This window comes from Tropicibacter oceani, assembly GCF_029958925.1.
Taxonomy (GTDB): Bacteria; Pseudomonadota; Alphaproteobacteria; order Rhodobacterales; family Rhodobacteraceae; genus Pacificoceanicola; species Pacificoceanicola oceani.
The window spans coordinates 1-115,343 of record NZ_CP124617.1 but is presented as its reverse complement, the minus strand read 5'-3'; the positions used below and the strand labels follow the sequence as shown (position 1 = coordinate 115,343).

At 63.1% G+C, this 115,343-nt stretch carries 97 protein-coding genes, 1 tRNA gene and 3 pseudogenes (1 of these 101 running past the window's edge); 51 read left to right on the top strand and 50 right to left on the bottom strand.

The genetic code is table 11. The features are described from left to right. The 3 genes from QF118_RS19385 to QF118_RS19375 all read right to left on the bottom strand — a co-directional run. Nucleotides 1-126 carry the beginning of a class I SAM-dependent methyltransferase gene (locus QF118_RS19385; protein WP_282302562.1) on the bottom strand. 1,089 nt of this gene lie to the left of the window's left edge, so the window shows 126 of its 1,215 coding nt (coding positions 1-126); its start codon is at nucleotides 124-126; its stop codon lies beyond the left edge, outside the window. A gap of 98 nt (nucleotides 127-224) precedes the next feature. After that, nucleotides 225-1,058: a GNAT family N-acetyltransferase gene (locus QF118_RS19380; protein WP_282302561.1), complete on the bottom strand. Its 834-nt coding sequence runs from the start codon at nucleotides 1,056-1,058 to the stop codon at nucleotides 225-227. Further along, complete coding sequence (locus QF118_RS19375; RefSeq protein ID WP_282302560.1) at nucleotides 1,055-1,738, bottom strand: GntR family transcriptional regulator; 684 nt, start codon at nucleotides 1,736-1,738, stop codon at nucleotides 1,055-1,057. The genes QF118_RS19380 and QF118_RS19375 overlap by 4 nt, the downstream gene beginning before the upstream one ends. 245 nt (nucleotides 1,739-1,983) lie before the next feature. On the opposite strand from QF118_RS19375, the gene QF118_RS19370 reads away from it, so the two are divergent. The 5 genes from QF118_RS19370 to QF118_RS19350 all read left to right on the top strand — a co-directional run bounded on the left by QF118_RS19370 (nucleotide 1,984) and on the right by QF118_RS19350 (nucleotide 6,758). Then, the gene (locus QF118_RS19370) at nucleotides 1,984-2,958 is read left to right on the top strand and encodes an ABC transporter ATP-binding protein (protein WP_282302559.1); all 975 of its coding nucleotides are present in this window, start codon (nucleotides 1,984-1,986) and stop codon (nucleotides 2,956-2,958) included. Nucleotides 2,959-3,013: 55 nt separating this feature from the next. Beyond that, nucleotides 3,014-4,285 (top strand): ABC transporter substrate-binding protein, encoded by a 1,272-nt coding sequence (locus QF118_RS19365; protein WP_282302558.1) that lies wholly within the window; start codon nucleotides 3,014-3,016, stop codon nucleotides 4,283-4,285. A gap of 103 nt (nucleotides 4,286-4,388) precedes the next feature. Then, nucleotides 4,389-5,255, top strand: coding sequence for an ABC transporter permease (locus QF118_RS19360; protein ID WP_282302557.1), 867 nt, complete (start codon nucleotides 4,389-4,391; stop codon nucleotides 5,253-5,255). A gap of 1 nt (nucleotide 5,256) precedes the next feature. Then, nucleotides 5,257-6,093, top strand: coding sequence for an ABC transporter permease (locus QF118_RS19355; protein ID WP_282302556.1), 837 nt, complete (start codon nucleotides 5,257-5,259; stop codon nucleotides 6,091-6,093). After that, on the top strand, nucleotides 6,090-6,758 hold the full coding sequence (locus QF118_RS19350) for an aspartate/glutamate racemase family protein (protein ID WP_282302555.1): 669 nt from the start codon (nucleotides 6,090-6,092) through the stop codon (nucleotides 6,756-6,758). Before QF118_RS19355 ends, QF118_RS19350 begins: the two co-directional genes overlap by 4 nt. Before the next feature lie 56 nt (nucleotides 6,759-6,814). Here the strand turns inward: QF118_RS19350 and QF118_RS19345 are convergent, their stop codons facing one another. The 4 genes from QF118_RS19345 to QF118_RS19330 form a co-directional block, all read right to left on the bottom strand. Beyond that, nucleotides 6,815-9,868: an efflux RND transporter permease subunit gene (locus QF118_RS19345; RefSeq protein ID WP_282302554.1), complete on the bottom strand. Its 3,054-nt coding sequence runs from the start codon at nucleotides 9,866-9,868 to the stop codon at nucleotides 6,815-6,817. Nucleotides 9,869-9,872: 4 nt separating this feature from the next. Further along, complete coding sequence (locus tag QF118_RS19340; RefSeq protein ID WP_282302553.1) at nucleotides 9,873-10,952, bottom strand: efflux RND transporter periplasmic adaptor subunit; 1,080 nt, start codon at nucleotides 10,950-10,952, stop codon at nucleotides 9,873-9,875. Next, nucleotides 10,942-11,547 (bottom strand): TetR/AcrR family transcriptional regulator, encoded by a 606-nt coding sequence (locus tag QF118_RS19335; protein ID WP_282302552.1) that lies wholly within the window; start codon nucleotides 11,545-11,547, stop codon nucleotides 10,942-10,944. The genes QF118_RS19340 and QF118_RS19335 overlap by 11 nt, the downstream gene beginning before the upstream one ends. 128 nt (nucleotides 11,548-11,675) lie before the next feature. Beyond that, nucleotides 11,676-11,837: a hypothetical protein gene (locus QF118_RS19330; RefSeq protein WP_282302551.1), complete on the bottom strand. Its 162-nt coding sequence runs from the start codon at nucleotides 11,835-11,837 to the stop codon at nucleotides 11,676-11,678. On the opposite strand from QF118_RS19330, the gene QF118_RS19325 reads away from it, so the two are divergent. From QF118_RS19325 to QF118_RS19295, 7 genes are all read left to right on the top strand, one after another. Further along, nucleotides 11,836-12,753 (top strand): MYG1 family protein, encoded by a 918-nt coding sequence (locus tag QF118_RS19325; protein WP_282302550.1) that lies wholly within the window; start codon nucleotides 11,836-11,838, stop codon nucleotides 12,751-12,753. The genes QF118_RS19330 and QF118_RS19325 overlap by 2 nt on opposite strands. 271 nt (nucleotides 12,754-13,024) lie before the next feature. Beyond that, nucleotides 13,025-15,247 carry a 1,4-alpha-glucan branching protein GlgB gene (gene glgB, locus QF118_RS19320; protein WP_282302549.1) on the top strand — a complete coding sequence of 741 codons (2,223 nt, stop codon included), beginning with the start codon at nucleotides 13,025-13,027 and terminating at the stop codon, nucleotides 15,245-15,247. A gap of 21 nt (nucleotides 15,248-15,268) precedes the next feature. Beyond that, nucleotides 15,269-16,525, top strand: a complete 1,257-nt coding sequence (gene glgC, locus QF118_RS19315) for a glucose-1-phosphate adenylyltransferase (protein ID WP_282302548.1) — start codon at nucleotides 15,269-15,271, stop codon at nucleotides 16,523-16,525. Continuing rightward, entirely contained in the window at nucleotides 16,522-17,946 is a 1,425-nt protein-coding gene (gene glgA, locus QF118_RS19310; protein WP_282302547.1) for a glycogen synthase GlgA, read from the top strand. The genes glgC and glgA overlap by 4 nt, the downstream gene beginning before the upstream one ends. Nucleotide 17,947: 1 nt before the next feature. After that, nucleotides 17,948-20,029, top strand: coding sequence for a glycogen debranching protein GlgX (gene glgX, locus QF118_RS19305; RefSeq protein WP_282302546.1), 2,082 nt, complete (start codon nucleotides 17,948-17,950; stop codon nucleotides 20,027-20,029). Nucleotides 20,030-20,046: 17 nt separating this feature from the next. Continuing rightward, nucleotides 20,047-21,927 (top strand): alpha-amylase family glycosyl hydrolase, encoded by a 1,881-nt coding sequence (locus QF118_RS19300; RefSeq protein ID WP_282302545.1) that lies wholly within the window; start codon nucleotides 20,047-20,049, stop codon nucleotides 21,925-21,927. Between the two features lie 18 nt (nucleotides 21,928-21,945). Then, nucleotides 21,946-24,342 (top strand): glycogen/starch/alpha-glucan phosphorylase, encoded by a 2,397-nt coding sequence (locus tag QF118_RS19295; protein ID WP_282302544.1) that lies wholly within the window; start codon nucleotides 21,946-21,948, stop codon nucleotides 24,340-24,342. A gap of 74 nt (nucleotides 24,343-24,416) precedes the next feature. On the opposite strand, the gene QF118_RS19290 is transcribed toward QF118_RS19295, so the two are convergent. Then, nucleotides 24,417-26,042, bottom strand: a complete 1,626-nt coding sequence (locus QF118_RS19290) for an alpha-glucosidase (RefSeq protein WP_282302543.1) — start codon at nucleotides 26,040-26,042, stop codon at nucleotides 24,417-24,419. 230 nt (nucleotides 26,043-26,272) lie between these two features. Between QF118_RS19290 and QF118_RS19285 the strand changes: the two genes are divergently transcribed. From QF118_RS19285 to QF118_RS19275, 3 genes are all read left to right on the top strand, one after another. After that, nucleotides 26,273-26,671, top strand: a complete 399-nt coding sequence (locus QF118_RS19285) for a hypothetical protein (RefSeq protein WP_282302542.1) — start codon at nucleotides 26,273-26,275, stop codon at nucleotides 26,669-26,671. A gap of 114 nt (nucleotides 26,672-26,785) precedes the next feature. Then, nucleotides 26,786-29,851, top strand: a complete 3,066-nt coding sequence (locus QF118_RS19280) for an FG-GAP-like repeat-containing protein (RefSeq protein ID WP_282302541.1) — start codon at nucleotides 26,786-26,788, stop codon at nucleotides 29,849-29,851. Nucleotides 29,852-30,053: 202 nt separating this feature from the next. Further along, nucleotides 30,054-38,540: a DUF7933 domain-containing protein gene (locus QF118_RS19275; protein ID WP_282302540.1), complete on the top strand. Its 8,487-nt coding sequence runs from the start codon at nucleotides 30,054-30,056 to the stop codon at nucleotides 38,538-38,540. A 78-nt stretch (nucleotides 38,541-38,618) separates the two neighbouring features. Here QF118_RS19275 and gspM read toward each other — a convergent pair whose 3' ends face one another. From gspM to gspG, 7 genes are all read right to left on the bottom strand, one after another. After that, complete coding sequence (gene gspM / locus QF118_RS19270) at nucleotides 38,619-39,110, bottom strand: type II secretion system protein M (RefSeq protein WP_282302539.1); 492 nt, start codon at nucleotides 39,108-39,110, stop codon at nucleotides 38,619-38,621. Next, a complete protein-coding gene (gene gspL, locus QF118_RS19265) occupies nucleotides 39,107-40,297 on the bottom strand; it encodes a type II secretion system protein GspL (RefSeq protein WP_282302538.1) in 1,191 nt (396 codons plus the stop codon). Before gspL ends, gspM begins: the two co-directional genes overlap by 4 nt. Before the next feature lie 74 nt (nucleotides 40,298-40,371). Then, complete coding sequence (gene gspK, locus QF118_RS19260) at nucleotides 40,372-41,352, bottom strand: type II secretion system minor pseudopilin GspK (RefSeq protein ID WP_282302537.1); 981 nt, start codon at nucleotides 41,350-41,352, stop codon at nucleotides 40,372-40,374. Beyond that, entirely contained in the window at nucleotides 41,349-41,993 is a 645-nt protein-coding gene (locus QF118_RS19255; protein WP_282302536.1) for a type II secretion system protein GspJ, read from the bottom strand. The genes gspK and QF118_RS19255 overlap by 4 nt, the downstream gene beginning before the upstream one ends. Further along, nucleotides 41,990-42,367: a type IV pilus modification PilV family protein gene (locus tag QF118_RS19250; RefSeq protein WP_282302535.1), complete on the bottom strand. Its 378-nt coding sequence runs from the start codon at nucleotides 42,365-42,367 to the stop codon at nucleotides 41,990-41,992. Before QF118_RS19250 ends, QF118_RS19255 begins: the two co-directional genes overlap by 4 nt. After that, nucleotides 42,352-42,816, bottom strand: a complete 465-nt coding sequence (locus QF118_RS19245) for a prepilin-type N-terminal cleavage/methylation domain-containing protein (protein WP_282302534.1) — start codon at nucleotides 42,814-42,816, stop codon at nucleotides 42,352-42,354. The genes QF118_RS19250 and QF118_RS19245 overlap by 16 nt, the downstream gene beginning before the upstream one ends. Continuing rightward, nucleotides 42,801-43,265, bottom strand: coding sequence for a type II secretion system major pseudopilin GspG (gene gspG, locus QF118_RS19240; protein WP_282302533.1), 465 nt, complete (start codon nucleotides 43,263-43,265; stop codon nucleotides 42,801-42,803). The genes QF118_RS19245 and gspG overlap by 16 nt, the downstream gene beginning before the upstream one ends. Before the next feature lie 110 nt (nucleotides 43,266-43,375). Between gspG and QF118_RS19235 the strand changes: the two genes are divergently transcribed. The 3 genes from QF118_RS19235 (at nucleotide 43,376) to QF118_RS19225 (ending at nucleotide 47,005) form a co-directional block, all read left to right on the top strand. Next, a complete protein-coding gene (locus QF118_RS19235) occupies nucleotides 43,376-44,143 on the top strand; it encodes a prepilin peptidase (protein WP_282302532.1) in 768 nt (255 codons plus the stop codon). Between the two features lie 196 nt (nucleotides 44,144-44,339). Continuing rightward, on the top strand, nucleotides 44,340-45,788 hold the full coding sequence (locus tag QF118_RS19230) for an SEL1-like repeat protein (protein WP_282302531.1): 1,449 nt from the start codon (nucleotides 44,340-44,342) through the stop codon (nucleotides 45,786-45,788). Then, entirely contained in the window at nucleotides 45,785-47,005 is a 1,221-nt protein-coding gene (locus tag QF118_RS19225) for an SEL1-like repeat protein (RefSeq protein WP_282302530.1), read from the top strand. Before QF118_RS19230 ends, QF118_RS19225 begins: the two co-directional genes overlap by 4 nt. Nucleotides 47,006-47,007: 2 nt before the next feature. Here the strand turns inward: QF118_RS19225 and QF118_RS19220 are convergent, their stop codons facing one another. Beyond that, the gene (locus QF118_RS19220; protein WP_282302529.1) at nucleotides 47,008-47,448 is read right to left on the bottom strand and encodes an outer membrane protein assembly factor BamD; all 441 of its coding nucleotides are present in this window, start codon (nucleotides 47,446-47,448) and stop codon (nucleotides 47,008-47,010) included. A 97-nt stretch (nucleotides 47,449-47,545) separates the two neighbouring features. Between QF118_RS19220 and QF118_RS19215 the strand changes: the two genes are divergently transcribed. Then, nucleotides 47,546-48,109, top strand: a complete 564-nt coding sequence (locus QF118_RS19215; protein WP_282302528.1) for a type II secretion system protein N — start codon at nucleotides 47,546-47,548, stop codon at nucleotides 48,107-48,109. Here QF118_RS19215 and QF118_RS19210 read toward each other — a convergent pair whose 3' ends face one another. From QF118_RS19210 to gspD, 3 genes are read right to left on the bottom strand one after another with little or no spacing between them, the layout of a single operon-like run. Continuing rightward, nucleotides 48,110-49,324 carry a type II secretion system F family protein gene (locus QF118_RS19210; RefSeq protein WP_282302527.1) on the bottom strand — a complete coding sequence of 405 codons (1,215 nt, stop codon included), beginning with the start codon at nucleotides 49,322-49,324 and terminating at the stop codon, nucleotides 48,110-48,112. Further along, the gene (locus QF118_RS19205; protein ID WP_282302526.1) at nucleotides 49,321-50,847 is read right to left on the bottom strand and encodes a GspE/PulE family protein; all 1,527 of its coding nucleotides are present in this window, start codon (nucleotides 50,845-50,847) and stop codon (nucleotides 49,321-49,323) included. Before QF118_RS19205 ends, QF118_RS19210 begins: the two co-directional genes overlap by 4 nt. Beyond that, on the bottom strand, nucleotides 50,783-52,780 hold the full coding sequence (gspD, locus tag QF118_RS19200) for a type II secretion system secretin GspD (protein WP_282302525.1): 1,998 nt from the start codon (nucleotides 52,778-52,780) through the stop codon (nucleotides 50,783-50,785). The genes QF118_RS19205 and gspD overlap by 65 nt, the downstream gene beginning before the upstream one ends. Nucleotides 52,781-53,021: 241 nt before the next feature. On the opposite strand from gspD, the gene QF118_RS19195 reads away from it, so the two are divergent. Together QF118_RS19195 and QF118_RS19190 are read left to right on the top strand one after the other, a co-directional pair. Continuing rightward, entirely contained in the window at nucleotides 53,022-53,486 is a 465-nt protein-coding gene (locus tag QF118_RS19195) for a GNAT family N-acetyltransferase (protein ID WP_282302524.1), read from the top strand. 175 nt (nucleotides 53,487-53,661) lie between these two features. After that, nucleotides 53,662-53,738, top strand: a tRNA-Arg gene (locus tag QF118_RS19190). 6 nt (nucleotides 53,739-53,744) lie between these two features. Here the strand turns inward: QF118_RS19190 and QF118_RS19835 are convergent. The 5 genes and pseudogenes from QF118_RS19835 to QF118_RS19165 all read right to left on the bottom strand — a co-directional run bounded on the left by QF118_RS19835 (nucleotide 53,745) and on the right by QF118_RS19165 (nucleotide 56,786). Beyond that, nucleotides 53,745-54,124, bottom strand: a pseudogene (locus QF118_RS19835) (DUF5368 family protein). A gap of 34 nt (nucleotides 54,125-54,158) precedes the next feature. Beyond that, nucleotides 54,159-54,698, bottom strand: coding sequence for a hypothetical protein (locus QF118_RS19830; protein ID WP_394357102.1), 540 nt, complete (start codon nucleotides 54,696-54,698; stop codon nucleotides 54,159-54,161). Between the two features lie 16 nt (nucleotides 54,699-54,714). Beyond that, entirely contained in the window at nucleotides 54,715-55,587 is an 873-nt protein-coding gene (locus QF118_RS19175) for an MBL fold metallo-hydrolase (RefSeq protein ID WP_282302523.1), read from the bottom strand. Between the two features lie 27 nt (nucleotides 55,588-55,614). Beyond that, nucleotides 55,615-56,052, bottom strand: a complete 438-nt coding sequence (locus QF118_RS19170; protein ID WP_282302522.1) for a Dps family protein — start codon at nucleotides 56,050-56,052, stop codon at nucleotides 55,615-55,617. Nucleotides 56,053-56,120: 68 nt separating this feature from the next. Continuing rightward, the gene (locus QF118_RS19165; protein ID WP_282302521.1) at nucleotides 56,121-56,786 is read right to left on the bottom strand and encodes a peroxiredoxin; all 666 of its coding nucleotides are present in this window, start codon (nucleotides 56,784-56,786) and stop codon (nucleotides 56,121-56,123) included. A gap of 80 nt (nucleotides 56,787-56,866) precedes the next feature. Between QF118_RS19165 and QF118_RS19160 the strand changes: the two genes are divergently transcribed. From QF118_RS19160 to QF118_RS19135, 6 genes are all read left to right on the top strand, one after another. After that, entirely contained in the window at nucleotides 56,867-57,787 is a 921-nt protein-coding gene (locus QF118_RS19160; RefSeq protein WP_282302613.1) for a hydrogen peroxide-inducible genes activator, read from the top strand. Nucleotides 57,788-58,146: 359 nt separating this feature from the next. Beyond that, a complete protein-coding gene (locus tag QF118_RS19155) occupies nucleotides 58,147-59,688 on the top strand; it encodes a flavocytochrome c (protein ID WP_282302612.1) in 1,542 nt (513 codons plus the stop codon). 75 nt (nucleotides 59,689-59,763) lie between these two features. Then, entirely contained in the window at nucleotides 59,764-60,399 is a 636-nt protein-coding gene (locus tag QF118_RS19150) for a cytochrome c3 family protein (RefSeq protein ID WP_282302611.1), read from the top strand. Between the two features lie 374 nt (nucleotides 60,400-60,773). Further along, the gene (locus tag QF118_RS19145; RefSeq protein WP_282302610.1) at nucleotides 60,774-61,721 is read left to right on the top strand and encodes an SDR family oxidoreductase; all 948 of its coding nucleotides are present in this window, start codon (nucleotides 60,774-60,776) and stop codon (nucleotides 61,719-61,721) included. Nucleotides 61,722-61,783: 62 nt separating this feature from the next. Next, complete coding sequence (locus QF118_RS19140; protein ID WP_282302609.1) at nucleotides 61,784-62,284, top strand: hypothetical protein; 501 nt, start codon at nucleotides 61,784-61,786, stop codon at nucleotides 62,282-62,284. Nucleotides 62,285-62,315: 31 nt separating this feature from the next. Next, nucleotides 62,316-62,885: an alcohol dehydrogenase catalytic domain-containing protein gene (locus QF118_RS19135; protein WP_282302608.1), complete on the top strand. Its 570-nt coding sequence runs from the start codon at nucleotides 62,316-62,318 to the stop codon at nucleotides 62,883-62,885. Nucleotides 62,886-62,962: 77 nt separating this feature from the next. Here QF118_RS19135 and QF118_RS19130 read toward each other — a convergent pair whose 3' ends face one another. From QF118_RS19130 to QF118_RS19115, 4 genes are all read right to left on the bottom strand, one after another. Then, nucleotides 62,963-63,949, bottom strand: coding sequence for a zinc-dependent alcohol dehydrogenase family protein (locus QF118_RS19130; protein ID WP_282302607.1), 987 nt, complete (start codon nucleotides 63,947-63,949; stop codon nucleotides 62,963-62,965). Nucleotides 63,950-64,053: 104 nt separating this feature from the next. Next, nucleotides 64,054-64,869 (bottom strand): SDR family NAD(P)-dependent oxidoreductase, encoded by an 816-nt coding sequence (locus QF118_RS19125; protein WP_282302606.1) that lies wholly within the window; start codon nucleotides 64,867-64,869, stop codon nucleotides 64,054-64,056. Between the two features lie 10 nt (nucleotides 64,870-64,879). Then, nucleotides 64,880-65,848, bottom strand: coding sequence for an LLM class oxidoreductase (locus tag QF118_RS19120; protein ID WP_282302605.1), 969 nt, complete (start codon nucleotides 65,846-65,848; stop codon nucleotides 64,880-64,882). Between the two features lie 38 nt (nucleotides 65,849-65,886). Continuing rightward, a complete protein-coding gene (locus QF118_RS19115) occupies nucleotides 65,887-66,882 on the bottom strand; it encodes a zinc-binding alcohol dehydrogenase family protein (protein ID WP_282302616.1) in 996 nt (331 codons plus the stop codon). A 108-nt stretch (nucleotides 66,883-66,990) separates the two neighbouring features. On the opposite strand from QF118_RS19115, the gene QF118_RS19110 reads away from it, so the two are divergent. Continuing rightward, nucleotides 66,991-67,896: a LysR family transcriptional regulator gene (locus QF118_RS19110; protein WP_282302604.1), complete on the top strand. Its 906-nt coding sequence runs from the start codon at nucleotides 66,991-66,993 to the stop codon at nucleotides 67,894-67,896. An 11-nt stretch (nucleotides 67,897-67,907) separates the two neighbouring features. Here the strand turns inward: QF118_RS19110 and QF118_RS19105 are convergent, their stop codons facing one another. From QF118_RS19105 to QF118_RS19095, 3 genes are all read right to left on the bottom strand, one after another. Next, complete coding sequence (locus QF118_RS19105; protein WP_282302603.1) at nucleotides 67,908-69,431, bottom strand: tripartite tricarboxylate transporter permease; 1,524 nt, start codon at nucleotides 69,429-69,431, stop codon at nucleotides 67,908-67,910. After that, the gene (locus QF118_RS19100) at nucleotides 69,431-70,006 is read right to left on the bottom strand and encodes a tripartite tricarboxylate transporter TctB family protein (protein ID WP_282302602.1); all 576 of its coding nucleotides are present in this window, start codon (nucleotides 70,004-70,006) and stop codon (nucleotides 69,431-69,433) included. Before QF118_RS19100 ends, QF118_RS19105 begins: the two co-directional genes overlap by 1 nt. A gap of 141 nt (nucleotides 70,007-70,147) precedes the next feature. Continuing rightward, a complete protein-coding gene (locus QF118_RS19095) occupies nucleotides 70,148-71,146 on the bottom strand; it encodes a Bug family tripartite tricarboxylate transporter substrate binding protein (RefSeq protein ID WP_282302601.1) in 999 nt (332 codons plus the stop codon). Between the two features lie 164 nt (nucleotides 71,147-71,310). Here QF118_RS19095 and QF118_RS19090 point away from each other — a divergent pair, with 164 nt between their 5' ends. From QF118_RS19090 to bhcC, 3 genes are all read left to right on the top strand, one after another. Next, nucleotides 71,311-71,994 (top strand): TetR/AcrR family transcriptional regulator, encoded by a 684-nt coding sequence (locus tag QF118_RS19090; protein ID WP_282302600.1) that lies wholly within the window; start codon nucleotides 71,311-71,313, stop codon nucleotides 71,992-71,994. 205 nt (nucleotides 71,995-72,199) lie between these two features. Beyond that, nucleotides 72,200-73,039, top strand: a complete 840-nt coding sequence (locus tag QF118_RS19085) for a bifunctional allantoicase/(S)-ureidoglycine aminohydrolase (protein WP_282302599.1) — start codon at nucleotides 72,200-72,202, stop codon at nucleotides 73,037-73,039. Nucleotides 73,040-73,123: 84 nt separating this feature from the next. Further along, the gene (bhcC, locus tag QF118_RS19080) at nucleotides 73,124-74,287 is read left to right on the top strand and encodes a 3-hydroxy-D-aspartate aldolase BhcC (protein WP_282302598.1); all 1,164 of its coding nucleotides are present in this window, start codon (nucleotides 73,124-73,126) and stop codon (nucleotides 74,285-74,287) included. A 16-nt stretch (nucleotides 74,288-74,303) separates the two neighbouring features. Here the strand turns inward: bhcC and QF118_RS19075 are convergent, their stop codons facing one another. Both QF118_RS19075 and puuE read right to left on the bottom strand, forming a co-directional pair. Then, complete coding sequence (locus QF118_RS19075) at nucleotides 74,304-74,789, bottom strand: ureidoglycolate lyase (RefSeq protein WP_282302597.1); 486 nt, start codon at nucleotides 74,787-74,789, stop codon at nucleotides 74,304-74,306. Beyond that, on the bottom strand, nucleotides 74,786-76,198 hold the full coding sequence (puuE, locus tag QF118_RS19070) for an allantoinase PuuE (protein WP_282302596.1): 1,413 nt from the start codon (nucleotides 76,196-76,198) through the stop codon (nucleotides 74,786-74,788). Before puuE ends, QF118_RS19075 begins: the two co-directional genes overlap by 4 nt. Nucleotides 76,199-76,346: 148 nt before the next feature. Here puuE and uraH point away from each other — a divergent pair, with 148 nt between their 5' ends. After that, on the top strand, nucleotides 76,347-76,703 hold the full coding sequence (gene uraH / locus QF118_RS19065) for a hydroxyisourate hydrolase (protein ID WP_282302595.1): 357 nt from the start codon (nucleotides 76,347-76,349) through the stop codon (nucleotides 76,701-76,703). A gap of 11 nt (nucleotides 76,704-76,714) precedes the next feature. Here the strand turns inward: uraH and QF118_RS19060 are convergent, their stop codons facing one another. Then, nucleotides 76,715-77,623 carry a LysR family transcriptional regulator gene (locus QF118_RS19060; RefSeq protein ID WP_282302594.1) on the bottom strand — a complete coding sequence of 303 codons (909 nt, stop codon included), beginning with the start codon at nucleotides 77,621-77,623 and terminating at the stop codon, nucleotides 76,715-76,717. Nucleotides 77,624-77,723: 100 nt separating this feature from the next. Between QF118_RS19060 and QF118_RS19055 the strand changes: the two genes are divergently transcribed. The 4 genes from QF118_RS19055 (at nucleotide 77,724) to repC (ending at nucleotide 82,718) form a co-directional block, all read left to right on the top strand. Further along, nucleotides 77,724-78,965 carry a urate hydroxylase PuuD gene (locus QF118_RS19055; RefSeq protein ID WP_282302593.1) on the top strand — a complete coding sequence of 414 codons (1,242 nt, stop codon included), beginning with the start codon at nucleotides 77,724-77,726 and terminating at the stop codon, nucleotides 78,963-78,965. A gap of 251 nt (nucleotides 78,966-79,216) precedes the next feature. Beyond that, nucleotides 79,217-80,416 carry a plasmid partitioning protein RepA gene (gene repA / locus QF118_RS19050; RefSeq protein WP_282302592.1) on the top strand — a complete coding sequence of 400 codons (1,200 nt, stop codon included), beginning with the start codon at nucleotides 79,217-79,219 and terminating at the stop codon, nucleotides 80,414-80,416. Continuing rightward, nucleotides 80,401-81,402, top strand: a complete 1,002-nt coding sequence (repB, locus tag QF118_RS19045) for a plasmid partitioning protein RepB (RefSeq protein WP_282302591.1) — start codon at nucleotides 80,401-80,403, stop codon at nucleotides 81,400-81,402. The genes repA and repB overlap by 16 nt, the downstream gene beginning before the upstream one ends. A 299-nt stretch (nucleotides 81,403-81,701) precedes the next feature. Then, nucleotides 81,702-82,718 carry a plasmid replication protein RepC gene (gene repC, locus QF118_RS19040; RefSeq protein ID WP_282302590.1) on the top strand — a complete coding sequence of 339 codons (1,017 nt, stop codon included), beginning with the start codon at nucleotides 81,702-81,704 and terminating at the stop codon, nucleotides 82,716-82,718. Between the two features lie 49 nt (nucleotides 82,719-82,767). Here repC and QF118_RS19035 read toward each other — a convergent pair whose 3' ends face one another. Continuing rightward, the gene (locus QF118_RS19035; RefSeq protein ID WP_282302589.1) at nucleotides 82,768-84,132 is read right to left on the bottom strand and encodes an MATE family efflux transporter; all 1,365 of its coding nucleotides are present in this window, start codon (nucleotides 84,130-84,132) and stop codon (nucleotides 82,768-82,770) included. A gap of 126 nt (nucleotides 84,133-84,258) precedes the next feature. Then, complete coding sequence (locus QF118_RS19030) at nucleotides 84,259-84,948, bottom strand: GntR family transcriptional regulator (RefSeq protein ID WP_282302588.1); 690 nt, start codon at nucleotides 84,946-84,948, stop codon at nucleotides 84,259-84,261. 423 nt (nucleotides 84,949-85,371) lie between these two features. On the opposite strand from QF118_RS19030, the gene QF118_RS19025 reads away from it, so the two are divergent. From QF118_RS19025 to QF118_RS18965, 13 genes and pseudogenes are all read left to right on the top strand, one after another. Beyond that, a complete protein-coding gene (locus tag QF118_RS19025; RefSeq protein WP_282302587.1) occupies nucleotides 85,372-86,475 on the top strand; it encodes an ABC transporter ATP-binding protein in 1,104 nt (367 codons plus the stop codon). Then, nucleotides 86,472-87,467, top strand: a complete 996-nt coding sequence (locus QF118_RS19020) for an ABC transporter permease (protein WP_394357105.1) — start codon at nucleotides 86,472-86,474, stop codon at nucleotides 87,465-87,467. Before QF118_RS19025 ends, QF118_RS19020 begins: the two co-directional genes overlap by 4 nt. 12 nt (nucleotides 87,468-87,479) lie before the next feature. Then, on the top strand, nucleotides 87,480-88,361 hold the full coding sequence (locus tag QF118_RS19015) for a carbohydrate ABC transporter permease (protein ID WP_282302586.1): 882 nt from the start codon (nucleotides 87,480-87,482) through the stop codon (nucleotides 88,359-88,361). Between the two features lie 29 nt (nucleotides 88,362-88,390). Beyond that, the gene (locus QF118_RS19010) at nucleotides 88,391-89,959 is read left to right on the top strand and encodes an extracellular solute-binding protein (protein WP_282302585.1); all 1,569 of its coding nucleotides are present in this window, start codon (nucleotides 88,391-88,393) and stop codon (nucleotides 89,957-89,959) included. An 88-nt stretch (nucleotides 89,960-90,047) separates the two neighbouring features. Further along, on the top strand, nucleotides 90,048-92,369 hold the full coding sequence (locus tag QF118_RS19005; RefSeq protein ID WP_282302584.1) for a heparinase II/III domain-containing protein: 2,322 nt from the start codon (nucleotides 90,048-90,050) through the stop codon (nucleotides 92,367-92,369). Between the two features lie 67 nt (nucleotides 92,370-92,436). Further along, nucleotides 92,437-92,769, top strand: a complete 333-nt coding sequence (locus QF118_RS19000) for a cupin domain-containing protein (RefSeq protein WP_282302583.1) — start codon at nucleotides 92,437-92,439, stop codon at nucleotides 92,767-92,769. 30 nt (nucleotides 92,770-92,799) lie between these two features. Beyond that, nucleotides 92,800-93,690 (top strand): annotated as a pseudogene (locus QF118_RS18995) (NAD(P)-dependent oxidoreductase); the annotation flags it as partial. A gap of 59 nt (nucleotides 93,691-93,749) precedes the next feature. Next, a complete protein-coding gene (locus QF118_RS18990) occupies nucleotides 93,750-94,493 on the top strand; it encodes an SDR family NAD(P)-dependent oxidoreductase (RefSeq protein WP_282302582.1) in 744 nt (247 codons plus the stop codon). A gap of 158 nt (nucleotides 94,494-94,651) precedes the next feature. After that, the gene (locus QF118_RS18985; RefSeq protein ID WP_282302581.1) at nucleotides 94,652-95,563 is read left to right on the top strand and encodes a sugar kinase; all 912 of its coding nucleotides are present in this window, start codon (nucleotides 94,652-94,654) and stop codon (nucleotides 95,561-95,563) included. 23 nt (nucleotides 95,564-95,586) lie between these two features. Then, nucleotides 95,587-96,333, top strand: a complete 747-nt coding sequence (locus QF118_RS18980; RefSeq protein ID WP_282302580.1) for a ribonuclease activity regulator RraA — start codon at nucleotides 95,587-95,589, stop codon at nucleotides 96,331-96,333. Nucleotides 96,334-96,361: 28 nt separating this feature from the next. Continuing rightward, nucleotides 96,362-97,423: a DUF475 domain-containing protein gene (locus QF118_RS18975; RefSeq protein ID WP_394357104.1), complete on the top strand. Its 1,062-nt coding sequence runs from the start codon at nucleotides 96,362-96,364 to the stop codon at nucleotides 97,421-97,423. Between the two features lie 34 nt (nucleotides 97,424-97,457). Next, nucleotides 97,458-98,339: an SMP-30/gluconolactonase/LRE family protein gene (locus QF118_RS18970; protein WP_282302578.1), complete on the top strand. Its 882-nt coding sequence runs from the start codon at nucleotides 97,458-97,460 to the stop codon at nucleotides 98,337-98,339. A gap of 10 nt (nucleotides 98,340-98,349) precedes the next feature. Next, entirely contained in the window at nucleotides 98,350-99,561 is a 1,212-nt protein-coding gene (locus QF118_RS18965) for an alpha-hydroxy acid oxidase (RefSeq protein ID WP_282302577.1), read from the top strand. Nucleotides 99,562-99,588: 27 nt separating this feature from the next. Here the strand turns inward: QF118_RS18965 and QF118_RS18960 are convergent. The 8 genes and pseudogenes from QF118_RS18960 to uvrB all read right to left on the bottom strand — a co-directional run. Then, nucleotides 99,589-99,711: pseudogene (locus QF118_RS18960) on the bottom strand (2-deoxy-D-gluconate 3-dehydrogenase); the annotation flags it as partial. Nucleotides 99,712-99,820: 109 nt separating this feature from the next. After that, complete coding sequence (locus QF118_RS18955) at nucleotides 99,821-101,104, bottom strand: TRAP transporter large permease (RefSeq protein ID WP_282302576.1); 1,284 nt, start codon at nucleotides 101,102-101,104, stop codon at nucleotides 99,821-99,823. Nucleotides 101,105-101,113: 9 nt separating this feature from the next. Beyond that, nucleotides 101,114-101,641 (bottom strand): TRAP transporter small permease, encoded by a 528-nt coding sequence (locus QF118_RS18950; RefSeq protein WP_282302575.1) that lies wholly within the window; start codon nucleotides 101,639-101,641, stop codon nucleotides 101,114-101,116. A 69-nt stretch (nucleotides 101,642-101,710) separates the two neighbouring features. Beyond that, on the bottom strand, nucleotides 101,711-102,694 hold the full coding sequence (locus QF118_RS18945; protein ID WP_282302574.1) for a TRAP transporter substrate-binding protein: 984 nt from the start codon (nucleotides 102,692-102,694) through the stop codon (nucleotides 101,711-101,713). A gap of 279 nt (nucleotides 102,695-102,973) precedes the next feature. Then, nucleotides 102,974-104,200, bottom strand: a complete 1,227-nt coding sequence (manD, locus tag QF118_RS18940; protein WP_282302573.1) for a D-mannonate dehydratase ManD — start codon at nucleotides 104,198-104,200, stop codon at nucleotides 102,974-102,976. A gap of 36 nt (nucleotides 104,201-104,236) precedes the next feature. Further along, nucleotides 104,237-105,376: a Gfo/Idh/MocA family protein gene (locus QF118_RS18935; protein ID WP_282302572.1), complete on the bottom strand. Its 1,140-nt coding sequence runs from the start codon at nucleotides 105,374-105,376 to the stop codon at nucleotides 104,237-104,239. Between the two features lie 104 nt (nucleotides 105,377-105,480). Next, complete coding sequence (locus QF118_RS18930; protein WP_317133913.1) at nucleotides 105,481-105,690, bottom strand: aspartate aminotransferase; 210 nt, start codon at nucleotides 105,688-105,690, stop codon at nucleotides 105,481-105,483. 126 nt (nucleotides 105,691-105,816) lie between these two features. After that, the gene (gene uvrB / locus QF118_RS18925) at nucleotides 105,817-108,009 is read right to left on the bottom strand and encodes an excinuclease ABC subunit UvrB (protein WP_394357103.1); all 2,193 of its coding nucleotides are present in this window, start codon (nucleotides 108,007-108,009) and stop codon (nucleotides 105,817-105,819) included. A 208-nt stretch (nucleotides 108,010-108,217) separates the two neighbouring features. Between uvrB and QF118_RS18920 the strand changes: the two genes are divergently transcribed. Further along, nucleotides 108,218-108,655, top strand: a complete 438-nt coding sequence (locus QF118_RS18920; RefSeq protein WP_282302570.1) for a hypothetical protein — start codon at nucleotides 108,218-108,220, stop codon at nucleotides 108,653-108,655. Nucleotides 108,656-108,782: 127 nt separating this feature from the next. Further along, a complete protein-coding gene (locus tag QF118_RS18915) occupies nucleotides 108,783-109,094 on the top strand; it encodes an ETC complex I subunit (protein ID WP_282302569.1) in 312 nt (103 codons plus the stop codon). Nucleotides 109,095-109,181: 87 nt separating this feature from the next. Here QF118_RS18915 and argE read toward each other — a convergent pair whose 3' ends face one another. The 6 genes from argE to QF118_RS18885 all read right to left on the bottom strand — a co-directional run bounded on the left by argE (nucleotide 109,182) and on the right by QF118_RS18885 (nucleotide 115,148). After that, entirely contained in the window at nucleotides 109,182-110,324 is a 1,143-nt protein-coding gene (gene argE, locus QF118_RS18910) for an acetylornithine deacetylase (protein ID WP_282302568.1), read from the bottom strand. A gap of 185 nt (nucleotides 110,325-110,509) precedes the next feature. Further along, nucleotides 110,510-111,460 carry a LysR family transcriptional regulator gene (locus QF118_RS18905; protein WP_282302567.1) on the bottom strand — a complete coding sequence of 317 codons (951 nt, stop codon included), beginning with the start codon at nucleotides 111,458-111,460 and terminating at the stop codon, nucleotides 110,510-110,512. A 114-nt stretch (nucleotides 111,461-111,574) separates the two neighbouring features. After that, on the bottom strand, nucleotides 111,575-112,249 hold the full coding sequence (locus tag QF118_RS18900) for a DUF1028 domain-containing protein (RefSeq protein ID WP_282302566.1): 675 nt from the start codon (nucleotides 112,247-112,249) through the stop codon (nucleotides 111,575-111,577). A 4-nt stretch (nucleotides 112,250-112,253) separates the two neighbouring features. After that, nucleotides 112,254-112,670, bottom strand: a complete 417-nt coding sequence (locus QF118_RS18895; RefSeq protein ID WP_282302565.1) for a RidA family protein — start codon at nucleotides 112,668-112,670, stop codon at nucleotides 112,254-112,256. Between the two features lie 43 nt (nucleotides 112,671-112,713). Then, entirely contained in the window at nucleotides 112,714-113,856 is a 1,143-nt protein-coding gene (locus tag QF118_RS18890; protein WP_282302564.1) for an aromatic ring-hydroxylating oxygenase subunit alpha, read from the bottom strand. A 14-nt stretch (nucleotides 113,857-113,870) separates the two neighbouring features. Then, entirely contained in the window at nucleotides 113,871-115,148 is a 1,278-nt protein-coding gene (locus QF118_RS18885) for a flavin-containing monooxygenase (protein WP_282302563.1), read from the bottom strand. Nucleotides 115,149-115,343 lie beyond the last annotated feature (195 nt).

Sequence of the window (115,343 nt, the reverse complement as noted above, 5' to 3'; positions counted from 1 at the left end):
GCCGTCGGTCAGCGGTTCAAGCTTTGCAAGCTGGACTAGGCGGTCGGCGTCCTGCGCGCCCGGGTCATTGAATTCATCAAACGGGGAATGGTTGTCATAGCAGCTGGGTGCATGGTCTTTTGCCATGGGTCTTTCATCCTCTTTCTAAGGAAGTGCTTTGACCCTGCCTACGCGCCGCACGTCTAAGATATGGTAAACGGGCCTTCGCGGCCGTGGCGTCCGCGTCACCCCAGTTCCAGCGTGGCGACAGCCTGCAGGCGCGCCCCTGTCGTCGGAGGATTGCCGCGATACATCCGGGCGGTGCCAAAGCTTTCGATGAAACCGTTCCGGCGCAGCCTCTGTTCGAACGCTGCGCAGGTGTCCGGGACGTCGATGATGCCGGTCGTCGCACCCAGGGCCGCGGCGGCCTGATGGGCAAGCCCAAGCGCGGTAGCAGCGTCGGGGGCAACGATTGGCCCGATTTTGCAGTCTTCGCGACACTGCCGCGCGGTGGCAAAGCCGACCAATTCGCCAGCTTGGTGGACAACCACGGTCTTGCGATTCGCAGTCTGACGCAGCCATTCGCGCAAAAACCGTTTCCGCGTGACGCCGTTCGCCGCGTGGTCGAGAACGGCAATCGCTTCGGCATCCTGGGTCCTGGCCAATGGCAATGTCAGCGGCTCGCTTGGGATAGGACCGACAAGTCGCCGGGTCCGGCCTGCCAGGACAAAGCCGGACCTGGCATAGTTTTCCTCTTGTGCGGGCACACCGTCCAGACCGATCGTCCGGTGCCCGGCATGGGCCATGGCATGGGCCCATAACCCATATCCGATGCCTTTGCCCCGATACGCCGGGCGGCACAGGTAAAGCCCCAGAAAGGCAAAGCTGTCGGAATGGTTCACGACGGAAATCCCGGCTACCGGCTGGCCATCTGTCTGGGCGACGAAAAACCCGGCCGGGTCGGCGGCATGAAAGGCCACCGCGTCGTCAATGCCGGGATTCCAGCCTTCCTGCGCAGCCCAGTCAAGCAACTGCCCGACCTCTGCCAATGTCGCGGTACGATAGGTGACCGGAGTCATCGGTTGAGCGCCTCTTTGAGAGAGGTGGCCGGTTGAACGACATTGCGAAGGTCAAGCGACGCCAAAAGATCCAGAAGGTGGCTTTTCATCAACTGCTCGGCCGCGTCCGCGTCCCGCCTTTCCAAAGCGTCAAGAAGCGCGTGATGGGCCTGCGTTTCGCACAGGGCGGCACGGCGGCGCCAATACAGTGCGATGATCAGGGACGAGCGCGAAACAAGTTCGGAAATGAAGGTCTGGATCGTCGTCTGGTCGGCGATCCGCGCGATTTCAAGATGAAATTGCCCGGACAGGAACAGCGCGCGACCGGTTTCACCGGCATCCAGCGCCGCGTGTTCCTGGTCGATGTTTTCGTGCAGCAGGGCAAGATCCGTGTCGGTCATGCGTTTGGCGGCGGAATGCGCGGTGCGCGGTTCCAGCAGGGCGCGCGCCTCAAAGACTTCGCGCGCCTCGCGCACCGAGGGCTGGGCCACAAAGGCGCCGCGGTTGCGCTTTAGCTCGATCAGGCGGCGATGTGACAGCGCCAGCAATGCGGCCCGCACGATGGTGCGGCTGATGCCATAGGCTTCGGCCAGCTCGTCCTCGCCCAGTTTTGTGCCAGGGGGAAGCCGGTGTTCGTGAATCGCGTGTTCCAGATCGGCCGCGACCGTTTCGCTGGTCCAGGGCTTGTTCAGACTGTTCATGCGCACCGTCACCGTTTTTCTTGCCTGTCATCTTTGCGATTCGGCGCTGGCGGGGCAAGCCGGGTGACACAAAGAACTCTGCATCAGTTATTGTATACAATATTGTGCGCATATTTGTGCACGGCCATGCTGCAAGTGCAAATAATTTGGACGATTTCGGTTTTCGGCGCGGCGCCAGTCGGAAATCTCTGCACTGCCGCGCCGCGTTGATCGCAAGCTGACCCTGCAAACTTGATGAGGGCGGTATGCGAACAGGATACGATCTGGAACTGGTTCACGTGACCAAGCGCTATGGCAACACCGTCGCCGTGCGCGATCTGAGCCACGTGTTCGCGCCGGGCAGCTATGTTTGCCTGCTGGGGCCGTCGGGCTGCGGCAAATCCTCGACCCTGCGCATGATCGCCGGCCACGAAGAGGTTTCCGACGGCTCGATCCTGCTGGACGGGCAGGACGTGTCTTACCTGCCTCCGGCGCAGCGTGGCACGGCGATGATGTTCCAGAGTTACGCCCTGTTTCCGCACCTGTCCGTGCGTGACAACGTCGCCTTTTCCCTGCGGATGAAGGGCGTCGAAAAGGCGACACGCCATGCCCGTGCGAACGAATTGCTGGAGCTGGTGGATATGACGCATCTGGCAGACCGGCTTCCGGCGCAACTGTCGGGCGGGCAGCAGCAGCGCGTGGCGCTGGCCCGCGCATTGGTCACCCAGCCCAAGGTGCTTTTGCTGGATGAACCCTTGTCCGCGCTTGATTCTTTCCTGCGCATCCGGATGCGCGCCGAATTGAAAAAGCTGCAGCGCGAGCTGGGCATCACCTTCATCCACGTCACTCATGGTCAGGACGAGGCGCTGGCGCTGGCCGACGAGATTGTCGTGATGAACGATGCCGTGATCGAACAGGCCGGCCCCGCGCGCGAGGTGTGGGCGACGCCAACGACCGAATTTGTCGCCCGCTTTATCGGCGGACACAACGTGATCGCGCTGGATCAGGGCAAGGTCACCGTGCGCGCCGACGCCGTGACGCTGGCCGACCACGGCATGGCCGCCACTGTCACGGCGGTCGAATACCAGGGCGCCTCTGTCGTCGTCACGACGATGACCGAGACCGGGGACGAGGTGCTCGCACTGTTGCCCGAAGCCCAGTTTTTCAATGCACCGAAAAACCCCGGCGATGCGGTCAAGCTCGCCTGGGACGAGGGGCGGCTGCACCGCCTCCGGGCCTGACAGGCCAAACTGCAAACGACCCTTTCAAACACCATCAACACAGAGGACTGACCCAATGGTAAAACCCAAGGTAGGCTATTCCCGCCGTTCGTTCCTGAAAACCAGCGGTGCCGCGATGGCCGCATCGACGCTGCCCGCCCCGATGTTGTGGGCGCAGGACACCAAGGACATCGTTCTGCGCCAGTTCGGCACCGGGGTGTCGAACCTGAACGACGTGGCCAACAAGGTAAAGGAAGATCTGGGCTTTACGCTGGAAATGACCGCGCTGGACAGCGACAGCGTCACCCAGCGTGCCGCCACCCAGCCGGACAGCTTTGACATCGCCGATATCGAATACTGGATCTGCAAGAAGGTCTGGCCAACCGGCAACCTGCAGGCGATGGATACATCGAAGATCGCCAACTACGACAAGATTGTCGGCATCTTCCGCGATGGCAAACTGACGCCCGAGTCGACCATCGCCCAGGGCACCGCGCCGCATTCGGTCGGTTTTGTTGACGGGCCCGGCGGTACCTCCTTTGCCGACAATGAAACCGGCTGGATGACCCTGATCCCGACGATCTACAACGCCGATACGCTGGGCATCCGCCCCGACCTGATCGGCCGCCCGATCAGCAGCTGGACCGAGCTTTTGAACCCCGAGTTCAAGGGCAAGGCCTCGATCCTCGACATTTCCTCGATCGGCATCATGGACATGGCCATGGTCTGCGAGGCGATGGGCGAAATCCAGTATGGCGACAAGGGCAACATGACCCGCGAAGAGATCGACAAGACCATGGCGATCTTTACCGAAGCCAAGCAGAACGGCCAGTTCCGCGCCTTCTGGAAAAGCTTCGACGAAAGCGTGAACCTGATGGCAAGCGGCGAGGTCGTGATCCAGTCGATGTGGTCGCCCGCCATCACCGCAGTCAAGTCGCGCGGCATCCCCTGCGTCTACCAGCCGTTGAAAGAGGGCTATCGCAGCTGGGGTGGCGGCATCGGCCTGTCGTCCTCGTTGTCGGGGATGGAGCTGGATGCGGCCTATGACTACATCAACTGGTATCTGTCCGGCTGGGTCGGCGGCTACCTGATGCGTCAGGGGTACTACTCGGCCGTTCCCGAAACCTCCAAGGAATTCATGTCGGAAAACGAGTGGGGTTACTGGTTCGAGGGCAAGCCGGCCACCGATGTCATCACCTCGCCCACTGGCGACAAGCTGGCCGAGGCAGGTGAGATGCGCGATGGCGGGTCCTTCTACGACCGCATGGGCTCGGTCGCGTGCTGGAACGCCGTCATGGACGAGAACCAGTACATGGTTCGCAAGTGGAACGAGTTCATCGCAGCGTGATGGGCTTCGCCTCGCGCAAGCGGGGCGACCCGCCGGGGGGCAAACGCCCCCCGGCCCGTAAGGGATTTTCAAGGCATACGGCTGGAACGCGCGCGGAGGACCGATGGCGGCAAAAATACTGAAAAACCGGCATGTTCTGGGATGGTTGCAAGCGGCCCCCCTGACCGCAGTCCTACTTGGCTTTCTTGTCGCGCCAATCGTGATGATCGTGGTCGTCAGCTTTTGGGGCGCGACCGAATTTTCGATCTACCCGGCGTTTTTGTGGGACAACTACGCTTTCCTGTTTTCGTCGCCCGTCACGTACAAGGTGTTCTGGGCCACCTTCAAATACGCCTTCATCACCTGGGCCTTGACCCTGTCGATCGGCTTTGCGGTGGCTTATTTCCTGGCCTTCCACGTGCGCAGCCTGACGGTTCAGATCGCGCTGTTCCTTGTCTGCACGATCCCGTTCTGGACGTCGAACATCATCCGCATGATTTCATGGATTCCCTTCCTGGGGCGCAATGGCATCGCCAACCAGATGTTGATCAGCTGGGGCGTGATCGATGAGCCGCTGGAATGGCTTTTGTATTCCGATTTCTCGGTCATCCTGGCCTTTGTGCACCTTTACACGCTGTTCATGGTGGTGCCGATCTTCAACACCATGATGCGGATCGACAAATCCCTGCTCGAGGCGGCGCGCGACAACGGCGCGAACGGGTTTCAGACGCTGGTCCACGTGATCCTGCCGCTGACCAAGCCGGGCATCATGATCGGAACGATTTTCGTCGTGACGCTGGTCATGGGCGACTTCATAACCGTGCGCTTCATGAGCGGGTCACAGCGGGCCAACGTAGGGCGGCTGATTTCCAACGACATTGCCTTGCTGCAATACCCAAGCGCTGCCGCGACGGCCGTGGTGCTGCTGTGTACCGTGCTGATCGTGATCGCCATCCTTCTGCGCTTCGTCAACATTCGCAAGGAGCTTTAGGATGGAGCGTCGACCCCGGTCTTTTTACCTGCTTGCCGCCTTTTTCGGCCTGTTCGTGCTGTTCCTGTATGGTCCGATCCTGACCATCGGCATCCTCAGCTTTCAGGGCCCGCAAGGGGGGCTGACCTTTCCGATGAACGGCGTTTCCCTCCATTGGTTCCGCGACCTGTTCCAGCAGCAGGCGGTCGGCGACATCTGGGGCGCGTTCCGGCGCAGTTTCGGCCTTGGCCTGATGGTCATGGTGACGACGGTAGTGGTTTCGGTCATGGCGGGGCTGGCATTCCGCAAGCGGTTCGCAGGATCGGCAATCCTGTTCTACGCGGCCATCACATCGCTTGTGATCCCGTCGATCCTTGTGTCACTGGGCGTGGGCCTGATTTTCAACCAGCTTGGTCTCAGGGTGCATTGGGCGACCAGCGGCTTTGGTTCCCAGCTGACCTGGACGCTGCCCTTTGGCCTGCTGATCATGTTCGCCGTCTTCAACCGTTTCGACAAAAGCTATGAAGAGGCGGCGCGCGATCAGGGCGCCACGGCTTGGCAGACGATCCGCCATGTGGTGCTGCCGATCATCGCCCCGTCGCTGATCGGGGTCGCGCTGTTCGGCTTTACGCTGAGCTACGACGAATTCGCGCGGACGCTGCTAACCGCTGGCAGCTACAACACCCTGCCGCTCGAGATCTATGGCATGACGACCAACGTCACGACCCCGGTCATCTATGCGCTGGGAACTCTGACGACGCTGTTTTCCTTTGGCATCATCGCGGTCTTCATCCTTGGCGCGGTCGTGATGAACAGGCGCCGCGCGCGCCGTGGATCGGATGCGGGGCAGGGCGTATGAAGATCGCCTACATCAACCCCAATGCCAGCGCCGGCATGACAAAGGCCGTCGTCACCGCAGCCCGACATGCGCTGCCCGAGGCCGAGATCCTGGGCCTGACCAACACGCAAGGACCGGCCGCCATCCAGGGGAAGGAAGACGGGCGCGCCGCGGTTCCGGGGCTTTTGGCGTTGCTGCCCGTGGCACGGGCCCAAGGGGCCGATGCCATCGTGATCGCCTGTTTCGACGATACCGGCCTGGCCGAGGCGCAGGCACAGGCGGGCTGTCCGGTGCTTGGCATCGGTCAGTCCAGTTTCGTGATGGCGAAGCTGCTTGGGCTGAGGTTCTCGGTCGTCACCTCGCTGCCGGTCTCCGTCCCGGTGATCCGGGAAAACATCCGGGATCAGGGCTTTTCCGCCCAATGCGCCTCGGTGCGCGCCAGCGATCTGCCGGTCCTGACCATCGACAGGGGCGGGCCCGCGGTTATTGCGCGGATCGCGCAGGAAATCGAGTGCGCCCGCCGCGAAGACAACGCCGCCTGCGTCATTCTGGGTTGCGCCGGCATGGCCCCCCTGAAAGACACCCTTGCCGCCCGTTTCGGTTTTGCGATCATTGATGGGGTTGAGGCATCGGCGCAGCTTGCCAGGGCTGTTGCGACAGTGCAGGGCCGGCAGCAACCGGCCTGACAGGGGTCGGTGGGCGGAAAGCGGATGATCCGTTCCCGCCCACCATGGTTTTGTCTTCAGGCGGCGGCAGGCGCTGCGGCCGGGGCCGGTTGCGCGCTGCCCTTGAAAAAGACGTAGTACAGCACCGGCGCGGCAATCAGTGTCAGCACCGATGCAAAGGCCAGTCCGCCCATGATCGTGGCCGCCATGGACTGAAAGAAGGCATCCGACAACAGCGGCAACATCCCCAGGATGGTCGTGGCGGCAGCCAGAAAGACCGGTCGCAATCGCGAGGTAGAGGCCGTCACGATGGCCGTCTCCAGCGGCAGGGACGGGTCGGCCTCGCGGGTCAGATCGATTTCCTCGACAAGCACGATACCGTTCTTGATCAGCATCCCGGACAGCGACAACAGCCCCAGAAGCGCCGTGAAGGTGAACGGCAGACCGGCGCCCAGCAGGGCCAGGCTGACCCCGTTCACAGCCATCGGCACAAGCAGCCAGATGATGATCGGCTGGCGCAGCGCGTTGAACAGCAGGACCGATATCAGCACCATGATGATCAGGCTGAAGGGCAGCTGCGCCCCTAGGGCCGCCTGCGCTTCCGAGGCGCTTTCCAGCTCGCCGCCCCATTCCAGCGCATAGCCGTCGGGGATCTCCATCGCGTCGATCGTGGCCTGGATTTCGGCCTGGACCTGTGCGGCGGTCATGCCGCGCGGGATGTCTGCGCCGACGGTGATCACCTCGGCGCGGTCGCGCCGTTGCAGCAAGGTATCCTGCGGTTCAAAGGTGAACCCGTCGATCACCTGCGCCAAGGGCACAAGCGTGTTGCCGCTGTCGGAATAGATCATGTGATCGGTCAGGGCCAGATCGCTGTCGCGCGGCGCGCGCACGATGATCGGGATCTGCCGATCCCTTTCGCGGAAGGTCCCGCCGCTGCTGCCCTCGGTCGCGAATTGCAGAACCTGGGTGATGGCGGTGCGCGAAATGCCCGCATCCTGCGCCCGTTCCGTGGCATAAAGCGGCCGCAGAACCAGTTCGCGTTCGCGCCAATCCTGACGCGGGGCGATGATGTTGTCCGATACCGCCTGCATCCGTGCGATGGCCTGATCGGCCAGATCGCGCAGCACATCGGGATCGCGGCCGGAAAACCGCACCTCGATCGGGGCGCCGCCGCCCGGCCCGAAGGCCAGCCGCTTGACCCGGAATTCACCCTGGGGAACGGCAGACAGAGCATAGGTTTCCAGCGCGTTCATCTCGTCCTCGATCACATCGAGAGAGGAGACACGCACGATCAGGTGGCCATAGCTGGGGTTGGGGTCCTCGGCCTGGTAGGTCAGCATGAAACGCGATGCGCCCTGACCGACATAGCCGGTCACCGCCTGCACTTCCTCGCGCTGGACCAGCCAGTCTTCCAGCACCGCAATATCGTCCGAGGTCTGGTGGATCGACGCGCCCTGCGGCAGCTTGTAGTGCACGAAATACAGCGGCGTGTTGCTGTCGGGAAAGAACTGCTGCTTGATCTGGCCAAACATCGCATAGCAGGCGGCAGTGCCTGCAACCAACGCCACGATGACCGGCCACCGCAGCCTGAGCGACAGGCGCAACACGGCGGCATAGCCACGGAACAGCGCGCCGTCATAGCCGTCTGACGTGCCTTCCTCGCCGCGCTTGAAGAAGTAGTGGCCCAGCAGCGGGGTCGCGGTCACCGCAAGCACCCAGGACAACAACAGGGAAATCGCGATGACGGCAAAAAGCGAGAACAGGAATTCGCCCGTTGCATCGGGGCTGAGCCCGATCCCGGCAAAGGCCATGATCCCGATCACGGTTGCACCCAAAAGCGGTATCTGCGTCTTGCTTGCCGCTTCGGTCGCCGCATCGCGCGAGCTTTTGCCGTGGCGCATGGCGATCTGCATGCCTTCGGCCACCACGATGGCGTTGTCGACCAGCATGCCCATCGCGATGATAAGGGCGCCAAGCGAAATGCGCTCCATCTCGATCGCGCCAAGCGCCATGAAGAACAGCGTGCCCACAACGGTCAAAAGCAGCGTGGAGCCGACGACGATCGCCGCGCGCCAGCCCATGAACACCGCCAGGACGATGACGACGATGGCAACCGACATCGCCAGGTTGACAAGAAAGGCGTTCGAGGCCTCTTCGACCACCGTGTGCTGGCGATAGATCGACTGGATCGAAATGCCCAATGGCAGCGAGGCGCGCAACTGGTCCAGCCGTTCGTCGACGCGTGTGCCGACCTCGACGATGTTTTCGGTGGCGATGCCGGCGACACCCAGCGTGAAGGCCTCGGCCCCGTTGTGGCGGATGATTAGGTCGGGGTCGGCTTCGCGCTCGCGGCTGATGTCGGCAAAGTCGGACAGATTGATGACCTTGCCGCCAACGCCAATCGACAGCGCGGCGATTTCGGACACGCTGTCGGACCCTTCGGGCCGTTGCACCAGTGTTCGGCCTTCGTCGCTTTGCAGCGCGCCGCCGTCGACCACTTCGTTCGCACTGGCCACGGCGCCGATGATGGCGGCAGGCGGGATGCCCAGCGTCGCGGTCAGCGCCAGGTTGGGTTCGACATAGATGACTTCGTTCGGAACGCCGGACAGCGCCACATCCGACACGCCGGACACAAGCAGCAGTTCGCGCCGCAGAAAGGTGGACAGTTCATTGATTTCCGCATCTGAAAACCCCGGTGCCGACACCGCGTAGTACAGCCCGTAAACATCCCCGAAGCCGTCGTTGACGAAAGGCGGGGTCGCGCCGCTGGGCAGCGCTGCCTCGGCGACGCGGTTGCGCAGTTTGGTCCAGATCTGCGGCAGTTGGGTGCCGTCATAGGTGTCCTGCATGTTCACCGTGATCCAGGACAGACCGGGCTGGTTCATGGACTGGATGTCCTTGACCTCCCCCATCTTCTGGATCTGCGATTCCAGGGGTTCGGTCACTTCCAACGCCACCTCTTCGGCCGAGGCGCCGGGGTATTGCGTGACGACAACGGCGGTCTTGATGGTAAAGGCGGGGTCCTCCAGCCGGCCAAGGGTGGCAAAGCCCCAGAGCCCGCCGAGCAGGCAGATCAACATGACGATCCAGGTATAGATCGGACGGTTGATGGAAAAACGTGCGATATCCATCAGGTCATTCCCCGAAAACGGTAAAGCGGCGCACGGTTGCGCCGTCGTCCAGCTGGTTGGCACCGCTGACCACGATTTCCTGACCGTCCTGCAAACCGGCGATCACCTCGACCGTGCCATTGTCACCCGGGGTGATCTGTACCGGTGTCCGCGTCACGCTGCCCTCGTCCGCACCGGCGGGTTCGAACACCATGACATAGGTGCGGTTGTCATTGCCGATGACGATGGCCGAGCCGGGCACCTCGATCTTCTGGTCGCCGGTGCGCAGGTTCGCGCTGACCGTGGCCGAAGATCCGGGCAGGATGATTTCGTCCTGGGGCACGGGCATCCCCAGCGTGATGCTGTAGGTCTGGCCGATATCCGCGGTTTCCGCGTTGTATTCGCGGATTTGCAGCGGATAGGACGCGTCGCTGGCCGGAAAGGTGGCGCGCAGGGAAACGTCTGCATCGCGCCCGGCGCGCTGGAACAGGGTTTCGGGCACGTCGATCTCGATCCGCAGTTCGGACATGTCGTGCAGGCGGACAACCGGGGTGCCCGCGCCCACGGTCGAGAAATTCGGCACCAGACGCGTTGCGACCACGGCATCAAAGGGGGCATGCAAGGTGGCGTGTTCCAGGTTGCGTTCGGCCGTGCGCACCGCGATGTCGTTCAGGGTCAGCGTCGTCCTTGCGTCCTGCAGGTTCGTTTCGGCCACCGAAGACCCGGCCAGCTGTTCATAGCGCGCAACGGTGCGCTGCGCCTGGTCGTCGTTGGCCTGCGCCTGTTCCAGCGCCAGCTGGAAAGGTTCCAGATCCATTTTCGCCACGACGGCGCCCTTGGGGATGGTTGTGCCTTCTTCGACGGGCAGTTCGACGATCTGGCCGCCGACCTGAAAGGCCAGGTCCACGGTTTCACGCGCGACGACCTTGCCAAAGAACACGCGGCGGATCTCGGCCTGACCGGTGGTCACCTTTTGCAGCTTGACGATCGGCGCATCGGCCAGCGCGACAGCAGGGCAGAGCAGTCCGAGCACCAGCGCCAAGGCCGGGGCAAGCGGCAGGCGGGCATTTCGCCGCTGTCCGCGGTATTCAAATTCAGTTGGCATTTTCGTCATGTCCTGTGTGTGTGGCGTCCGGCGCGCGCTGCCCGGCAACGGATAGGCAAAGTTGTCTGAGGGTGCGCAGTTGCGAAACCAGGTCTGCCCGGTCGCGCGCATGCGACGTGGCGGCCTTGGCCGAGCGTTGCGCAAAATTCGATAGGTCGGCAACGCCAAGCCCGGCGCGGGCCAGGGCGGCCTGATGCGGTTCAAGAACCTCTGCGAGGACCTCCTGGAACCTGCAGGCCGACTGTTCCAGCGCTTCCTGGCTTACGGCATTCACCCCTTCGATGAATTCCTCGGCGTTCGGCATGGCCTGAACGATGTCATAGGCGTTCAGGGCCATGCGGTCGAAAAAGATGTCCAGCCTGTCGCCAAGCGATTCGGCCTGTTCCAGCCCTTGCCGGATTTCGTCGATTGCGGCGTCGGTATAGCGCCCGATCAGATCGCGCAGGATGTCGTCCTTGTTGCGAAACCGGTTGTACAGGGTCTGCCGGGAAACGCCGGCCTCCTGGCACAGATCGCCCATGCTGGTCCGTTTCACGCCGTAGCGCGAAAAGACCTGCAGGGCAGCGTCCAGAATCTCTTGCTTCAACTCATCCATCGGGGGTGCCGTCCGCTGTGATCCGCGCTCTATTTACAAACGCACCAGATTTGTCAATCTGTAGTTCTTCGGTTTTTTATCCGACTGGATGCGTGAATGCCGCAATGACAGGCTTTTGGGATCTTGGGTCAAAGTTCCGACTTGGCGGAAAACAATGTTGTTGTCATGCCCGGAACCCAGCTATCTACCGGTAACTTTGCCCCGATTTTCACCGCCGCCACCGAAAGGCGCGCATCCAGATCTTGCCGGGCGGCCTTTAAGGTCGCCCTTTCGTTTTCAAGGCTTCCCATGACCATCACCCATCTTGTCACCCACTCTGGCGGTTTCCATGCCGATGAACTGTTGTCCACGGTTGTCCTGGCCCGGCTGTTCCCCGATGCAACCCTGGTACGGTCGCGCGATGTGGATTGGACGACGCCCGCAGAAGGCAAGATCATCTACGATGTTGGCCGCGCCCATGACCCAAAGGCAGGCATTTTCGATCATCACCAGCGGCCAAACCCGCTGCGCGCCGATGGCCAGCCCTACAGCTCGTTTGGGTTGATCTGGGCCCGCTATGGGCATGACTACCTGCGCGCGCTTTCGGTTCCCGAACAGGATCTGGACGACATTCACCGCAGTTTTGACCAGGGTTTTGTCCTGCCCATCGACCTGATGGACAACGGCGCGTTGGAACCTTCGGCGGCGGGCCCCCTGGCGGGCATGACGCTGCCGGTCCTGTTGGAAACGCTGAAGCCGGCCTTTGACGATCGCGGCGATGATGCCGATGATCGGGCCTTTGACGCGGCGCTGCCCGTCGCCCGCGCCTTTGTCGAGGCGGCGATCCGGGGCAGGGCCGCCAAGCGCCGCGCCGAAGCGGTCGTGTTGCAGGCCATCACGGCGGCCGGATCATCCCGGGTTCTGGAATTGCCCATGGGCATGCCGTTCCGCGCGGGTGTCGAAAAGGCGGGGGCCGATCATCTGTTGTTCGTCGTGCATCCGCGCGGCACCGACTGGGCCCTGACGACGATCCGCCGGGGGTCCGACACTTTTGAAAACCGCGCCGACCTGCCCGAGGCCTGGGCCGGGCTGACCGATGCCGCGCTGGAAGAGGCCTCTGGCGTCAAGGGCGCCAAATTCTGCCACAACGGCCGGTTCATCGCCGTGGCCGACAGCCGCGAGGCCATTTTGAAGATGGCCGACCTGGCAGTGACCGCCGCGATCTGACCTCAAGGGCCTGCCGTGCCTGGGCCGGGCACGGGCGGGCAACCCTGTCCCAGGACGCGGATTTTCCGCCCGGCGCCATAATGCGCAGGCTTTTTCCATGCTGGACAGCATATCGGATATGCTGTCACGATGACACCTGAGCGAAGTTAACCTGTGACTTTCCTGTGCGGGCCTGCTAAGCGGACATGGATCTGATAGCGCTAACACGCATCTGGTCAGGCCCGCGTTCCGTTTTGGGATGGATAGGGATCTTAAAAGGAGAGAACGCAAGATGGCAAAACGTCAGTCCGGCCCAAAGGTTACGGCTGCTCCGGGTTTGCCCGGCTTTCTGTCCGCCTCTGATCTGCAAGCGCTGAACGAAGGGCGCCATAGCGCCCCCTTCGATGTCCTTGGCCCGCACAAAAGCGGCAACAAACGCTGGATCGCCAGCTTTCAGCCAGGCGCAATTGAGGTGATCGTCAATGTCGCGGGCAAGAAGACCGCGCTTCCGCGTCTTCAGGGTGATGTCTTTGCCGGGCCGGTTGCCGGGGCCGACTATACCCTGACCATGCGCTATGACGGCGGGGCCGAACACGAAACCCGCGATCCCTATGCCTTTGGCCCGGTGCTGTCGGATTTCGACCAATACCTGATGGGCGAAGGCACACACCGCGAATTGTGGCGCGCGCTGGGGGCGCATGTCTGCGAACACGAGGGCGCGAAAGGCACGCATTTTGCCGTCTGGGCCCCGAATGCGCAGCGCGTATCGGTCGTGGGGGATTTCAACATGTGGGATGGTCGCCGCCATCCCATGCGCCGCGTCGGCGCCACCGGGTCATGGGAGATTTTCCTGCCCGACGTGGCCGAGGGCGCCCTGTACAAATACGAGATCGTCGGCGCCGATGGCAACCTGCGGCTAAAGGCCGACCCGGTGGGATTCGGATCGCAGCACCCGCCGGAAAAGGCATCGGTGGTGCGCGACATCAAGGGCTATGGCTGGAAAGACGCGGGCTGGATGGCCGAGCGTGCCGAGCGCGGCGCGCGCACGGCCCCGATTTCCATCTACGAGGTGCATCTGGGATCGTGGCGGCGGCGCTGGGACCAAGAGGGTCGGCCCCTGTCGTACAAGGAGCTGGCGCAGGATCTGGTGGGCTATGTCAAGCATATGGGCTTTACCCATATCGAGCTGCTGCCGGTGTCGGAATTTCCGTTTGACGGGTCGTGGGGCTATCAGCCGGTGGGTCTGTTCGCGCCGACGATCCGCTTTGGCCCCCCGCATGAATTCCGCGATTTCGTCGAGGCCGCGCATGACGCAGGGATCGGCGTTTTGCTGGACTGGGTGCCGGGGCATTTCCCGACCGACGACCATGGACTGGCGCAATTCGACGGCACGGCCCTGTATGAACATGCGGACCCGCGCGAGGGGTTTCACCAGGATTGGAACACGCTGATCTATAACTACGGGCGCACCGAGGTGAAAAACTACCTTGTGTCCAACGCTCTGTACTGGATGGAGGAATACCATCTGGACGGGCTGCGGGTCGATGCGGTCGCGTCGATGCTGTACCGCGATTATTCACGCCAGGAAGGCCAGTGGATTCCGAACAAGGACGGCGGGCGCGAGAATTACGAGGCGATCGATTTCCTCAAGGAAATGAACGTCGCGGTCTACGGGGCCTACCCGGACGTGATGACCGTGGCCGAGGAAAGCACGTCGTTTCCCGGGGTGTCGCAGCCGGTCTTTGGCGGCGGGCTTGGCTTTGGCTACAAGTGGAACATGGGCTGGATGAATGACACGCTGTCCTACATGCAGCGCGATCCGATCCACCGCAAATACCACCAGCACAACATGACCTTCGGCATTCACTATGCCTTTTCCGAGAATTTCATCCTGCCGATCAGCCACGACGAAGTGGTGCACGGCAAGGGGTCGATGCTGGAAAAGATGCCGGGCAACGAGGCCGAGAAATTCGCCAACCTGCGGGCCTATTACGGGTTCATGTGGACGCATCCGGGCAAGAAACTGCTGTTCATGGGCTGCGAATTCGCCCAGCCCGAGGAATGGAGCCACGCCGGCGAGCTGAACTGGCACGCGGCAGAGCAGCCCGCACATGCCGGGGTGCAGCAGTTGGTGCGGGATCTGAACGCGCTGTATCAATCGACACCGGCGCTGCACGTCAAGGACTGTCAGCCCGAAGGCTTTGCATGGCTGAACGGTGACGCCGATCAATCGACGCTGGGGTTTGTCCGCTACGGCGACAAGGGTGACGCACCGGTCGTGGTGATGTGCAACTTTACCCCGGTCGAGCGGTCCAGCTTTCGGGTTGGCGTGCCAGAGGCGGGCCATTGGGACGAAGTGCTGAACACCGACTCGCAGCTGTACGGCGGTGGCAACCGGGGCAATCTGGGTGGGCTCACGTCCACTCCGGTGGCCTGCGACGGGCAGGAGGCATCGGTTGAAATCACCCTGCCGCCGCTGTCGACGGTTGTGCTGCGGCTGCGCAAGGAATCATAAGTCAAGGGAGGAGGGGATTTCATGGAAACCAAGAGACTGACACAAAGGTCGATGGTCTTTGTTCTGGCTGGAGGGCGCGGTAGCCGCCTGAAGGAACTGACCGACAAGCGGGTGAAGCCGGCGGTCTATTTCGGCGGCAAGACGCGGATCATCGATTTCGCACTGTCCAACGCGATGAATTCGGGCATCCGGCGCATGGCGGTGGCGACGCAATACAAGGCGCACAGCCTGATCCGTCACATGCAGCGCGGCTGGAACTTTTTCCGGGCCGAGCGCAACGAATTTCTGGACATCCTGCCCGCCTCGCAACGGTCCGGGACGGAAAGCTGGTACAAGGGAACCGCTGACGCGGTGACGCAGAACATCGACATCGTCGACAGTTACGGCGTTGATTACGTCATCATTCTGGCAGGCGATCACATCTACAAGATGGATTACGAGATCATGCTGCGCCAGCATGTCGAAACCAGCGCCGATGTCACAATCGGCTGTCTGACCGTGCCGCGCGAAGAGGCCACGGCCTTTGGCGTGATGGCGACAGACGACACCGGGCGCATCACATCCTTCCTGGAAAAACCCGCCGATCCGCCGGCCACGCCCGAAGACCCCAGCAAGGCGCTGGCCTCGATGGGGATTTACGTCTTCAAGTGGGATTTCCTGCGCGATCTGCTGGAAAAGGACGCCGAGGACACCAATTCAAGCCATGATTTCGGCAACGATCTGATCCCCGAGATCGTCAAGCACGGCAAGGCCGTGGCGCATCGTTTCGACGAAAGCTGTGTGCGTGCCGATGGCGCGCCGGCCTATTGGAAAGATGTCGGCACCGTCGACGCCTTTTGGGAAAGCAACATCGACCTGACCGATTTCACGCCCGAGCTGGACCTGTGGGACAAAAGCTGGCCGATCTGGACCTATTCCGAAAGCGTGCCGCCCGCCAAGTTCATCCATGATGAACACGACCGCAGGGGGATGGCGATTTCCTCGATGATTTCGGGCGGCTGCATCATTTCAGGGACCGAGGTGCGCAATTCGGTGATCTTTACCAATGTGCACTCCAATTCCTATTCGGTACTGGATCAGGCGGTCGTACTGCCGCGTGTCGTCGTCAACCGCTCGGCCCGGCTGCGGCAGGTGGTGATCGACAGTGGCGTGATCATCCCCGAGGGCCTTGTCGTCGGTGAGGACCCCGTCGAAGACGCCAAGTGGTTCCGTGTGACCGAGCGCGGCACCACGCTTATCACGCAACCCATGCTGGACAAGAGAGCCGCTAGCCTATGACCCGTATCCTTTCCGTTGCCTCCGAATGTGCGCCCCTGATCAAGACCGGGGGCCTGGCGGATGTGGTGGGCGCCTTGCCCGCCGCCCTGACTGCCCTTGGGGACGAGGTGAAAACCCTTGTCCCGGGCTATCCGGCGGTGATGGAAAAGCTGGGCAAGACCAAAGAGGTTGCCGTTTTCGACGACCTCTTTGGCGGCTCGGCGGGCCTGTTGTCGACAAAAAGCGCCGGGTTGGACCTGCTGGTGCTGGACGCGCCGCATCTGTTCGACCGTGTGGGCGGGCCCTATCTGGGCCCCGATGGCAAGGATTGGCCCGATAACCCCGAACGCTTTGCCGCGTTGTCCTGGGTGGCTGCGCATGTCGCGGTGCAGGGGGCAGGGGGCTGGGTGCCGCAGGTGGTGCATGGCCACGACTGGCAGGCCGGATTCACGCCGGAATACCTGCATGGCATGGGCTGCGATGTGCCCTTTGTCTTTACGATTCACAACGTCGCCTTTCATGGCAATGCCCCGGCGGATCGGCTGGGCAGTCTGCGGCTGGACCCTTGGCGGTTCACGCCGGGGCATTTTGAATTCTGGGGGCAGATTTCGGCCCTGAAGGCCGGGCTGATGGGCGCGCAGCGCATCACCACAGTGTCTCAGACCTATGCCGAGGAATTGCTGACCGCCGAATTCGGTATCGGCATGGACGGGATCCTGCGCGACCGGCAGGCGGTGCTGAACGGTATCGTGAACGGCATCGACACCGATGTCTGGAACCCCGAAACCGACCCCGAGATCACACCCTACAAGGCCCCCAAGGGCAAACAGGCGAACAAGGACGCCCTGCGCGCCGAGTTCGGATTGCCCGAGGCCGATGGCCCCTTGTGCGTGCTGGTATCGCGGTTGACGCAGCAAAAGGGCATTGATCTGCTGATCGACGCCATCGACGCGCTACTGGAGCGCGGCGGCCAACTGGCGCTGCTGGGCTCGGGCGATCCCGCGCTTGAGGCGGCGGTGCAGCATCTGGCGACGCGTCACCCCAACGTTGCGGTCAGGATCGGCTATGACGAGGGGCTGTCGCACCGGATGATGGCGGGGGCGGACGCGATCCTGGTGCCGTCGCGGTTCGAACCCTGCGGCCTGACGCAGCTGTATGGGCTGCGCTATGGCACCGTGCCGCTGGTCGCGCTGACCGGCGGGCTGGCCGACACGGTCATCAACGCCTCGCCGGCGGCGCTGGCGCGCGGGGTTGCCACGGGCATCCAGTTTTTCCCGATCACCGGGCGGGCGCTGGCCAACGCCTTCGGGCGGCTGTGCGATCTATATGACACGCCCAAGGTCTGGACCGCGATGCAGCGCAACGCGATGAAGCAGCCGGTGGGCTGGGAAACCTCGGCCGCGGCCTATCACGCCCTTTATGACGCAGTGACAGAAGGCTGACATGACAACGCGGTTTCCGATCCGGGCGGGGCACGCCTATCCTTTGGGTGCGACGTTTGACGGCGACGGCGTGAACTTTGCCGTCTTTTCGCAGCATGCGACGCGGGTGACGCTGTGTCTGTTCAATGAAAAGGGCGTGGAAACCCAGGTGATCCCGCTGCCCGAACGCGAGGGGCATGTCTGGCACGGTTATATATCGGGAATGCGACCGGGGCAGCAGTACGGGTTTCGGATGCACGGGCCGTACAAACCCGAGGAAGGCCATCGGTTCAACCACAACAAGCTGCTGATCGACCCCTATGCCAAGCGGCTGACCGGGCACCCGATCTGGAACGATGCCCTGTTCGGCTATACCGTCGGCGATCCGGCGGGGGACCTGAGCTTTGACGCGCGCGACAGCGCGCCGTTCATGCCGCGATCTGTCGTGGTCGATCCTTCGTTTTCCTGGGGGCAGAAATCCCGGCCGAACCATGCGATGTCCGACACGATCCTGTACGAAGCGCACGTCAAGGGCCTGACCGCCGGGCGCCGGGATATCGACGGGCGGGGCAGCTATCTGGCGATGGCCTCGGACCCGATCCTGGAGCATCTCAACCGGTTGGGGGTCACGGCGATCGAATTGCTGCCGGTGCAGGCCTTTGTTGACGATCAGTTCCTGATCGACAAGGGGCTGCGCAACTATTGGGGCTACATGACCTACGGGTTCTTCGCCCCCGAGCCGCGCTATATGCAAAGTACGGATATCGCCGAGTTCCAGCAGATGGTCGCGCGTTTTCACAGCGCCGGGATCGAGGTCATTCTCGATGTGGTTTACAACCACACCGCCGAGGGTGGCGAGACCGGGCCGACGCTGGCCTTTCGCGGATTGGACAACGCCAGCTATTACCGGCTGACGGAAAACCCGCGCTATTACGTCAACGACACCGGCTGCGGCAACACGCTGGATTTCGACAACCCGTTCACCTTGCGCCTTGTCATGGACAGCCTGCGCTATTGGGTCGAGGTCATGCATGTGGATGGCTTCCGCTTTGACCTTTGCTCGACCCTGGGCCGGACGGGCGGCGAGTTTGACCGCGACGGGCCGTTTTTCCGGGCGATCCGGCAGGACCCGGTGTTGAACCGCGTCAAGCTGATTGCGGAGCCTTGGGATGTGGGGCACGGCGGCTATCAACTGGGGGCTTATCCGGCGCCCTTTGTCGAATGGAACGACCGGTTCCGCGATGATGTGCGGCGGTTCTGGCGCGGCAATCAGGGGATGGTCGCGGGCATGGCGGCGCGGCTGACCGGCTCGGCGCAGTATTTCGACCATGACGGGCGCCCGGCGACCAGTTCGGTGAATTTCATCACCGCGCATGATGGCTTTACCCTGATGGACACGGTCAGCTATTCGCACAAACACAACGAGGCCAACGGCGAGGACAACCGCGACGGCCATTCGCACGACTTTTCCGACAACTTCGGCGTCGAAGGGCCGTCGGACGACCCACAGATCATCGCCGCGCGCGCCCGCCGCCGCCGCAACATGATTGCGACCTTGATGCTGAGCCAGGGCACGCCTATGCTGTTGGCGGGCGATGAGCTGGGCAATTCGCAGGACGGCAACAACAACGCCTATTGCCAGGACAACCCGATCGGCTGGATCGACTGGGACGGGGCAGATGACGCGTTCATCGGTTTTTGCCGCAAGGCCATCGCCTTTCGCAAGGCGCACCCGATCCTGCACCAGCGGCTGTTCCTGCACTCGCGGTCGCGGCTGGTGGACGGGGCGCCGGATGTGTTCTGGCGTCGCGCGGACGGCGAGGCGATGGCGCAAGAAGACTGGGACAACCCCGATCACAAGATCATCGTGGTCGAATTGCGCATGGCCTCGGGCAGTCCCGAATACGTCAAGCGCGAGGGCGCGCTGCTGGTGGTGTTGAACGCGGGCGAAAAGACAAGGATCACGCTGCCCGAGGTGCCGCAAGGCAGTGCCTGGGTGCGCCGGTTTGACACCGCTGAAACGGGTGCAGGCGGCGCGGTGATCGAGGCGGATGCCGTCACCGTCTTTGTGCAAGAAGCGGACCCGGCCAAGGCCGCCGGGTGATTTGAGGACAGACCACAATGGCCGCACGCGTCCCTGAACCTGATATCTTTGACCTGCGTCTGGCGCGCAGCGCAGGCGACCTGTGGCCGATGCTGGAACAGCTTTATGGCGCACACCCCGCCTATGCGCAGATGCAAGACGACCTGCGAGACGCGATGCGCAGCGCCTGGAAGGCGCGGCCAGCCGACCTGAGGACCCTGGATTTGCAGCGCGATCTGGAACCGGACTGGTTCCAGCGCCCGGACATGGTTGGCTATGTGTTTTACATCGACCGCTTTGCCGGCGACCTGAAGGGCGTGCACGACCGGCTGGACTATCTGCAAAGCCTTGGGGTGACGTATGTGCACCTCATGCCCTGCCTGAAACCCCGCCCCGGTGACAGTGACGGCGGCTATTCGGTGATGGATTACCGGCAGGTGAACCCGGCCTATGGCACGATGGCGGATTTGCAGGCGCTGGCGCAGGCCCTGCGCGCACGCGGCATGTCGCTGTGCATCGACATGGTGCTGAACCACACCGCCAAGGAACACGACTGGGCCGTGCAGGCGGCCAGGGGCGATGCCGCGCATCAGGACATGTACCTGATGTTCGACGATGACCGCCTGCCCAAGGCCTATGAGAAAACCCTGATCGAGATTTTCCCCGACAATGCGCCGGGCAGTTTCACTTATTACGAGGGTCTGGACAAATGGGTCTGGACCACCTTCAACGAACACCAGTGGGATCTGAACTGGGCCAACCCCCGGGTTTTCCTGGAAATCGCGAAAATCATGCTGTTCCTCGCCAATCAGGGCGTCGATGTGCTGCGGCTGGATGCGGTGGCCTTCATGTGGAAACGCATGGGCACGCGCTGCCAGTCAGAGCCCGAGGTCCACATGATCCTGCGCGCGCTGCGGGCGGTGACGCGGATCGTGGCAGCCTCGGTCCTGCATCTCGAAGAGGCGATCGTTGGCCCGGCAGAAATGCTGACCTATTTCGGGCGCGGCGAACATGACGGGCGCGAAGGCAACCTGGCCTATCACAACAACCTTATGGTGCAGTTCTGGAGCGCCCTTGCAACGCGGGACACCGGGTTGATGACCCATGTGCTGCGCAGCCATTTCCCCGAGACCCTGACCAACGCGACCTATGCCACCTATATCCGCTGCCACGACGACATCGGCTGGGCGATCACCGATGAGGACGCGGGCGCGCTGGGGCTGACGGGCCATGGTCACCGGGGCTTTCTGGCGGATTTCTACGAAGGGGTTTTCCCCGGCTCTTTTGCGCGCGGCGCGCTGTTTCAGGTGAACGAGGAAACCGGCGACAAACGGGTGTCTGGCAGCTTTGCCTCGCTTGCCGGGTTGGAGCGGGCGCTGGACCGGGCCGACGCGCAGGGCATGGAACTGGCGGTGCACCGCATTTTGCTGGGCAATGCCTTGATCGCATCGTTCGGTGGTGTGCCCCTGATCTACATGGGCGACGAAATCGCCCTGACCAATGATTACGGGTATTTGCAGGTGCCCGAACACGCCCACGACAGCCGCTGGATAAACCGCCCCCACATGGATTGGGACCGGGCCGCCTCCGCCGAAACCGGCACCGGCCCCGAGGCGCAGGTGTTGCAGGGCACGCGGCATATCTATGCGCGCCGCAAGGCCACGCCGCAAATCCACGGCGGTTATCCCACGCGCATTCTGGACAGCGGGCAGAAATCGGTTTTTGCCTTTGGCCGGATTGCGCCCACCGGCACCCTGCTGTGCCTTTTCAATTTCTCGGAAACGTGGCAACACCTTCCGCTTGATTGGCTGCGGGCGCAGGGGGTGGTGCATTTTCACGATGCCCTCTCTGACGCCGCTGTCAGCCTTGACCCCGATACCTATGCCTTGCCGCCCCTTGGGCGCGTCTGGCTGACCTGAGAACGCACTGGAACAGTTATGAATGCCATGAACACCCTGTCCGCGGATCTGCTGCGGGCCCGCATTGCCCAGCATCTGACGTACACCATGGGCAAGGACAAGGCCCACGCCAGCACCTATGACTGGCGCATGGCGGTCAGCTATACGGTGCGTGACCTGATCGTGGACAGCTGGTTCGAAGCGACGCGCAAGACCTACGAAGAGCAAGGCAAGCGGGTCTATTACCTGTCGATGGAATTCCTGATCGGCCGTATCCTTGAGGATGCGGTGATCAACCTTGGCTTGCACGAACAGATCGAGGAAGTGCTGGCCGAGGACGGCATGTCACTGATGGACGTGGTCGAGAACGAGCCCGACGCGGCGCTGGGGAATGGCGGGCTGGGGCGTCTGGCGGCCTGTTTCCTTGAAAGCATGTCGACGCTGGGCTGCCCGGCCTTTGGCTATGGCATCCGCTATGAACACGGGCTGTTCCGCCAGCGTTTCCAGGGCGGACGTCAGGTCGAAACCCCCGAGGATTGGCTGAACCAGCCGCACCCGTGGGAATTCGAGCGCCCCGAGGCCTGCTATACCGTGCCGTTCAAGGGCCACGTCGACACCAGGGATGGCAAGGCGACGTGGCATCCGGCGGAAACCGTGCTGGCGCGCGCATACGATACGCCCGTGGTCGGCTGGCAGGGCAAGTGGTCGAACACGCTGCGCCTGTGGGGGGCGCACCCGACGGAACTGTTCGATCTGGAGCGCTTCAATTCCGGCGATCACACCGCCGCCGCCGCGCCCGAGGCGCTGGCGCGCACCCTGTCGCGGGTCCTGTACCCCGAGGATACCACCGACAGCGGCAAGGAATTGCGCCTCAAGCAGGAATATTTCCTGACCTCGGCGGCGTTGCAGGACATCCTGCGGCGGTTCCTGTCGGAATATGACGACCTGTCCCTGCTGCCACAAAAGGTCGCGATCCAGATGAACGACACCCACCCGGCGTTGGCCGGGCCGGAACTGATCCGGCTGTTGGTGGACGTGCACGGGCTGGAATGGGACCGCGCCAAGACGATTGCGCAGGGCTGTTTGAACTACACCAACCACACCCTGCTGCCCGAAGCGCTGGAAAAGTGGTCGACATGGCTGATGGGGCGGGTCCTGCCGCGCCACATGCAGATCATCGAACGCATCGACGCCGAACATCACGCGGCGACGGACTGCCCGCCCGATCTGCGCATCGTGCACCACGATCAGGTGCATATGGGCACGCTGGCCTTTGTCATGGCCAGCCATGTCAACGGCGTGTCGGCGCTGCACAGCGACCTGATGAAGCAGACCGTCTTTGCCGATCTTGACCGCGCCTATCCGGGCCGCATCCTGAACCAGACCAACGGCGTGACGCCGCGCCGCTGGCTGAAACTGTCCAACCCCGCCTTGTCGCAGGTGATCACCGAGACAATCGGCACCGGCTGGGAGGACGATCTGGACCGCCTGAAAGAGCTGACAGAGCACGACAGCCCGGACCTGCGCGCCGCGCTGCGCCGCGCCAAGCGCGCCAACAAGGTCGCTTTTGGCAACTGGGTGCAGGCCAACATGGGGCTGACACTGGACCCGGACGCGATGTTCGACGTGCAGATCAAGCGGGTGCATGAATACAAGCGCCAGCTTTTGAACGTCTTTGAAACCATCGCGCGCTGGAACGCCATCCGCAAGAATCCCGGCGCGGACTGGACCCCGCGCGTCAAGATCTTTGGCGGCAAGGCGGCACCGGGCTATTTCACCGCCAAGGAAATCATTCGCCTGATCAACGACGTGGCCAAGGTGGTCAACAACGACCCGCTGACCAGGCACCTGCTTCAGGTGGTCTATCCGGCGAACTACAACGTCTCGATGGCGCAGCGGCTGATCCCTGCGGCGGACCTGTCCGAGCAAATCTCGACCGCGGGCAAAGAGGCGTCGGGCACCGGCAACATGAAGTTCACCATGAACGGGGCGCTGACCATCGGCACGCTGGACGGGGCCAACGTGGAAATCCGCGAACACGTGGGCGCGGAAAACTTTTTCCTGTTCGGCATGACGGCGGACGAGGTGCTGGAACGCTATCGCAAGCCTGATCACGCGCGCTCGGCCATCATGGCCAGCCAGGAATTGCAGGACGTGTTGCAGATGCTGGCCGAAGGCCGCTTCAACCCCGAGGAACCAACGCGCTATCACGGGCTGCTTGATCACACCTGGAACCACGACCCGTTCCTTGTCGCCTCGGACTTTTCGGCGTTCCTGGCTTGCCAGACCAAAGTTGACGCGGCCTATGCCGATACGGACCGCTGGGACGGCATGGTTCTGCGCAATATCGCGGGATCGGGGTACTTTTCGTCGGATCGCACGATCCGGGGGTACATGGAGCAGGTCTGGGATGCCAAAAGCCTGCTGAACCGGTAAGCGCCGCGTGCCCCGGGCTTGACCCGGGGCCTCTGGCGATGAGGTCCCGGGTCAAGCCCGGGACGACGCGCCGTTCATTTGGATGCAGAGGCCTTGAGCGTCAGCGTCCCGTCATTTTCGATGTAGGCAAAGCCATTGCCCGGCAGGGTCAGCGTATCCTTGGCCAGTGTCGCATTTTGCGGGCCTGACAGTTTGCCGTCGCCTTTGACGGTCAGGGTCAGCGGCTTGGGCGACAGGTTGAACACGCAGGTCAGGGTCTGCTTGTCCGCCTTGCGGTGAAAGGCCAAAAGCGGCTCGGGCAGGTTCAGGAACACCGTTTTGCCATGGGACAAGGCGGCGCTGGATTTGCGGAAGGCGATGGCCTGTTTGAAAAAGGCAAGGATGCCGTCCGGGGTCTGCGCATCGACCGCCTTGGCCGCCTGCGGCGGCTTGACCGGCAGCCAAGGTTTGCCGGTTGAAAACCCGGCATTCGGCGCGTCTTTTTCCCACACCATAGGCGTGCGGCAGCCGTCACGCCCCTTGACCGCAGGCCAATAGCGCAGGGCAGGCGGGTCGGTCAGTTCTTCGTAGACCAGTTCGGTTTCGGTCTGGCCCAGCTCTTCGCCCTGGTAGATGCCGATGGTGCCCTCGAACGACAACAACATGGCACAGGCCAGCCGGGCGATACTGTCCTCGGACACGGCGTGTTCGGCCCAGCGGGTGACTTCGCGCGGCACGTCGTGGTTGCTGAAGGACCAGTAGGGGTGGCCATCGGGCGCGCCGCGCTGGAACCCTTCGATGCAGTTGCGGAAATGTTCGGCGCTGAAATCCGGCCCCAGCATGGCAAAGCTGTAGGCCATGTGCAGCCGCGCGGAGCCTTCGGTGTATTCGCCCATGATCTCGATCGAGCGATGGCCCATCTCGCCCACTTCGCCGACCATCATGATGTCGTCATACTGGTCGGTCAGGGCGCGCAGCCGTTCGATGAAATCAAGGTTTTCGGGGCGCGTCTTGTTGTAGATATTGTGCTGCATCCCATAAAGATCGGTCGCCATGACCTGCGGTTTCACCTGTGCTGGCGGGTTCGAGCGCAGTTTCTGATCGTGGACATAGTAGTTGACCGTATCCAGCCGGAACCCGTCCAGCCCCCGGTCCAGCCAGAATTTGCAGGTGTCCAGAATGGCATCGACCACGTCGGGATTGTGGAAATTCAGGTCGGGCTGCGAGGCAAGGAAGTTGTGCAGGTAATACTGGCCGCGACCGGGATCGAATTCCCAGGCGGGGCCGCCGAAATGGCTGTGCCAGTTGGTCGGCGGTGACCCGTCGGGCAGTGGATCGGCCCAGACGTACCAATCGTCCTTTGGATTGTCGCGGCTGGCGCGGCTTTCCTTGAACCAGGGATGCTGGTCCGAGGTGTGCGACAGCACCTGGTCAACGATCACCTTGAGGCCCAAGTCGTGCGCCCGGGCGATCAGGGCATCAAAGTCCTCGAGCGTGCCGAACAGCGGGTCGATGGCGGTATAATCGGACACGTCATAGCCCATGTCCTTTTGCGGCGACTGAAAGATCGGCGAAAGCCAGATGCAGTCGGCCCCCAGATCGGCCACATGCGGCAACCGCCGGGTTATGCCCCTCAGATCGCCGACACCGTCACCATCATCGTCCTGATAGGACCTTGGATAGATCTGATAGACGATCGCGTCGCGCCACCATTCGTTCATGCTGAGCCCCCGGCTGTTTTTGCCACAATAGCGATGTTTGCGGTAACGAAAAGCAACAAAGCCAGGCTGCGGCAAATCATTGCGGCGGGCGCCGTCGGGGCGCTTTGGCAGCCGGGACAAAGCTTTTGAGTTTCGGGGGAAATGCGGTAGTATATCTGCTTGAAAAGCTGCCGGGTTTTTACACTGGCGGCCCAGAAGACATTATTTTCAGGAGGTGAATTATGCGAGGCATGTCATTGATCGTGGCACTGGGGCTTGGGGCGGCGACCGCCCTTGTGGCCAATACCGTCGATCCGGTTCAGCAACACAACTCCAACGCCGTCTGGTTCGAAAACTGGATCGGGCTGAGCAATGCCACCATGGTCGTCGCCGCGCCGAACGGGAAAATCTCTCAGGTCCATGCGGTGTCGGGGACGCCTGTCTATGAGCTGGACCGGGCCGAGGCGATGGACGGCGTCTATCGCTTTGAATTGCGCGCAGCCACCGATGAAAAGGTCGAAATCGTCAATCCGATCGACAATGGGCGGGGCAACCCGGAAACCTCGATGGCCAAGCCGTTCTACATGACCGGGCATTTCGTGGTCTCGCGCGGGGTGATCATCACCCCCGAAGACATCAAGGAAGAATAGGCCCGCAACGTCAGCCGGGCCAGGGCAGGCCCGGCATCGCCTGAGGGCGCCGGGTGTTTTTCATGGCGTTCCTCGTGATTTTTACGCGACGCGAATTTCATCAGGAGTGGTGCCTTGGAAACGATCATATCCCCGCCCTACCAGAAACGCTTTTTCCTTGCGGTTCTGATCGTCGCTGTTCTGGCCTATCTGTTCTGGACCGGGTCGCGCTATCCGGCGCTGAACGAAAAGGCGATGATGTCCGGGGCGATCCAGCTTGAGGATCCGCTGAGCTTTGAGGCCAAGTACCAGCTGACCGAAGCCATGAGCACGGTCGAAAAGATCTATTATTCCACCTTGAACTGGATCAACACCAACAAGAAGGGGATGACCTTCGGCATCCTTTTCGCCGCCGCTTTCATGACGGCGATGGGCTATCTGCGCCAGCGCAGCTTTCGCGGCGGTTTTGCCAATTCCTTTCTGGGCATGTTCATCGGCGCGCCGCTTGGCGTCTGCGCCAATTGCGTCGCCCCGATCGGCAAGGGCATGTATTCGGCCGGGATGCGGGCGGAAACGACCCTGTCGGCGATGGTCGCCTCGCCTACTTTGAACATCGTGGTGTTGTCCATGCTGTTCAGCCTTTTGCCGTTCTACATGGCCGTGACAAAGATCGCGCTCAGCCTGTTCGTGATCCTTGTGGCGGTGCCGTTGATCTGCCGCCACCTGCCCTCGACACAGATCGCACCAAGCGAGATCCGGCAGGTCCCCTGGGCAGCAAGCGAGCTGAACACCGAAACGGAATCGCTGGTCGCGGCGGTGATCGGCGTGGTTGTCGCCTATGCGCGCAACCTTTGGTACATCCTGCGTCTGACCGTGCCGCTGATGCTGCTGGCCGGCTTTCTGGGCGCGGCGGTCGGCACGCTGTTGCCGCAAGACCTGATCATGGGGCTGGGGTTTGGCATCGGCATCCTGGCGCTGGTCACGCTGGCGGGGCTGTTCCTGCCGGTGCCCATGTCCTTTGACGTGGTGCTGTCCGGAGCGCTGATCGCGGCGGGGCTGTCGCATGGTTTCGTGATGGCGCTGCTGTTCACGCTGGGCAGCTTTTCCATCTATTCCTTCTTTATCATATACCAGACGTTGGGCCTGCGGGCGGCGGCGATGATGGCTTTGGTGATCGCGGCGCTGGGGTTTGGTGCCGGGTTCGGGGCCAATGCCTATCACGAATGGCGCAGCGATCAGGCCCTTCGGATGCTGACCGGGCAGGCCGACGACGCGCCCTTGTGGGGGGCGGCCCATGCCGCCGGGCTTGCCCTGGCGTTGCAGGCAACCAGCGCCGATGCGGCGCGCATCACCGTCGACAGCACGCCCTTTACCCCGCCCAGCCCCGCGGCCAAGACTCCCTTTACCCGGCAAGAGGCCAGCACAATCGGCATCGACAAGCCCGTTGAATTCACCATGCGCGACATGTGGCCGCCCTTCTGGGAGGGCCGCAGCCTGTCGTCGGGCGACATCGACGGCGATGGAGACATCGACCTTGTCGTCGCCTCGACCGAGGTCGGGCTCTACCTTTACGAAAACGATGGCAGCGGTCAGTTCACCCGCATCGACGTGCCGCTGGGGGCGCTGGCGGACAAGCCGATCTTCAACGCGGTGCTGGCGGACCTGGACAATGACGGCTGGCGCGATCTGTTCCTGGCGACCTATCTGGACGGCAACTTCTGGTGGCGCAATGTCGATGGCCGGTTTGGGGCCGAACCGCCCCGGCCCGTCCCGAACAACCCCGACGCGCCGCTGTCGATGGCGATCAGCCTGGCCGACATCGACGCCGACGGCCACCTGGACCTGGCCCTGGGCAACTGGGCGGCGGGTTGGTACCGCCGCATCCCCGGCGAAGAGGCCCGCAACGGCATTGTTCTGAACAAGACCGGGGCGCTGGATGCCGCGAGCTATGCGCCGCTGCCCGGCATTCCCGGTGAAACCCTGTCGATCCTGTTCACCGATTTCGACGATGACGGAGCGCAGGACCTGATCGTCGGCAACGACTTTGACATTCCCGACTATTTCTATCGCGGTGATGGCCAGGGCAACCTGACGATGATCACCCATGCCGATGGCGTCATTCCCCATACGACCACGACCACCATGGCCATCAAATCCGCCGACCTGTTCAACCAGGGCAGACCGTCGGTCTACCTTGCGCAGATCGCCGGGCGGTCCTCTGGCGTGTCGCGCAAGCTCAAGATGCAGCCGCTGGAACGCTATTGCGACAAGATCGAGGATGCCGACGCCAAAGGCGTGTGCGAACGGAACATGGCGATCAAGGCCTGGTACAAATCCGGCAACAGCTTTGATCCGACCTATGCGAACCGCTGCCAGCAGTTGGACGGCCGCTATCAGGCAGAGTGCAAGGCCATGCTGATCAAGGATCTGGCGATCCAGCGCCGCGACGCCAAGCTGTGCGAATTGATCCCCGCCGATCAACCGGTGCCTGCCGCCTATTGCGCCCTGCATTTCAAACCCGCGCGCCAGCCCCTGGCAGACGAAATCGCGCTGACCCATCAGCAGATCCTGCGCTCGAACGTCATGCTGGAATGGCAAGGCGCGGCCTTTGTCGACACGGCGGCGCAGCGCGGTCTGGATGTGGGCGGCTGGAGCTGGGACACCAAGATCGCTGATTTCGATCAGGACGGCTGGCAGGATGTCTATATCGTCAACGGCACCTGGGTTCCGAACGAAGTGTCGCCGTCCAACCTGTTCTTTCACAACACCGGGCAGGGCACGTTGGAGGAAGCCTCGGGGGCTTTCGGGCTTGAGGACTATCTGATGACGGCCTCGGCGACGCAGTTCGACATGGATGGTGACGGTGACCTGGACATGGTGACCCATCCGGTCAACGGCCCGCTGACGGTCTTTCGCAACAACACCCAGGCACCGGGGCTGGCCATTCGGCTGCGCGACGGCGCGGGCAACCGCGATGGCATCGGCGCCAAGGTCACGCTGGTGGGCCACGACGGCAGCCTCCAGACCCGAGAGATCCAGCTTGGCGGCGGCTTCATGAGCTTTGACGCGCCGATTGCCCATTTCGGCCTGGGCACCGCCCAAAGCGCCGCCGAGGCGCGCATTCGCTGGGCCGATGGAACCCAGACCGTGCTGGCCGGGCCGATCATGCCGGGGCAGCTGTATACGGTGTCGCGCGAATAGGCAGCAGGCGGGGGCAAGCGGCCCAGCTGTGATCCCGATCACAGCTGAAATGCGCATTTTTGACACAGTCCCGGCAAAACTGACCTATGGGAAACTGTCGCCTTTGGATATCGGGGGGCTGATCCTAGGGTGATCCCAATCATGCGCGGATATTTGCCGACGGGCGACCGCGCTTTTTCAATTGCCGATTGGGGACAGATTCATGAACAACGTTTTGGTATGCCCGGCGTCACGCGCCCTGCGCCTTTTGTGCACTGTCCTGTTCCTTGTGGCGCCGCTTCCGGCACTGGCCCAACCTCTGTTCAGCACCGGTTTCTCGCCGGATACGATCACCGAAGGCGCTTCTTCGACGCTCAGTTTCGTCATCGACAATTCGGTCGAGTCGACCCCAGCCGAAAACCTTGCCTTTACCGCCACCCTGCCGTCAGGGGTTACCGTGGCCGCCGGCAGCCAGACCAACAACTGCCCGGCCGGCACCTTTTCCGCTGCCAGTGGCGGCTCGACGCTCAGCTTGACGGGCGCCTCTCTTGGCAGCGGTGACAGCTGCACCATCACGCTGCCAGTCACGTCGTCCACGGTGACCACCCATACCTTTACGACCGGGGATCTGACCTCGTCGTTGGGCAATTCCGGCAGCGCCTCGGACGATCTGACGGTCAATGCCCTTAGCGGCGCCAACTTCACCAAGACGCTTGTCCCGACGACGATCAACCCCGGCAGCATCAGCACGCTGAGCTTTGGTTTCGACATCGTTGTGGCCACCAGCGGCTTTGCCGACTGGCGCAGCGCAACGCTGACAGCAACCCTGCCGTCGGGCGTGAGCTTTTCCAGCCCCACGAGTGTCATTGCCGACTGCCCGGGAACGATTGACGTGAATACCAGCACCGGCGTTTTGACCCTGACCACCGGATTCATAACGACTGCGGGCACCACCAGCTGCACGTTGCAGGCCGACATCACCAGCAGCACCCCCGGCACGCACCGGTTGTCCAGCACGCTGGCGATCAACTCCTTTTCCGGGAGCATCAGCAACGACACCGCCGAAGCCACGCTGGACGTCAACGCCCCGCCGATCAACGGCATTGCCTTCAACAAGGTGTTCGCAACCGCCCGCGCCGATGCCGGGGACACGGTCGGCCTGACCTTTTCCTTGCAAAACACCAGCCGGGACAATGCCGCCACGGACCTTGCCTTCAGCGATGACCTTGATGCGATGATCAGCGGGCTGGTCGCGGCGGGCACACCGTTGAACGACGTCTGCGGCGCAGGGTCCAGCCTGTCGGGCAGCAGCGCTTTGACGCTGGCCGGCGCATCGCTGGCGCCGGGCGACAGCTGTGATTTCACGGTCGATGTGGTCATTCCAGCCGGAACCGCCGCAGGCGTTTACACGAACACGTCCAGCGCCATCACCGCCACGATGGGCGGCGACACCTATGTCGGGCCCGCGGCCTCGACCGGGTTGCGGGTTGTCGCGGACGGCGGCAAGGCGCCGCTTGTCACCAAGCAGTTCATCGACGGCCCGGTGCAGCCCGGCGGCACGATCACTGCCCGCTATACCGTGACCAACCCCAACACCGGCCAGGCCATGTCCGACATTGCCTTTGAGGAAGAGCTGATACCGACCGGCCTGACCGTCCCTGCAGGAAACCAGCCTGATGTCTGCGGCTCTGGCAGCAGCATGAGTTACATCCCGCCAGCGCCCTTGAACGGGGCCGAGATCAGTCTGATCTCGGGGTCGCTTGCCGCGGGGGGCAGCTGCACCTTTGATGTGGTCTATGCGGTTTCGACCGCCGTCGCACCGGCAAGCTATTTCACCGCCGCCGACGTGGCCACCGCCACGGTGAATGGCGCGACGCTGACGGCATCCTCGGGTGCCAGCGCCACGCTCGAGGTTGAAGGCGGCGCCATTCTGACGCTGTCCAAATCCTTTCAGGACTCGATCCTGCCCGCAGGCAGCGTGGCCGTGGTCAACTTTTCCGTCACCAGCGACACGGAATCCGCAAGTGACTCGGTGAACCTGTCCTATACCGACAATCTCGAGAGCTTCATTTCCGGGGCCACCTATGCGGGCGGGTTTTCGTCCACCTGCGGGGCCACCATTGATGCGTCGAACCCCAGCCTTGTCACCGTCAATGTGCCTACGCTGGCCATCGGGGCGCAGTGCGATCAGTCGTTCAGCATCAACATTCCTGCGGGCGTGAATGGCACCTTCACCAACACCACCTCGGACCTGACCGCAACCGCTGGCGGCGTTGCCACCGTGGCAGCCGCGGGCGAGGACCAGCTGCAGGTCATTCCGGCCACGCCGTTGACCACCACACGGGCGTTCAACCCGGCCACCGCCGTTCCGGGCCAGACCGTCAGCGTCAGCTATACGCTGCAAAACACATCGGGGGTGGATTACACCGCGATTTCGTTCACCGAAGCCTTTTCCTTGGCCATGTCGGGGGCGACGGCGTCCGGTTTGACCACAGTGGGCTCCTGCGGGTCTGCGCCGGCGTTCAACATCGTCTCCAGCAACTTTCTGTTTGCCTCATCACTCGAAGTTCCGGCAGGGCAGAGCTGCGTCATTTCGCTGGACCTGTTGGTTCCCCCAACGGCCACAGACGGCAGCCATGTCTTTGCCACCTCGGCGATCAACGCCACCGTCGCAGGCAGCCCCATCTCCTTGCCCGCGATCACCGCGCCGCTTGAGGTCAGCAAGGACGTGCTGACCCTGACCAAGTCCTACAGCAAGGCAGTCGTCGTCCCGGCCGAGGTGTTTTCCGTCGAATACACCCTGAGCAACCCCCTGGACGTGGCGGTCGCGGACCTGACCTTTACCGAATTCGCCGAAAACCTTCCCGCCGGAACGGTGCCGGTGCTGGCCACCAACAGCTGCGGGCCGATCACCCTGACCTTCCCGGCCGGGAACGCCAATGTCGTGGTCGATACGCTGGCCGCCAACAGTTCGTGCAGCGCGACCTTTACGCTGACCCTGCCGGCGGTCGTCACACCCGGCGTCTATTCCGGCAGCACCTCGGACGTGACCGGAACGATTGCCGGACCCCTTACCGTGACGGGCGAGCCCGCCAGCGCCGAGGTCCTGGTGCAGACCTATTCGCTGCCCACGCTGTCGGCGGCCTTCCAGGCGCCGGGCATTGTCGGCGCGGGCGCGCAGGCGACGCTGACCTATACCCTGACCAATCCGAATTCGGGAACCGCCCTGCCTGACAACCAGTTCGCCGTCGATATCGCTTCGGTCATCCCGGGCAGCACGGTTGTTTCGGGCTCGACCGGGTCGACCTGCTCCGGCGCATCCCTTGGCGGCGCGGGAACCGGGGCATTCCTGGCCCAGGGGCTGGAAATCCCCGCCGCGTCGCAATGCACCGTGTCCTTTGCGGTGCAGGTTCCGGCCAATGCGGTGCCCGGCACGTACCAGTTCGTCAGCTCGGCAATGACCGTGAATGGCGTGCAGCAGGCGGCGCCTGCAAGCGCGTCCATCCTGGTCGAACCGCAGCCGGCGCTGTCCGCCGCCTTTGCCCCCGGCGCCGTCACGCAGGGCGAGGTCACGACCCTGACCTATACCATCGACAATACCGGGGCTTCGACTGCGGTTGGCAGCCTTGCCCTGGCGACCACGCTGACCGGCGATCTGAATGTCGCCGCGACGACCAATGCCACGACGACCTGTAGCGCAGGCACGGTGACCGCCGTTTCAGGGTCGACCAGCATCGCCTTGTCAGGCGGAACGGTTGCCGCCGGGGCCAGCTGTACCGTTGCGGTCGACATCGTTGCGCTGGGGGCATCGAATGTCACCCTGACCAGCGGCGATCTGACCACGGCGCTGGGGAATTCCGGCACGGCCGCCGCCACGCTGAACGTGACACCGGCCCCGGCCCCCGGCTTTGCCAAAAGCTTTGCCGCGCCCAGCGTGTCGCATGACGGCACCGTCACCATGACCCTTGCGATCGACAACTCGGCCGCATTGGTCGCAGCGGGTGCGCTTGGTTTCACCGATGCTCTGCCCGCCGGGATGGTCGTGGCGACACCGTCGAACGCGGCCAGCACCTGTACCGGTGGCACCCTCAGCGCCAGCGCGGGCGGCGGGCTTGTGTCCTATTCCGGCGGCTCAGTCGCGGCGGGCGCGCAATGCGCCGTCACGGTCGACGTGGCCCTGACCGGCGCCGGAAGCTACAGCAACACGGTGGGCGATCTCAGCTCGTCTTTGGGCTCCAGCGCGGGGAACAGCGCAACCCTGACCATGCCGGGGGTCAGCATCACGGCACCGATCGCGGGCGATGATGTCATCACACTTGCCGACGCCGGGCCCATTCCCCTGACGGGTACGGCCAGCCAGGTTCAGAATGGCGACACCGTCGACATCGACATAACCCAGCCGGACACGACCGTTACGTCCTACCAGGTGCAGGTTTCCGGTGGCGCCTGGTCGCTGCCGATCGACCTGAAGTCAGGGCCGGGCGGCAGCGTTTCGATCACCGTTCAAGCGACCGACGCCAATGGCGCAACATCGGCGCCGCAAACCGTCACGGTGTTCCGCGATGTGATCGCCCCCACGGGCCACAGCGTCAGTTTCGACGAAACCGTGGTGAATGCCGCGAACCAAGCCGCGATCGGCTTTTCCCTTGCCGATGCCGAGGTGGGCGCAGCCTTTGCCTATTCCATCAGTTCCGACGCAGGCGGCACGGCAATGACCGGCTCGGGCACGATTGCCACGGCAGGTGAACAGCTGAGCGGGCTGGACCTGTCCGGCCTTGGCGATGGCACCCTGACCGTGTCCGTCGTGCTGACCGACCCGCTGGGCAACGCCGCGCCCGCGGTAACGGCCACCGTGACCAAGGACACCGCCGCGCCGGTCCTGGCCTTTGACGCACCGCTGGCCGGGGACGACGTGGTCAACGGGACCGAAGCTGCAAGCACCACGATCAGCGGCACCGCCTCCGGGGCCGAGGATGGCCAACTGATCAGCCTTGTCATTTCGGACGGAAGCTCGGGCCAGGTGGCGCTGAGCGCACCTGTCGCAGGCGGCGACTGGAGCGTGGATGCCGACCTGTCGGCGCTGGCCGATGGCCCGCTTGGCCTGACCGCCGATGCCAGCGATCTTGCGGGCAACCCCGCCGTTCAGGCCATCGCCGGGCTGAGCAAGGATTCGACCGCGCCGCTTGGCCACAGCGTTGCCTTTGATGCGCCTGCCGTGAACCTGGCCAACCAGACCGCCATCGGGTTCACCCTGACCGGGGCAGAGATCGGCGCAGGCTATGAATTCAGCTTTGCCTCGTCCGGCGGCGGCACCACGCCGGTGTTCACCGGAACGGTTCTGACCGCCTTGGACCAGCTGACCGGCTATGACCTGTCCGCCCTTTCGGATGGCACGGTGACCCTGTCCTTGACGATCATCGACACGGCGGGCAACCCCGCCGAGGTGGTCTCCGACCAGATCGAAAAGGACGTGACGGCCCCCGGGCTGGCGTTCGATGCTCCGATTGCGGGCGACGATGTGGTCAATGCCGCCGAGGCAGGCGCAGTGACGCTGTCGGGCTCGGCAACGGATCTGCCCGACGGGCAGGTGGTCAGTGTCGTCGTCACAGGCCCCGGCAACGAAACGGTCGTCGGATCGGCCAACGTCAACGGCGGTGCCTGGACCCTGACCCTGGACCTGTCGCCACTGGCCGAAGGAACGCTGGCCGTGACGGCCGATGCCACGGACCTGGCGGGCAACCCGGCGCCGCAGGCAACCACCAGCCTGACCAAGGATACGGTCGCGCCCAGCGGCTATGGCGTGGTGATCCAGCCCGCGCTGGTGAACCTGTCGAATGTCACTTCTGTGAACATGGTGTTCAGCGGCATGGAAGTGGGCGCGTCTTACGTGGCCACCATCGTGTCGTCGGGCGCGCCGGTGCAGGCGCAGGAAACCGGGATTGTCCCGACGGCCAGCGGCTCGCTTTCCTTTGATCTGACGCCTCTGGCGGATGGCACCCTGACCTTGACCGTTGTCCTGACCGACGCGGCGGGCAACCAGGGTGCGCCGATCACGGCAACCGCCACCAAGGACACGCTGGCCCCCTCGGCCGCGCTGAGCGCGCCGAGCGATGCGCAAAGCGATCCTTTCGAGGTCACCGCCACCTTCAGCGAAGCGGTCACCGGCCTGACGCTGGCCGGGCTGGACCTGGACAACGGCACGGCCTCGGCGCTTGCCGGCAGCGGCGACACCTATACCTTTACCGTGACGCCCGACCATGATGGCGATGTGACGATCACCCTTCTTGCCGGGGCTGCGCAGGATGTGCAGGGCAATGACAGCGTCGCCTCGGACGCCGTGGTGGTCCTGGCGGACCTGACCGGCACACCCGATCCCACGCCGCTGGCCGATGCCGATGGCGACGGTGTGCCCGATCTGTACGAAAGCAGCAGCCTTGACCGGGACGGCGACGGGATTCCCGACAGCCAGGACTATGACCCGCAGGGCTATTTCTATTGCGAGGACGACGGCCGCATCATCAGCGGTGGCGGCATCACCGTCAGCGGGCCCTCGGGCTCCAACAGCTCGGTCGGCCTGTCGAATGACATCAACATCGTGCAGGACGGATCGAGCGGGTCTTACCAGTGGTTCGCCACGCGGCCGGGCACCTACACGGTCAGCTACAGCTATAACCTGAGCGAAGGCCAGCCCAGCACGGCGCGCCTGTCGTCCGGGGCGCTGGACGTGACCAGCATCCTGCCGGCCAACCCCGGCGTTCTCGGCGCGACCGAATTCGGCAGCACCGGCGTTCTGGCGGATGCCTCGCTGGCGGCGAACCCGGTCTTTTACAGCAGCTTCGTGATCGAAGCAGGCGACCCGCATGTGCTGGCCAACAACATCCCGATGACGCAATGCGCCGAGAACCCGGTTTCCGTCGCAGCGCCGGTCAACGGGGCCGAGGCGAACGGCGCCACACCGCAAGACGCCGAATTCGTGATATCGCAGGACCGCCTGTCGGCACTGCCGACGGTCATCACCTATGTCATGGGCGGCACCGCCAGCAGCGGAACGGACTATACGGCGCCCGGCGGCACCGCGATCATTCCTGCCGGACAGACTTCGGTCACGGTGGCCATCCCGGTGATCGAGGACGGCGAAATCGAAGGCGTGGAAACCCTGACGATGACCCTGACGGCCATCACCTCGGGGGATACGGCAACGATCCTGAGCACCAGTGCCAGCGACCTCAGCGCCAGCGCGACCATCGCCGACGACGATGCGGCGGTCATTCGTGTCACCGATCTTGACCTGACCGCCTCGGAAAGCGGCAACGACACCGGCGCCATGCGCTTTGTCCTGCTGGGTCAACCGACCGCGGACGTGGTTCTGACCTTTGCCGGGGACAACCAGTGTTCGGTTGCACCCGCGACCATGACCTTTACCGCCGCGAATTACACGGCGCCGCAGGTCCTGACGATCAAGGCGCGCAACGACGAAAAGGTGGAAGGCACGCACAGCTGCCAGCCGTCGGTTTCGGTGGCCTCGTCCGACAGCGGGTTCGATGGCTATGCGCTGGCCCTGTCGCCGGTCCAGATCACCGACGACCTTGTCGACCAGATCCGCGATCCCCTGACCGAGATCCTCAAGAACGATCTTGAACAGACGGTCCGCACCCAGCAGCGCGGGTTCAGCCGCATTGCCAAGGGTGCACTGGATCGGTTGCGCGCCGGGCAGGACAGCGTGCCCTGCGGAACGGTTTCCGAACCGGACCTCGATGGCGGGTTGACCGTTCAGGATGGCACGGGCACCAGCGACGGCACCTTTGGTTGGGATGTCTACAACTGCTACACAATGCGGCGCGAAATCCTTGACGGGTCTTTCTCGCTCAACTGGTCGGCGGATACCGGCACCCAGGCGATGCTGCAATTCGCCCGCCAGAGCGAGACGTTCACCTCGGACAAGGCACTGCGCGGTCACTTCTGGGGCGGGTACTTCAGCCGCAATTCGGTGGACGGCCTGGCCGAGGGCACGATCAACGGCTATGGCCTGAACGCCGGTGTCTATGGCGCGCAGACCCTTGGAACGGGGCTGTTCCTTGATTACTACGCCTCGGCCGCGATCGGCATGCACCGCTATGATCTGACCTTTGCCGCGGCACCTGCGGATATCGATGCCACGGGCAGCTACCGCTATGCGGCGCTGTTCGGTGGTGTCGCGCTCAGCGGCACGCGCGAGTATCAGAACTTTGCGATCAGCCCGCGCGTCGGGCTTGACCTGGCCCATGCCTGGGTCAGCGATGCCGATGTCACCGCCCGCCAGTTGGGCCAGACCGACACCGGCACGATCGACCTGCCCGATTTCAGCGGCGGACGCTTCTATGCCGAGATCGAGTTCGCCGGCCTGGGCAGCCAGAAAGGCGCGGCAGAGCTGGGCCAGATGCTGACCGAGATGACCTTTACACCGCGCGTTGCCTGCGAATTCTCGTCCTATGATACCGGGACGGAATGCAGCGCCGGGGTCAATCTGGCCGTCATGATCACCCAGCCGACCCGCGACCTGAGCTATGGTTTCGAAATCGACTATGAACGCCTGAGCGCGATCAACCGCCTGACGCTGGACTTTACCCGCGAACGTCGGTTTGCCCGCGATCAGGGCGCGGTCGTCACGCGCCTGTCGATGCCGGCGCCGGATTCGGTCACGGTTGAACACGGGGTCAAGCTGGACTGGTAAACCCGGCCCCTCCGCAGCAAAGCGAACCGCCCGGTCCCTAACAGGCCGGGCGGTTTTTTCATGGCCTGCCTTGGGCGGTCAGTCTTGTGGGGGGCGCAGTTCGATGCGGGCTTCGACGCGGCTGGGAATGCCGATGTCTTCCAGCCGCAGGGTGCCCAGCCCATAGCCCCAGTCGGGATGCGACGACGACAGCCAGGTTGCCAATCGGACGAAATCAACATTGTCAAAGCGCAGGGCGATGACGCCGCCGCTTTCCGTCCCGATCGAGCTGAGATCGCGGCGCAGGTTGGCGGCGATCAGCCCTTCTTCGATGCCGCTCAGTCCGATGGGATCGGCTTGGCGGGTCGGCACCGCGCGGGTCAGGCCCTGGGCTTCGGCGGTGCGGCTGGCCACCCAGTCGCGCAGGGCCTCGGCCTCGGCCTGGGCGGTTTCGGCCTGCATCCGGGCGGCTTGCAGCGGCATCAGAATGCCAAGGACAAGGCCCAGCGGCAGCACAGCGCCGACCGTCACGCCCAGCAAAACCCGTTCGCGCGGGCTGAGTTTCAGAAGGAAGTCGAGAAGCCGGCTCATTGCGGGGGGGCCTCGTTGGGGCCGATGGCGAATTCGGCGCGCACACCGGCTTCGCCGTCCTCGGTCCGGGCTTCGCGCATGTCGACCGTCAGGCCATCGGCGCGCAATGCGGCGGCCAGCCTGTCGGCGGCGGCGAAATCGGGCAGGGATGCGATCACCCGCAGGCCTTCCTCGGCGCGAAATTCGACCAGTTCGGGCGTGACCTGAGCGCCGCGCAACACCCCCGAGATGCTGTGGATCAGGTCCAGCGGGTCGCGGTCGTCCCCGGTTGGCGCGGTCTGGCTTTGCATTTGTGCAAGCGCACGGCTGACTTGCAGGCGGGCATCCAGAACCGCGCCGCCATCGGTGAAATGCTGCTGAACCAACGCGGTGGTCTGCGCCGTCAACTCCTGGGTTCGGGCTTCGGCCCGTTGCAGGCCGACCACCTGAACCGCGGCCCAAAGCGCGGCGGCCAGCCCACCGGCAAGCGCCGTCCAGCGCCAGGGCAGCACACGGTCGGCCAGCCGTGCGCGCGCCGCCATGGGGTTCTTGCGCAGATCGCAGGACAGTTCCCCAAACCCCAGGACGACGGGGGCAATATCCAGCGCGACAAGCTGCGTTTTGGTCTGCGCCAAGGCAACATCGAATTCCGCCGCAAGGTCGCCAAGCCCGGCGGGCACACCGGCCGGAGCATAAATCGCCTTGGGCAGGGGGCCCTTGGCCAGCGCGCGGCGCAGGGCGGCAAGGGCAAGGGCGGGCTGCGCTGTCATCCCGTCTTGTGGGCCAAAGCGCAGCATGATCTGCGGATGCCCGGCGATCTGCGTTTCCTGCACCGTCCACAGGTTCGGCGCGGTCGGAAGCGACAGATAGTCAGGCAGGACAGCGCGCCCGGGCAAGGCGTGCAACCCGTCCAGCCAACCCTTTTCGGCGGTCAGCACCCTGTCCCATGCTTCGGGCCGGGCCTGCCGGGTGGCAACGGAAAAGGGGCGCATCGCAATCTGTTCGGGACGCAGCCCCAGCCGGTCGGCCAGCTTGCGCCGGGCGACCTGTTCGCGGGCCTGGCCGCGCAACCGGTCGGGCAGATCCAGCGCGACAAGCGGCACAGAGCCGCCCGGCACCAGCACGATCTGCCGCGCGCCGATGCTGTCCGCGCCCTGCCTGACGAAGATCTGATCGTCGTCTTTCTGCGCTGTGGATGGTCGTGCCACGGCCGGTCTTTCCCCCGCTTTCAGGCGCCAAGGATGCACCGGCGGCGGACCCAAGTGCAATGCTTCAAACGCTTTCACGGTCGATTGCTGATCCGCCAGGCGACGTCGACCACCACCGGAACCCCGGTGCGTTTCAAAAGTGTCCGGCGCTGCGCCGTCTGATTCCGGAACTGCGCACTGGCCTGCACCTCGAACCAGTCCGAGCCGACCGATATCAACGCCTCGAGCGCCGCTTGCCGTTGCCGCGCGGCTTCTTCGGCTTCGGTCGGGGTGGGGGCCTCCCCTCCGCCATCGCCGCCATCGCTGTCGGTTTCGTCGGGCGGTGTGGCCAGGCCGATCTGGGTCAGGAAGGCGGTGGCCGATGGAAAGGGCTGTTGCCGCCGCGCCGCCATCAACCGCGCCAGCGCCGCCTGGGGGACCTCGGGGAAAAAGGCGGCCAGCACCTCGGCCGTGGCGGTGTTGACGTTCAACTGGGTCATGCCGGGCAAGGCGGTGATATGGGGACGCAACCTCTCCAGACTGACGCGCGAGACGCCGGGGATCTCGAACAGCTGCCCAATATCCAGGATCGCCCCGCCCGGCGGCGCCAGGGGCGGATCGCGTTGCAGCCATCCGGACCTGTCCGAAGGGCCGCCGGGGTTCAGAAAGTCGCGGATCTTCGACCCGGTTTCCGGTGCAATCCCCAGGCGGAACAGCAACACGTCAAAGGCCTCGTCCGCCATCGTATTGCCGGGAATGGCGATCCAGTTGACGTTGAACCGCCCTTGCAGGTCCTGCAACTGGCCAGACACCTGCCCATGCGCCAGATCGACCGGCTCGATGGATTTAGCCCAATCTTCGCCGGGATGGTCGATGCCGTTGCTGTCCTGCGTCAGCATCGTCATCGCCAGCGCATCAAAGGCATCAAGGTTCAGCGTCAGCTGATCCGCCGCAAGCCCGCTTTGCAGCCGGGCCTGCCCCGCTTCGGAGCGGGCCAGCAACAGAACCGCAACCGAGGCCAGCGCCGCCACCAGGACCAGCGCGTTGACCAGAACGAAACCGCGATCCCTTGTCATCGGAAACTCTCGAGCAGGGGGATGTCGCCAAAGGCGCGGGTTTGCAGCGTCACCTCGACCGCCAGCGGCAGGTTGTCCGAATAGGACGACGGCGCGACGAAACGGTCTTCGTCAAAACTGGCGGCGGTGTCCTGACCGGGCAGGGGGGTGCCTTCGATCCAGCCTATATCGGCGACATAGCTGCGCAGGCGCAGCCCCTCGATCCCTTTGTAAACCAGCTGCTCCGGCCCCAGCGATGCCGCCCGCGCAGGGTAAAGGGCGGGCCAGACCCGGCGTGTCAACCGCCCGTCCTGTAGACGCCATTCCACGCGTGTCAGCGCCTGCGACCCGGCCTCTGCCCGCAGCGATGGCTGCCCGGCGACCGACAGGCTCAGGCTGCCGTCGCGAAAGTCGATCGCCGATTGCCGCGATCCGTCCGGCGGCCTGAAAAAGACCGGCACCGCTGCGGCCAGATCGGCGCGCAGCAGGCTTGTGGCCTCGGCCAGGGCGGCGGTTTCACGGGCGCGTTCGGTCACGCCGTCCCGCATCCGCAACATGCCCGTCAAGGCCTGCGCGCCCATGATCGCAACAAGGGCAAAGATCGCCATGGCGACCACCAGTTCGATCAGGCTGAGCCCGCGGTCATCGCCTGGCCTGGTCATCGCGGGTTCACCCGCGGGATGTAAACGACAAGCTGCGCGCCCTCGCCGCTGTCAGAGCGCGCGGTGATGGTGGTCTGGGTCAGGCCGGCGGCGGTCCGTTCGGTGGTCGTGGTCAGGGTAAATACATGATCGCCCAGCCGGACCTGCCCGGGCAGACCGCCGGAAAAAGGCGCCAGCAGCTGCAATTCCTCGGCGCGGTTGCGGGCCGCGATGCGCGCCAGAAGCCGGGGCATTTCCCCGCCAACCACGCGGGCGGACTGGTCGGCGGCACGCAGGGCGGCAATGCTGCCGATGGTCAGGACAAAGATCGCCACGGCCAGTTCGACCAGTGTCATGCCGCGCGCGGCGCGGCGGGTGATCAGCCGGCGGAACATGTCAGCCCCGCCCAGCCGTCGCTTTCGCAGCGCGCCGAGGCGCCAAAGGCGATGCGAAAACGGTTCGTCTGGCCGGTGGCCAGAAAGACGATGTCGGGCATCGGCGCGCCCGGAGGGCCAGCAGGCTCGGCCGACAGCAAAACCCGTCCGCGCCATGGTTGCAGGCGGCCGGCCTCTTGCCAGCCGTCGCTGCGGCGGATGACCGGCTGAAGGCCCCGGCTGGTGATCGCCAGACCGCGGCTTTGCTGTCCGGTGATGGCCAGTTGCCGCATGGTTTCATGGCGCGTCTGGAACAACGCCAGATCGCTTTGCCCGCCATTCCCCCCGCGCGATACCGCAAGGCTGGCCCCCACCGCCAGAACCGACAGGATCGCCACGCTGACCAGCAGTTCGATCAGGGTAAAGCCCGCCTCTTGCGGGTTGGATGTGGGGCCTATTGCAGGGTCCACGAACCGATGTCCGCATCCGCGCCGGTGCCTCCCGGCGCCCCGTCTGCCCCATAGGAAAAGACGTCGAATTCGCCGTGCACGCCGGGTTCGAGGTATTGATAAGGCTGCCCCCAAGGGTCCACCGGCATCCGGTCCATATAGCCGTTGGTCGCCCAGTTGGCCGGAACCGGGTCGCTGGTCGGTTTGCTGACCAGCGCCGAAAGCCCCTGCGCTCCGGTGGGATAGCGGTAGTTGTCCAGACGATACAAATTGACCGCGCTGACGATGGCGGCGATGTCCGACTGCGCCCGCGCCGCGCGTGCCTGATCCGGGCGGTCGATCACCCGCGGCACGATCACCAGCGCAAGAATGGAAAGGATCACCACCACGACCATCAGTTCGAGCAGGGAAAACCCGTCGTCCTGTGGCCGCGCGCGATTGTCTGTGCAAGATTGATGAGGTGTCGTCATGGGATGCCTTCGTTTCAATGCCGCCATGATAGAGGAGCGCCGCAAGACTTGTCCATTCTTCCTGCCCCGCGACGGGCGATTGCCCGCAACGCTGGCCTGAACCCGCCGACATGAGTGCCGATCCGCGGCTGCCCGCGATCCTGCTGATCCTGCTGGCCCCTTTCATCGGGTCCTTTCTGGGGGTTCTTGTCGATCGCCTGCCCCGAGGCGAAGACGTCATGCGCCGCCGCTCGGCCTGCCGATCCTGCGCCGCGCCGCTGGGGGTGGGCGATCTGATCCCGATCCTGTCCTTTGCCCTGTCGCGGGGCCGCTGCCGACATTGCGCGGCAGAGCTTGCCCCCTGGCACCTTTATATCGAGATCACGGCGCTTGGCGCGGCGGTCTGCGTTGTTGCGGCCGGCGGGGCGGGGTGGTCTGTCTGGCTGCAGGCGATATTCTTGTGGCTGCTGATCGCGCTGTTCTTTGCAGATCTGCTGTGGATGCGCCTGCCTGATCCTTTGACCATGGCGCTGTTTGCCGCGGCGATGATGCTGGCCGTTGGCGGGATCGGGCTGTTGGCGGCGCTTTACGGTGCGGCGCTGGGGTCAGGCAGCTTTCTTTTGCTGCGGCTGGGCTATCGTTTTTTGCGCGGGCGCGAAGGGCTGGGCCTTGGCGATGTCAAGCTGATGGCCGGGCTGGGCGCCTTTGCCGGGCCCGGGGGGCTTGCGCTGCTGGTGCTTGTGGCGTCAGGCGGCGCACTGGCCTGGGTGGCCGCCCGCCAGTGGTTTCATGGCAGGGGCGCGGTGCGCGGCGACATGCGGCTGCCCTTTGGTGCGGCGCTTTGCGCGGCGGGCGGCGCGCTTTGGGTGGCGCGGGCGGCGGGGCTGCCTTTGCCCTGATCCCCATGTTGGGTTTGAAATCAAACAAGGATGCGCCTAGGCTTTGGGCCGTTGCCAGTTCATTTTTCGACACCCGCGCGACCAACCCAGAATTGAGAGTCCCATGTCCCTTTTCAATGCCGCATTTCCCCTCAGCCTACTTCTGGCCTTGGCGCCTGTGCCAGCTTTGTCGCAAGACAGCGATCAGACCTATTCCATGACTCAGGTCGAAGAGGCCTGGTCCAGCGGTGATTTCGTCACGGTCCGCGAGGGGCTGAAATACCTTGCGGAAACCGAGGGCACCCCGTTTGCCAAGTACCGCTATGGCCGGGTGCTGCTGGAGGGGCGCGGCGGGCCGTCGGACCTGATGGCGGCGCGCGACTGGCTGGAACAGGCGGCGGCCGACAATCAACTGGACGCGGCCGTCCTGCTGGCGCGGCTGTATCTGTCGCGCGCAGAAGGCGGGCCGGATCACGATCCGCTGCGCGCCGCCGCGCTGCTGAAAACCGCCGCCGCGCGCGGTCAGCCCGATGCGCAGTATTACCTGGGGCTGCTGTACCAGAACGGTACCGGGGTCGAGCAAAGCCCGCAGGACATGCTGACCTGGATGCTGGCCGCCGCCGAAAACGGCCATGTCAACGCCATGTTCGAACTCAGCCGGGCCTATGCGCGCGGCCTGGGCGCCGATGTCGATCCTGAAAAGGCCGCCGTCTGGTTGGAAGGCGCCGCCTCGGCCGGTCATGCCGAGGCGCAATATTACATGGCCTATGCGCTGGATACCGGGCAGGGCATGACCCAGGATCGCGCCCAGGCGGTCAATTGGCTGCGCCGCGCCGCCGAGGCAGGGTTGGTCCAGGCCCAAAGCGCGCTTGGCCGCAAATACCTGAAGGGGGACGGCGTCGATCCCGACCCGGGCGAAGGGCTGCGCTGGCTGAGCGCCGGGGCCAAGGCCGGGGATCTTTCGGCCATGGCCGATCTGGGTGATGCGCTGTTGGGCAATCACGGCGTTCCACCCAATCCAGAAGAGGCCGTGAAGCTCTACGCTCAGGCCGCCGATACAGGATCGCCGCGCGCAATGCTCAGCCTGGCCCGCGTGATGGAAACCGGCGCGGGCACTATGCTGCCCGATCTCGAAGAGGCGGTCAAACATTACCGCCGCGCGGACGAGGCAGGAAACCACGAGGCAAGGCTGCGCCTTGGCCAGCTGGCCGGCGCCGGGCGGCTGGACGGTCTGTTGGCCCCGCACCGCGCCGTCCCCTGGGCCGCCGCTGCCGCCGAGGCCGGGGACACAGGTGCGCAGGACTGGCTGAAGGCCCGCGCCAGCGAAGGGCTGCGCCCGGCGCAGACCGCAATGGCGATGTGGCTGCTGGGGCATGACGGCCCGGCGGACGAAGCCGCCGCCCTTTTGCAACAGGCCGCCAGCGCCGGGGACGTCGCGGCCCAGCACCAGTTGGGCGTCCTGCACATCAAGGGGCAGGGGGTCGAACAGGACTATGTCGAGGCCCACAAATGGCTGAACATCGCGGCAGCGGGCGGCAGCCAGGCCGCGCTGGAAATGCGGGCGGTGGCGGCAGACCTGATGACACCGGACCAGGTGGCCGAGGCGCAGAAAGCCGCGCGCGACTTCTTTGATCAGGCCAGCGCTCCGGGCGGGCAGGACAAATGACCCTGCGCCGCTCTGGGTCGCTCAAGGCGCTTGGCCTGTGCCTGTGCCTGATCCCCGCCACTGGGCTGGCGCAGCAGGCGGACGGTTGGGCCGGGGCCGATCTGGCGGGGCTGCAAAGCGCCTCGGACCAGGGCAACCCCGACGCGCAATTCGCCCTGGCCGACCGGTTGCACAACGGCGACGGGGTCTTGCAGAACTACGCCCTGGCGGCGGAATGGTTGGCGCGCGCGGCGCATCAGGGGCATGCGGCGGCCGCCAACCGGCTGGGACAGTATTTCCACGCCGGACTGGGGGTCGAGCAGGACCGAGACACCGCGTTGACCTGGCTGGAACAGGCCGCGCAGACCGGGCAGGCGCAGTACCTGTTCGATCTGGCCGCCGTTCTGGAAAACGGACCGGACGGGCAGGCCGATCCGGCGCGCGCAGCGCAGCTGTACGGGCAGGCAATGGATCTTGGCTTTGGCGCGGCCGCTGTCAGCCTTGGGGTTTTGTATCAGCACGGAACCGGGGTCGAAAAAGATGCCGCCCGGGCAAAGACCCTGTACGAAGGCCCCGCTACGCAAGGCGATGCACGGGCGCAAAACAACCTTGGCCTGCTGTATGTGCGCGGCGAAGGCGTGCCGCAGGATTATGACCGGGCTTTCGCGCTGTTCACGGCTGCCGCCGAGCAGGGGCTAAAGGTTGCGATGGGCAACCTTGGCGTGATGTATGAAAACGGTTTTGGCGTCGCGGTGGACGAAGCGCGCGCCGCCGAACTCTATCGGCTGGCCGCGCGCGATGGTCAAAGGCTGGACGGCGACGGGGGCTTGCCCAAAACGGTGTTCGATCCGCGCCTTGTGCCGCCCGACACCAGCCCCGAAGGCCTGAACCGCCTGCAGAACGGCGTGCGGGCCGGCGACCCCCTGGCCCTGTTCACCGCCGGCTGGCTGATCCTGCAATCCGACGATCCGGGCCTGGACGATCTGCGCCAGGCGGCAGGGTTGTTCCGGGCGGCCTCAGAGGCGGGCAACCCCGCCGCCATGGCCAATCTTGGCCTGATGTATTTCGAGGGACGCGCGCTGCCGCAGGACTATGCCCTTGGCTACATGTGGCTGGTGCTGGCCGGAACGGCCGGGTTTCAGCAGGCGCTGGATCTGAGCGCAAGCCTGTCCGGCCGCATGACCCAGGCCCAGATCGCCGAAGCCCAGCAAATGGCCCAGACCCGCACCCGCCCCTGACCTCAAAGCGACTTGAGCCGAACCTGGATGCTGGCCAGACGCCCCGCCATCGACCCGATGGGATCAAGGTCGGTGTCGGTCTTCAACACGTCGGACAAGGCGGCCTGCGCGGCGCTCAGCTGTTGTTTGCCCGCCGCCGTTTCGCCCTTGGCCAAAAGCTGAAGACCCAGTTCGTGCTGCGCGGTGCCCTGAACCGCCAGCGCCGCGGCGCGGGCCTGACCCGATTGCGCCCGGGCAAGGGAACCGGCGACATTGGCGGCCTGGGCATAGTTGCCGCTGCGCAACTCTGCATGGGCATATTCCAGCTCCAACCGCTGCGCCAGCGGACCTGCCTCCTGGATCAGGGTCAGGTACTGGCGTTTGGCGCGGTCATACTGGCCCTTTTCCAGGGCATCGCGCGCCACGGCATATTTCGCCTGAAAACCGGACTGACCACCCGGCATTTCATCACAGCTTCCAATGAAAACAATGGCCAAGCCGGCGATTGCGGCCCGGGCTTTAGGGAATGCCTGCATGTCTGCTCTCTTTTTTACGCTTGTTATGACTGCGTATTATCCCACCAGTATACCCAACCGGCCGGATCGCGTCTATGCTGCTGCCGGATGGGGTGAATTATTGGATGGGCGGATGCGCTGGCTGGCCTGGATCGTGACATTGGCAATGCTGGCCCTGGCCGGGCAGGCCGGTCATGTGCTGTGGCAGGCGCTGAGCGCACCCGAACAACAGCTTGCCGCACCCTCCCTGCCAATGACAGCCCCCGGCACGCCGGATCAGGTTGCCGCCCGCCCGCCGCGCAGCTGGCCCGCGCTGTTCGGCGAACCGCAGCCCCCCAAACCGCCCGAACCCCAGCCGCCCGCGCCGCAGCCGGAACCGCAGCCGCCGAAACCGCCAAAGCCGCCCCTTGCCTCGCTTGGCTATGATCTGAAGGGTATGGTGCAGATGGGCGATGCCACCTGGGCCATGGTCAATCACCCGACCGGCGAACAACTGGTCCGCGTGGGCGACAAGCTGGCCGAAACCATCGAAATCACCCGGATCGACGACAAGGGGGTCTGGATTTCCCGCGACGGCGACGACCCCGAGCTTTTGGGCTTTGCCGAGTGATCAGCCCGCAACGGCGGCCTGAAGATCGAAAACCGGCAGCAGGATGGCAAGGACGATCACCAGGACCAGCCCGCCGACCAGCATCATCAGCATCGGTTCCAGCAGCGCGGCGATGCGCTTGCGTTCGGTCGTCAGGCGATGTTCGGTCAGGGCCGCGGCGCGGTCGGTCATCCGGGCCAGCCTGACCGATACTTCGCCGGCCGCGATCAGCTGGCGCGCCACGGGGGGCAGGATCGACAGGTTTTCCAACGCCGAGGCAAGGCTTTGACCCTGGCGCACGGCGGTGGCGACAGACTGCCCTTCGGCCTGGAATTGCGCGATTGTCAGGACACTCGCGGCGCTGTCCACAGCGCTGAGCACCGCATGGCGCGACCCAAGCACCAGCGCCAGGGTGCGCATGTATTGCACCGCTTCGGACAGCCGCGCCAAACGTCCAAGGATTGGCAGGCGCAGGACGACGCGGTCGCGCAGATGCCTGAGCGCGGCAACCCGGGGCACCGCCAGCCCGAAGGCAACCAGAGCCGCCAAAAGGATCAAAAGCAGGCTCCAGTTGGCCCGGATCGCATCGGAAACACCCATGACGAACACGGTCAGCGGCGGCAGGGGGCGCCCGGTCATTTCGAACATGGCGACGATTTCCGGCGCCACATTCACCATGAGAATGCCGCAGACCAGCAGCGACACGGCGGCGACAAAGGCGGGATAGATCAGCGCGGTGGCGATCTGCGCCTTGCCGGTGTTCTGTTCCTCCAGGTGGTCGGCCAGTTCGGAAAAGACGGCGGCCAGTTCACCGGCATCTTCGCCGGCGCGTAGGGCGGCAATGTAATAGGGGGGAAAGCCCGCGCCCGACCCTTCGAGCGCATCCGACAGGGCGGCGCCGTCCAGCAGCGCGGCCCGGGCCTGCGCCGCCACCGTTTCAAGCGCGGGGTGCCCGCCGGTGCGCACCGCTTCAAGCGCGCCGTCCACCGGCAATTCGGCCGAAAGCATGACCGCCATCTGGCGGGTAAAGACGGCCTGAAGGTCGGCAACCAGCTTGCGGGCAAACAGGGCGCGGCGCGCGCCGGGCTTGCCGGGACTGCGCGTTTCCTTCAGGTCGGCGGTCAGCAGGTCCTGCGCGGCCAGTTGCTGGGTTGCATGGGCCTCGGTTTCGGCCACGATGGTCCCGGTGCGGCGGCGCCCGGAACTGGTGTAGGCGGTATAGCTATAGGCCTTCACGTCGCGTCCCCGACGACGCGCAGCGCCTCGTCCAGGCTGACACGGCCTTCGGCCACGGCTTGCAGGCCCTGTCCTGTCAGGGTGTCGCTGGGGGCAAGGGCCAGCGATTTGATCGCCGCCTCGCTCTCGCCCCGGTCGATGGCGGCGCGCAGGCTTTCGGTGACTTCGGTGATTTCGAAAATCCCCATGCGGCCCGCATGTCCGGTTCCGGCGCAGGTGGCGCAGCCCCCCGGGTGCCAGGTTTCGCGCGGGGCGCTGATCTTGTGACGGTCGAACAGGCGCTTGTCCTCGCGGCTGATCGGCTGGGCCTGTCGGCAATCGGGGCAAAGTTTGCGCAGCAGGCGTTGGGCGATGACCCCGCGCAGGGTGGCGGCGATCAGGAAATTTTCGAGGCCGAGATCGCGCAGGCGCACGATCGCGCCGACAGAACTGTTGGCGTGCAGCGACGAAAACACCAGGTGCCCGGTCAGCGCCGCCTGCGCGGCGGTCTGGGCGGTTTCGGTGTCGCGGATTTCGCCGACAAGGATCACGTCCGGGTCCTGGCGCAGGGTGGCGCGCAGACCGGCGGCAAAGGTCATGCCGATTTCCGAATTGATCTGGGATTGTGACACACCGGGCAGGTCGTATTCGATCGGGTCCTCGACGGTGACGATGTTGCGCGCGTCGCGGTCGGCCAGTTGCAGCAGGGAATAAAGCGTCGTCGTCTTGCCCGCGCCGGTGGGCCCGGTTGCCAGGATCACGCCGTTGGGAAAGGCGGCGAGACGGCGCAACAGGGTCTGTTGCGTGTCAGACAGGCCCAGATCGCCCAAGGGCATCAACCCGGTGGACCGGTCCAGAATCCGCAAAACGATGCGTTCACCGTAGTGACCGGGAAGAGAGCTGACCCGCGTGTCGATCACCCGCCCGCCCAGCGACAGCGGAATGCGCCCGTCCTGCGGCAGGCGGGTTTCGGCAATGTCGAGCCCCGCCATGACCTTGAGCCGTGAGACGATGCGGCGTACCGGCACGTCGGGGCGGTTCATCACCTCTTGCAACACGCCGTCAATACGCATGCGCACGCGCAGGCCGCCTTCGTGCGGTTCGATGTGCAGGTCTGATGCGGCGCTTTGCACCGCGCGGCGCAGCAACTGGTTGACCAGCTGGATGACCGGCGCATCGCCGGGTTCGTCCAAAAGGTCGCGCTGACGGCGGGCAAAAGCCGCCTCTTCCAGATCAAAGCTGATGTCGTCGCCCGACGCGGCCCGGCTGTGGGCACCATCGCGATAGGCATCGGCCAGCGCCTTGTCGAACCCGATCTGGTCGGCCTCGATCACCTCGATGGGGTCACTGCCGACGCGGCGCTGGACCTCGCGCAGGCCCAGCTGCGTGGCGTTGGGGCCAAGCGTGACCCGCGCCCCTTCCAGCACCACCTGCTGATCCTGCGCAAAGGCAAAGGGCAGGTGGCCAGAGACCGCGCCGCTATTGTCCGTTGAAACGGAGCCGTCCCGGGAGAGGGGGGAAATTTCGGCTTTGGGCGACGTCATCAATGAATCCGGCATCAAAGGGTTGGTTCAGGTCAACACCGTCAAAGGGCAGGGCATTGATCTGGGACTGAGGATAGTTTCCATCATCCAGCGGTGCGATGGAAGCGCTGACTTCGTTCGCCTTGCGCGCCAGCTGCTGGGAAATCCGCCGCGCCTCGGCGTCATTGGACACGACCTGCGGACGCATCATCACCAGCAGAACGCGCTGGTTTCTGTTGTTGTTCTTGCCCCGGAACAATCCCCCCAACAGCGGCAGTTTCGACAGCCCCGGCACCGCCTGCCGGGCCGTTCCATTGCCGTTTTCCAGCAAGCCGCCCAGCATGATCACCGATCCGTCGCGCACAAGCGCCGTGGTCGACAAGGACCGCTTGGTCGTGATCTCGCCGCCCGACGAGGCGTTGGAGTTGGTCAGGTTCGACACCTCCTGCTTGATCAGCAGGCGCACGGTGCGGTCGGCGTTGATCTGCGGCGTGACGTTCAAGGTCAGGCCCACGTCCTGGCGTTCGATGGTCTGAAAGGGGTTTTCCACCGCGTTGTCGCTGACCGTGGAATAGCTGCCGGTCACAAAGGGCACGTTCTGCGCCACGACGATCTCGGCCTCTTGGTTGTTCAGGGTCAGGATCGACGGCGTCGACAAAAGCCGTGTGGAATTGACCGAGGTGATGGCCGTCAGCAGCCCGACAAAACCGTCGTTGCCGCGCTGCCGGTTCAGACCGATGGCGCCGCCGGCACCCGGATCAGGGGTGCTGCCGTTGTTGAGGGTCGAGATCAGGTTGATCAGGCTGCTGCGACCCGGCAAGGTGAACTGCGATCCGCCGATCAGCGCATCGTTCAACACCGCGCCGAATTGCGCGGACAGGTCGGAAAATCCGTCGACCGTCATTTCAAAGATCACCGCCTCGACCAGGACTTGCGTAGGGCGTTGGTCAAGATAGCGCACCATGTCGGCGATTTCGGCGATGCGTTCCTGCGGGGCGGAAATCAGCAGCGAATTGGTCGACAGTTCCGGGATGATGCGGATCGGGGCGCGCACCCCGGTCGGGTCCTCGGTGCTGAGCGTGCGCGTCACCACATCGGCGATCGACGCCGCATCGGCATAGTTCAGCGCGATGGCCCGCGACACCACCGTATCGCGCTGGGTATCCAGTTCCGACACCAGCACCCGCACCCGGTGGCGCATCGCCTCGGGGCCGGACACAAGCAGCGCATTGGACCGCCGGTCGACGCTGACCGCGGCGCCATCGTCAAGGATTTCCATGGACTGGACCACCTGCATCACATCCGCCGCATTGGCGTTGCGCAGCCGGATGATTTCCACAGGAGCGGTCTGGCCGGGTTTGTCCAGCTGGTCGATCAGCGCGGTGATCCGCGCGATATTGGCGGCGCGGTCCGACAGGATCAAACGGTTCGATCCGGGCACGGCCGAGATGATCGCCTCGGACGGGAGCAGCGGGCGCACCACCTCGATCACCTCCTGCGGAGAGATGTCGCGCACCCGGATCACCCGGGTTTCGAAACCGCCGGGCAGGGCGCTGGCCCCCGAGGCCAGTTCGCGCGCTGAATTCATCGGAACGATCCGGTCCGCCCCGGCGCCTTCGACGATGGTCAGGCGGTTCAACTCCAGCACCGACAGGAAAACCTGGTACAGGTCTTCGTTCGACATCGCGTCCGGTGACAGCACCGTGACAGTGCCGCGCACGCCCGGGTCCAGCACGAAACTGCGGCCCGTCGCCTCGGAGACGATTTCGACAAAGTTGCGCAGGTCCGCGTCGCGCAGGTTCAAGGTGACCTGGGCCTGCGCGGGCAGGGCCTGGAGAATATTGATGTAAAAGGAGAAAACGACAAAAAGAAAGGGTTTGACCCATGGCAAACGCCCGAACAGAGTCCGGGATTGGCCGGCCTTCGCCGGGGGCTGCAATGCTGGATGCATCATGCTCTGCTCACTGTTCCTGGGGTTTGTCGGCCGAAAACGGCCCCCCGCCTGACTTGTTTTTCAGGCAGCATAGGCGAAAAACCAGAAAAAGGCACGGGTTTCTGTTGCCTTGGCAAAAAACCGGGCAAAGCCGTGCCTGACCTGCCTGCCGCCGCGGCATTCAAGTGCATGGCCCTTGCCCTGCGCGGATTTTGGCACGACGCTGCGCGACAGTGATCATCGCAGCCAAGGGCCCTAGACCATGTCCACCGTCATCACCCTGAGCACCAGCGCGGACCCCGCGGTCGAGGCCATTCTGGTGCGCCATCACAGCGCCATGTCCGCCGCCACACCGGCCGAAAGCTGCCATGTGATGACCTCGGACGCGCTGCGCGCCAGCGGCGCGCGGGTCTATGCCCTGCGGGACGGGTCGGGCGCGGTCCAGGGCGTCGGGGCGTTGAAACCCTTTGGTCAAAACGCCGTCGAACTGAAATCGATGCACGTGGCCGCCGAGGCGCGCGGCAAGGGCTTTGGCAAAAGCCTGCTGAACCACCTTTTGTCCGAAGCCCGCGCCATGGGCATGACCGCCGCCTACCTTGAAACAGGATCAGAGCCGGGTTTCGCCCCGGCACGGGCGCTGTACGAAGCCGCCGGTTTCGAATACGGCCCGCCCTTTGGCGATTACGTCCCGGACCGCTTGAGCGTTTTCATGTCCCGAAGGCTGTGAATGGCTTGCCCCCCACCCTGAAAATCTGCAAATAGACAGCCAATCGGTCCCTTGGCTGAACTGTATAGAGCAGCTGACTTCTATACGTCGTGTCAACAAGGGTTTTTGGCTTTGAATTCAGATGTGTTCACATCTATGAACTGACTACGCACTGTTTTCCGAACGGTGTGAGCGCGACCTCGTAGCTCAACTGGATAGAGCAATTGACTTCTAATCAATAGGCTGAGGGTTCGAGTCCTTCCGGGGTCGCCAAAACTTCTACAAATCACGATACACTTTGAAACTCGCGACCGGGATGCACGCTTGACCCTGCCACCCAACGTCGGCTCGTCGCATTGTGGTGGCGGCAGGCGATCCGGGTATGATCCGCCCCGCCAGTGTGGTCCAATTTGAGTGTTGGTGCATTGGTGGCCTGACAAGCGAGGGGACGATGTAGACGAGAATAGTTGCGCCTTTCGTTCCTCCGGCGGCGATACCGACAAAAGCGATCAGGTCAATCGGGCCGCCAGGAATTTGCGCCATCTGACTGCGCGATCGCGGATCATCACGTAGAGATTGCCGATCGTTACGAAAAAAGCGACGCCCATCATAGCGCAGAACAGCCCACGCTCGAAACTCTCCTCGAAGACGACGATCAGTATTTCGATGTCAGGCTTTCATTTCTGGTACTCCTCAGGCGCAGCCGCGCAGCATGGCAGTGTATGTGGCTTTCAGGGCGACTTCCTTCACCAGCCAACTGATCCGCAGTTCTTCCAGTGGTGCAAAGGTCCCGGGGAAGGACGGCACAAGGTTGTTGTGGTAGTGGAATTCGAACAGCATCGCGCGACCGACCTGCGGGATCATCGGACATGAGATGTAGACATGATAGGTGGCTGAGGGTCCGGTTCCTTCGATAACCGAGACGCATCCTTTATCGACCACCGGTACCTGCCAATTCACCGTGCCGGCGTGCTGGCCTTTCGGCACCGCGGCCACGTCACCCATCGCCCTGATTTCGGGATAGCGCAGGCGGCGCAAGGTGACCTTGCCATTTTCCACCCAGACCTGACCAATACGTGCCCCCTTCGCGCTGCCAACCGCGTGAGACGCGATATCGAACGCGCGCTGGAGGCCTTCTACCCGTAACTCGGCCTGGTGACATTGCGCGCCCTTGTTCAGCGGAACTGCAGCCTGAGCGCCCCTTTTGACGCTCAGGCCTGACTTGTCTGACACTTGCTGCCGGTGATGGCTATCGCGCCTCGAAATACCCAAGGGGCACTTTGAGGTAGGACCTTCCGTTGGCTTCCGGCTCGGGCAAGCGCCCGCCGCGGATATTGACCTGAAGTGCCGCCAGCATCAGGCGCGGCAGCGGCAGGGTGGCGTCGCGGGCATCGCGCACGGCACGATAGGCCGCCTCGGTCGGTGCATCCTTCAGGTGGATGTTCTGCGCCTTGTGCTCTGCCACGCTTGCCTCACACTGGGCGGCGCGCCCACCCGGAGCGTAGTCATGGCCGACGAATACCCGTGTCTCGTCAGGCAATTCGAGGATGCGCTGAATGCTGTCATAAAGCGCCTTGGACGAGCCACCGGGAAAATCCGCACGGCTGGTGCCGCTATCCGGCATCATCAGCGTGTCATGCACAAAAGCCGCGTCGCCGGCGACATAGGTGATCGAGGCCAGCGTATGGCCGGGCGAGAACATGACCCTCACCGGTATATTGCCGACCATGAAGGTTTCGCCATCGGCAAACAGCCTGTCCCATTGGCGGCCATCGGTCGGCACAATGCCGGGCAGATTGTAGATGTCGCTCCACAATTCCTGCACGCCGGTCACCTTCTCGCCAATCGCCGTGGGCACGCCGGTCTGTACCTTTAGCCACTGCGCCGCCGAAAAGTGATCCGCGTGCGGGTGCGTATCAAGGATCCACTCAAGTGCGATCCCCATCTCGCGCACATAGGCCAGCAGCTTTTCGGCATTCACCGTGCCGGTCGCGCCGGAAAGCGGGTCGAACTCCATGACCGGGTCGACGATGGCGCCCTTCATGGTCTGGGGATCGTGGAAGACATATTGCCAGCTTCCGGTGGGCTTATCCCAGAAAGGTTTTACGATTGGGTTGCTCATGGTTGGTCCTCCTGCCTTGGGTGGGGCTCAGCGAGTGCTGGCCCGCATCATCCAGGTTTCCTTTTCGTGCCATTCGAGACGGTCGGTGAGCATCCCGGCGCTGACCTCATCCCCTGCATCGGCACAGGTGGCGATGGCGGTGCGCAGGGTGGCGGCGATTGCCTCGTGTTCGACAATGGCCTTGGCAACCATGTCCTCGGCAGATTGTGCCGGTTCGGCCTCTGGCGCAGCGTGAGCCATCAGATCCGCCACGGATGCGGGGGCATGGGCGCCTTGGACACGGATGCGCTCTGCGATCTCGTCCAGAGCGGCCCAGAGGTTCTGATACTGCTCCTCGAACATCGCGTGAAGCTGGCGGAATTGCGGCCCCTCGACGTTCCAGTGATAGCCATGTGTTTGCACGTAAAGGCGGAAGGTCTGGCCAAGAACATCGGTGAGAGCGGAAACGACGGGTTGGTCGGTCATGATCGTGGTCCTTTGTGATCTGGTGGTGCGGTGTGGTCAGTCCCGCCCTAGGGCGGAACTGGGCGGCCTCAGAGCTGGCGGGTGGAGAAATACCAATCCACCGTGTCATAGCCTTCGCCGGCGCGGGCGGCGGCCTCTTCCGGGGTTTTCGGCGTCGGCACGATCACGGCATCGCCGGGCTTCCAGTTCTCAGGCATGGCGCAGGCGTTTTCGTCCGCCGTCTGAAGCGCGATCAGCAGGCGGTAGATCTCGTCGACCGAGCGGCCTGCGTTCATCGGGTAGTAGACCATGGCCCGCAGCACGCCTTCGGGGTCGATGATAAAGGTCGCCCGGACGGCGGCGGTGTCGGATGCGCCGGGCTGGATCATGCCGTAGGCCTGCGCCACCGCCATGTTCAGGTCCGCGATGATCGGAAAGCGGATCTCGGTGCCGAATTTCTCCTTGATGTTCAGAACCCAGGCGATGTGGCTGTAGTGGCTGTCGATCGACAGTCCGAGCAGTTCGGTGTTGGCCGCGGCGAAATCATCGTGGCGCTTGGCGAACCCGATGAATTCGGTGGTGCAGACCGGCGTGAAATCCGCCGGGTGCGAAAACAGCACCAGCCACCGGCCGCGATAGTCCTCGAGCCGCTTCTGACCGTGGGTCGTGGGCGCGTCGAAAGAGGGGGCCGGTTCATTCAGGCGGGGGCCTGCGGGCTGGGCGGTGGCTTGGCTGATGGGGCTCTGGTCGGTCATCTGTCGGGTCTCCTTTATGATCCCGTGTTGCTGATGAACCCAATCTGGGGCATTGCCTTATATTTGTGAAATTGAATATAATGCAAAAAATAATAGAGGATCTCTATATGTTTACGCTCAGGCAGATGCGTTTCCTCGTGGCGCTCGCAGATCAACTGAACTTTTCCCAGGCGGCAGACATCTGTTTCGTCACGCAACCCACGCTGTCCTCGGGGATCAAGGAACTCGAGGCGATCCTTGGCGTGCAACTGTTTGAACGGACAAAGCGCAGCGTCATGTTGACACCCGTTGGGACAGAGATCGCAGAACGCGCCCGCCGCCTGGTGTTGGATGCTGAAGAAATCGCAGTTATGGCTGCATCCCATCGCAATCCCTTTCAAGGGGACCTGCGGCTTGGCGCGATCCCGACCATCGGTCCCTATCTCATACCGCACGCCTTGCCAGCGATCCGAAAGGCCATGCCCGCGATCAAGCTGTTCCTCCGCGAGGAAATGACCGAACCCCTGATCGACGGGCTGTTGGTCGGGCGCCTTGATGTCATCTTGATTGCGTTGCCCTTCGATACCGGCAAGCTTCATGTCTCGCCCCTGTTTGAAGACGGGTATCACCTCGCATCGCCGCCAGACTGGCCTGCACCTGCAGGAACAGGCGCCCGCGCGCTGGAGCAGGCCAGAGGTCAATTGATGCTTCTGGAAAAGGGGCACTGCCTGCAGCGTCACGCCCTTGCCGCCTATCCCGATCAGTTGTCAAAGGAGCAGGATGACTTCGCAGCCACAAGTTTGAACACATTGATTGCCATGGTCTCTGAAGGGTTGGGCGTTACCTTGCTGCCGGATCTGGCCGTCAGCGCCGGGGCGGCAAGGGACAGCTCCGTCCGTTTGACCCCCTTGCCGGATGCCTGTCCCCGGCACGTCGTCCTTGCCTGGCGTCCCGGCTCAGCACGGACGGCGGTATTCGAAAAGCTTGCCGACATCTTGCGCTCTCACAGGCAGATGGATTGACCATGTCCGTCAATGCCCCAAAGAACATGACCCGGTGCGGTCTTTGGGGTGCGCGCAGTCGTTGAGAATTGTGGCGTCGATTTCAACGCTACATCCGTGACCCTTGTCAGGGGGTCGGGCGCAAAGGGGCCGCGCCTTCGTGGCTCCAGTCTTCGCCCGTGGCGGGCAATCCGATGCGGCTGGCCGCCACGCGCGAAACAATCGACGGAAAAGTTTGCCCGCTTAACGAGCGTCAACGCCAGCACATGCGGTGCTTGGATACTCTGGTCTGTGTCGGGCCTGTCAGTGGAATTCGAGCCGACGCCGTGTTCCACGCCGTCGAAGCTGACATGACCAAATAAAAGTGAAGGATTTTAGCCATGAAACATGATGAAACAAACAAAACCCTCACCCGGCGCGCCCTGCTTGGCAGTGGCGCCGCCGCAGGCGTTGGCCTCACTTTGGCCGGAACCGTTCAGGCGGCTCCGCAACCTGTGCCCGAAACCTGGGATGAAGAAGTCGACGTTGTCATTGTCGGAACAGGGTTCGCCGGCCTTGCAGCAGCCATCGAGGCGATCAAAGCGGGTGCAACCGTGGCTTTGCTGGAAAAGATGCGAACGCCCGGCGGCAATTCGATCATCAGCGGCGGCGTGATCGCGGCAGCCGGTTCGCCCTTGCAGGCGGAGGAAGGCATCGAGGATTCCGTCGAAACAATGATCGAAGACATGATGAAGGCGGGTCTGCACCTGAACTATCCCGACCATGTGCGCATCATCGCCGAGAAGTCGGTGGAAACGGTCCAGTGGACCATCGACGAACTGGGCGTCGAATATCGCGGCCTGGCGCATATGGGTGGTCACGCGGTGCCACGGTCCTACGCGCTGGCGGCGGCCAGCGGATCGGGGATCATCGTGCCGCAGTTGAACAAGCTCAAGGAACTGGGCGTCGAACCGCGCACCCGAACACTGATGAAACACCTTCTGCGCGATCCGGACGGCCGGGTGAAAGGCGTTCTGGTCCACGAAAAGTATCGTGACCCCGACCTTGACAGCGGGACGCCGAAAACGATCAAGGCCCGCAAGGCCGTCATCATGGCCACGGGAGGTTTCGGTGCCGATCCGTCGTTCCGCGCGTTGCAGGACCCGAGGCTGGGCGGCGAGTTGGACACCACCAACCATCCCGGTGCAACGGCCCAGGCCCTGCGCGAGGCGCTGAACGCCGGATGCACACTGGTACAGCCCTCGTGGATTCAGCTGGGCCCCTGGACCAGTCCCGACGAACGCGGTTTCGGCTACGCGCCGCACTTCGTTCAGGGGGTCGCGGCGTCCTATGGGCTATGGATCGACACGCAGACCGGCAAACGCTTTGTCAATGAACTGGCCGACCGCAAGACCCGCGCCGACGCCATTCTCGCGGCTGGCAACAAATGCATCGCCTTCGCCGATGCAGAGGGCTATGCAAAAGGCACGACCGGGCGGCCAAGCGACAACATGGACAAGATGAAGCAAGCCGGTGTGCTGATGGAATATGCCACGCTCGAAGAGATGGCGGCGGCGCATGACATCCCGCTTGATGCGCTGAAGGCGACCATCGCCAGCTTCAACCAAGGCATCGACAGCGGCTCGGATATCGAGTGGAGCCGTTACCTGGCCGAAAACACCGGTAAGATCGGAACGCCCCCCTTCTATGTCGTTCGGCTGTCGCCAAAGATCCACCACACGATGGGCGGCTGTGCGACCAATACACGGGCCGAGGCGCTGGACGTGCTCAGCGGCGAACCGATCCCCGGCCTATTCGTGGTCGGCGAGGCGTCTGGGGGCATCCACGGGGCTTCGCGGCTGGGATCCTGTGCCTATGCCGATTGCCTGACATTCGGGCGGATCGCCGGGCAGAACGCTGCCGCCATGGACAGCTGGAACTGACCGTCAAAGGCCGAACGACGCTGACCGTGGCGCCTTTCTGGTGCCACGGTCGCATGAAATGCCAAAGGAGCCCCCATGCCCCTACGTCTTTACCGGATCGTCTTGTCGATGGCGCTTGCCCTTTGCGGTCTGACAGTTTTCTCGACGGCAGCGCAGGCCGGCGAACCTGACTTTTGCATTGTCGAAGATCGGGGCGTCTGCATCTGGCCCGCCGCCAGCGCCGATGACAAGCCTCACCAACAGCAAAGCCGATCACACGGGGGCGAGCCCGGCCTGGTCGGCCGCGATGGCAAGCCTGTGCCCGACCACGAATGCAGCGCCTGCCACGAAGAACCTGATCTTCTGCCCCAAGGCCATCTGCCGACGGCAGGCATGTCGGTCGAGGGCTGCCGCATCTGCCATGGTACCGACCAGGCCGCATCGCTGGACGACCGACTTTTCCAGAGCCATACACATTTCTTTGCCGGGTTGGGCTGTGCGGACTGCCACGCAGACCCGGAAGACGCGGATGAGCCCGAGATGGCCGTCTGCACATCCTGCCACGGCACTTTGCCGGAAATCGCCGCTCAGACCGCGGACGTCGTGCCGACCAATCCGCATGATTCTCCGCATGGCGAACCCTACGCGCAATGCGGCTTGTGCCACTACCAGCACGAACCGCCCGACAATTTCTGCGCCACATGTCATGATTTTGATTTCACCATGCCGTGAACACGAATGGACTGATCTGCCCCGCCTGAGTGGTCCGACTTGAGAGTTGGTGCATTGTTGGCCTTTGGTCCGTCTGGAAGATGGTTTCAGGGACCGGTGGGCGGTAACCCAATGCGCTGTGTGGTCTTTGCAGGCCGATTGCCGGCTGCACGACCCTGCGGCTATCAGACAATTCGATCGGCCCCGCCGGACAGGGTCGGCTGTCCGATCGACGCTTGCCCCCTTGCCGAACAGACACGAACCCGTCTTTCGTCGGCATCGAGACAATCGGGCAAGTATTCGCGAGGATTGCGCCTGTTTCGCATGACGCCTGAGATTTATCTACGCTTTCAACCAGACCGCCATATGGCGCGATCTTTGAAAGGAACAGATCCATGGCAGACACGACTTTTGGCCCAAAGGGATGGACGCCCGAACGCCTTACTTCCCTGGCCGGCAAGACCTATGTCATCACCGGCGCCAACGCGGGCGCGGGGTTTCAGGCGGCGCGCATCCTGCTGACGCGCGGCGCTAAGGTGGTGATGCTGAACCGCAGTGCCGAACGCTCGACCGCGGCTATCAAGGATCTGAAACAGGAATTCGGGGCGCAAGCTGATGTCAGCTTTGTCCGCATGGACCTGTCGGATCTGTCCAGCGTGCGGGCTGCCGCGCAGCAGGTTCTGGACACGGTCCCGCGCATTGACGCGCTGATCTGCAACGCCGCCATCGCCCAGGTGCCGTCGCGCCAGCTGACCGTGGACGGGTTCGAAAGCCAGCTGGGCACCAACCACTACGGTCACTTCGTTCTGTGTGGCATGCTGTTCGACCGGATCGAAGAAGCCGAAGGGCGCATCGTCGTGGTCGCCAGTCTTGGCTACAAGATGGGCCTGCGCACCATCAAGTTCGACGACATGAACTGGGAAAAGGACTATGGCGCCAACACGGCCTATAGTCAGAGCAAACTGGCGCAGATGATGTTCGCCTACGAGCTTCAGGACAGGGTCAAACCCGCCGGTCGCAAGGTTTCGGTCTACGTTTGCCACCCCGGCTCTTCGGCCACGTCGCTGATCAGCACCAGCGGCGGTTTGATGACACGGATCACATGGTGGCTGATGACCAAGACGCCCATGGTGCAGACCGCCGAACAGGGCGCCTATCCCGAAGTCATGTGCGCCACCGAAACCGGGCTGGAGCAGCGCGCGCTGTATGGCCCGACCGGCCGGATGGAATTCGTGGGTCCCGTGGGCCGTGGCACGCTGGAACCCCACGCCTATGACAAACCTGTCATGACCCGCCTGTGGGCTGTATCCGAACAGGCCACAGGCTTTGTCTGGACGGTTTGACTGCAGGGACTTGAACGGGGGGCAGACAGTGCCCCCGCAAAATACTGGATAAGGGAGTGACCATGGACATCCTCAAGACCGCAACAGACTGGGCCAAGGGCGAAATGCTTTCCAACAGCGTCTTTATCCTTTTCGGGGCGCTGTTTCTGGCGGCGGGTTTCGCGTTCTGGCAGGTTGGCCGCACGGATATGGCGCGGGCCTACGGAATCCCGATGCTGGTGGCGGGTCTTCTGCTGCTGATCCTCGGGGCAGGGTTGCTTTATGGAACCTGGAGCGCCCTGTCAGGCTTTGGCCCGGCCGTTGCTCAGGACACGCCCGCCTTTGTGGCATCCGAGATCGCGCGCGTCGACAAGACGATTGCGCAATACGGCACGGCGGTCTTCAAGGTGATGCCCCTGATGATTGTTGCGGCGGCTGCGCTGATCATCGTGCTGGATGGTCACGCGGGGCGGGCAGGGCTGATCACAACCATCGCCTTTCTCTGTGTTGTCATGCTGGTCGACAGCAACGCCAGCGGGCGGCTGGACAGCTACAGGCAAAAGTTGACCGAAGCATCACGATAAGGCACGCAGGGCACGCCGAAAAAGGCGCAGGTTGCCCGGTTCAGGGATAGCCGTCATTCTCACCGGGCATGGTGGGCTGGATAAACTCGAATGGCGCGAGGATGTCGCAGTACCACGCCCCACGGCGGGCGAAGTCCTGATCCGGGTCGGCGCCTCGGCGGTGAACAACACCGACGTGAACACCCGCACCGGCTGGTATTCCAAGGCGGTGCGCGGCGACACAGGATCTGCCGCCGCCGAGGGGTATGGCGGTGCCTCGGACGCCGATGGCGGTTGGTCCGGAGCGTTGAGCTTTCCGCGTATCCAAGGCGCTGACTGCTGCGCGCAAATCGTTGCGGTCGCAGAGGGCGCGGACCGGGGGCGGATCGGCCAGCGGGTTCTGGTGCGCCCGATGCATCGCCCGTCCGACAGTGACGATCCGGACGCGCTTGTCACGTTCGGATCAGAGCGGGACGGCGTATTTGCCGACCTCGTGCGCTACATCGAAGTGGGCGAGATCCGGCCCGTGCTGGCCAAGTCCTTCCCGCTGCGCGAGCTGCGCGCGGCACAGGAAACGTTCCTGGACAAATCCCACATGGGCAAGATCGGGATCGAAATCTGAGGGTGAGTAACCACGAAAGAAGCCGGCCAGATGCCAGGGTTTGACATCTGGCCGGCTGTCTTTCGGAACTTGATGGATCAGACCTCGACAACCACCTTGCCGATGGCCTTCCCGCTTTTCAGCCGGGCATAGGCCGCGCCGACCTCGGTCAGGGTGAACCGCTGATCGTCCAGCATCGGCTTGACCTCACCTGCATCCACCAGCTTGGCCAGGCCTGCCAGGATTTCGCCATGCGCTTCGCGGCGAACGTCGTGCAGCATCGGCAACAGCATAAAGACGACATGCAGGGACAGCCCCTTGAAGTGCGCCGGGCTCAGGTCGAGTTCCAATAGCGCAACGGTCGTGACGATCTGTGCATTCAGCCCGGCCGCCGCAAAGGAGTTGGTCATATTCGCGCCGCCGACCGTGTCATAGACAACGTCGAAACCGGCACCGCCGGTATGGGCGGCGACATAATCGTCGATCGTTTCGGCCATGAAGTCGATGGGTTTGCCGCCAAGATCCTTGATCGCCGCCAACTGACCGGCACCGGTGCCGGTCGCGGACACCTCGGCGCCCAGATGCCGGGCAAGCTGCACGGCGATATGGCCGACACCGCCAGCACCGCCCTGAACAAGCACCTTTTGGCCTGCGCCAACATGGGCGCGCTGCAAACCTTCCCATGCGGTAATTCCGACCAACGGCAGGGCCGCGGCCTCGCGCATGGTCAGGGACTTGGGCTTGTGGGCGATCAGCCGGGCATCGGCCAGCATGTATTCCGCAAGCGCGCCCTGAAGATCGGCCAGACCACCGGCGCAGCCATAGACTTCGTCGCCCACGGCATAGCCTGTGACACCCTCGCCGATCTCTTCGATCACGCCGGCAAAATCCATGCCCAGCACGGCGGGCAGCGCGGGCGAAAGCGGCAGGTCCGACCCGATATCCTTGATCATCGTGTCGATGGTGTTGACGCTTGTCGCCTTGACGCGGACAACCACATGTCCGGATTTGATCGACGGGCGCGCCGTGTTGGCCAGCGCAAAGGACGCATCGGGGCCGTATTGGTTCAGGGTCATGGTTTTCATCGGAATCTCTCGTTCACGGTTTCGTTGGACAGCAAATACGGAATTTCCGGAACGACGATAATGGGCCTGATTTTGATTTCAGTTTTCGGGTTTGCGATATAAATTCAGTCGCAGGGCTTTCCGGTCTGTGTCCCTCGGCTTTGCCCCGCAAGGTCCCGGATTGCCGCCATGACGTCAGTCACATGCGCCTGGTCGCCCGCCGCGGCGTTGGGCTGCGCAAAGCGTTTGCTGTCATTGTCGAAATAGCGGCCCGAGGCTGACGCAAACTCCTGCGACAGTGCGGCGCGGCGCAGGATGTCGGCGCCGATCGAAAGATCGCTGCCGGCCAGGCCAAAGCCTTCCTTGACCATCTTTGTCGCCAGCAAAGAGCCGGGGTTCACGGCGATGAAAACAGGCCCGTCCGGATGCGCCCGGGCCATGTCCTGCGTCCAGATCGTGATCGCCAGCTTGCTTTGAGCATAGGCCCCCATGTCATCAAGACCGCGTTTGCCACGCAGGGCCTGCACGTCCACGGGCGCCTGCGCCGCCGACGACAGGTTCACCACGCGGCCCGTCGCCGGGATGATCGGCAGCAGCCGCCGGGTCAGCAGATAGGGCGCGATGGTGTTGACGACAAAGCGCACATCCAGCCCCTCGGCAGTGCGGGTCTGCGGTGTCTTGAGCACGCCGGCGTTGTTGATCAACACGTCGATCTGGTCATGGTCGGCCATGATTTCGCGGGCCAGCGCCTCGACCTCGTCCAGCCGGGACAGGTCGGCGCGATAGGTTTTCGGGGTGCCGCCGACTTGCTTGGCGGCAACCGCCAGCTTGTCGGCGCTGCGCCCGTGCAGCAGCACGGTGTGGCCCTCGTTGGCAAGCGTCTGCGCCGTCAGCAGGCCGATGCCGTCGGTCGCGCCGGTGATGAGGATGGTCTTGCTCATGGTCATTTTCCTAACTGGAGAAGTCGGGCAGGATCTCGTCCGCCAGACGCTGCATTGTGGGTTCGATCCCGGCCCCGTTGAACCGCAGGTTCAGCGCGACGTGGTTGATGCCAAGGGTGCGGATCTCGGAAAGATAGCGCCGCAGGTAATCCGTGCCCGATTGAAAGCCGAGGTGGATTGGTCTGGGTGGCGCATCGGCCCGGTCGACAAGGTCCACATACAGCGATTGCATCACGGGTTTGTCCGGCAGTCCCGCCTCGTTGATCCGGCGGCGATACTCGGCCACCACCCGTCCCTGACAGCCTGCATCGCGCGGATAGGTCATCCAGCCGTCGCCATTGCGAGCGACCCAGTCGGGCGATTGCTGGCTGCCGCCGGTGATCAGCAGCGGCAATTGTCCGCCCGTGGGTTTCGGCAGCATGTCGATCCCACCCGCAAGCCTGCCCTGAGCGGTCTGGCGTTGCGGATAGGGTTCGGCCATGGCGCGGATGTAATCGACACTGTCGCGGAACCGCGCGCCCCGGTCTTCGAACCCCATGTCCAGCGCCGGGTATTCGTCGGGCCGATCGCCCGAGGCCACGCCCAGCAGCAGCCGCCCGCCCGACAGAACGTCGGCCGAGGCCGCCGCCTTGGCCACATGCGCCGGGTGGCGCAGCGGCAGCACGACGCTGGCCACACCCAGCGCGATATCGCGGGTCGAGGCCGCCAGCGCGCCAAGATAGACGAAGGGATCAAAGACCTGCCCGGCATCGCCAAAGGACGGCACGTTGAACGGCACATCGCGCAGCCAAAGCGCCGAGAACCCGAGTTCGTCCGCCATTTGCGCGCGCTGGATGTGGCGCGCCATGTCGGGCACGGCCGTGTCTGCATAGCGCGCCAAAGGCACCACGAGGCCAATGCTCAACTGATCCGGTTGAAAAACCGTGTTATAGGCACGGTTCAGGCGTGGGAACGCCTTGGTATCCGTATCATCCAGCATCTGTGATCTCCTCTTGGTGGCCGAATGGGTCGAATGGCTCAGAAGCCGCTCAGCACCTGCTTGCCGATCACGCTTCCGCTTTCCTGGCGGATGTGCGCCGCGCGCAGGGTATCGGCGCTCAATTGTCCGGCTTGTTCGGTCACGGTGGATTGCAGCGTGCCCGCATCAATCATCGCCGAGACACGGTTCAACAGATCGCGCTGCACGGCGATATCCTTGGTCCCGAACATCGAACGGGTGAACATGAACTCCCAATGAATGCTCAGCGCCTTGGGCTTTGCGGTCTTGATGTCCAGCGCCTGCGGGTCGTCGATCAACGCGATCTGCCCACGCGGCGCGATCACGTCGATAATGGCGGGCCAGTGCTGATCCGTCGCGGTCAGCGCCGCGACATGTGTCGGGATGATGCCAAGTGCCGCGATCTGGGCGACAAGGTCGCCGCGGTGGTCAACAACGTGATCCGCCCCCATCTTGCGCACCCAATCCCGGGTTTCGGTGCGCGACGCGGTGGCAATCACGGTCAGCTTGGTCAGCGTCTTGGCCAGCTGGATCAGGATCGAACCCACGCCGCCCGCCCCGCCGATGACCAGCAGGGTCTGGCCTTCGCCGCCGCCTTCGGCCAGGCGGAAGGCGTCAAACAGCATTTCCCAGGCCGTGATCGACGTCAGCGGCAGCCCTGCGGCTTCGGCGAAACCCAGGGTTTGCGGCTTGCGCCCGACGATCCGTTCATCGACGGCGTGAAATTCGGCGTTGGTTCCGGCGCGCGTCACGTCCCCGGCATAGAACACTGCGTTACCGACTTTGTAACCTGTCACGGCATCGCCCACCTGCGTGACGACACCCGCCGCGTCAAAGCCCAGAACACGCGGCCCGCCGTCGGGCTGAACGGCAGCGCGCAGTTTGACGTCAACCGGGTTGACCGACACGCCCTTGACCGCGACCAGCAGATCATGGGCGCCGACAGCCGGCTGCCCAACCTCGACGAGGGTCAATTCATTCGCAGGTCCGGCGGAGTGATAGCCAATGGCTTTCATGGTCTTGTCCTTGATAAGGGTTTTGGTTGCGAACAACTTATCTCTTGCAATAATCCAGAAAACCGGCAGCTTTCAGATTTCATTTTTCCGGTTTGGGATATAATCGCGATGGACACCGACAATCTGCGCCTCTTCGTCATGGCGGCGGACCGGCTCAACATTTCGGCTGCCGGGCGCGAGCTTGGCCTTGCCCCGGCCGTTGCCAGTGCGCGCCTTGTCAAACTGGAACAGGAGCTTGGCGTCGAACTGCTACGCCGCACGACCCGCAAGGTGTCCCTGTCGATCGAAGGATCGGATTTCCTGCCCTACGCCCGCGAAATCCTGGCGCAGGCCGATGCCGCAAGGGCCGTTCTTGGCGGGGCCGAGGCTGGCCCCAAAGGCACCTTGCGTTTCGCCGCGCCCAGCAGTTTCGCACAACTGCACATCATGCCGCTGCTTCCGCAATTTCACGCGCAATACCCCGACCTGACGCTGGATCTGCGTCTGTCGGACAAACGGTTTGATGCGATCGAGGGCAGCTTTGACCTTGCCCTGCGCAGCGCGCCGTTGACCGACAGCAGCCTGAAGGGCCGCAAGCTGTCTGACGACACGCGCGTTTTGTGCGCATCGCCCGCCTATCTGAAGACGCACGGCACGCCGACAAAGCCCACCGACCTGTCAGGGCATCACTTGATTGCCTGGAGCAATCTGGACAGGCGCGACCTGATCAACATCTCTGGCGAAACCACCACGCTGGACCCCGCGGACATGACCTGCCGCACCATTCTGGATGACGGAGACGCACAGCGCGAGGCAACCATCGCCGGGGCCGGTCTGTCGGTGAACTCGCTTTGGAGCGTCGCGCATGAAATCGCCGCAGGCCGGCTTGTACGGGTTTTGCCAGACTGGCGGTTGAACGACCGATCGGTGCTATGGCTGGTCTATCCGCGATCGAACGTGCTTACCCCCAAGACGCGGATATTCATGGACTTCGTGATCAGGCACCTGGGCAATCGGTCAGAATGGCGGGAATGACCGGGGCGCGGTCATCCCTGCGGTTCATCCTGTGACGGCTTTGCGAACAGGCGCGCCTTGAGCGCTGTCCAGATCGGGGTCTGGCTGACAAAGATCAGGATAACGGCGCTGAACAGAGACAGCGACAGGGGGCTGGACAGGATGCCTTCGAAGAATCGGCCCAGATCCTCGCGCTCGGAGATGATTGCGCGGCGCCAGTTGTCATCCAGCAGGCGCGACAGGATCACGCCAAGGATGACCGGCCCCAGCGGATAGCCGTAGTGGCGCATGAAATACCCAAAGACGCCAAAGCCCAGCATCCAGTAGACATCGGTGATCGCGTTGTTCACCGCATAGGCGCCGACAATCGACAACAGCAGGATCAGCGGAATGATGATCGCCCGGGGCATCGCGACGATGCGGGTAAAGATCCTGATCCCCGTCAGCCCGAAGACCAGCATGAAGACATTGGCCGTCATCAGCGCACCGACGATGAACCAGAACATGTCCGGCTGATCGATCATCAACATCGGGCCGGGGTTCAGCCCGTGGATGAACAGCGCGCCAATCATGATCGCGGTCACCGCATCGCCGGGAATGCCCAGCGTCATCATCGGGATGAAGGCCCCGCCAACGGCGGCGTTGTTGGCGGTTTCCGGGGCGACCAGCCCCTCCATCGCGCCCTTGCCAAAGGGCACCTTTGGCGATTTGGTCACGCGCTTGGCGTGGTCATAGGCCATCAGCGCCGCGATGTCGCCGCCGGTGCCGGGCAGGGCACCGATGATGACACCGATCCCCGAGGTCTGAAGCGACAGCGGCAGGTATTTCCGGATCGTGCCGAACGAAGGAACGATCCTGTCGATCTTTTGGCGAACCGCCTTCATGTTGACGTTCTGCAATTGCAGCAAGGCCTCGGACACGCCGAACATGCCGATCATCACCGCGATGAAGGAAATCCCGCCTTCCATGATTTGCAGGTCAAAGGTGAAACGCTCGGTAAAGGTCAGTGGATCGCGGCCCACGGCGCCGATGGCAATGCCCAAAGCCCCGGCAAAGATGCCCTTGACCAACGATCCGCTGGACAAGGACCCCACCAGCAAGATGCCCAGCACCGCCAGCAGCATGTAGTCGCGCGGCTGGAACGTCAGGGCAAAGTCGGAAACGAAGGGCGCGGCGACGGCCAGAACCAGGATGCCGACCAAGCCGCCGAAAAACGACATGACCGTGGTGACGCCGATGGCCTGGCCTGCCTCGCCGCGCTGCGCCATGGGATAGCCGTCCATGGCCGTGGCAATGGCCGAGGGCGCGCCGGGGATGTTCAGCAGGATCGCCGTGCGCGAGCCGCCATAGACGCCGCCCATGTAGATGCCGACCATCAGCGAAATCGCTGGGTAGACATCCCAGGAAAAGGTGAACGAAATCAGGATCGACACAGCCATGGTGACGGACAGGCCGGGAATGGCCCCGATGTAGATCCCGGCAAAGGTGCCCAGACCCACCAAAAGCAGAAGTTGCGGCTGGGCAAAGATCGTCAGGATCGCAAGGATCGTCTCCATCACGAGGCCCCCCCGGACAGCAGCGTGCGGAACAGCTGTATGAATTCAGCCTCGGGGACGATCCCGGCCGGCAGAAGCACGGTAAAGACGACGCGAAAGACGATCCAGATCACCACAAGCGACCCCAGCGCGACGCACAGGGTATAGCCCCAGCCCCGGCGCGCCAGAAGTTTGATCGCGACGATCAGGAACAGGGCGGCAGTCGGCACAAAACCAAGCGGTTTCAAGGCCAGTCCAAAAAGGATCAGAAACCCGATGAACACCACGACCATTACCGGCAGGATATCCTTTGCCAAGGTTTCGGTCATGACCTTTGGCAGGCGCGCGGTGCGCAGGGCAATGATCAGCGCCGAAACCACCATGACCAATGTCGTCGCCATGGGAACAGAGCCGGGGGCCGACAGGGCCTGAAACCCTGAAATCCCATAGGCGCTGTACAGCAGGAACAGGCTGGCAAGGGCGAGGAAAACGGCAAAGGCCAGTTCACCGGGGCGACGCTGGTCGCCATAGCCACCGGGCGTTGCATCGGACGTGCCGTCGTGGTGGTCGCTGTCGCCTCTGAAATCCGGGTCCATGGTGCTGCTCTCCCTCGCTCGTGTGATTGCGGTCCCCTGCCTGGAACGCAAAGCGCCGCCCGACGTCTTGCGGCGCGGGCGGCGCCTGTGGTTGACGGGCCGAAGTGGCCCGTCCTCCGATGCTGTCGGTGCCGCGGTGCGTTACGGGCGCGCGATGCCGAACTCTTCGGGCGACGCCTTGGTCAGACCGGCGTCCTGCAACAGCCATGCGGTGCCTTGCTGCCACTTGGACAGGAACTCGACCGCCTCGGCGCCGCCAATCCCCATCATGGTAAAGCCACGATCATCCATCAGCTTGACGAAATCGGGGTTCTTCGCGCCTTCGGCGAAGGCGGCGCTTAGCTTGGCCACCACGTCATCGGGCGTGCCATTGGGGGCAAAGACACCAAAGAACGGACCCCAGGGCAGGTAGGTGTTGTAGCCTTCGTTATAGGCGGTCACCAGCGGCACATCGGGCAGCTTTTCATTCTGTTCCACGTCAAAGATGGCGATCGGTTTCATGGATCCGGCCCGGATGCCTTCGATGGCGGCGCCCAGAACGGCCGGCATGACATCGACAGCGCCGCCCTGAAGCGCGGTCAGCGCCGGGCCATCCCCGTCATAGGGAACTGCGATCACGTCCAGCTCACCTTCGACGGTGTTCATCATCGCTGTGATGACCGAGGGCAGGCCGCCGGGGCCGGTCGCGCCAAAGCGCAGCTCGCCGGGGTTCTTGGCGATATAGTCCAGCATGCCGGGGTAATCATCAAAGGGCGCGTCGTTGTTGGCCACCAGCATCGGGGTGCCGCGGGCCAGCAGGGTGATCGGGATGAAATCGGCGTAATCCTTGTCGCCAAGGCCCATGACCTTGTACAGCATCGGGTTTTCCGCGCCCATCAGCAGGGTATAGCCATCGGCGTCTGACCCTGCGACATGGTTCAGCGCTATCGCGCCGACCGCGCCGGTCATGTTCTGCATGACGATGGTGCCGCCCAGGGCGGCCTCGGCATGGGGTGTGACAGAGCGCATGACGGTATCGGTCGACCCGCCGGCCCCCCATTGAATGATGCCCTGAATTTCCTTGGTGGGATAGTCCTGGGCCGCTGCAACACTGGCGCCAAGCCCGAACGCAACCAGTGCGCCAATCAATTTCCGAGACATCTCTGTCCTCCCTCGATGTTTGTCTGGACCCCGATTCGCTCCTCGGCTCCGGGGCCATGGGATGGTTTATGTACCTGTGGGTTAATTTGTCAAATAAAATGTACCCACAGGTTAACTATGTGGTATCCAAAATGCATTATCGACAGGAATCACGGGGTAGCGACATGGATGGCACCACGGAAGGGGCGGCAACTCAACGAAAAACATCCTGGAAAAAGGACCCCGAGGCAGTCAAGGCGAACATCCTGACCGTCGCCACCGAGGAATTCGCCGCCTTTGGCCTGTCGGGCGCGAACATCAACGAAATCGCCAGGAAAACCGCGACTTCGAAACGGATGATTTATTACTACTTTGGCGACAAGGAAGGGCTGTATTGCGCGGTTCTGGAAGGCGTCTATGCCACGCTGCGCCGCAACGAAGACCTGTTGGATGTTCAGGGGCTGGACCCGGTAAATGCTCTGCGCCGCCTGATCGGCGCCACCTTCGAGGCGCATATGAACGCGCCGCATTTCGTCCGTCTGGTGATGATCGAAAACATCCACAACGCCCAGTATCTGCGCAAATCCGACATCGTTCCGAAACTGAACCGATCCATCATCGAAAACCTCGAAGACGTGTGCAGGCGGGGCAAATCGGCAGGGCTGTTCCGAGCGGGCACCGACCCGCTGGAGCTGCACTGGCTGATCAGTTCCTTCAGCTTTTACAACGTGTCGAACCGGCATACGTTCTCGACGTCCTTTGGCAAGACGCTTTATACCAAGGCGCGGCAGGCGCAGTTGAAGGAACGGATGACCGACATGGTTCTTGCCGCCGCCGTGATCGGACACGAGCCGAAATCATGGGATTGATCGGCAGGGTCGCATTAATCCGGTAATTTGTGTTATGTTATATAAAAGCGCAACAGAGGCCGGACGCCACATTTCCCCAGAAACCGCGAAGATCCTGATCGCATTATCAAAATCTTCGGAAAACTGCTGTCACCTCTTTGCGTCTGGTCTGCCCCCGGGCCGCGTCGCATAGTCAGACCAAATCCCCTTGCCTGCAGGAGCATCCATGAGCACCAAGTATTACGCCCCCCACGGCGGGCACCCGGGCCAGGACCAGCTGTTGACGGACCGCGCCGTGTTCACGGATGCCTATGCGGTGATCCCGAAGGGCACCATGCGCGACATCGTCACCAGCTTTTTGCCGTTCTGGGACGAAACCCGCCTTTGGGTGATCTCGCGCCCGCTCAGCGGCTTTGCCGAGACGTTTTCCCAATACATCATGGAGGTCCGCCCCGGCGGCGGGTCCGACCGCCCCGAAACCGACCCCGAGGCCGAAGGCGTGCTGTTCGTCGTCGAAGGCACCGCCACGTTGCAGGTGGCTGGCCAGACCCATGCCTTGACCCCCGGCGGCTATGCCTATCTTCCCGCCGGAGCCAAATGGACCCTGCGCAACCACGGTCAGGACACCCTGCGGTTTCACTGGATCCGCAAGGCCTATGAGGCGGTCGAGGGGCTGGACGCGCCCGACGTGCTGATCCTGAACGAAAACGACATTGCACCGACGCAGATGCCCGGCACCGATGGCAAATGGGCCACCACGCGCTTTGTCGATCCGTCCGACCTGCGCCACGACATGCATGTGACGGTCGTCACCTTTGAACCCGGCGCGGTCATTCCCTTTCTGGAAACCCATGTCATGGAGCATGGCCTGTACGTGCTGGAAGGCAAGGCAGTCTATCGGCTGAACAACGACTGGGTCGAGGTCGAGGCCGGGGATTACATGTGGCTGCGCGCCTTTTGCCCGCAGGCCTGCTATGCCGGTGGCCCCGGCAAGTTCCGCTATCTGCTTTACAAGGACGTCAACCGCCACATGCCGCTGCGGCTGGGGGGCGCTGGCCGGCGCTGATGCCTGCGCGGCGCGATTTACACCGCATCCGAACAGGCTATCTTGAACGCGGTTGGCGAGCCTTTCCGTGACAGGAGCAGCAAGATGGACACCCCGATGGATCTGGACGCCTTTGAAGTGGGTTTCGACATTCCGGCCAAGCCCGGCATGGATGCGGCCGATATCCAGACCCCTTGCCTGATCCTTGACCTCGATGCGCTTGAACGCAACATCCGCAAGATGGGCGACTTTGCCGCCGCGCATGGCATGCGCCACCGGGTGCACGGCAAGATGCACAAATCCGTGGACGTGGCGCGGCTGCAGCAGCGGCTGGGCGGGGCCTGTGGCGTCTGCTGTCAAAAGGTTTCCGAGGCCGAAGTCTTTGCCCGCGGCGGCATCACGGACGTGCTGGTGTCAAACCAGGTGCGCGACCCGGTCAAGATCGACCGCTTGGCGCGCCTGCCGAAACTGGGCGCGCGCACCAGCGTTTGCGTCGATGACATCGCCAACGTGGCCGAACTGTCCGCCGCCGCCGTGCGACACGGCACGAACATCGAATGCCTTGTGGAAATCGACTGCGGCGCGGGGCGCTGCGGCGTGACCACCGCGCAAGAGGCAGTGCAGATCGCCAAGGCCATCGTCGCCGCCCCCGGGCTGACCTTTGGCGGCCTGCAGGCCTATCAAGGGTCCGCGCAGCACCTTGACCGCTACGAAGAACGCAAGGCTAAGCTGGTTATCGTCATCGCCATGGTCCGCGATGTTCTGGACGCGCTGGCGGCCAGTGCCCTCCCCTGCCCGCTGGTGACGGGCGGTGGCACCGGGACCTATCCCTTGGAAACCGCGTCGGGCCTGTACAACGAACTGCAGTGCGGGTCCTACGCCTTCATGGATGCCGACTATGGCCGCATTCTGGACCAGGACGGCCAGCGGATCGACCAAGGCACATGGGAAAATGCGCTGTTCGTCCTGACCAGCGTCATGTCGCATACCAAACCGGACATCGCGATCGTCGATGCGGGGCTCAAGGCGCAGTCGGTGGATTCGGGCCTGCCGGTGGTCTTTGGCCGCGATGACGTCACCTATGTGAAATGCTCGGACGAACATGGCGAGCTGAGCGACCCCGGCGGCCGCCTGAAGATCAACGAAAAACTGAGGGTGATCCCCGGCCACTGCGACCCCACCGTGAACCTGCATGACTGGTTCGTGGGCGTGCGCGGTGGCAAGGTCGAAACCCTGTGGCCGGTTTCGGCACGCGGACGCGGTTATTGACCCCCCTGCCCCGCCGTCATGGCCCGATCAGGATTGCGTCCTTGAACCAGTGTTCCTGAAGGTTGGGGCCGTCACCGATCCGGTCGACGACCGCGAACAGGCCGGGCTGCGAAAGCGGGGTCAGCACCCCATGCCAGACCCCGCGATGATAATTCACCCCCTGCCCCGGTGCTGTGCGAAAGGCCAGCGGCAGACCCGGCACGCCGCCCTGATCCGGGGCCACCACCACCAGGAACGGCTCTTGGCTGAGCGGCAGGAAAGCCTGGCTGCCATCGGGATGGCGTTCGACCATGTCCAGTTTCAGCGGCAGATCGCGCGGGATCGCCTTGAACAGGCTGATCCCGGCGCGCCCGTCGGAAAAATCCAGCTTTGCGCGGTCGTGGTAGCGCCCGCACATGCCCTGATTGATCAGCTTGTCGGGATCGCCCGCAACGTCAAGGACATCGCCAAAGGGCGCAAAGGCCTGCGCCGTCAGCGGCTGGATCGCGATCATCCGGGTCATCGGGCAAATTTTTCCTGCAGGCGCAGCTCGGCGATGCGTTCGACCTGGCGGCAGGCCTCGGCAAACTCGGCCTCGCGGCTGTTGTCGATGCGGCGCTTGAACGCCTCCATGATCGACGCCTTGGTGTTGTCGCGCACGGCGATGATAAAGGGGAAACCGAACCGCGTCGTGTAGGCGGTGTTCAGCGCGGTGAATTCGGCGCGTTCGTCATCGGTCAGCATGTCCAGCCCTGCCCCCGCCTGTTCCGCCGTGCTTTCGCGGGTCAGGCGCCCGGCGGCGGCCAGTTTGCCGGCCAGATCGGGGTGCGCGGTCAACACGCCAAGGCGCTGTTCTTCGCTGGCGCTGCGAAAGATCCGCGACAGCAGGCTGTGGACCCCGGCGGCGGAATCATGGGTCGGCCCGAATTCCAGGTCAAAACCGGCTTCGGCGATCCACGGGCTATGCTCGAAAATACCGCCGTATTCGGCCACAAAGCTTGCCTTGTCCATCTGCGACGGCCTGATCCGCTGCACCGGCGGATGTTCCCGCGCCCAATGGTCGGCGATCTGTTCGCGGGTCGCGAACCAGACGCCGTCATGGGCCTTGAAATGGTCCAGCGCACGCTGAAAGGCGGCGGCGCGCCCGGGACGCCCGACCAGGCGGCAGTGCAACCCGATCGACAGGATTTTTGGCGCGCCCTGCTCCCCTTCGGCATAGAGCATGTCAAAGCTGTCTTTCAGGTAGCTTTCGAACTGATCGCCGTTGGTATAGCCCGCCTGGATCGCAAAGCGCATGTCGTTGCAGTCCATCGTGTAGGGAACGATCAGCTGATCCTTGTCCCCTGCCCTGACCCAATACGGCAGATCGTCGGCGTAGCTGTCGGCGATATAGGCAAGATCGCCCTCGGCGGCGGCCAGGTCGACCGTGTTCATCGAACAACGCCCCGTGTACCAGCCGCGTGGCGGGCTGCCGACCACTTCGGTATGCAGGCGGATCGCCTCGCGGATCTGGGCACGCTCTTCCTCGGCGGGCATGTCCTTGTGTTCGACCCACTTCAACCCGTGGCTGGCGATTTCCCAGCCCGCCGCCTTCATCGCGGCGACCTGTTCAGGGGCGCGGGCCAACGCCGTGGCCACGCCGTAGACGGTGATCGGAAGATCCCTGAGCTGGCGGTGGACACGCCAGAACCCGGCGCGGCTGCCGTATTCATAGATCGATTCCATGTTCCAGTGCCGCTGCCCCGGCCAGGGCGCCGCACCGGTGATTTCCGACAGAAAGGCTTCGGAAGCGGCATCGCCATGCAAGACGTTGTTTTCGCCGCCTTCTTCGTAGTTCAGCACGATCTGCACGGCGATCTTTGCGCCGTTCGGCCAGTTGGCGGCGGGCGGCACCGCACCATGGCCTGTCATGTCTCGCGGATAGCGTTTCACTTGACTTCCTTTCAGGTTGACCCCTGCATATGCCAGAAAATCCCGGACGTTTTTCAAAAAAAACGGATAGGAGCATTCTGTCGGTCGGGTTTTGCCTTTCACGGCGCATCCGGCCTAGACATAGCGAAACGGATCGGAGACTCGCAACATGACTGGTTACCTGACGACCCACGTTCTGGACACCGCGCGCGGATGTCCCGCGCCGGGCATCCGTATCGCGCTGTACCGGGTGACCGGCAATTCCCACAAGAAAATCGCCGAGACCGTGACCAACGCCGATGGCCGCACCGATGCCCCGATCCTGCCGGCCGACGCGTTCAGGACCGGCACCTATGAACTGGTCTTTTTTGCCGGGGACTACCTGCGTGACACCGGTCAGGCCCAGGGCGACACGCTGTTCCTGGACCAGATCCCGATCCGGTTCGGCATGTCAGACCCGCAGGCGCATTACCACGTGCCCCTGCTGCTTTCGCCCTACGGGATGAGCACCTATCGCGGCAGCTGAGCCGGGCGCCGTCATTGCCCCCGCACCTGCCCGGCAATCCGTTCGATCATGAATTCCATGAACAATCGGGTCTTGGGGTCCTGGCGGCGGCGGTGGGTGAACAGGCAGGCCATCTGGATCGGCTCGGGCGGGGTTTGCACCGCCACAGGCACCAATGCGCCGCTTGCCAGGTGTTCGGCGATCTCGAACACCGGTTTCATCGCCACCCCCTGCCCCGCCAGCGCCCAGTCGGTCAGAACGTCGCCATCGTCGCATTCATAGCGCCCCGCAACGCGAAACCGTTTTGGCCCGGCAGCGGTGGACAGCCGCCACTGGAATTCGGTCGCACCGGGAAACCGCAGGCTGAGGCATTCGTGCCCCTGAGACACCAATTCGTCCCCATTGGCGGGCATTCCCCGCCGCGCGACATACTCTGGCGCGGCGCAAAGCACCCGGTCCACATCCGCGATCTTGCGAATGCGCAGGTTGCTGTCCTCGGGTTGGCCCAGGAAAAACGCCAGATCCAGCCCTTCGGTCGTCAGATCGACTTTTCTGTCGGTCAGGCGCAGGCGCACGCTGACCTCGGGGTATGCCTTGAGGAAATCCGGCACCTGCGGCGCGATCAATCGCCGCCCAACCCCCAGCGGCGCCGCAACATACAGCGATCCGCGCAGGTTTTCGGTGATGTTGACGATCTGCGCCTCGGCGGTTTCGACCGCCTCGAGGATATCCGTCGCGCCGCGATAAAAGGATTGCCCTTGCTCGGTCGGCGTCAGGCTGCGGGTCGTCCTTTGGAACAGGCGAACGCCCAGGTGTTCCTCCAACTGCGAAATCCGCGACGAAGTCACCGCCGGAGAAATGCGCAAATCACGTCCTGCAGCGGACATGCTGCCCAATTCATAGACACGGACAAAGGTGCGCACGTTGTCGAGATAGGACATTGTTCCGAATTTTTTGATGCTGCTTGGCTTTTTGGCGCAATACCAGAATAAACTGGTCTCGCCTAGTGTGGCGCGACATTCGAACGTTGGGAGAAAATCCGTGTATGATCTGGCAATTCTATGGGACTGGATCGCATTTTCGGTGCGCTGGCTTCATGTGGTCACCGCGATGGCCTGGATCGGTGCGTCCTTCTACTTTATCGCGCTGGACCTGATGTTGCGCCCCGGCCCGGACCTGCCCCAAGGCGCCCAAGGCGAAGAATGGGAGGTCCACGGCGGCGGATTCTATCACACGGTCAAATACATGGTCGCCCCGGCGCACCTGCCCGAACATCTGACCTGGCACAAATGGCAAAGCTACACCACCTGGCTGACAGGTGCGGCGCTATTGATGATCATCTACTGGGTCGGAGGAGAGCTGTTCCTGCTGGACCCGACCAAGGCGGACCTGACCCTGTGGCAGGGCATCGTGATTTCCGGCGGCTCGCTGACGGTGGGATGGCTGGCCTATGATGCGCTGTGCAAATCCAAGCTGGGCGAAAGCCCGACGGTGCTGATGCTGATCCTGTTCTCGATCCTCGTGGTGATGTCCTGGGGCTACAACCAGATCTTTACCGGCCGCGCCGCGCTTTTGCATCTGGGTGCCTTTACCGCGACCATCATGACGGCAAACGTGTTCTTTCAGATCATGCCCAACCAGCGCATCGTGGTGAACGATCTGAAGGCCGGGCGTACCCCCGACGCGAAATACGGCAAGATCGCCAAGCTGCGGTCGACCCACAACAACTATCTGACGCTTCCGGTCGTCTTCCTGATGCTGTCGACCCATTATCCGCTGGCCTTCGCGACGCAATACAGCTGGATCATCGCCAGCCTGGTCTTTCTGACCGGCGTCACCATCCGCCACTACTTCAACACCATGCACAAGACCGGCAAGGGGCCGCACTGGACCTGGGCCGTGACCGTCCTGTTGATGGTCGTGATCGCCTGGCTGTCGACCGTCCGCACCGGCGACACCTGGGAGGAGGCCGAAGCCCGCCCCCTCACCCCCTATGAACAGAAATACATTCAGGTCGCCGGCTTTGCCGAGGCATATGACACCGTGGTCGGCAACTGTTCGATGTGCCACGCGCGCGAGCCGGTCTGGGGCAACCTGCAATGGGCGCCCAAGGGCGTTTACCTGGAAACCCCCGGCGATGTGGCGCGGCACGCCGGGCAGATCTATCTGCAGGCCGGGCTGAGCCACGCCATGCCCCCACCCAGCGCAATCCAGATGGATGACGAGTCGCGCAACATCATTGTCGCCTGGGTCCGAGAGGCCCGTGGCGCACAGCAGCCTTGATCGCAGGGATAGGAAAACTGCTGCCTCGCACTCAGCGAGCGCCTGGAAAACCCTTTTATATCCATGCTTTGCCGTTGAAATCCGGCAGTTTTCCACAGGCCTCTGTGGAAAACCCTCACACAAGATATAGAAAACTGTTGCCGGAATCGGACAATCGTGGCATTTCACGTTCTGACGGCTAAACGCGTCATTACGCCTGAACGCCGTCAGAACCGACAAGAGCCCATAAGGGCCGGTAGAGGCGGCATGACATGAATGACCTGACGGAACGGGCAGTGCAAGGTGTGGGATCAGACCACATCGGAGCCTTTGCCGACAACCTTGCCAGTTCGCTGGACAAGCAGATGAAGATCTCGATGCAGCCCGATCTGCGCAAAAGCCTGCGCCGGTTCGGGTCTGGCGAGGTGGCGGAGATCCTGCGGGTCAGCCCGTCGAACCTGCGCAACCGGCACAAGGACGGCAGCTTTCCCGAGGTCTATACCGACGCCCGCGGCCACCGTTTTTACAGCGCCGAGGAAATCGACACTCTGCGCGGCATCCTGGGGCGCACCGGCAAGAACAGCGATGCCTATCGCCCCGGACGCGGCGACGGCGACAAGCTTCAGGTCATTTCCGTGGTCAATTTCAAGGGCGGCTCGTCCAAGACGACGGCCACCATCCACCTGGCGCAGCGCTATGCCCTGCGCGGGTATCGGGTGCTGGTGCTGGACCTTGATCCGCAGGCCAGCCTGACCACCTTTTTCGGGTTCCGCCCCGAACTGGAATTCGCCGAAAGCGGCACGATCTATGACGCGCTGCGCTACGAGGATCAGCTGCCGCTGTCGGCGGTGATCCAGAAAACCTATTTCCACAACCTCGACATGGTGCCCGCGGGTCTGTTGCTGTCGGAATACGAAACCGAAACCGCCAACGCCCTGGCCAACCGTCTGCAACCGATCTTTGCCGAACGGCTGTCCATCGCGCTGGAAGAGGTCGAAGGCGATTATGACATCGTGCTTCTGGATTGCCCGCCGCAGCTGGGCTTTCTGACGCTGACGGCCTTGTCCGCCTCGACCGGGTTGCTGGTCACGGTGGTGCCCGGCATGCTCGACATCGCCTCGATGAGCCAGTTTCTCAAGCTGGCCTCGGAAACCATCAAGGCCGTCGAAGAGGCGATCGGGCGCCGTGTCACCTGGGATTTCGTCAAGTTCCTGATCACGCGCTACGAACCCTCGGACGGGCCTCAAACCCAGATGGCGGGCTATCTGCGGTCGATCCTTGTGAACCAGGTCCTGACCGAACCGATGCTGAAATCCACCGCGATCAGCGATGCCGGCATGACCCAGCAGACGGTTTACGAGGTAGACCCGACGCAATTCGTCCGCAAGACACTGGATCGTGCGCTGACCAGCACCAACAGCGTCGCTGACGAGTTGGAAATCATCCTGCAACGTGCATGGGGGCGGAACTGATGGCCCGCAAGATTTTTAATCAACCCCCAGTTGATGAAACCAAAGACGAAGCCCCCTCCCCTGCCCTGCCGAAACGCGGATTGGCGACGGGATCGGTGGGCGGTTTGCGTGACAGTCTGCGCGAGATCACGGCCAATTCCATCCGCGACATCGACCCGGACAAGATCGACCAGGACGGCGTGCGTGACCGTCTGAGCCTGGACGACGACGAGCTGGAGGCGCTGGCCGAAAGCATTCGCAGGCATGGTCAGCAAGTGCCCATCCTGGTGCGCCCTTCGGGTCAGCCGGAACGCTATCGCATCATTTACGGCCGCCGCCGTCTGGCCGCGATCCGGCGCATTGGCGGCACCGTCAAGGCGATTGTCCGCACCTTGGATGACGAAGCGTCGCTGATCGCCCAAGGCCAGGAAAACAATCTGCGGCTTGATCCGTCCTTTATCGAAAAGGCTCTGTTCCTGCGCGAAATGGAGGCTGCGGGCTATAAACCGCAGGTGATTCAGGATGCCCTTGGCCTGACCCGGCAGGGCCTTTCGAACCACCGTGTCGTCCTGAACAAGCTGCCCGATGCGCTGATCCGGCTGATTGGCCCCGCGCACGGTGTCGGTCGCCGTCAGTGGACCGAACTGGCCGGCCATGCCGACGCGGTTGACCTGGTCGAAACCGTTCGGGGCGCCCTGCCCCACGACGCTGATCCAATGCCCGGCGCGATGCGGTTTCAGACTGCGCTGAACGCGGTCAAGGCGGCCGCCAAACGTGCGCTTGCAGATGCGCAGGGCCAATCCCCCGTCCACCGCGGTGGACAGCGCCCGCTGAAAACACGCGACGGCGAAGAGATTGGAACCGTGGCCCGCGACAGCAAAAGCCTGTCGGTGCGGGTATCACTCAAGACCCATCCGGAATTCGGCCAATGGCTTGACGAGAATGCCGACGATGTCGTGCAGGAATTGTTGGCCCGTTGGCAGAATGAAACGCGGCAAGACGGGTAACCAAGGCCGCAAAAAGAAACACGAGCAAACCAAAGGAGCACCAAGGACCCCCAAACGAAAAGAGCCCCCCAAAGTTTCCCCTGGAGAGCCCTCATCATTCGATTAGCACTCATGATGTAGCAATCTCCTCAAATCCGGTCAAGCACTACCGATTCGGTAGGCAGGCTTTTTGCATCCTTTTTTCTGCACTCTGCTGAAGAAGGGGCTGGGAAACTGCGACCTCATGGGTGTCCCGTGACAGGCAAATGACATTCAGGCAGGCAATCGTGCCGGGTGCATACCCGGCAAACAAAGAAGTTGTGTCCAACGACACAGCTGACAGCTGGACGATCTTTCGCGCGATCCGCGAGGCCCGCAGCGCCCTAGGGCTGAGTTCGGGGCATGTGCAGACGCTTCAGGCCATGCTGAGCTTTCTCAAGCCCGGCAAGGGACAGGTCGTCTTTGCTTCGAACATCGAACTGTGTCGCCGGGCCGGGTTCATCGACGAACGTACCCTGCGCCGCCATATCCAACGGCTAGCCGCGCTTGGTATCCTGATCCGGCAGGACAGCCCCAACCGCAAACGCTATCGCGTGTCGGCCCCGGATGGGGACAGCGAAAGCTATGGTCTGTCCCTGTCCCCTTTGTTCAAACAGGCGAAACGCTTTCTGGACCTTGCCGACGCCGTCGAAACCGAACGGCGTCAGTGCCGGTTCCTGCGCAAAAAGGTGCTTGCCCGGCTTGCCGTGATCGAGGTCACTGGCGAGCCGACCGAAGCCACGCTGGCCATTCGCAAGAACCTGCGCCGCAAGCTGGGGTCGGATGATTACCGCGTTCTGCTTGCCTCGCTTCCTGACGAACAGCGTGCAAAAGACCAACATGAAACCACCCCGTCCACCGCGGTGGACACAAAGGAATCACAGGTTTTGTCCGCCAATGACGGGCAGAATGTCCGGCACCATTCTAAGTCAAAAAAAGAAAGATTGGATTCAGACGGCGCATCCACAAAACCGAACGATCACTTGGCCAAAGTTTTGGACCATTGCGATGAAGCGCAGACATACACCCAAGAGCCCGTGAAAACCTGGACAGACCTGACCAGACATGCGCGGTTCATTGCGCCGATGATGGGCATCGACATCGCCACCTACGAACGCGCCAATCAACATTTGGGCGAACAACGGGTTTCGGTCACTGTGTTTATCCTGATGCAGCTGCAAAGAAAAATCCGCAATCTGCCGGCCTATTTCCACAGCATCACACTGGGCAAACGCGCTGACAGTTTTGACCCGATAAAGGTATTGGACCGACTGGGGGCAGGGCAGGGGGTCGCGTAATGGCGCTCATGTCCACCGCGGTGGACAAATGCCTCGCCTAACCGCGATTTCAATGGTCGACCGAGGCCCGTTTCCAATCGCCCTTGTTCAGACGCATGTGGAACGGAAGGTATTTCACCAACTCCTCGGCCAAGAGAAGCGCAAAGACCCAAGTCACGGAAAGATCCAGCACAAGGACCATCAACGCCGTTGCAGGAACCCTGAACAGCCATTGCGACCACACAAAGATGTGCATCACATAAACCGTCTCTCCGCCGGCGCGCAGTGTATTGCCGCAAATCGCGTTCGATCCCTTGGGGAAGGGCAGCACCAACAGGATCGGCAGAAAGCTGAGAAGCGTCGCTTGGGTTTCGGCGTGCAGCTCGGAATACAGCCAGGGCGTCGACAGGCAAATGAACGCATAGACCATCGCCACCAAGGCCGCGGCAACAAAAGACACACGCCGCGTGTCGGACAGGAAAGCATCCAGCACGTCTTCGCTGGTGCGACGGCCCAGCAGCTGAGCGACGAAAATTCCTGTCGCCTGCGCCCAGCACATGCCCACCGTGCCCGCCACCTGAACCCAAGGGTTGATGATGGTCATCGCGGCAAACTGGTTGACCGGCAGCGTGGCATAGATCAGGCCGCAAACGCTCATCGACAGGGTGGCGCTGGCAAAGGTCGCGGCGATGGGAAGGGAAAAGGTCAGGTGACGACGCAGGGTTGCGGCAAAGCTGCCATTGCGCCAGCCGGGGACACGCAGCAAAGCGGCGTGCCGAGACAGAAGGACAACGCCCAGAAACCCGACCTGCAGCACAGAGGCAAGGGCGCTGCCAAGCGCGGCACCGACAACACCCAGTTGCGGCGCGCCGAACAGTCCGTGGATCAAAACGACGCTGGCGCAGATGTTGATCGGAACCGCAAAAACATAGCTGAGCGCCGGCATCCGGGTTTCGCCGCAACCGTTGAAAAAGCTGGTCAGGCAATGGCCGACGGATTCCGCAACAACGACGATGGCAAAGACCGACAGATAGCGCCTTGCTTCGGCGGCGATCCAGGCGTCATGGGCCAGCCCGTCGATGATGGTGCCGGCCGCCAGACCCAGCAGCGCAAGACCGGCAAGAACCACGGTGACGTTGATCGTCAGCCCCGACAGCAAGGCGGATTTCAGGAACACCTCGTCGCCCGATCCAAAGGCCTGGGCGATACGGATCTGGGTGGCGTTGGAAAAGGCCACGATCAGACCCAGAAGCAAACCGGCAATGGAGGCCGACAGCCCAAGCACGGCAACCGACGTTTCCCCCAGCGCCGAGACAAGATAGGCGTCGATCACCACGATGCCATGAAGCATGATTGCCTTCAGGGTCAGCGGCCAGGCAAGGTTGAAGACGGCCTTGATATCGGGGCGCTGAGCGCTGGCGGAACTGTCGGTCATGCTGGATCCGGGGTGCGCAGGACGTCGGGCCATCGGCGGCAAAGCCTGCTGCTTAGCCCCAAAGGCGTGTCTGCGTCGAGATGAAACAAGGAACGTAAAATCAGTGCGCCCAAGGGCGGCGGGTCGTCAGGGTTGGCTGGGCTCAAAGTAATGGGCGTTCGTGACTTCGATCGCTTCGATCGTCGCGTCCAGCCGGGACAGGTGCTCCATGCCAAGTTTGACCGCGCGCTCTTCGTCGCCGGCGATGATCGCGTCGGCGATGGCTTCGTGGTCTTTCAAAAGCTGCGGCATGCGGTCTTCCTTGGCCAGGCCCAGCATGCACAGCCGATCGACCTTGGCCTTCTCGGCCGAGATGACCTCGAAGGCAAAACCGACACCGGCGATCTCGCACAGGGTCTGGTGGAATTCGTAATCCAGCAGGCCGAACTTTTGATAATCACCCTTGGCGATGGCGGTGCTTTGGCGTTTCAGGCAGGCGTCCAGCAGCTTGGCCTCGGCACGGTCGCAATTGCGGGCGGCCCGGCGCAGGACCTCGGATTCCACGGCCGCCCGGACAAAGCGTGATTTTTCGATCTCGCGCGACGAGAAACGCTTTACCTCGGTGGCGCGCTGCGGCCGGATCATCAAAAGATCGAGGTTGGCCAGACGGGTAAAGGCATCACGCACGGGCTGGCGCGACACGCCGAACTGGGCGGCAATCTCGGCCTCGGAAATTCTGTCACCGGGGCGCAGGCGCAGCGAATTGATCTCGTCCAGGAGATGCTCGAAGATCTCGTCAACCGTCGTCTTGCGGTCGCTTGTCATGGTCTGTTGCATCCGTCGGTTTCCTTCTGCGTCGGCGGTGTATAGTCACGTTTTCCCTGAACGCCAATTCCCGACCTTGGAAATAATGCGTCCCAAGACTGTTGAATGCCCGCTTTGGTCGCCGCATCAGCCCGAGGCCCGGCAGGTCCGGGCATGACGATCGGCGCCTTGGACGGGAAACCAATGCCGCAGTGAACTGTGACGTGCCGAAAGGGCGCAGCGACAGCCCCAGTCATGATGCCTGGATCGGCATCTTGCAGTTGCATTCGTTTCGCGAGTCTTAACTTCCGACTAGTATTCCAGTTTTCTGACTAGTATACCAGTAAAAAGTTTTCGACGAATCGCCCGAAAGGGCAGGGGCCCCAAATTGGCCCGTGCCCGATGCGCCAGACGGAAACTGCGTGACGGACGTTGGAACCCACGGGAGGAGAGGGCATGTCAGGAGTTCGATTGGAGGGCATCGTCAAGGCCTATGGCGCCGTTCAGGTTGTCCATGGCATCGACCTTGAGGTGCAAGAGAAGGAATTCGTCGTGCTGGTCGGGCCTTCTGGCTGCGGCAAATCCACGACCCTGCGCATGATTGCCGGGCTCGAGGAAATCAGCGACGGCGATCTGACGATTGACGGGCGCAACGTGAACCGCGTCGCGCCGAAAGACCGTGATGTGGCGATGGTGTTCCAGAACTACGCGCTGTACCCGCACCTGAATGTCGCCGACAACATCGCCTTTGGCCTGCGGATCCGCAAGGAAAGCAAGGAACATATCGCCGAGTCGGTCGAAGAGGTCGGCAACATCCTTGGCCTGACGCCCTACCTGGAGCGCCGTCCTGCCGATCTGTCGGGTGGTCAGCGCCAGCGGGTCGCCATGGGCCGCGCCATCGTGCGCCGCCCCAAGGTGTTCCTGTTCGACGAACCGCTATCCAACCTTGACGCCAAGCTGCGCACCCAGATGCGCGCCGAAATCAAGCGCCTGCACAAACGTCTGGGCGCGACCAGCATCTACGTGACCCACGACCAGGTCGAGGCGATGACCCTGGCTGACCGCATCGTCGTCATGCATGACGGTCGGATCGAACAGATCGGCACTCCGATGGAGCTGTTCCTGAACCCCGCCAACACCTTTGTCGCCAGCTTCCTCGGCTCGCCGCCGATGAACATGGTCAAGGCCACGATCGTGGCTGGCGACACTGGCCCCGTCGGTGAATTCGGCGGTCAGCGCATTCCGCTGCAGCAGCTGCCATCGTTGCAGAACGCTGTCGGCACGCAGGTCACGCTGGGCATCCGCCCCGAATTCGTAAGCGTCGCCGACCAGGGCGCCGCGGGCCGCGTCGATATCGACGTCGATCTGGTGGAAACACTGGGGTCCGAGGCGCTTATCCACGCCAACCTTTTGGGCGAACCCTTTGTCATCCGCACCGACACGGTCGGTCAGATGGATATTCTTGACGGGATTTCCGGGTTCACCATCGCACCGCATCTGGTTCGCGTCTTTGACTCCGAGACCGGCCAGGCGCTGCCCGGGCAGGTGCTGGAACAATGAGCAGCGATCCCAACTTCACCGGTCCCAAGACCGAAGAACTGGTCTTTGATGCATCCGAGGCGCTGCGCCGCCGCAAGCCGGGCCGCGTTCAGCGGATCGGAGACCACCTGAAACGCGAATGGCAGCTGTATGCCATGCTGATCCCGACCATCCTTTGGTTGCTGGTCTTCCTTTACAAGCCGATGTACGGGCTTCAGATCGCCTTCAAGGATTACTCGATCTTCCGCGGCGTCGCGAACAGCCCCTGGATCGGTTTCGAGCATTTCCAGACCCTGTTCGGCAACGACCAGTTCCTGCGGGCGCTCAAGAACACCATCATCATCAGTTTCTATGGCCTGATATTCGGCTTTCCCATGCCGATCCTGCTGGCCCTGATGTTCAACGAGATCCTCGCCCAGACCTTCAAGAAGACGGCGCAGACGATCGTCTATCTGCCGCACTTCATCAGCTCGGTCATCATTGCCGGTATCGTCATCACCGCCTTCAGCCCAAGTGCGGGCATCGTGAACACGGTTCTTGGCTGGCTCGGGATCGATTCCATCTACTTCCTGACCAAACCTGAATGGTTCCGCCCGATCTTTGTCGGCACCGGGATCTGGCAAGAGGCAGGGTTCCAGTCGATCGTCTACCTGGCGGCCATCGCCGGTGTGTCGCCGACGCTGTATGAATCTGCGGTCGTCGACGGCGCCAGCCGCTGGCAGATGATGTGGAAGATCACCATCCCGTCGATCCTGCCGACGATCATCATCATGCTGATCATCCGCATCGGCAACATGCTCGAAGTCAGCTTTGAAATGATCATCCTGCTGTATCAGCCGGCGACCTACGAAACCGCCGACGTGGTGAACACCTTCATCTATCGTCAGGGTATCCAGGGCGGCCAGTACGATCTTGCCGCAGCTGCGGGCCTGTTCAACGCGGTGGTGGCCTTTGTCCTGGTGATGACTGCCAACACGATCAGCAAGCGCTATTCGCGCACGTCGCTTTGGTAAGGGGGGAAGACCATGACCAACATGAATCTCTATTCACGCGGCGACAAACTCTTCGTCATCGTCAACATGGTGCTGATCGCCCTTTTCACGATCTCGACGCTGTATCCCTTCATCTACATCGCTTCGCTGTCGATGAGCACCGGCTTCGAAGCCCGCGCCGGGAACGTCATCCTGACGCCGGTGGGCTTCACGCTCGAGGCGTACAAGCAGGTGCTGTCAGAGCCGCAGTTCTGGACGTCCTACGCCAACACCTTCATCTACACCATCGGCGGGACGCTGATGAGCCTCGCGTTCATCATTCCGGGCGCCTACGCCCTGTCGCGTCCGCAGCTGTACGGTCGGCGGTTCTGGAACCTGACGGTGGCCTTCACCATGTGGTTCAACGCGGGTCTCATCCCGTTCTTCCTGAACATGCGAGACCTGGGCCTGCTGGACAGCTATTTCGGCATCATCATCGGGTTTGCGGTCAACGGCTTCAACATCATCCTGTTGCGCAACTTCTTCGAAGGCATTCCGCAGTCCTTCGAGGAAGCGGCCCGGATGGACGGCGCCAATGAATTCCAGGTGCTCTGGAAGGTCTACATGCCGCTGTCGAAACCGGCCATCGCAACGGTCGCACTGTTCTGCATCGTGTCGCGCTGGAACGGCTTTTTCTGGGCCATGGTGCTGCTGCAGGACGAAGACAAGATCCCGCTGCAGGTCTACCTGCGCAAGGTCATCGCCGAGCTGTCCGATGACGAGGAATTCGCCACATCACTGCTGACCGCCGCCTATTCGTTCGAGACGGTCAGCGCCGCCATCATCGTCTGTTCGATCATCCCGATCCTGCTGATCTATCCCTTCCTGCAAAAGTACTTCTCGAAGGGGATCTTGCTGGGCGGTGTTAAGGAATGAACTCAAGAAATCGCAAAAGGGAGGACACCATGCGAACTTTCAAACTGGCATCTCTTGCCATCCTCGGCACGACGGCCCTGACGGCCCCGGTCTTTGCCGAAAGCCATCTGCCGATCGTTGACGAGCCGCTGGAACTGACGATCCACATGCACTGGCCGCGCGCCCAGGGTTACGGCCCCGGCGGCGACACCGGCACGCTGTATCCGGTCGAAGAGGTCACCCGCGAAAAGACCAACGTCTATCTTGTGGACAAGACCTCGGGTCGCAACACCAAGGACAACAACGAGGCGATGAACCTGCTGATCGCCACCGGTGACCTGCCCGACATCGTGGGCGGCAACCGCATCCAGCAGCCGGTCAACCAGTACGGCCCCGAAGGCGCCTTTGTCCCCCTGAACGAACTGGTGGACGAGCACGCGCCCAACATCAAGAAGTTCTGGGACGAACATCCCGGCCTGAAAGAGGCCATCTCGGCCTATGACGGCAACTATTACTACATTCCGTATCTGCCCGACGGCAAATATGGCCGGGCGTGGTTCATCCGTCAGGACTGGCTGGACAAGCTGGGCCTCGAGCAGCCCGACAACGTTGACGAGCTGTACGAAGTCATGGTGGCCTTCCGCGACCAGGACCCCAACGGCAACGGTCAAAAGGACGAAGTGCCCTATTTCGCCCGCGACTGGGAAGAAGTGCTGCGCCTGATGACGCTGTGGGATGCCCGCACCTCGGGGTCGGACACCTACCACGACTTCTATGTCACGCCCGAAGGCAAGATCGCGCATCCCTATGCGCAAGACGCCTATCGTGACGCCATGGCCAACCTGGCCCAGTGGTACAAGGAAGGCCTGATCGACTCCGAAGTCTTTACCCGCGGCTCCTCGGCGCGTGACTTCCTGCTGGGTGAAAACCTGGGCGGCGTGACCCATGACTGGTTCGCTTCGACCTCGGGCTACAACTCGGCGCTGGCGGACAAGATCGAAGGCTTCAACTTCATCCCGTTCCTGCCGCCGAAATCGGCCGGTGGCGTGCGGATGGAAGAGCACCGCCGCATCCCGATCAAGCCCGATGGCTGGGCGATCAGCTATACCAACAAGAACCCTGTCGAAACGATCAAGTATTTCGACTATTTCTTCTCGGAAGAGGGCGCTTTGCTGGCCAACTTCGGGGTCGAAGGCAAGACCTGGAACATGGTCGACGGCGAGCCGATCTTTACCGACGAAGTGTTGAACTCGGACACGCCGGTGAACAGCCAGATGTACCTGGAAGGCGCTCAGATCTATCGCGGTTACCCGCAGGACTACCGCTATGAATGGCAGTGGACCGCAGAAGCGGCACGCAAGGGTATCGAGCTGTACGACAGCGAAGACCTGCTGGTCGACCAGTTCCTGGGCGTCGCCTTCAACAAGGAAGAACAGGAAGTCTATGACAAGTACTGGCCGTCCATCCAGACCTACATGCTGGAGCGTCAGCAGGCCTGGATCCTTGGTTCGGGCGACATCAAGGCCGACTGGGACGCCTACGTCGAGACCCTCAACAAGATGGGCTACGACAAGGTTATCGAGGTCATGAACTCGGCCTACGAACGCCAGTACGGCTGATCCTGCCGAAACGTCTACGTGAACCTTGGTGCGGCCGCCCGGCGGCCGCACCGCACCCCTGATTTCACCCAACAGAAAGACCTGACCGATGCCCGGCGCACCTGCTCTCACGCTTGACGAACCCAAGACCGGCCGCCTGACCATCCAGTATGCACCGGATGCCGCCAGCGAGATCGTCGAGAACCCGCCGCGCTTTACCTGGCTGCCGGTGATCGAGGACGAGGCGCAGTATGTGCTGCGCATTTCGACCGACCCCGAGTTTCCCGCCAAGGACACGCAGGTCTTCTCCGGAATTCCGCTGAACTTTTTCACGCCCGACACGGCCCTTGCCCCGGGCGATTACCACTGGTCCTATGCGGTCTGCGATCCGGCCACCGGCAAGCCCGCCACCAGCTGGAGCAAGACCCGCAGCTTTTCGATCACCGCCGATCTGCCGGAAACGCCGCTGGTGTCGCGCGCGGCGCGCTATTCCAAGGCCACGCTGGAACACCCCCGGCTTTGGCTGACGCCGGACCGTCTGGCCGATTTCCGCAGGGCGGTCGAGGCCGATCCCGACCATTGCACATGGTTCAACTTCTACGAAAAATCCGTTCTGCCCTGGATGGAGCGGGACATCATGAAAGAGCCCGCCGGCTATCCGAACCACCAACGCACCGCGCCGGTCTGGCGCCAGACCTACATCGAGCTGCAGGAGCTGTGGTACGCCATCCGTCACCTTGCCATCGGCGGCCAGGTGACCGGCGATCAGGCCATGCTGGACCGCGCCAAGGAATGGCTTTTGGAGGCCGCCAGCTGGGACCCGATGGGCGTCACCTCGCGGGCTTATACCGACGAATGGGCCTATCGGGTCACCAACGCGCTTGCCTGGGGTTATGACTGGTTGCACGACCAGATGACCGAGGACGAGCGGGCGCGGGTGCGCGCCTCCCTCATGGCGCGGACCCGCGACATCGCCGAACATGCGATCGTCAACGCCAAGATCCACCTGTTCCCCTACGACAGCCATGCGGTGCGCTCGGTGTCTTTGACGCTGGTTCCGGCCTGCATCGCGCTTTTGGGTGAAACCGACGACGATGAGCCGCGCGAATGGCTGGATTACTGCATCGAATTCCTGTTCACCGTCTATTCGCCCTGGGGCGACAGCGACGGCGGCTGGGCCGAGGGCACGAATTACTGGATGATGGGCATGGCCTATCTGATCGACGCGGCCAACCGTTTGAAAAGCTACGCGGGCCTTGATCTATACAAGCGGCCGTTCTTTCAGAACACCGGGGACTTTCCGCTGTTCTGCAAGGCGCCGAACACCCGCCGCGCCACCTTTGGCGATGACAGCACGCAGGGCGATCTGCCCTGCATCAAGACCGGCCTGAACATGCGCCAGTTCGCCGGGGTCACCGGCAACGGTGCCTATCAGTGGTATTGCGACGAAAACCTGGCGTTGAACCCCGGCACCGAAATGGCGTTCTACAACTGGGGTTGGTGGGACACCAATTTTGACGAGCTGACCTTCCGCACCGACTTTCCCTTTGTCGAGGCCACGCCTCCAAAAGGCGGGTTGCGCCACTTCAAGGGCATCGGCTGGGTCGGGGTGCAGCACGCCATGGACGATCCTGATCAGCATATCCAGTTCGTGTTCAAATCCTCGCCCTTCGGGTCGATCAGCCACAGCCACGGCGACCAGAACGCATTCTGCATGGCGGCCTTTGGCGAAGATCTGGCGATCCAGTCCGGGCACTACGTCGCCTTCAACTCGACCATGCACCGCAACTGGCGGCGCCAGACCCGGTCCAAGAACGCCATCCTGATCAACGGCAAGGGCCAGTACGCCGACAAGGACAAGGCCAAGGCGATGGCCGCCACCGGCAAGATCATCACCGCCCAAGAGCGCGACGATCATATCTATATCAAGGGCGACGCCACCCCGGCCTACCGCAGCCTGTCCCCCGAGGTCACGCGGGCCGAGCGCGAGGTCTATTTCGTCCGCAACAGCTATTTCGTCATCGTCGACAGCGTCGATGCGGACACGCCGGTGTCGGTCGATTGGTTGCTGCACGCCAATGCGCCCTATGACCTGGGCAAGACCTCGTTCCGCTACAGCGGCGAAAGGGCAGGGTTCTACGGTCAGGTGATCTGGTCCGAAGCGGGCAAGCCGACGCTGACGCAGGAAACCGGGTTTCCCGATGTCGACCCCTCGGAAATCGAGGGTCTGCCGGTCAGCACCTGCCTGCACGCCCGCTATCCCGAGGCCACCCGCCACCGCATCGCCACCCTGCTGGTGCCCTACAGGCTGAGCGAGCCGAAGCGGATCTTCCACTTCCTCGATGATCAGGGCTATGACGCCGACCTCTACTTTACCGATACGGATGAAAACACATTCCGCGTGGTGATGAAGAAGCTGGCCAACACCTGACCCGACCGCACAACCACCGCTCCGGCGCTGCCGGACGCCGACTGCACAAACGTCATGGAGACATGCGATGACCGTGAAAAACTACTTTCCCGCAGCTGAAAACACGCTGTTTGACGCTGGCGGCGGGCTGACCCGGAAAGTGGCCGCCTACAACGACAACGTCATGTGCGTCGAAGTGCACTTTGAAACGGGGACGGTCGCGGCGCTGCACCATCACCCGCACGAACAGATCACCTATGTCATCTCGGGCAAGTTCGAATTCACCGTCGGCGACAAGACCTATGTCGTGGCCGCCGGGGATTCGCTGTACAAGCAGCCCAACATCGTACACGGCGCCACCTGCCTCGAGGCAGGGACGCTGTTGGATATCTTCACGCCGCACCGCGAAGACTTCCTCTGATCCAACAAACACAAAGAAAAACGTAAGGGAGAACACGGCATGACCAAACCCGTCATCGGTTTCATCGGTCTCGGCCTCATGGGCGGGAACATGGTTGAGAACCTTCAGAAAAGGGGGTTCGAACTGGTCGTGATGGACCTCAACAAGGATGCGGTTGGCGCCGTTCTGGCCCGTGGCAACGCCAAAGAGGCCGCCACCCCCAAGGAACTGGCCGAGGCCAGCGACATCGTCATGCTTTGCCTGACCACCTCTGAAGTCGTCGAAAAGGTCGTTTATGGCGACAACGGCATCCTTGCCGGCATCAAGGAAGGCGCGGTTCTGATCGATTTCGGTACCTCGATCCCCGCCTCGACCCGCAAGATCGGCGCAGACCTTGCGGCCAAGGGCGCGGGCATGGTCGACGCCCCGCTGGGCCGCACTCCGGCGCACGCCAAGGACGGTCTGCTGAACATCATGGCCGCCGGCGACAAGGCGACCTTTGACAAGGTCAAGCCGGTGCTCGACCAGCAGGGCGAAAACGTCTTTTACCTCGGCGCGCTTGGCGCCGGTCACGTGACCAAGCTGATCAACAACTTCATGGGCATGACCACCGTCTGCACCATGAGCCAGGCCTTTGCGGTCGCCGATCGTGCCGGTGTCGACCGCCAGCAGTTGTACGACATCATGTCGACCGGCCCGTCGAATTCGCCCTTCATGGGGTTTTGCAAGAATTACGCGGTGGATGGCGTCAGCGACCTGGGCTTCTCGATCAACAACGCCAACAAGGACCTGGGGTATTTCCTGAAGATGGCCGAGGATCTGGGCACGCGGGCCGAGATTGCCGAAGGCACCTCGCACAACCTTCAGGCGGCCGTTGATGCCGGCATGGGCGAAGGCAACGTGCCGGAAATCTTCGACTATTTCCTGAAGCTCAAAGGCTGAGCCGACAGGCCGCGCCCCAGCGGGCGCGGCGGTCAACCAACAAGAACGGGACAAAGATCATGAAACTTCAGGGAAAGACCGCAATCGTCACCGGCGGTGGTCGTGACATCGGGCGCGCCTGCGCCGTCAAGCTGGCCGCCGAGGGCGCCAATGTTGCGATCAACTATTTCGCCAGCAGCGCCGGCGCCGAAGAGACGGTCAAACAGATCAAGGCGCTTGGCGGCAAGGCCATCGCGGTGCAGGGCGACCTGAGCAAAGCCGTCGATGTCGAAACGCTGGTCACCCGCACGCTCGAGGCCTTTGGCGGCGTCGATATCCTGGTGAACAACGCGGGCGGGCTGATCGCGCGCAAGACCATCGCAGAGATGTCGCTGGAACACTGGCAGGCGGTGATGGATCTGAACCTGACCAGCACCTTCCTGATGATCAAGGCCTGCCTGCCGCACATGCCGTCCGGCGCAATCGTGAACATCGCCAGCCAGGCGGGGCGCGATGGCGGTGGACCCGGGGCGATTGCCTATGCCACCTCGAAAGGCGCGGTGATGACCATGACGCGCGGGCTGGCCAAGGAACTGGGGCCGAAGATCCGCGTCAACGCCCTGTGCCCGGGCATGATCGACACCGATTTCCACAACATCTTTACCAAGGACGAAGTGCGCCGCAACGTCGAGGCCGCCTCGCCGGTCAAGCGGCAGGGCACGTCCGAGGATGTGGCCAACCTGGTCAGCTTTCTGGCCAGCGACGACGCGGCCTTCATCACCGGGGCCAATGTCGACATCAACGGCGGCATGCTGTTTTCCTGACCCACGGACAGGAAACGCCCATGACGAACCCGGACCGCAGCCGCCCAGCTGTGGCGTAAAGCAGGGCAGGGTGGGCGCAGTGCTGCGCCCGCCCATTCCCCGGAACCCTGATCAAGGGGCTGGCCCCCTGATCCCTTCGGAACATCGGACCTTTCAAGATGCGCTTTCTTGCGATTGGCGAATGCATGGCGGAATTTGCGCCCACATCCGCCCCCAATGAATACAGTCTCGGGTTTGCCGGGGATACGTTCAACACGGCCTGGTATCTGGCCCGGATGTGGCCGGACATCGCGGTGTCGTATTTCACGGCGGTCGGCGACGACGCGATTTCCGGGCAGATGTGCGAAACCTTTTCGGCCAGCGGCATCGACCACCGGCACGTTCAAAGGCTGCCGGGGCGGACGGTGGGGCTCTACATGATCACGCTCGACAAGGGCGAGCGCAGCTTTTCCTATTGGCGTGGGCAATCGGCCGCTCGCCATCTGGCAGACGACCCTGCCGCGCTGAATGCCGCGATCGAGGCGGCGGACCTGATCTATTTCTCGGGGATCACCCTGGCCATTCTGGACGCCCCGGCGCGCGAAAACCTTCTGAACGCGCTGCAGGCGGCAAGGGCAGGGGGCCACACGGTGGCCTTTGACCCCAACCTGCGCCCGCGCCTGTGGTCCGATCCGGCGCAGATGACCGATGCGATCATGCGCGGCGCGGCCGTCAGCGACATCGCCCTGCCGTCCTTCGAGGACGAGGCACAGTGGTTTCAGGACGCCAACCCCGAGGCCACGGCAGAACGCTATGCGGCGGCCGGGGCCAGCACGATCGTGGTCAAGAACGGCGGCGATCCGGTCTTCTTTCGGCAAGGGCAGGATTGCGGCAGCTACCCGGTGCCGGGTTTGTCCGGCGTGGTCGATACCACCGCCGCCGGGGACAGCTTCAACGCCGCGATCCTGGCCGGGATCAAGGGGGACATTCCCCTGCGCGACAGTGTCGAACAGGCGTGCCAGCTGGCCGGGCAGGTCGTTCAGGGCAAGGGCGCGCTAGTGCCTGTTGCGCCATTTCCCACAGGCCGCTGACATCCGCCAGAAAGGATACCCCGATGCCCAACCCGCAACCCGCCGACAGCATTCCGCTGCACCCCGAAACCCTTGACCGTTTGGCGCAGGCCAGCACCGCCACGGTGGCGACGCTGCTGTACAAGCGCGGTTATCACAACGCCTATGTTCAGGGGGTTGCGCCCTTTGCGCCCTGTAAAAAGCCGCTGGTCGGTCCAGCCTTTACCCTGCGCTATATTCCCGCGCGGCCCGACACCGACCCGATCGAGGCCTTTCGTGAACCCGACCACCCGCAGCGCGTTGCCGTCGAACAATGCCCCCAAGGCGCCGTGCTGGTCATGGATTGCCGGCAGGATGCCTCGGCGGCGTCGGCGGGTTCGATCCTGCTGACGCGGCTGGAAATGCGCGGCGCGGCCGGCGTGGTGACCGATGGCGGCATCCGCGATGCCGAGGGCGCCGCCGCGCTGGACATGCCGGTTTTCGGGGCCAAGCCTTCGGCGCCGACCAACCTGACCAAGCACCACGCCGTCGATATCGGCCTGCCCGTGGGCTGCGGCGGTGTTGCGGTCTATCCCGGCGACATCGTGCTGGGGGACAACGACGGGGTGATGATCATTCCCCGGCACCTGGCCGACGAGATCGCCGCCGAGGTTGGCCCGATGGAGGATTTCGAACGCTTCGTCCTGGAGGAGGTGCGCCGCAACGTGCCGATCATCGGTCTTTACCCGCCAACCGACCCTGACACCCTGAAACGTTACGACGACTGGCGCGCCCGCAACGCCAAGGCGTGACCGCAGCGCCACAACACAAAAAGGAGCCATGGCCGTGGATCGTCCCCTTGGGTCTTATTTCAAATGGCCGGTGATCGTCACGATCGTCGGTTTGATGCTGTCCGCCTGGCTGGGCTGGCTGCATTCCGGCAACTGGAGCGGCGTCTTTTCCTTTCTGGTGATCGGCGCCATCCTTGCCGCGCTTGAAATCGCGCTGTCCTTTGACAACGCGGTGGTGAACGCCAATCGGCTGGAAACCATGTCCGAGGTATGGCGCCGCCGTTTTCTGACCTGGGGCATCCTGATCGCGGTCTTTGGCATGCGCATCGTCTTTCCGCTGGCGGTGGTGTCCGTGGCGGCCTGGATCGGCCCGATCGAGGCGCTGAAACTGGCCATCGCCCAGCCCGCCGATTATGCCCGCATCATGGACGAGGCGCATTTGTCGATTTCCGCCTTTGGCGGCACCTTCCTGATGATGGTGGCGCTGACCTATTTCGTGGACGAGGCGAAGGACGTGCATTGGTTCAGCTGGCTCGAGGCACGGCTAAGCGATTGCGGCGCGATCCGGGGCTTCGAGACCGCGCTGGTCCTGTCCGTGGTGGCCGGTTTCGCGGTCCTGTTGCCCGAAGGCGCCAAAACCCAGTTCGCCTTTGGCGCATTGTTCGGGTTGCTGACCTTTTCCCTGGTGGATGTGGTCGGTCACCTGCTGGACAACGCGGCCCGCGACACGGCAAAGATCGGGGCGCAGGGCGGTTTGGGCGCTTTCTTGTACCTCGAGGTGATCGACGCCAGCTTTTCCTTTGACGGGGTCATCGGCGCCTTTGCCCTGACCACCAACCTGTTCCTGATCGCCGTTGGCCTGGGGATCGGGGCGATGTACGTGCGGTCCTTTACCATCATGATCGTCGAAAGGCAGACGCTGGCGCAGTTCAGGTACCTGGAACACGGGGCGTTTTATTCCGTGTTCTTCCTGTCGCTGGCGCTTTTCGCGCAATCGCTGTTCCACGTGCCCGAACCGGTGACCGGCCTGCTGGGCATTTTCCTGATTGCCGCGGCGCTTGTCAGCTCGCATCACTACAGGAAGGCGGCCCCAGGCGCGGCCGGACACTGACCCATTCAAGGCCGCTACCGGCAAGGAGAAGAACATGGCAGCAACGATCACCTGTGTAGCCCCGACACGGTCGCAACTGGGCGAAGGCGCGGTCTGGGACGTCGTCGACCAACGGCTGTGGTGGGTGGATATCCTGGGCGGCCTGATCCACTGTTACGATCCGGTCACCGGCAGCAACGACAGCTACTACTTTGGCGAACCGGTCGGTTGCATTGCCCGCCGCGACAAGGGCGGTCTGGTGGTTGCGGCCAAGTCGGGCTTTTGGTTCTTTGACCCCGCGACAGGCGCGCGCCAGCCCATTGCCGACCCTGAATCCCATCTGCCTGAAAGCCGCTTCAACGATGGCGGCACCGATGCGCAGGGACGGTTCTGGGCCGGCACCATGAAGGACATGGGCGACGCCCAGCCGGTCGGCACCTTTTACCGCCTGGACCCGGATCTGAGCGTGACAGCCTGGAAAGGCGGAATCTGGACGACGAACGGCCTGGCCTTTTCGCCCGATGGCAAGCGGATGTATTTTTCCGACAGCAATCCCCGGGTCCGCACGATCTGGTCTTGCGATTACGACACGCAAACCGGCACGCCGGGGGACCCGCAGCTGTTCTTTGACACGCGTGCAGTGCCGGGGCGCCCGGACGGCGGGACCGTCGACGCCGAAGGGTGTTATTGGCAGGCCGGGATCGAAGGCTGGCAGTTGTACCGCCTTTCCCCCAAGGGCGAGGTGATCCAGACTGTCGATGTGCCGGTCGAAAAACCCACCAAGCCGATGTTCGGGGGCAAGGATCTGGATATCCTGTTCTTCACCTCGCTCAGCCTGGGCCTGACCGCCCCTGAAACGCAGCCCGAGGCCGGCAGCCTGTTTGCCATCACCGGGCTGGGGATCAAGGGCGTCGCGCAAACCCGTTTCGCGGGTTAGGCGGGGCCGCATGACAACGCCCCCCGCCCGCGCGCCGCGCGCCCTGCGCCGGATCTTTGCCCTGGAGGATTTCGAACCGGCGGCGCGGCGCAGGCTGCCGCCGCCGATCTTTGGATATGTCGCGGGGGCGGCCGAAACCAATGCGTCGCGCGATGACAACCGCGCGGCCTTTTCCGAAATCGGCTTTCTGCCGCGCGTCGGTGTCGATGTGTCGGGGCGGCAATTGTCGTGCACAGTGATGGGGATGGGGTTTGATCTGCCCTTTGGCATCGCGCCGATGGGGGCCTCGGCGCTGACCGCCTATCGCGGTGATCTGGTCATGGCGCGCGCCGCGCACAAGGCCGGCATTCCGATGATCATCAGCGCCGCCTCGCTGATCCCGTTGGAACAGATCGTCGCCGAGGTGCCGGACGCCTGGTATCAGGCCTATCTGCCCCAGCACCTGTCCGAGATCACCGCCCTGCTGGATCGGGTTGCCCGCGCCGGGATCGAAACCCTTGTTGTCACTCTCGACAGTGCCGTCGTGCCCAGCCGCGAAAACAACCTGCGATCCGGGTACAAGACACCGATCCGCCCCAATGCCGCGCTGCTGTGGCAGGGGATGACCCATCCCCGCTGGGCGCTGGGGACCTTTGTGCGCACCTTTGTGCAGCACGGCGCGCCGCATTTCGAAAACGCCACCGCCGGGCGTGGTGCGCCGCTGTTGTCGCGGCAGGCAGTGCGGGATTTTTCCGGCCGCGAGTTCCTGAACTGGGATCTGCTGGCCGAGGTGCGGCGCCAATGGAAAGGGCGTCTGGTGTTCAAGGGCATCCTGCACCCCGATGACGTGGCCCGCGCAAGGGAAATGGGGGCCGAGGGCGTGATCCTGTCGAACCACGGTGGCCGCCAGTTGGATGGTGCAGTGGCGCCGTTGCGGGTGCTGTCGGCGGCGCTGGAGCGTGCCGGGGATATGTCCGTGATGCTGGATGGTGGCATCCTGCGCGGCACCGATATCATCAAGGCGCTTGCCCTTGGGGCTCGCTTTGTCTTTGTCGGCAGGCCGTTCAACTATGCCGCCAGCATCGCGGGCGAAGCAGGTGTAAGCCATGCCATCGACCTGCTGCGGGTGCAGTTGCGGGCCGATCTGGGGATGCTGGGGCTGACCGGGGTACCCGAGCTCGATCGCCGGGTGTTGTTCTGCGACGGTTTTCGCGAAGTGCGGACAGACGGACCTGGCGCTTAGCGGCCCATCCAGCCGCCATCGACCAACAGGATTTCCACAGCGTCCCGCCGGAATGCGACCAAGAATCGCCTGGGATCGGCCCGGATCGTCCTGCAAGGCCTGCGTGTTGTCGGTCGCCACATAGCCCGGCACGGTGATGCCGCGCTTGGCCCCGGTCACGACAGCGATCTTGCCCGACAGGTCAAAGGATTACAGTACACTCAAGACGGGGTCCTTTTGTTGACGCGTCTTCCAACTGTCCGCTTGGTCGCACGGCTCGTCACGGATCGAGGATTCCCGGCAAGGTCAGCGAGATGGCCGGAACAAAGGTGATCAGCATCAGCGCCACCAGTATGGCCAGGTAAAAGGGCCAGATCGTCCGCACGGCCTTTTCCATCGGCAGCTTGCCCACGGCGCAGCCGACAAACAGGCAGGACCCGACAGGCGGCGTGCACAGCCCCAGGCCCAGGTTCACCAGAAGGATCATGCCGAACTGGTAGGGGTCGACGCCGATGCTGATTGCCACTGGCAGAAAGATCGGAGTGCAGATCAGGATCAGAGCAGCCATGTCCATGATCATGCCCAGCACCAGCAGGACAAGGTTGATCATCAGCAGGATCATGATGGGGTTGTCCGTCAATCCGGTCAAAAGCACCACGGTCTTGTCCGGAACCCGGTAAAAGGTCAGCATGTAGGCAAAGGCCCCGGCGCAGGCGATCAGGATCATCACCATCGAGGTCGTGCGCACCGAAGACACCACTGCGGTGCGGAAGTTTTCCCAGGTGATGCTGCGATAGATCAGCAGCGTGACGACAAAGGCGTAGATGGCGCCAAAGGCCCCGGATTCGGTGACGGTAAAGATGCCCGACAGCACGCCGCCGACGATGATGACGGCGGTCAACAGGCCCGGGATGGCCCCGAAAAAGCTGAGCGCAAGCTCGCCCCAGCCAGGGAACTTTTCAGCCTGATAGCCGCGGCGCACCGCAACGATATAGGCGGCGGCGGCAAGGCACAGGCACATCAGCACGCCCGGGACGACGCCCGCAAGGAACAGCTTGGAAATCGAGATGCCGCCGCCCGCCGCGATGGCAAAGATGATCATGTTATGACTGGGCGGGATGATGATGCCCGCGATCGACGAGGTCACCGTGACGTTGACCGCGTAATCGGCGTCATAGCCCTTTTCCTTCATCACCGGCACAAGGATCGACCCCAGCGCCGAGATGTCTGCAACCGCCGACCCCGAGATCCCGCCAAACAGCATCGACGAGAACACGTTGACGATACCCAGCCCGCCGCGCACCGCACCAACGGCGGCCGAGGCGAATTTGACCAGCCGCATGGCGATACCGCCGTGGAACATCAATTCGCCTGCGAAGATGAAGAAGGGGATGGCCATCAGCGAAAAGACGTTGATCCCCGAAATGATGCGCTGAAACCCGATCATCAGCGGCAGGCCTTCGTAGGCAAAGGCGGCAAGCGCCGAAATCCCCAGCGCAAAGGCGACGGGCACGCCGATCACGACGCAAAGGCCGAACAGGCCCAGCAGAACAAGCAATCCCATGATCGTTCCTTATTCGAAAGTGTCGCTGCGCAGGTCGCGCCCCAGCGCGAGACGCAAGAGATGGGCCAGAGAAAACAGTAAGATCAGCGCGCCGCCGATGGTCAAAGGCAGCGATCGAAGCCCTTCTGGCAGTTGGATCAGGGGGATCATCGACCCCCATTTGAACGCGGTCAGCTTGGCCCCGTAAATCAGCATCAAGCCGCCGAAACCGGCCATGGCAAGGTCAGTCACGATGACAAAGACCGTGCGCATCCAACTCGGAACGGCGCTGCGCAGGGCAGTCACCGCAAGATGCGTGTGTTCATGCACGCCCACGGCGGCGCCAAGGAAGGCGATGACCATGACCAGCAAAAGCGCGGCCTGTTCCACCCAGGTGGGCGTGGCGTTCAGCACGTAGCGGCCAAAGACCAGCCAGCCGAAGATCACCGTCAGGAAAACCAGTGAAACGCCGGTGATCACACGGCAAAGCGCGGCGATGCGGTCCAGCAGGGTGTCTATTGCAGACATGAAATCAGGGCGGGCGTTGCGATCATCCATCGCGGGTTCCTTGCGGCAAGGCACCCCGGCGACAGTCTTGCCGCCGGGGTGTGAGGGGGATGGATCGACTTATTCGGTCGCTTGGATCAGTTCGACCAGCGGACGCAGATCCGGGTTTGCGGCCAGGTAGGCTTCGTAAACCGGGGCCATGGCGGCCTGGAACGGACCTTTGTCGGCGATCTCGTTGGTTACCACGCCGGCCTTTTCGACCATCTCGCGGCTCGAGGCTTCGCGCTCGGCCCAAAGCTGCTGTTGCAGCGCGGCGGATTCCATCGCGGCGTCTTTCACGGCGGTCTTCATGTCATCGGACAGGGCGTTGTAGGCATCGGCGTTGATGCAGACACACTCGGGGATGATCAGGTGCTGGCTGAGCGAGTAATAGCCCGCAACCTCGAAGTGACCGGTCGATTCATACGAAGGCCAGTTGTTTTCCGCGCCGTCGACAACACCGGTTTTCAGCGCCTGGTAGACCTCGGCAAAGGCCATCGGCGACGGGTTGCCGCCCAGCTCGGCGATCATGCCGGAATACAGGTCGTTGTTCATGACCCGCACCTTCATGCCGGCCACGTCCTCGGGGGTGTTGATCGGCTTGTCGCCGTTATAGAACGACCGCGCGCCGGCGTCGTACCATGCCAACGGCACAAGCCCCTTGGCCGCCATGCCGTCCGAAATCATCTGACCGCCTTCGCCGTTCAGCACGCGGAACATGTGCGGCACGTCCTTGAAGATGAACGGCAGCGACACGACGTTGGCTTCGGCTGCGATCGGACCAATGGGGCCAAGGTTGAAGTTGCCGATTTCCAGACCGCCCAGGCGAACCTGTTCGATGGCGTCGGGCTGGCTGCCCAGGGTGCCGCCGTGGAACATCTGCAGGGTGATTTCACCGCCGGTCTTTTCGGCCAGCAGCTCGGCGAACTTGTCCATTGCGACGGTGTTGGGATAGCCGTCGACGTGGATGTTCCAACCGCGCCATTCGGCAGCGTCCGCTGTTGTGCCAAGCATGGTCACAGCCGCGGCCGCGGCGAAAATGGATGCGTTGATTTTCTGGTACATGAGATCCTCCCTTGGATGTTTTGACCTTGGTTTTGTTGAACTGCGACGGCCAGTTTTGTCTGGCCGGCGGCACATGGCGTCCGGGCCCGGGCAAGCCGCGCCTGGCTTTTGGCTACGGTGCGCGCCGACAATTGCGGCGGCGCCCGCTTGTCCGAGATTCGGGTAGTTCTGGTCGCTCCTCCCAGTGCCGACCGTCCTCGCGTTAATGAAGACTAGTATACCAGTTAAGTCAAATAAAAAATGCACCTTGTCGTGGGGCAGGGGCTTCGCCGCCGGATTTCAGTAATTCCACAGCGTCCCGTCGGTCAGGCGCACGACCGGATGGCTGCCCGGTTGATAGCTGTAGCGCGCGGCCTCATGTTCGTCGAAATCCACGCCCAGTCCGGGGGCATCGCTGACATGCACCATGCCGTTTTCCATGCGGTGGTCGGACGGGAACAGCGCGTCGCATTCCGGTGTGCCCAACACCAGGTATTCCTGGATGCCAAAGTTCGGCGCCCAGGCGTTCAGATGCGCCTGCGCCGCCATGCACAGCGGTGAATGGCTGGGCGCGCCGTGAAACCCGGTGCGCACGTGATGCAGCCCGGCCAGGTCGACGATGCGTTTGACGTGGGTGATCCCGCCCGCATAGGTGACGGCCACGCGGATGAAATCGATCAGCTCGTTCTCGATCAGCTTGTTGCAGTCGTAGATCGAGTTGAAGACTTCGCCGATGGCGATCGGCACGGTCGAATGCTGGCGCAGCAGGCGCAGGGCATTCTGGTCTTCGGCCGGGGTCGGGTCTTCGAGCCAGAACAGCCGGGCCGGTTCCACCTCTTTGGCGAATTCAGCGGCCTCGCGCGGCAGCAGCCGGTGATGCACATCGTGCAGGATTTCCAGATCGGGGCCAAAGCGTTCGCGGATCTCCATCAGGGCCCCGGGCATGTAGCGCATGTACTTGCCGGTATCCCAGGTTTCGACCTTGGGGCGGATGCCGCTGAAATCGGTGATATAGTGCTTGCCCGCGCCCTTTTCCTCGGGGACCGCATAGCTGGCGGTGGGCATCCCGGGAATGCCGCATTGCACGCGCACGGCCCTGTAGCCTTGCTCGACGTAATGCGCGATCGACTCCATCAGGTCAGGCAGGTCGGCGCCGGTGGCGTGTGCATAGACCATAGCGCCCTCGCGGCTTTTTCCGCCGAACAACTGGTACAGCGGCATGTTGGCCAGCTTGCCCTTGATGTCCCACAGGGCCATGTCCACGGCGCCAAAGGCAGCCATGGCGATGGGGCCGCGCCGGAAATAAGCGCCGCGATAGAACAGCTGCCAGATGTCTTCGCTGTTGCGCGGGTCCAGGCCGATCAGGTTGGGGATCAGGTAGTCATGCAGGTAGGCGGCCGGCAGGGTTTCACGGTTGTTCAGCGTCGCATCGCCCAGCCCATAGACGCCCTGATCGGTCATGATCTTGAGCGTGACGTAGTTCTTGCCGGGGCCGCCGACGAAGAGTTTGGCATCAGTGATCTTCATGTTGGGGGCCTTTCCTTGGGCACCGGGGCGCAGGCGTCAGAACAGATCAGAGGTATCGGTCCAAGTGTGGGTCTTGCGGATGATGTCGATCAGCTGTTGGTATTGGCTGCCTTCGCGGAATGTCGGATAGGGGTCGACCGTCTCGCCCTGAATATCTTTGACCAGTTCGCGCGCCAGGTAGTGCCAGCATTGCTCGGTCTCGCCGGTGACTTTCGGGACGGCGGCGGCGATGTCCCGGGGCAGGGGGATGTCCTGCCATCCCTTGTCCTTGCTGTACAGCGACAGCTGGCCGCTGCCGTAATGACCCTTGAGATGGATCGCGCCCTTGGTGCCGTAGAACACGATGTGGTCGTCGTGAAAACGGGGCACCAGCCCGCCATGCTTGAACAGGACCGAAACCGGCTGTTCGGCAAGCGGGCTTTGCAGGCGGGCCAGCACGGTATAGGACCATTCGACGTTGCTTTCGCCCCATTCCAGTGCAGGGTCGGTCAGGTCCTTGGGAATGAAATCGCGCCGGGTCGCAAAATTGTGGACCCCTTTCACGATGGGGGCGCGGCCCAGGTCATCGCGAAGGTCACCAAAAATGCCCAGCACCTTGTCCCCCACGACCGAGGTCACGATGGACAGGGTATGGGTAAAGTTGTTGTTCAGCCGCCCGCCGCCGTCCTCTTTGCGATGCGACCAGCCAAAGGGGATGTCGCGTTCAAGGTTGAAGTGCGACATGCACTCGATCTCGGTCGGGGCGCCGATCGCCCCTTCGGCAACCAGGCGTTTGGCGTGCAGGACACTGGGGGTATAGCGAAAGCTGGCGGCATAGGCGGTTTTGACGCCGCGAGCCTTGGCGCGCTGGTACAGGTCGACGGCGGTTTCTGCGCTTTCGGTCATCGGCTTGTCGCAAAAGATGTGGCACCCCGCCGCGATGGCCTGGGCAATCGGGGTGAAATGCGCGCCGCCCGGTGTGGCGATCGCGACAATGTCGGGTTGCAACAGGTCCAGCGCCGCCTGCCAGTCGGTGCCGGCGTGGGGAATGCCCAGTCTGGCGGCGACCTCGGCGACGACTTCGGGGGTCCTGCCGACCATGCCGACGATCTCCGCTCCGGCGGCGCGAAAGGCCTCTGCATGGCCTTGCCCGGCAAAGCCGGTTCCTGAAATCAGGACCTTCAATCTGCGACTCATCCTGCCCTCGAGGTTGATTGGATTACTAGTATACTAGATTCGATTTCAACCTTTGGCAAACTGGAAAACCCCGGCGCCCGCGCAATGCTGGTGCCGAAATCTTTTCAAGATTTCGGGCCGCTTTCTTTTGAAGAAAGCGGGACCGGGTCGCCTGTCAGCCAGCGTACCGGAGCCTGATTGCAGAAAATGACGATCTGCCCCGAATTCTCGGCAACGCGATAGCCGCGCCGGTGGATTTCCCGCATGAACGCCTCCATCCCGACAAAGCGTTCAATATCACGCGCCTTGCGCCGGATGACTTCGCCTTTCTGCACCGCCTTGGAGGCGAACAGATCACGAAGCCAAAGCTCAGGCGAAAGGGGGGACAAACGGGGCTGCATGCCGTCAGGGTAAAGCGATCATTGTTGATGGATGGTAAACGCATCCAATCGCCTAGGGTTCTAACGCCCGCGTCTTTTCACGCCGCCTCTTTGCCCCGGTCTCCCGGCGGTTGAGCGCCCCTTGGATTTCACCGCCGCCTCAGAGGCGGCGTCTATCGCCGACTGCCGGGCCAAGGGATCGTCGTGGACAGCCAGATCGACGGCTTCCAACCTTTTGACCTCGTCGCGCAGGCGGGCGGCCTCTTCGAACTCCAGGTTCTCGGCGGCCTTGCGCATGTCTGCCCGCAGCCCATCCAGAACAGCCTTGAGGTTCGATCCGGCCAATTTGTCGTCGATCTTGGCGGTGACGCGGTTCATGTCCACGTCGCCCTGGTACAGACCGGCAAGAATGTCCTCGACGTTCTTCTTGACCGTTGCGGGGGTGATGCCATGCTCTTGGTTATAGGCGATCTGCTTGGCGCGGCGGCGGTCGGTTTCGCCCAATGCGCGCTCCATGCTGCCGGTGATGCGGTCGGCGTACATGATCACGCGGCCTTCGGCGTTGCGCGCGGCGCGGCCGATGGTCTGGATCAGCGAGGTTTCAGAGCGCAAGAAGCCCTCTTTATCCGCGTCCAGAATGGCGACCAGCCCGCATTCGGGAATGTCCAGACCCTCGCGCAGCAGGTTGATGCCGATCAGCACGTCAAAGGCACCCAGACGCAGGTCGCGCAGGATCTCGATCCGTTCGATGGTGTCGATGTCCGAATGCATGTAGCGCACCTTGATGCCCTGTTCGTGCATGTATTCGGTCAGATCCTCGGCCATGCGTTTGGTCAGGGTGGTGCACAGCGTGCGCATGCCCTGGGCGGTGACCTTGCGGACCTCGTCCAGCAGATCGTCGACCTGCATGTCGACGGGGCGGATTTCGACCATCGGGTCCAGAAGGCCGGTGGGGCGGATGACCTGTTCGGTGAATACGCCGCCCGCCTGATCCATTTCCCATTTTGCAGGCGTCGCGCTGACAAAGATCGACTGCGGGCGCATGGCATCCCATTCCTCGAACTTCAGCGGGCGGTTGTCCATGCAGGAGGGCAGGCGGAACCCGTGTTCCGCGAGGGTCATCTTGCGGCGGAAGTCGCCCTTGTACATGGCGCCGATCTGCGGCACCGACACGTGGGATTCGTCCGCGAAAACAATTGCGTTGTCGGGGATGAATTCGAACAGGGTGGGGGGCGGTTCGCCCGGTGCGCGGCCCGTCAGATAGCGCGAATAGTTCTCGATCCCGTTGCAGACGCCCGTCGCCTCGAGCATTTCGAGGTCAAAGTTGGTGCGCTGTTCCAGCCGCTGCGCTTCCAGCAGCTTGCCTTCGTTCACCAGCTGATCAAGCCTCTGGCGCAGCTCTTTCTTGATGCCAATGACCGCCTGGTTCATCGTCGGGCGCGGCGTGACATAGTGCGAGTTGGCGTAAATGCGGATGCGCTCGAACGTATCGGTTTTCTGCCCGGTCAGGGGATCGAATTCGGTAATGCTTTCCAACTCGTCTCCGAAGAAGGCCAGCCGCCAGGCGCGGTCTTCGAGGTGGGCGGGCCAGACTTCGAGGCTGTCGCCACGCACGCGGAACGATCCGCGCTGAAAGGCGGCGTCGTTGCGGCGGTATTGCTGGGCGACCAGATCGGCCATGACGGCGCGCATCTCGTATTCCTTGCCCGCATGCAGATCGACCGTCATCGCGCCGTAGGTTTCGACAGACCCGATGCCGTAGATGCACGACACCGACGCGATGATGATCACATCGTCGCGTTCCAGCAGCGCCCGGGTGGCCGAGTGGCGCATCCGGTCGATCTGTTCGTTGATCTGGGATTCCTTCTCGATATAGGTGTCAGAACGCGCGACATAGGCCTCGGGCTGGTAGTAGTCGTAATAGCTGACGAAATATTCGACCGCGTTCTCGGGGAAAAAGCCCTTGAACTCGCCGTATAGCTGGGCGGCCAGTGTCTTGTTCGGAGCAAGGATGATCGCCGGGCGCTGGGTTTCCTCGATCACCTTGGCCATCGTGAAGGTCTTGCCGGTGCCGGTCGCGCCCAGCAGAACCTGATCGCGATCCCCTTGGTCGATGCCTGCTGACAGTTCCTTGATCGCCGTGGGCTGGTCGCCAGCGGCCGTAAACTCGGTGTGCATGACAAAGCGTCTGCCACCCTCCAGTTTCTCGCGCTCTGCCACCTTTGGGGCAGGAGCGTGCAGCGCCGGCATGGATTCAGGGTTGTTGTTGTGCATCAAGGCTCTCCAGTGGTTCACAATATGTTCCTTGGGGCTGCCAAGGACAAGGGGCTGCACCGCGCCTTTGCGGCTGGCCTGATCCGGAAAGGTGCTGGGATGGTTTGGTGTTGCCCCACGTCACAGCCGTTGATTTACTTGAGAACGGGCTGATTTTGTGCGACTAAGTTAGAGCTAACACACTTTTAGGTAGAGTTCAGTGCCCAAAATGAATGGCTACGACCATGAACACAGCCTTGGCGCGGCGCCAGCCGGTACCGTTGGGGTAAACGGATTTGCCTTGCCCAGCGGCCGGATGATCGTCGAATGTACGCCGATTGGTCGGCCGGACGCTTCGCAACTGGTATCCGTGTACGAGATGCTGACCACCAACGCCGGCTACCCGCCTGATATCCGGGCGCTTTGGGATTTTCGTGGCTTTGATTTTTCGCCCTACGATCCTGCTGTCTGCCGCAAACAGGTGTTTTCCCTTGAGCGGTTTCCGCATCGCAAAGGGGTCAAGCGCGGCTGCCTTGTCGACTCGGAACTGGGGTATGGCCACATGAGGATGTTCCAGGAATTGCTTGGTGGTTTCGGGATCGACGACATGAATGTCATTCATGTTTCCTATAGCCGGGATGAACTGATTGGCTGGCTTGACAGCTAACGCAATGGTTTTGCATCGCTTTCCGCATCGGCGGCGCTGGCGGGCGGATGTGACAAATCACGCACAAGCGGCGCTTGCCCCCGCTGGCGAAATGCCGGATAAACGCCGCAGTCAAAGGAGATGGTCCATGCGCGCACGCATCTATCAACCGTCCAGGACGGCCATGTCGTCCGGTCAGGGCAAGACAAAGGTCTGGCTGCTGGAATTCGCACCCGCCACGGCGCGCGAGGTCGATCCATTGATGGGCTGGACATCGTCCAACGACACGCAGACCCAGGTGCGTCTGCGCTTCGACAGCCAAGAGGCCGCCTTGGCCTATGCCAAGGAACATGGCATCGACGCCCAAGTGTTCGAGCCGCACAAGCGCAAACCCAACATCCGTCCGCGCGGCTACGCCGAAAACTTTGCGGTCGATCGCAAGGGTGCCTGGACGCACTGAGTTTGATCGTCAGCGCAATCGACTTCGGGGCAGTGAAGGTGTCGTATCTTTTAGCGCCCCAGCCCAGCCGATAGCTTGCGGCACAGGTCAGGCGCGCAGATCCTCGACCACGCGGCCAAGCATGGCCTGACAGGCCGCAAGCTGTGAAATCTCGATATATTCATCCGGTTTGTGACCTTGGCCTGACATCGAGCCAGGGCCGCACACGATCGTGGGAACGCCCATTTCCTGAAAAACCCCGGCCTCGGTGCCAAAGGCCACCTTGGTCAGGCGCCCTGTCGCGGCGAACCGCGAGGCAAGTCCGACGGCCGCATCGTCCGGGGCCAAGTCCAGCCCGGGATAGGCGGTAAGCGTTTCGAACCGGATCGCGGCCGCAGGACCGTAGTGCGTGGTTATGCCATCGGCCGCGGCCTTGATCCGCGCCAAAAGCTGCTGTGGTGCATCGGCGGCAAGGTGGCGCAGTTCAAAGGTTAGCTCTGCGTGCTCGGGCACGATGTTCAGCGCCCGGCCGCCCGACAGCAGGCCGACATGGGCCGTGCTGTAGGGGATGGCATAGGCGGCGTCGCGCGCGCCGTCCTGCCGCAGGCTAACCTGCAATTGGCGAATGGCGACCACCAGATCGGCGGCAAGGTCGAGTGCATTGACGAAGTTCGGGGCAAGCGCCGAATGGCCGGCTTCGCCGCTGCAGACCGCCCTGAGCGCGATCTTGCCCTTGTGCCCTGTAGCGACAGCCATCTCTGTCGGCTCGCCCACGATGCAAAGCCGCGGCGCGCCAAGCAATGCGGGCAGGGCAGGGCGCATTTCCTGGATGCCGACGCAGCCGATTTCTTCGTCATAGGACAGCACAAGCGTCAGCGGCGCGCGCAGCGGGGCCTGTGCCGCCAGGTCCGCAGCCCCGAGCATGCAGGCGACAAAGCCCTTCATGTCGGTGGTTCCACGCCCGTAAAGCCGACCCCCTTCGCGGGTCAATGCAAAGGCGGGGGGGGTCCAATCCTGACCCTCGACCGGCACCACATCGGTATGCGCCGACAGCGCGATGCCGCCCGCCGTTTCGGGGCCGATGGTGGCGACAAGGCCGCTTTTGCCCGGGTCTTTGCCCGCAATCGCTGTCACCCTGGCGCCGCGTGTCGTCAGAAAATCCGAGACATAGGCCATAAGGTCCCGGTTGGGCCGCGCGCTGACTGTATCGAACCCGATCAAACGGTCGAGAATGGCAAGCAGGTCGCTCATTGTGGGGTGTCCAATTTTTGGGCGGGAAAAGGGAAGGGGTCGTTGCTCACTCGGTGGCCAGCTGCTTGATTTCGCGCGCATGACGGTGGCCCGCATACATGTCTCCGCCATTCGGGTTGGCAGCAGTATAGACCGACGCGCGGCAGGGAAAAGTCGCGCTTGCCCAAGCCTCGGTTAGGAAAAGGCTAAGATCGCGCCGTCGGGCCCTGCATGGGCCCGAAGCCGGGAAAGGCCCTGGCCTGATCGTCACTTTTGCAATGGCCCACAAAGGCGCGGATCACGCTGGACTGCTCGGCATCGGTGGGCATCAACAACCCCATGCGCATGGGCCGCACCGCGCCGCGCATGGGGATGTAGCAAAGCGGCTTTCCATCAGGAGACTGGTTCGAGGTCAACGGCACATTGGCGATGGAAAAGCCGAAGCCGTTGGCCACAAGGCTGCGCATCACCGCCATGTCGCGTGTGCGTTCGGCCACGTTCGGGGTGATGCCCGCTGCTGCGAAGAAGGAGAGGAAATACTCGGAGGAATAGGGCAAATCGAGCAGCACCATGGGAAAGTCCGCCAGATCGGCGACGGTGACTTCGTCGGCGCCGACCAGGGGGTGCGCCACGTCGACGATCACGTAGGGCGGCAGTTCCAGCAGGGATTCAAAGATCAGATCGGCAGGCAATTGCAGATCGTAGGTCAGCGCCACGTCGATTTCGGCCCGGCGCAGGGCGCTGAAAATCTCGGCCTGGTTCAGTTCGGACTGGCGCACGCGGACTTCGGGGAAGCCAGCCTGAAACCGGCGCCGCAACGACGGCAGGACAAGCTGGGCAAAGGTCACAAGACATCCGATATGCAGCGCGCCGCGCACCTCGCCCGAGATGTCTCCCGCAAGGTCCAGCACGATGTTTGCCTCGCGCAGGACCACCCGGACCTGATCCAGCATCTGCCGCCCGGCCTGTGTCAGCGACAGGCCCTGCGCGTGCTGGCGCACGAACAGCGGGATGCCGAATTCCTTTTCAAGCTGCGAGATGGCGGCCGAGATCGAGGGCGACGACACGTTGACCTTTTCCGCGGCCAGCGCAATCGAGCCCATCTCGCCGACGGCGACGAAGTATTCCAACTGGCGCAGGGTAAAGCGTAAAGGCATTTGCAAATGTTGACGCCGCACCTGCAGACATTCAAGCCTTGTCCTTGATCCGGGTGTGCCTGTGCAGCGCGCTCTGCCCCTTTTGGCGCCGCACCCCGTACGGCCAAGACGGTGTCAGTCGTTGCCGGGCACGCCATAGGACGGCGCTTCGCGCGGGTCCAGCGCGCGCTGGATATAGGCGTCAAGCTGCGGCTTGTAGACCTCCCAGGCGGTGGCAATATTCTCGATCGGGCAGTCTTCGGTCCAGTCGCAGCGCAAATCGGCCACCGGCCAGCTGACCTTGTCGACGATCAGCATGCCGGCCGAATGCACCGGCCCGGCCTCGCCGCCCGCCGCAAGCCCCGCGCGCATCGCGGCGATCAGCCGGTCGCCGATATGGCCCTTTGCGGCCAGAAATCCGTCAACGATGGCCTGGGGCACGCTGTCATTGGCCAGAAGGTTGCCGCCCGAGGCGACGTTCTGCGCCTGCGCCTGGGTCCAGATGCCCAACGATTTCGGCCCCGAATGGATCGCCGTGCGGCCCTGCGCATCGACCGCCAGCACCTGCCGGTATTCGATGAACCGGCCAAGATCACGCACGCCTGCGATGGCCTCTGGCGCGCTCATTCCGCCCTGCATCAGGTCCAGCGCCAGCGGCCCCAGCGTCGGGTCGGTCACGTTCTGCGACGCCACCGCGCCGACGCCCGCGCGCGCATAGGCGCAGCGCGCCGCGACAGCAGGCGAGGAGGACGAGATCGCCATGCCGAACATGCCTGTTTCCTCGCAGCGCGCGACAAGGGAAAAGGTCATCGGTTCACTCCGGGATGACGGCGGTGCCGTCGATTTCGACCAGCCATTCGGGCCGTGCCAGCGCCGAAACCACCAGCCCCGTCGAAACCGGATACACGCCCTTGATGTATTCGCCCATGGTTCGATAGACCGCCTCGCGGTGGCGGACATCGGTGATGTAGACGACAACCTTGACCAGGTGCTCCATGCTGCCGCCGGCCTCTTCGATCAGTTGCTTGATGTTCTGCATCACCTTGTGGGTCTGCTCGACCGGGTCGTGGCTGTCGATGTTTTTGGCATCGTCAAGGTTCTGCGGGCACTGGCCGCGCAGCCAGACGATCCGGCCGCCCTGGGTAACCACCGCCTGGCACAGATCGTTGTCGAGTTTCTGCTCGGGGTATGTCTCGCGGGTGTTGAACTTGCGAATGCGGGTATGGGCCATTTGGGCTCCTGTCAGGGGAAATCGGGCAAACGGGATCCGGGGGTCAGGCGCTGCGCCCCTGTTCGATCCGGGCCATCAGATAGTGGGCAAAGTCATAGTTCGGACGTTCAAGGTGGCTCAGATGCCCCGGAACCGCGTGATCCGAGCACAGCCCCCGGTACACCTTTTCGGTGCAGCCGCGGTCTTCGATGTTCACATCGTCCAGCAGCGTCTTGAGCGCCTCGAAATTGCTTTGGGCATCTTCGTCGCCCGCATAATCGTCCGACATGCCGCCGCCGAACCGGATGTGGACCTGGCCGGGGCCCTTGGGATGCAGGCTGAGATACCAGAAATAGCCCGGCGTCAGCGTGATCATCAGGCTGGGATAGATCGCCAGCAGGAAGGTCGTGCGGCGCTCTTCGCCTTTCAGCCGGTCGTTGCCGGGATGCGCCATGGCGATGCGCAACTGGTCGTCCTTGAGGATCGTGTGATAGTTGAAGGCCGGGTGCCCGGGCGGGCAGACCATGTCCTCCAGCTTGGACAGGCCGCCGATGGTGCCCGCATGGCAGACCGGCAGGTGATAGCTTTCCATGAAGTTTTCGGCCAGCACCTTCCAGTTGGTGTCCCAGACGTGTTCCTCAAAGAAGGTCTCGGTATAGTTCGTCATGTCATACCCGGCGACAAGATCTTCGACCTCGGCCAGTTGCCGGGCGACCGGGGGCGTGTCCTTGTTCAGGCAGATAAAGACCCAGCCCAGCCATTCCTCGCAGCGGATTTCGGGCAGCTGATAGGCATCTTTGCAAAAGCCCGCGTTCAGCGTCATCGCCGGCGCACCGCGCAGCGACCCATCCAGGTTGTAGGTCCAGGCGTGATAGGGGCAAACGATGGCGCGGGTGTTGCCGCGGCCCTGCAACAAGGTCGACATCCGGTGCAGGCAGACGTTGGACATGGCCCGCAAGGCGCCGTCGCGGTCGCGAATGACGATGATCGGCTGGCCTGCCAGATCGCAGGTCGTGTAGTCGCCCGGCTTGGCAAGGCTGTCGGCCCGCCCGACACAGAACCAATCCTTGGAGAAGATGTGCGCCAGCTCTTCTTGCAGAAAGGCGTCCGAGGTGTAGACCGACGGCGGCATCGCGCGCGCCGTCTCGAACGGTTGCGCGGTGTTCTGGCGCAGCTCTCCGACCGGGTCGATATGATCCTTGGCCATGGTGTTTTCTCCTGTCACTCGGCGGCGGCTTTTTCATGCTCGGACGGGCCGCGATAGGCCCTGTACCTGGCTTGAATCGCGATCTGTTCGGCCACGTATTTGGCATCATGCCAGACACCCCAGATAAAGGTCGAGCCCCGCCGCGATTGCCAGGGAAGGCCAAGGAAATAGATCCCCGGTTCCGATGACACGCCGCGCTGGTGCCGCGGTCTGCCGTTTTCATCAAAGGCATCGACCTTCATCCAGCTGAAATCCTGGCGAAAGCCGGTGGCCCATATGATGGTGCGGATGCCGGCCTTGCTCAGGTCCAGTTCGCGGATCGGATGGGTGACGCACTGCGGGTCGGGCAGCATTGTGCGGGCTTCGGTTTCGGGGGGCAGGTCCAGCCCGTTGCGCGCCACATGGGCGTCGGCAAGGTCCAGCATCCCCAGATAGCTGGCATCCCCCGCCGCGATGTTGTCCCGCAGATCGTCGCGAAAGCGGGCGACGCCCCCGGTGCAGGTCTCGGTCAGGCCCAGCAGCGTCACACCCTCTTGCGCGAGGCGGCGGAAATCCATGGTCTGGCCGCCATAGGCGCCGCTGACCGAAATCGTCACATGTTCCTTGCCGGGCGCGGCCGCTGCCAGGTCCCACAGGCCCAGAACCCCCAGCCACCAGCAGAAATCGCGCCCGCGATAGGCGCGCGGCGGGCGTTCGTGCGGGCCCACCGACAGATGGACCTTGCGCCCCGCGCGGTTCAGTTCATCCGCAATCTGCGCGCCAGAGGACCCGGCGCCCACCACCAGAACACCGCCGTCGGGCAGTTGGTCCGGGGACTTGTAGTGGAACGAATGCAGCTGCGTGATACCTTCGGTTTCCGGTACCATCGGCGGGGTCACCGGATGCTGAAACGCGCCGGTCGCTGCGACCACGTTCAAGGCCTCGATCCGGCCTTCCGAGGTTTCAACAGTGAACCCCGGGCGGCCCTGGTTGCGCTCGGCGCTGAACACCTCGACCCCGGTGCGGATCGGCGCGTCGATCATGCGCGCATAGTTTTCCAGATAGGTGGCGACGGTGTCCTTGCCGGGAAAGCCATCCGGGTCGCAGCCGTCGAATTCCATGTTGGGAAAGCGGTCATGCCAGGCCGGTCCGTTCGCCACAAGCGAGTCCCACCGCCCGCTCCGCCACGCCTCGGCGATGCGGTTCTTTTCGACGACGATGTGGGGAATGCCGTGCGATTTCAAATGCTCGCTCAGGGCGATCCCCGCCTGTCCAGCCCCCACGACCAACGTGTCCGTCTTTTCAGTCGACAATGCATACCCCTGACATTTCACAGCGTGAACAGATCACACGCGGTGCGGCTGCGGTTATGTTTCGCTGCCCTCAGAGTTTCATCTTTGCATTCGAGAGAAAAGCAGTGTCTGGCTTACCGCACCTTAGGGTTTGGCTAATCAAAGTAGCGGCGAACTCCGCCAGATTGGCGATCAGTTGCAACAGGCCGCCGCGCG

Coding starts and splice junctions, on each gene's coding strand:
- QF118_RS18970 (WP_282302578.1), top strand. CDS start 97,458: ATGGCAGCAACGATCACCTGTGTAGCCCCGACACGGTCGCAACTGGGC.
- QF118_RS19300 (WP_282302545.1), top strand. CDS start 20,047: ATGGCCGCACGCGTCCCTGAACCTGATATCTTTGACCTGCGTCTGGCG.
- glgA (WP_282302547.1), top strand. CDS start 16,522: ATGACCCGTATCCTTTCCGTTGCCTCCGAATGTGCGCCCCTGATCAAG.
- QF118_RS19290 (WP_282302543.1), bottom strand. CDS start 26,042: ATGAACGAATGGTGGCGCGACGCGATCGTCTATCAGATCTATCCAAGG.
- QF118_RS19225 (WP_282302530.1), top strand. CDS start 45,785: ATGACCCTGCGCCGCTCTGGGTCGCTCAAGGCGCTTGGCCTGTGCCTG.
- QF118_RS19140 (WP_282302609.1), top strand. CDS start 61,784: ATGGACATCCTCAAGACCGCAACAGACTGGGCCAAGGGCGAAATGCTT.
- QF118_RS18915 (WP_282302569.1), top strand. CDS start 108,783: ATGCGCGCACGCATCTATCAACCGTCCAGGACGGCCATGTCGTCCGGT.
- QF118_RS19285 (WP_282302542.1), top strand. CDS start 26,273: ATGTCATTGATCGTGGCACTGGGGCTTGGGGCGGCGACCGCCCTTGTG.
- QF118_RS19000 (WP_282302583.1), top strand. CDS start 92,437: ATGACCGTGAAAAACTACTTTCCCGCAGCTGAAAACACGCTGTTTGAC.
- QF118_RS19075 (WP_282302597.1), bottom strand. CDS start 74,789: ATGACCCGGATGATCGCGATCCAGCCGCTGACGGCGCAGGCCTTTGCG.
- QF118_RS19125 (WP_282302606.1), bottom strand. CDS start 64,869: ATGAGCAAGACCATCCTCATCACCGGCGCGACCGACGGCATCGGCCTG.
- QF118_RS19295 (WP_282302544.1), top strand. CDS start 21,946: ATGAATGCCATGAACACCCTGTCCGCGGATCTGCTGCGGGCCCGCATT.
- QF118_RS18955 (WP_282302576.1), bottom strand. CDS start 101,104: ATGGGATTGCTTGTTCTGCTGGGCCTGTTCGGCCTTTGCGTCGTGATC.
- QF118_RS19275 (WP_282302540.1), top strand. CDS start 30,054: ATGAACAACGTTTTGGTATGCCCGGCGTCACGCGCCCTGCGCCTTTTG.
- QF118_RS18890 (WP_282302564.1), bottom strand. CDS start 113,856: ATGGCCAAGGATCATATCGACCCGGTCGGAGAGCTGCGCCAGAACACC.
- QF118_RS18975 (WP_394357104.1), top strand. CDS start 96,362: ATGGCCGTGGATCGTCCCCTTGGGTCTTATTTCAAATGGCCGGTGATC.
- repA (WP_282302592.1), top strand. CDS start 79,217: ATGAATGACCTGACGGAACGGGCAGTGCAAGGTGTGGGATCAGACCAC.
- gspD (WP_282302525.1), bottom strand. CDS start 52,780: ATGATGCATCCAGCATTGCAGCCCCCGGCGAAGGCCGGCCAATCCCGG.
- QF118_RS18990 (WP_282302582.1), top strand. CDS start 93,750: ATGAAACTTCAGGGAAAGACCGCAATCGTCACCGGCGGTGGTCGTGAC.
- QF118_RS18905 (WP_282302567.1), bottom strand. CDS start 111,460: ATGCCTTTACGCTTTACCCTGCGCCAGTTGGAATACTTCGTCGCCGTC.
- gspG (WP_282302533.1), bottom strand. CDS start 43,265: ATGACGACACCTCATCAATCTTGCACAGACAATCGCGCGCGGCCACAG.
- QF118_RS18920 (WP_282302570.1), top strand. CDS start 108,218: ATGAATGGCTACGACCATGAACACAGCCTTGGCGCGGCGCCAGCCGGT.
- QF118_RS19345 (WP_282302554.1), bottom strand. CDS start 9,868: ATGGATATCGCACGTTTTTCCATCAACCGTCCGATCTATACCTGGATC.
- QF118_RS19015 (WP_282302586.1), top strand. CDS start 87,480: ATGACCAACATGAATCTCTATTCACGCGGCGACAAACTCTTCGTCATC.
- QF118_RS19120 (WP_282302605.1), bottom strand. CDS start 65,848: ATGCTGGATGATACGGATACCAAGGCGTTCCCACGCCTGAACCGTGCC.
- QF118_RS19375 (WP_282302560.1), bottom strand. CDS start 1,738: ATGAACAGTCTGAACAAGCCCTGGACCAGCGAAACGGTCGCGGCCGAT.
- uvrB (WP_394357103.1), bottom strand. CDS start 108,009: ATGCACAACAACAACCCTGAATCCATGCCGGCGCTGCACGCTCCTGCC.
- QF118_RS18965 (WP_282302577.1), top strand. CDS start 98,350: ATGACAACGCCCCCCGCCCGCGCGCCGCGCGCCCTGCGCCGGATCTTT.
- QF118_RS19215 (WP_282302528.1), top strand. CDS start 47,546: ATGACTGCGTATTATCCCACCAGTATACCCAACCGGCCGGATCGCGTC.
- QF118_RS19355 (WP_282302556.1), top strand. CDS start 5,257: ATGGAGCGTCGACCCCGGTCTTTTTACCTGCTTGCCGCCTTTTTCGGC.
- QF118_RS18980 (WP_282302580.1), top strand. CDS start 95,587: ATGCCCAACCCGCAACCCGCCGACAGCATTCCGCTGCACCCCGAAACC.
- argE (WP_282302568.1), bottom strand. CDS start 110,324: ATGAGCGACCTGCTTGCCATTCTCGACCGTTTGATCGGGTTCGATACA.
- QF118_RS19195 (WP_282302524.1), top strand. CDS start 53,022: ATGTCCACCGTCATCACCCTGAGCACCAGCGCGGACCCCGCGGTCGAG.
- QF118_RS19170 (WP_282302522.1), bottom strand. CDS start 56,052: ATGACCGACCAACCCGTCGTTTCCGCTCTCACCGATGTTCTTGGCCAG.
- QF118_RS19255 (WP_282302536.1), bottom strand. CDS start 41,993: ATGACCAGGCCAGGCGATGACCGCGGGCTCAGCCTGATCGAACTGGTG.
- QF118_RS19095 (WP_282302601.1), bottom strand. CDS start 71,146: ATGTCTCGGAAATTGATTGGCGCACTGGTTGCGTTCGGGCTTGGCGCC.
- QF118_RS19060 (WP_282302594.1), bottom strand. CDS start 77,623: ATGTCCTATCTCGACAACGTGCGCACCTTTGTCCGTGTCTATGAATTG.
- QF118_RS19145 (WP_282302610.1), top strand. CDS start 60,774: ATGGCAGACACGACTTTTGGCCCAAAGGGATGGACGCCCGAACGCCTT.
- gspM (WP_282302539.1), bottom strand. CDS start 39,110: ATGAGCCGGCTTCTCGACTTCCTTCTGAAACTCAGCCCGCGCGAACGG.
- QF118_RS19165 (WP_282302521.1), bottom strand. CDS start 56,786: ATGACCGACCAGAGCCCCATCAGCCAAGCCACCGCCCAGCCCGCAGGC.
- QF118_RS19175 (WP_282302523.1), bottom strand. CDS start 55,587: ATGAGCAACCCAATCGTAAAACCTTTCTGGGATAAGCCCACCGGAAGC.
- QF118_RS19100 (WP_282302602.1), bottom strand. CDS start 70,006: ATGGACCCGGATTTCAGAGGCGACAGCGACCACCACGACGGCACGTCC.
- QF118_RS19205 (WP_282302526.1), bottom strand. CDS start 50,847: ATGACGTCGCCCAAAGCCGAAATTTCCCCCCTCTCCCGGGACGGCTCC.
- glgX (WP_282302546.1), top strand. CDS start 17,948: ATGACAACGCGGTTTCCGATCCGGGCGGGGCACGCCTATCCTTTGGGT.
- QF118_RS19155 (WP_282302612.1), top strand. CDS start 58,147: ATGAAACATGATGAAACAAACAAAACCCTCACCCGGCGCGCCCTGCTT.
- QF118_RS19250 (WP_282302535.1), bottom strand. CDS start 42,367: ATGTTCCGCCGGCTGATCACCCGCCGCGCCGCGCGCGGCATGACACTG.
- QF118_RS19035 (WP_282302589.1), bottom strand. CDS start 84,132: ATGACCGACAGTTCCGCCAGCGCTCAGCGCCCCGATATCAAGGCCGTC.
- QF118_RS19365 (WP_282302558.1), top strand. CDS start 3,014: ATGGTAAAACCCAAGGTAGGCTATTCCCGCCGTTCGTTCCTGAAAACC.
- repB (WP_282302591.1), top strand. CDS start 80,401: ATGGGGGCGGAACTGATGGCCCGCAAGATTTTTAATCAACCCCCAGTT.
- QF118_RS19010 (WP_282302585.1), top strand. CDS start 88,391: ATGCGAACTTTCAAACTGGCATCTCTTGCCATCCTCGGCACGACGGCC.
- glgB (WP_282302549.1), top strand. CDS start 13,025: ATGGCAAAACGTCAGTCCGGCCCAAAGGTTACGGCTGCTCCGGGTTTG.
- QF118_RS19370 (WP_282302559.1), top strand. CDS start 1,984: ATGCGAACAGGATACGATCTGGAACTGGTTCACGTGACCAAGCGCTAT.
- QF118_RS19090 (WP_282302600.1), top strand. CDS start 71,311: ATGGATGGCACCACGGAAGGGGCGGCAACTCAACGAAAAACATCCTGG.
- QF118_RS19030 (WP_282302588.1), bottom strand. CDS start 84,948: ATGCAACAGACCATGACAAGCGACCGCAAGACGACGGTTGACGAGATC.
- QF118_RS19115 (WP_282302616.1), bottom strand. CDS start 66,882: ATGAAAGCCATTGGCTATCACTCCGCCGGACCTGCGAATGAATTGACC.
- QF118_RS19150 (WP_282302611.1), top strand. CDS start 59,764: ATGCCCCTACGTCTTTACCGGATCGTCTTGTCGATGGCGCTTGCCCTT.
- QF118_RS18900 (WP_282302566.1), bottom strand. CDS start 112,249: ATGACCTTTTCCCTTGTCGCGCGCTGCGAGGAAACAGGCATGTTCGGC.
- QF118_RS19085 (WP_282302599.1), top strand. CDS start 72,200: ATGAGCACCAAGTATTACGCCCCCCACGGCGGGCACCCGGGCCAGGAC.
- QF118_RS18895 (WP_282302565.1), bottom strand. CDS start 112,670: ATGGCCCATACCCGCATTCGCAAGTTCAACACCCGCGAGACATACCCC.
- QF118_RS19005 (WP_282302584.1), top strand. CDS start 90,048: ATGCCCGGCGCACCTGCTCTCACGCTTGACGAACCCAAGACCGGCCGC.
- QF118_RS19105 (WP_282302603.1), bottom strand. CDS start 69,431: ATGGAGACGATCCTTGCGATCCTGACGATCTTTGCCCAGCCGCAACTT.
- QF118_RS18945 (WP_282302574.1), bottom strand. CDS start 102,694: ATGTACCAGAAAATCAACGCATCCATTTTCGCCGCGGCCGCGGCTGTG.
- QF118_RS19230 (WP_282302531.1), top strand. CDS start 44,340: ATGACTCAGGTCGAAGAGGCCTGGTCCAGCGGTGATTTCGTCACGGTC.
- QF118_RS19330 (WP_282302551.1), bottom strand. CDS start 11,837: ATGGGAAGCCTTGAAAACGAAAGGGCGACCTTAAAGGCCGCCCGGCAA.
- bhcC (WP_282302598.1), top strand. CDS start 73,124: ATGGACACCCCGATGGATCTGGACGCCTTTGAAGTGGGTTTCGACATT.
- QF118_RS19020 (WP_394357105.1), top strand. CDS start 86,472: ATGAGCAGCGATCCCAACTTCACCGGTCCCAAGACCGAAGAACTGGTC.
- QF118_RS19335 (WP_282302552.1), bottom strand. CDS start 11,547: ATGGATGAGTTGAAGCAAGAGATTCTGGACGCTGCCCTGCAGGTCTTT.
- QF118_RS19340 (WP_282302553.1), bottom strand. CDS start 10,952: ATGCCAACTGAATTTGAATACCGCGGACAGCGGCGAAATGCCCGCCTG.
- QF118_RS19110 (WP_282302604.1), top strand. CDS start 66,991: ATGGACACCGACAATCTGCGCCTCTTCGTCATGGCGGCGGACCGGCTC.
- QF118_RS19350 (WP_282302555.1), top strand. CDS start 6,090: ATGAAGATCGCCTACATCAACCCCAATGCCAGCGCCGGCATGACAAAG.
- QF118_RS19160 (WP_282302613.1), top strand. CDS start 56,867: ATGCAAAAAATAATAGAGGATCTCTATATGTTTACGCTCAGGCAGATG.
- QF118_RS18950 (WP_282302575.1), bottom strand. CDS start 101,641: ATGGATGATCGCAACGCCCGCCCTGATTTCATGTCTGCAATAGACACC.
- QF118_RS19235 (WP_282302532.1), top strand. CDS start 43,376: ATGAGTGCCGATCCGCGGCTGCCCGCGATCCTGCTGATCCTGCTGGCC.
- QF118_RS18985 (WP_282302581.1), top strand. CDS start 94,652: ATGCGCTTTCTTGCGATTGGCGAATGCATGGCGGAATTTGCGCCCACA.
- QF118_RS19130 (WP_282302607.1), bottom strand. CDS start 63,949: ATGAAAACCATGACCCTGAACCAATACGGCCCCGATGCGTCCTTTGCG.
- uraH (WP_282302595.1), top strand. CDS start 76,347: ATGACTGGTTACCTGACGACCCACGTTCTGGACACCGCGCGCGGATGT.
- manD (WP_282302573.1), bottom strand. CDS start 104,200: ATGAAGATCACTGATGCCAAACTCTTCGTCGGCGGCCCCGGCAAGAAC.
- QF118_RS19380 (WP_282302561.1), bottom strand. CDS start 1,058: ATGACTCCGGTCACCTATCGTACCGCGACATTGGCAGAGGTCGGGCAG.
- QF118_RS19325 (WP_282302550.1), top strand. CDS start 11,836: ATGACCATCACCCATCTTGTCACCCACTCTGGCGGTTTCCATGCCGAT.
- gspK (WP_282302537.1), bottom strand. CDS start 41,352: ATGACAAGGGATCGCGGTTTCGTTCTGGTCAACGCGCTGGTCCTGGTG.
- QF118_RS18935 (WP_282302572.1), bottom strand. CDS start 105,376: ATGAGTCGCAGATTGAAGGTCCTGATTTCAGGAACCGGCTTTGCCGGG.
- QF118_RS19360 (WP_282302557.1), top strand. CDS start 4,389: ATGGCGGCAAAAATACTGAAAAACCGGCATGTTCTGGGATGGTTGCAA.
- QF118_RS19220 (WP_282302529.1), bottom strand. CDS start 47,448: ATGCCGGGTGGTCAGTCCGGTTTTCAGGCGAAATATGCCGTGGCGCGC.
- QF118_RS19025 (WP_282302587.1), top strand. CDS start 85,372: ATGTCAGGAGTTCGATTGGAGGGCATCGTCAAGGCCTATGGCGCCGTT.
- glgC (WP_282302548.1), top strand. CDS start 15,269: ATGGAAACCAAGAGACTGACACAAAGGTCGATGGTCTTTGTTCTGGCT.